The 111,895-nt window shown below is 69.2% G+C and carries 109 protein-coding genes, 2 tRNA genes, 5 pseudogenes and 1 riboswitch (2 of these 117 running past the window's edge); of the genes and pseudogenes, 65 read left to right on the top strand and 51 right to left on the bottom strand.

Features of this window, described 5'->3' with window-relative positions; translation table 11 throughout:
* Positions 1-1,133, bottom strand: the beginning of a protein-coding gene (locus ACFYO0_RS28050; RefSeq protein ID WP_388681403.1) for a lysylphosphatidylglycerol synthase domain-containing protein. It extends 1,669 nt beyond the left edge of the window; the window shows 1,133 of its 2,802 coding nt (coding positions 1-1,133); its start codon is at positions 1,131-1,133; the stop codon falls past the left edge of the window.
* 185 nt (positions 1,134-1,318) lie between these two features.
* Here ACFYO0_RS28050 and ACFYO0_RS28045 point away from each other — a divergent pair, with 185 nt between their 5' ends.
* The 5 genes and pseudogenes from ACFYO0_RS28045 (at position 1,319) to nudC (ending at position 10,379) form a co-directional block, all read left to right on the top strand.
* Complete coding sequence (locus ACFYO0_RS28045) at positions 1,319-1,684, top strand: MGMT family protein (RefSeq protein ID WP_388681401.1); 366 nt, start codon at positions 1,319-1,321, stop codon at positions 1,682-1,684.
* A gap of 257 nt (positions 1,685-1,941) precedes the next feature.
* Positions 1,942-5,382 (top strand): ATP-dependent helicase, encoded by a 3,441-nt coding sequence (locus ACFYO0_RS28040; RefSeq protein WP_388681399.1) that lies wholly within the window; start codon positions 1,942-1,944, stop codon positions 5,380-5,382.
* Positions 5,383-5,518: 136 nt separating this feature from the next.
* Complete coding sequence (locus ACFYO0_RS28035; RefSeq protein ID WP_388681397.1) at positions 5,519-9,091, top strand: ATP-dependent DNA helicase; 3,573 nt, start codon at positions 5,519-5,521, stop codon at positions 9,089-9,091.
* A gap of 10 nt (positions 9,092-9,101) precedes the next feature.
* Positions 9,102-9,311: pseudogene (locus ACFYO0_RS28030) on the top strand (peptidase M20); the annotation flags it as partial.
* Positions 9,312-9,431: 120 nt separating this feature from the next.
* Positions 9,432-10,379: an NAD(+) diphosphatase gene (gene nudC / locus ACFYO0_RS28025; RefSeq protein ID WP_388681394.1), complete on the top strand. Its 948-nt coding sequence runs from the start codon at positions 9,432-9,434 to the stop codon at positions 10,377-10,379.
* A gap of 7 nt (positions 10,380-10,386) precedes the next feature.
* Here the strand turns inward: nudC and ACFYO0_RS28020 are convergent, their stop codons facing one another.
* On the bottom strand, positions 10,387-10,629 hold the full coding sequence (locus tag ACFYO0_RS28020; protein ID WP_388681391.1) for a mycoredoxin: 243 nt from the start codon (positions 10,627-10,629) through the stop codon (positions 10,387-10,389).
* Positions 10,630-10,824: 195 nt separating this feature from the next.
* On the opposite strand from ACFYO0_RS28020, the gene ACFYO0_RS28015 reads away from it, so the two are divergent.
* From ACFYO0_RS28015 to ACFYO0_RS28000, 4 genes are all read left to right on the top strand, one after another.
* Positions 10,825-13,047, top strand: coding sequence for an ATP-dependent DNA helicase UvrD2 (locus ACFYO0_RS28015; protein ID WP_388681388.1), 2,223 nt, complete (start codon positions 10,825-10,827; stop codon positions 13,045-13,047).
* A 164-nt stretch (positions 13,048-13,211) separates the two neighbouring features.
* On the top strand, positions 13,212-13,529 hold the full coding sequence (locus ACFYO0_RS28010; RefSeq protein WP_388681386.1) for a hypothetical protein: 318 nt from the start codon (positions 13,212-13,214) through the stop codon (positions 13,527-13,529).
* A 175-nt stretch (positions 13,530-13,704) separates the two neighbouring features.
* Positions 13,705-14,073, top strand: coding sequence for a WhiB family transcriptional regulator (locus tag ACFYO0_RS28005; RefSeq protein ID WP_262007304.1), 369 nt, complete (start codon positions 13,705-13,707; stop codon positions 14,071-14,073).
* Complete coding sequence (locus ACFYO0_RS28000; RefSeq protein WP_386342155.1) at positions 14,070-14,393, top strand: hypothetical protein; 324 nt, start codon at positions 14,070-14,072, stop codon at positions 14,391-14,393. The genes ACFYO0_RS28005 and ACFYO0_RS28000 overlap by 4 nt, the downstream gene beginning before the upstream one ends.
* A gap of 218 nt (positions 14,394-14,611) precedes the next feature.
* On the opposite strand, the gene ACFYO0_RS27995 is transcribed toward ACFYO0_RS28000, so the two are convergent.
* Positions 14,612-16,006: an ABC1 kinase family protein gene (locus ACFYO0_RS27995; protein WP_388681383.1), complete on the bottom strand. Its 1,395-nt coding sequence runs from the start codon at positions 16,004-16,006 to the stop codon at positions 14,612-14,614.
* Positions 15,999-17,192 (bottom strand): TOMM precursor leader peptide-binding protein, encoded by a 1,194-nt coding sequence (locus ACFYO0_RS27990; protein ID WP_388681380.1) that lies wholly within the window; start codon positions 17,190-17,192, stop codon positions 15,999-16,001. The genes ACFYO0_RS27995 and ACFYO0_RS27990 overlap by 8 nt, the downstream gene beginning before the upstream one ends.
* Before the next feature lie 233 nt (positions 17,193-17,425).
* Between ACFYO0_RS27990 and ACFYO0_RS27985 the strand changes: the two genes are divergently transcribed.
* The 4 genes from ACFYO0_RS27985 to ACFYO0_RS27970 all read left to right on the top strand — a co-directional run bounded on the left by ACFYO0_RS27985 (position 17,426) and on the right by ACFYO0_RS27970 (position 21,364).
* Positions 17,426-18,019 carry a M48 family metallopeptidase gene (locus ACFYO0_RS27985; protein WP_388681377.1) on the top strand — a complete coding sequence of 198 codons (594 nt, stop codon included), beginning with the start codon at positions 17,426-17,428 and terminating at the stop codon, positions 18,017-18,019.
* Positions 18,020-18,164: 145 nt separating this feature from the next.
* Positions 18,165-19,898 carry a TerD family protein gene (locus tag ACFYO0_RS27980; RefSeq protein ID WP_388681374.1) on the top strand — a complete coding sequence of 578 codons (1,734 nt, stop codon included), beginning with the start codon at positions 18,165-18,167 and terminating at the stop codon, positions 19,896-19,898.
* 13 nt (positions 19,899-19,911) lie between these two features.
* Positions 19,912-20,592: an AIM24 family protein gene (locus tag ACFYO0_RS27975; protein ID WP_388681371.1), complete on the top strand. Its 681-nt coding sequence runs from the start codon at positions 19,912-19,914 to the stop codon at positions 20,590-20,592.
* 16 nt (positions 20,593-20,608) lie between these two features.
* Positions 20,609-21,364: an AIM24 family protein gene (locus ACFYO0_RS27970; protein WP_388681368.1), complete on the top strand. Its 756-nt coding sequence runs from the start codon at positions 20,609-20,611 to the stop codon at positions 21,362-21,364.
* 56 nt (positions 21,365-21,420) lie between these two features.
* On the opposite strand, the gene ACFYO0_RS27965 is transcribed toward ACFYO0_RS27970, so the two are convergent.
* Together ACFYO0_RS27965 and ACFYO0_RS27960 are read right to left on the bottom strand one after the other, a co-directional pair.
* Positions 21,421-21,942: an NUDIX hydrolase gene (locus ACFYO0_RS27965; protein ID WP_388681366.1), complete on the bottom strand. Its 522-nt coding sequence runs from the start codon at positions 21,940-21,942 to the stop codon at positions 21,421-21,423.
* Positions 21,939-23,378 (bottom strand): zinc-dependent metalloprotease, encoded by a 1,440-nt coding sequence (locus ACFYO0_RS27960; protein WP_388681364.1) that lies wholly within the window; start codon positions 23,376-23,378, stop codon positions 21,939-21,941. Before ACFYO0_RS27960 ends, ACFYO0_RS27965 begins: the two co-directional genes overlap by 4 nt.
* Before the next feature lie 192 nt (positions 23,379-23,570).
* Here ACFYO0_RS27960 and ACFYO0_RS27955 point away from each other — a divergent pair, with 192 nt between their 5' ends.
* The 4 genes from ACFYO0_RS27955 (at position 23,571) to ACFYO0_RS27940 (ending at position 26,754) form a co-directional block, all read left to right on the top strand.
* The gene (locus tag ACFYO0_RS27955; protein ID WP_388681361.1) at positions 23,571-24,683 is read left to right on the top strand and encodes an SDR family oxidoreductase; all 1,113 of its coding nucleotides are present in this window, start codon (positions 23,571-23,573) and stop codon (positions 24,681-24,683) included.
* A 79-nt stretch (positions 24,684-24,762) separates the two neighbouring features.
* Positions 24,763-25,224, top strand: a complete 462-nt coding sequence (locus tag ACFYO0_RS27950; RefSeq protein ID WP_388681359.1) for a molybdenum cofactor biosynthesis protein MoaE — start codon at positions 24,763-24,765, stop codon at positions 25,222-25,224.
* A gap of 119 nt (positions 25,225-25,343) precedes the next feature.
* A complete protein-coding gene (locus ACFYO0_RS27945; protein ID WP_388681357.1) occupies positions 25,344-25,553 on the top strand; it encodes a hypothetical protein in 210 nt (69 codons plus the stop codon).
* A 106-nt stretch (positions 25,554-25,659) separates the two neighbouring features.
* Positions 25,660-26,754 carry a PDZ domain-containing protein gene (locus ACFYO0_RS27940; protein ID WP_388681354.1) on the top strand — a complete coding sequence of 365 codons (1,095 nt, stop codon included), beginning with the start codon at positions 25,660-25,662 and terminating at the stop codon, positions 26,752-26,754.
* Between the two features lie 37 nt (positions 26,755-26,791).
* Here ACFYO0_RS27940 and ACFYO0_RS27935 read toward each other — a convergent pair whose 3' ends face one another.
* A complete protein-coding gene (locus tag ACFYO0_RS27935) occupies positions 26,792-27,349 on the bottom strand; it encodes a PPA1309 family protein (protein WP_386339254.1) in 558 nt (185 codons plus the stop codon).
* Positions 27,350-27,484: 135 nt separating this feature from the next.
* Between ACFYO0_RS27935 and ACFYO0_RS27930 the strand changes: the two genes are divergently transcribed.
* From ACFYO0_RS27930 to ACFYO0_RS27915, 4 genes are all read left to right on the top strand, one after another.
* Entirely contained in the window at positions 27,485-30,409 is a 2,925-nt protein-coding gene (locus ACFYO0_RS27930; protein WP_388681618.1) for a UPF0182 family protein, read from the top strand.
* Positions 30,410-30,474: 65 nt separating this feature from the next.
* A tRNA-Met gene (locus ACFYO0_RS27925) sits at positions 30,475-30,548 on the top strand.
* A 229-nt stretch (positions 30,549-30,777) separates the two neighbouring features.
* Positions 30,778-32,619 (top strand): sel1 repeat family protein, encoded by a 1,842-nt coding sequence (locus ACFYO0_RS27920; RefSeq protein WP_388681351.1) that lies wholly within the window; start codon positions 30,778-30,780, stop codon positions 32,617-32,619.
* A 127-nt stretch (positions 32,620-32,746) separates the two neighbouring features.
* Positions 32,747-32,820: transfer RNA gene (locus ACFYO0_RS27915), tRNA-Met, on the top strand.
* 67 nt (positions 32,821-32,887) lie between these two features.
* Here ACFYO0_RS27915 and ACFYO0_RS27910 read toward each other — a convergent pair.
* From ACFYO0_RS27910 to hisN, 6 genes are all read right to left on the bottom strand, one after another.
* Positions 32,888-34,018: an ABC transporter substrate-binding protein gene (locus ACFYO0_RS27910; protein WP_388681349.1), complete on the bottom strand. Its 1,131-nt coding sequence runs from the start codon at positions 34,016-34,018 to the stop codon at positions 32,888-32,890.
* Entirely contained in the window at positions 34,015-34,887 is an 873-nt protein-coding gene (locus ACFYO0_RS27905) for an ABC transporter permease (protein ID WP_388681347.1), read from the bottom strand. Before ACFYO0_RS27905 ends, ACFYO0_RS27910 begins: the two co-directional genes overlap by 4 nt.
* On the bottom strand, positions 34,884-35,651 hold the full coding sequence (locus ACFYO0_RS27900; protein ID WP_388681345.1) for an ABC transporter ATP-binding protein: 768 nt from the start codon (positions 35,649-35,651) through the stop codon (positions 34,884-34,886). The genes ACFYO0_RS27905 and ACFYO0_RS27900 overlap by 4 nt, the downstream gene beginning before the upstream one ends.
* 140 nt (positions 35,652-35,791) lie before the next feature.
* Positions 35,792-36,208: a Fur family transcriptional regulator gene (locus tag ACFYO0_RS27895; RefSeq protein WP_388681342.1), complete on the bottom strand. Its 417-nt coding sequence runs from the start codon at positions 36,206-36,208 to the stop codon at positions 35,792-35,794.
* 136 nt (positions 36,209-36,344) lie between these two features.
* Positions 36,345-36,737 carry a cyclic nucleotide-binding/CBS domain-containing protein gene (locus ACFYO0_RS27890; RefSeq protein WP_388681339.1) on the bottom strand — a complete coding sequence of 131 codons (393 nt, stop codon included), beginning with the start codon at positions 36,735-36,737 and terminating at the stop codon, positions 36,345-36,347.
* A 163-nt stretch (positions 36,738-36,900) separates the two neighbouring features.
* Positions 36,901-37,701 carry a histidinol-phosphatase gene (hisN, locus tag ACFYO0_RS27885; RefSeq protein WP_388681337.1) on the bottom strand — a complete coding sequence of 267 codons (801 nt, stop codon included), beginning with the start codon at positions 37,699-37,701 and terminating at the stop codon, positions 36,901-36,903.
* A 199-nt stretch (positions 37,702-37,900) separates the two neighbouring features.
* Between hisN and ACFYO0_RS27880 the strand changes: the two genes are divergently transcribed.
* Entirely contained in the window at positions 37,901-38,512 is a 612-nt protein-coding gene (locus ACFYO0_RS27880) for a TetR/AcrR family transcriptional regulator (protein WP_388681334.1), read from the top strand.
* 73 nt (positions 38,513-38,585) lie between these two features.
* Here ACFYO0_RS27880 and ACFYO0_RS27875 read toward each other — a convergent pair whose 3' ends face one another.
* The 4 genes from ACFYO0_RS27875 to ACFYO0_RS27860 form a co-directional block, all read right to left on the bottom strand.
* The gene (locus ACFYO0_RS27875) at positions 38,586-38,909 is read right to left on the bottom strand and encodes a DMT family transporter (RefSeq protein WP_388681332.1); all 324 of its coding nucleotides are present in this window, start codon (positions 38,907-38,909) and stop codon (positions 38,586-38,588) included.
* A gap of 121 nt (positions 38,910-39,030) precedes the next feature.
* Complete coding sequence (gene rsgA, locus ACFYO0_RS27870) at positions 39,031-40,041, bottom strand: ribosome small subunit-dependent GTPase A (protein ID WP_388681329.1); 1,011 nt, start codon at positions 40,039-40,041, stop codon at positions 39,031-39,033.
* Positions 40,042-40,057: 16 nt separating this feature from the next.
* Positions 40,058-41,374 carry a 3-phosphoshikimate 1-carboxyvinyltransferase gene (gene aroA, locus ACFYO0_RS27865; protein WP_388681326.1) on the bottom strand — a complete coding sequence of 439 codons (1,317 nt, stop codon included), beginning with the start codon at positions 41,372-41,374 and terminating at the stop codon, positions 40,058-40,060.
* An 82-nt stretch (positions 41,375-41,456) separates the two neighbouring features.
* Positions 41,457-42,179: a M50 family metallopeptidase gene (locus tag ACFYO0_RS27860; protein ID WP_388681323.1), complete on the bottom strand. Its 723-nt coding sequence runs from the start codon at positions 42,177-42,179 to the stop codon at positions 41,457-41,459.
* A 51-nt stretch (positions 42,180-42,230) separates the two neighbouring features.
* Here ACFYO0_RS27860 and ACFYO0_RS27855 point away from each other — a divergent pair, with 51 nt between their 5' ends.
* The 4 genes from ACFYO0_RS27855 to rsrA all read left to right on the top strand — a co-directional run bounded on the left by ACFYO0_RS27855 (position 42,231) and on the right by rsrA (position 44,997).
* Complete coding sequence (locus tag ACFYO0_RS27855) at positions 42,231-43,046, top strand: SOS response-associated peptidase (RefSeq protein WP_388681321.1); 816 nt, start codon at positions 42,231-42,233, stop codon at positions 43,044-43,046.
* Position 43,047: 1 nt separating this feature from the next.
* A complete protein-coding gene (locus ACFYO0_RS27850; RefSeq protein ID WP_388681318.1) occupies positions 43,048-43,692 on the top strand; it encodes an alpha/beta family hydrolase in 645 nt (214 codons plus the stop codon).
* 310 nt (positions 43,693-44,002) lie between these two features.
* Positions 44,003-44,686 carry an RNA polymerase sigma factor SigR gene (gene sigR / locus ACFYO0_RS27845; RefSeq protein WP_388681315.1) on the top strand — a complete coding sequence of 228 codons (684 nt, stop codon included), beginning with the start codon at positions 44,003-44,005 and terminating at the stop codon, positions 44,684-44,686.
* A complete protein-coding gene (gene rsrA / locus ACFYO0_RS27840) occupies positions 44,683-44,997 on the top strand; it encodes a mycothiol system anti-sigma-R factor (protein ID WP_388681311.1) in 315 nt (104 codons plus the stop codon). The genes sigR and rsrA overlap by 4 nt, the downstream gene beginning before the upstream one ends.
* 106 nt (positions 44,998-45,103) lie before the next feature.
* Here rsrA and ACFYO0_RS27835 read toward each other — a convergent pair whose 3' ends face one another.
* Positions 45,104-45,469 (bottom strand): hypothetical protein, encoded by a 366-nt coding sequence (locus ACFYO0_RS27835; RefSeq protein WP_388681308.1) that lies wholly within the window; start codon positions 45,467-45,469, stop codon positions 45,104-45,106.
* Positions 45,470-45,621: 152 nt separating this feature from the next.
* Here ACFYO0_RS27835 and ACFYO0_RS27830 point away from each other — a divergent pair, with 152 nt between their 5' ends.
* The 8 genes from ACFYO0_RS27830 (at position 45,622) to ACFYO0_RS27795 (ending at position 52,470) form a co-directional block, all read left to right on the top strand.
* Positions 45,622-45,996 carry a hypothetical protein gene (locus ACFYO0_RS27830; protein ID WP_388681305.1) on the top strand — a complete coding sequence of 125 codons (375 nt, stop codon included), beginning with the start codon at positions 45,622-45,624 and terminating at the stop codon, positions 45,994-45,996.
* Positions 45,993-46,835 (top strand): hypothetical protein, encoded by an 843-nt coding sequence (locus tag ACFYO0_RS27825; protein WP_388681303.1) that lies wholly within the window; start codon positions 45,993-45,995, stop codon positions 46,833-46,835. Before ACFYO0_RS27830 ends, ACFYO0_RS27825 begins: the two co-directional genes overlap by 4 nt.
* The gene (locus ACFYO0_RS27820; protein WP_388681300.1) at positions 46,835-47,191 is read left to right on the top strand and encodes a hypothetical protein; all 357 of its coding nucleotides are present in this window, start codon (positions 46,835-46,837) and stop codon (positions 47,189-47,191) included. The genes ACFYO0_RS27825 and ACFYO0_RS27820 overlap by 1 nt, the downstream gene beginning before the upstream one ends.
* Before the next feature lie 128 nt (positions 47,192-47,319).
* The gene (locus ACFYO0_RS27815; RefSeq protein ID WP_386339195.1) at positions 47,320-47,709 is read left to right on the top strand and encodes a roadblock/LC7 domain-containing protein; all 390 of its coding nucleotides are present in this window, start codon (positions 47,320-47,322) and stop codon (positions 47,707-47,709) included.
* A 146-nt stretch (positions 47,710-47,855) separates the two neighbouring features.
* Positions 47,856-48,836 carry a tetratricopeptide repeat protein gene (locus ACFYO0_RS27810; protein ID WP_386339192.1) on the top strand — a complete coding sequence of 327 codons (981 nt, stop codon included), beginning with the start codon at positions 47,856-47,858 and terminating at the stop codon, positions 48,834-48,836.
* Positions 48,837-48,965: 129 nt separating this feature from the next.
* A complete protein-coding gene (gene def / locus ACFYO0_RS27805) occupies positions 48,966-49,616 on the top strand; it encodes a peptide deformylase (protein ID WP_388681296.1) in 651 nt (216 codons plus the stop codon).
* 398 nt (positions 49,617-50,014) lie between these two features.
* Positions 50,015-51,100 carry an epi-isozizaene synthase gene (cyc1, locus tag ACFYO0_RS27800; RefSeq protein ID WP_388681294.1) on the top strand — a complete coding sequence of 362 codons (1,086 nt, stop codon included), beginning with the start codon at positions 50,015-50,017 and terminating at the stop codon, positions 51,098-51,100.
* Entirely contained in the window at positions 51,097-52,470 is a 1,374-nt protein-coding gene (locus tag ACFYO0_RS27795; RefSeq protein WP_388681291.1) for a cytochrome P450, read from the top strand. Before cyc1 ends, ACFYO0_RS27795 begins: the two co-directional genes overlap by 4 nt.
* A 27-nt stretch (positions 52,471-52,497) precedes the next feature.
* On the opposite strand, the gene ACFYO0_RS27790 is transcribed toward ACFYO0_RS27795, so the two are convergent.
* Positions 52,498-53,475 (bottom strand): GlxA family transcriptional regulator, encoded by a 978-nt coding sequence (locus ACFYO0_RS27790; protein WP_388681288.1) that lies wholly within the window; start codon positions 53,473-53,475, stop codon positions 52,498-52,500.
* 93 nt (positions 53,476-53,568) lie between these two features.
* On the opposite strand from ACFYO0_RS27790, the gene ACFYO0_RS27785 reads away from it, so the two are divergent.
* Positions 53,569-53,805, top strand: coding sequence for a hypothetical protein (locus ACFYO0_RS27785; protein ID WP_388681285.1), 237 nt, complete (start codon positions 53,569-53,571; stop codon positions 53,803-53,805).
* Here the strand turns inward: ACFYO0_RS27785 and ACFYO0_RS27780 are convergent.
* The 9 genes from ACFYO0_RS27780 to ACFYO0_RS27740 all read right to left on the bottom strand — a co-directional run bounded on the left by ACFYO0_RS27780 (position 53,718) and on the right by ACFYO0_RS27740 (position 64,778).
* Positions 53,718-54,737 carry a ribonucleotide-diphosphate reductase subunit beta gene (locus ACFYO0_RS27780; protein ID WP_388681282.1) on the bottom strand — a complete coding sequence of 340 codons (1,020 nt, stop codon included), beginning with the start codon at positions 54,735-54,737 and terminating at the stop codon, positions 53,718-53,720. The two genes, ACFYO0_RS27785 and ACFYO0_RS27780, sit on opposite strands and share 88 nt — an antisense overlap.
* Positions 54,734-57,130, bottom strand: a complete 2,397-nt coding sequence (locus ACFYO0_RS27775) for a ribonucleoside-diphosphate reductase subunit alpha (RefSeq protein WP_388681280.1) — start codon at positions 57,128-57,130, stop codon at positions 54,734-54,736. The genes ACFYO0_RS27780 and ACFYO0_RS27775 overlap by 4 nt, the downstream gene beginning before the upstream one ends.
* A 164-nt stretch (positions 57,131-57,294) precedes the next feature.
* Positions 57,295-57,389: riboswitch (cobalamin riboswitch) on the bottom strand.
* 114 nt (positions 57,390-57,503) lie between these two features.
* The gene (locus ACFYO0_RS27770; RefSeq protein ID WP_388681278.1) at positions 57,504-58,010 is read right to left on the bottom strand and encodes a GNAT family N-acetyltransferase; all 507 of its coding nucleotides are present in this window, start codon (positions 58,008-58,010) and stop codon (positions 57,504-57,506) included.
* Between the two features lie 73 nt (positions 58,011-58,083).
* Positions 58,084-59,073 carry a nucleoside hydrolase gene (locus tag ACFYO0_RS27765; protein WP_388681275.1) on the bottom strand — a complete coding sequence of 330 codons (990 nt, stop codon included), beginning with the start codon at positions 59,071-59,073 and terminating at the stop codon, positions 58,084-58,086.
* Positions 59,074-59,344: 271 nt separating this feature from the next.
* Entirely contained in the window at positions 59,345-60,973 is a 1,629-nt protein-coding gene (gene mctP, locus ACFYO0_RS27760) for a monocarboxylate uptake permease MctP (RefSeq protein WP_388681272.1), read from the bottom strand.
* Positions 60,970-61,287, bottom strand: a complete 318-nt coding sequence (locus ACFYO0_RS27755; RefSeq protein WP_388681269.1) for a DUF3311 domain-containing protein — start codon at positions 61,285-61,287, stop codon at positions 60,970-60,972. The genes mctP and ACFYO0_RS27755 overlap by 4 nt, the downstream gene beginning before the upstream one ends.
* Positions 61,288-61,431: 144 nt before the next feature.
* Entirely contained in the window at positions 61,432-61,632 is a 201-nt protein-coding gene (locus ACFYO0_RS27750) for a YbdD/YjiX family protein (protein WP_388681266.1), read from the bottom strand.
* On the bottom strand, positions 61,604-63,748 hold the full coding sequence (locus ACFYO0_RS27745; RefSeq protein WP_388681264.1) for a carbon starvation CstA family protein: 2,145 nt from the start codon (positions 63,746-63,748) through the stop codon (positions 61,604-61,606). Before ACFYO0_RS27745 ends, ACFYO0_RS27750 begins: the two co-directional genes overlap by 29 nt.
* A 265-nt stretch (positions 63,749-64,013) precedes the next feature.
* Positions 64,014-64,778 carry a GntR family transcriptional regulator gene (locus tag ACFYO0_RS27740; RefSeq protein ID WP_388681261.1) on the bottom strand — a complete coding sequence of 255 codons (765 nt, stop codon included), beginning with the start codon at positions 64,776-64,778 and terminating at the stop codon, positions 64,014-64,016.
* A gap of 342 nt (positions 64,779-65,120) precedes the next feature.
* On the opposite strand from ACFYO0_RS27740, the gene ACFYO0_RS27735 reads away from it, so the two are divergent.
* The 4 genes from ACFYO0_RS27735 to ACFYO0_RS27720 all read left to right on the top strand — a co-directional run bounded on the left by ACFYO0_RS27735 (position 65,121) and on the right by ACFYO0_RS27720 (position 69,936).
* Positions 65,121-66,422 (top strand): sugar ABC transporter substrate-binding protein, encoded by a 1,302-nt coding sequence (locus ACFYO0_RS27735; protein WP_388681259.1) that lies wholly within the window; start codon positions 65,121-65,123, stop codon positions 66,420-66,422.
* A gap of 87 nt (positions 66,423-66,509) precedes the next feature.
* A complete protein-coding gene (locus ACFYO0_RS27730) occupies positions 66,510-67,505 on the top strand; it encodes a carbohydrate ABC transporter permease (RefSeq protein WP_388681257.1) in 996 nt (331 codons plus the stop codon).
* On the top strand, positions 67,502-68,386 hold the full coding sequence (locus tag ACFYO0_RS27725) for a carbohydrate ABC transporter permease (RefSeq protein ID WP_388681254.1): 885 nt from the start codon (positions 67,502-67,504) through the stop codon (positions 68,384-68,386). Before ACFYO0_RS27730 ends, ACFYO0_RS27725 begins: the two co-directional genes overlap by 4 nt.
* Positions 68,387-68,394: 8 nt before the next feature.
* On the top strand, positions 68,395-69,936 hold the full coding sequence (locus tag ACFYO0_RS27720) for a glycoside hydrolase family 3 protein (RefSeq protein ID WP_388681251.1): 1,542 nt from the start codon (positions 68,395-68,397) through the stop codon (positions 69,934-69,936).
* Between the two features lie 136 nt (positions 69,937-70,072).
* Here ACFYO0_RS27720 and nagB read toward each other — a convergent pair whose 3' ends face one another.
* Positions 70,073-70,858 (bottom strand): glucosamine-6-phosphate deaminase, encoded by a 786-nt coding sequence (nagB, locus tag ACFYO0_RS27715; RefSeq protein WP_388681249.1) that lies wholly within the window; start codon positions 70,856-70,858, stop codon positions 70,073-70,075.
* Positions 70,859-71,414: 556 nt separating this feature from the next.
* Here nagB and ACFYO0_RS27710 point away from each other — a divergent pair.
* Positions 71,415-72,878 carry a sensor histidine kinase gene (locus tag ACFYO0_RS27710; RefSeq protein WP_388681615.1) on the top strand — a complete coding sequence of 488 codons (1,464 nt, stop codon included), beginning with the start codon at positions 71,415-71,417 and terminating at the stop codon, positions 72,876-72,878.
* A 258-nt stretch (positions 72,879-73,136) separates the two neighbouring features.
* Here the strand turns inward: ACFYO0_RS27710 and ACFYO0_RS27705 are convergent, their stop codons facing one another.
* Positions 73,137-73,394, bottom strand: a complete 258-nt coding sequence (locus tag ACFYO0_RS27705) for a WhiB family transcriptional regulator (RefSeq protein ID WP_016639615.1) — start codon at positions 73,392-73,394, stop codon at positions 73,137-73,139.
* Positions 73,395-73,711: 317 nt separating this feature from the next.
* A complete protein-coding gene (locus ACFYO0_RS27700) occupies positions 73,712-74,680 on the bottom strand; it encodes a diacylglycerol/lipid kinase family protein (protein WP_386339135.1) in 969 nt (322 codons plus the stop codon).
* A gap of 91 nt (positions 74,681-74,771) precedes the next feature.
* Between ACFYO0_RS27700 and ACFYO0_RS27695 the strand changes: the two genes are divergently transcribed.
* On the top strand, positions 74,772-75,221 hold the full coding sequence (locus ACFYO0_RS27695; protein WP_388681246.1) for a hypothetical protein: 450 nt from the start codon (positions 74,772-74,774) through the stop codon (positions 75,219-75,221).
* A gap of 92 nt (positions 75,222-75,313) precedes the next feature.
* Here the strand turns inward: ACFYO0_RS27695 and ACFYO0_RS27690 are convergent, their stop codons facing one another.
* The 3 genes from ACFYO0_RS27690 to ACFYO0_RS27680 form a co-directional block, all read right to left on the bottom strand.
* On the bottom strand, positions 75,314-76,393 hold the full coding sequence (locus ACFYO0_RS27690) for an RNA polymerase sigma factor SigF (RefSeq protein ID WP_388681243.1): 1,080 nt from the start codon (positions 76,391-76,393) through the stop codon (positions 75,314-75,316).
* A 17-nt stretch (positions 76,394-76,410) separates the two neighbouring features.
* A complete protein-coding gene (locus ACFYO0_RS27685) occupies positions 76,411-76,824 on the bottom strand; it encodes an anti-sigma regulatory factor (protein WP_033320057.1) in 414 nt (137 codons plus the stop codon).
* Between the two features lie 251 nt (positions 76,825-77,075).
* Complete coding sequence (locus tag ACFYO0_RS27680) at positions 77,076-77,336, bottom strand: UBP-type zinc finger domain-containing protein (protein WP_328768732.1); 261 nt, start codon at positions 77,334-77,336, stop codon at positions 77,076-77,078.
* Between the two features lie 61 nt (positions 77,337-77,397).
* Here ACFYO0_RS27680 and ACFYO0_RS27675 point away from each other — a divergent pair, with 61 nt between their 5' ends.
* Positions 77,398-78,996, top strand: a complete 1,599-nt coding sequence (locus ACFYO0_RS27675; RefSeq protein ID WP_388681239.1) for a Na+/H+ antiporter — start codon at positions 77,398-77,400, stop codon at positions 78,994-78,996.
* 13 nt (positions 78,997-79,009) lie between these two features.
* On the opposite strand, the gene ACFYO0_RS27670 is transcribed toward ACFYO0_RS27675, so the two are convergent.
* The 3 genes from ACFYO0_RS27670 to ACFYO0_RS27660 form a co-directional block, all read right to left on the bottom strand.
* On the bottom strand, positions 79,010-79,918 hold the full coding sequence (locus ACFYO0_RS27670; RefSeq protein ID WP_388681236.1) for a 1-aminocyclopropane-1-carboxylate deaminase/D-cysteine desulfhydrase: 909 nt from the start codon (positions 79,916-79,918) through the stop codon (positions 79,010-79,012).
* 10 nt (positions 79,919-79,928) lie between these two features.
* Positions 79,929-80,519 carry an N-acetylmuramoyl-L-alanine amidase gene (locus ACFYO0_RS27665; protein WP_388681233.1) on the bottom strand — a complete coding sequence of 197 codons (591 nt, stop codon included), beginning with the start codon at positions 80,517-80,519 and terminating at the stop codon, positions 79,929-79,931.
* 171 nt (positions 80,520-80,690) lie between these two features.
* Entirely contained in the window at positions 80,691-80,924 is a 234-nt protein-coding gene (locus tag ACFYO0_RS27660) for a hypothetical protein (protein ID WP_344389650.1), read from the bottom strand.
* Between the two features lie 230 nt (positions 80,925-81,154).
* Here ACFYO0_RS27660 and ACFYO0_RS27655 point away from each other — a divergent pair, with 230 nt between their 5' ends.
* Positions 81,155-81,766, top strand: a complete 612-nt coding sequence (locus ACFYO0_RS27655) for a GNAT family N-acetyltransferase (RefSeq protein ID WP_388681230.1) — start codon at positions 81,155-81,157, stop codon at positions 81,764-81,766.
* Positions 81,767-81,791: 25 nt separating this feature from the next.
* Here the strand turns inward: ACFYO0_RS27655 and ACFYO0_RS27650 are convergent, their stop codons facing one another.
* A complete protein-coding gene (locus ACFYO0_RS27650) occupies positions 81,792-82,403 on the bottom strand; it encodes a TetR/AcrR family transcriptional regulator (RefSeq protein WP_388681228.1) in 612 nt (203 codons plus the stop codon).
* Between the two features lie 109 nt (positions 82,404-82,512).
* Here ACFYO0_RS27650 and ACFYO0_RS27645 point away from each other — a divergent pair, with 109 nt between their 5' ends.
* The 5 genes from ACFYO0_RS27645 to ACFYO0_RS27625 all read left to right on the top strand — a co-directional run bounded on the left by ACFYO0_RS27645 (position 82,513) and on the right by ACFYO0_RS27625 (position 85,496).
* On the top strand, positions 82,513-83,100 hold the full coding sequence (locus ACFYO0_RS27645) for a dihydrofolate reductase family protein (RefSeq protein ID WP_388681225.1): 588 nt from the start codon (positions 82,513-82,515) through the stop codon (positions 83,098-83,100).
* Between the two features lie 54 nt (positions 83,101-83,154).
* Positions 83,155-83,373, top strand: a complete 219-nt coding sequence (locus tag ACFYO0_RS27640; RefSeq protein ID WP_388681223.1) for a hypothetical protein — start codon at positions 83,155-83,157, stop codon at positions 83,371-83,373.
* A gap of 117 nt (positions 83,374-83,490) precedes the next feature.
* The gene (locus ACFYO0_RS27635) at positions 83,491-83,904 is read left to right on the top strand and encodes a YciI family protein (RefSeq protein ID WP_388681220.1); all 414 of its coding nucleotides are present in this window, start codon (positions 83,491-83,493) and stop codon (positions 83,902-83,904) included.
* A 13-nt stretch (positions 83,905-83,917) separates the two neighbouring features.
* Complete coding sequence (locus ACFYO0_RS27630; protein ID WP_388681217.1) at positions 83,918-85,150, top strand: RNA polymerase sigma factor; 1,233 nt, start codon at positions 83,918-83,920, stop codon at positions 85,148-85,150.
* Positions 85,151-85,160: 10 nt separating this feature from the next.
* Positions 85,161-85,496 (top strand): DUF952 domain-containing protein, encoded by a 336-nt coding sequence (locus ACFYO0_RS27625; RefSeq protein ID WP_388681213.1) that lies wholly within the window; start codon positions 85,161-85,163, stop codon positions 85,494-85,496.
* A 6-nt stretch (positions 85,497-85,502) separates the two neighbouring features.
* On the opposite strand, the gene ACFYO0_RS27620 is transcribed toward ACFYO0_RS27625, so the two are convergent.
* Complete coding sequence (locus tag ACFYO0_RS27620; protein ID WP_388681210.1) at positions 85,503-86,246, bottom strand: VOC family protein; 744 nt, start codon at positions 86,244-86,246, stop codon at positions 85,503-85,505.
* 301 nt (positions 86,247-86,547) lie between these two features.
* Between ACFYO0_RS27620 and ACFYO0_RS27615 the strand changes: the two genes are divergently transcribed.
* From ACFYO0_RS27615 to ACFYO0_RS27570, 10 genes and pseudogenes are all read left to right on the top strand, one after another.
* Positions 86,548-86,922 (top strand): gas vesicle protein, encoded by a 375-nt coding sequence (locus ACFYO0_RS27615; RefSeq protein ID WP_388681207.1) that lies wholly within the window; start codon positions 86,548-86,550, stop codon positions 86,920-86,922.
* Positions 86,923-87,068: 146 nt separating this feature from the next.
* Positions 87,069-87,467, top strand: coding sequence for a gas vesicle protein GvpJ (gvpJ, locus tag ACFYO0_RS27610; RefSeq protein WP_386339091.1), 399 nt, complete (start codon positions 87,069-87,071; stop codon positions 87,465-87,467).
* A 25-nt stretch (positions 87,468-87,492) separates the two neighbouring features.
* Positions 87,493-88,269 carry a GvpL/GvpF family gas vesicle protein gene (locus ACFYO0_RS27605; protein ID WP_388681204.1) on the top strand — a complete coding sequence of 259 codons (777 nt, stop codon included), beginning with the start codon at positions 87,493-87,495 and terminating at the stop codon, positions 88,267-88,269.
* A gap of 3 nt (positions 88,270-88,272) precedes the next feature.
* The gene (locus tag ACFYO0_RS27600) at positions 88,273-88,524 is read left to right on the top strand and encodes a gas vesicle protein GvpG (protein WP_388681201.1); all 252 of its coding nucleotides are present in this window, start codon (positions 88,273-88,275) and stop codon (positions 88,522-88,524) included.
* Between the two features lie 10 nt (positions 88,525-88,534).
* Complete coding sequence (locus tag ACFYO0_RS27595) at positions 88,535-89,014, top strand: gas vesicle protein (protein ID WP_388681199.1); 480 nt, start codon at positions 88,535-88,537, stop codon at positions 89,012-89,014.
* Positions 89,011-90,021: a GvpL/GvpF family gas vesicle protein gene (locus ACFYO0_RS27590; protein WP_388681197.1), complete on the top strand. Its 1,011-nt coding sequence runs from the start codon at positions 89,011-89,013 to the stop codon at positions 90,019-90,021. The genes ACFYO0_RS27595 and ACFYO0_RS27590 overlap by 4 nt, the downstream gene beginning before the upstream one ends.
* Positions 90,018-90,215, top strand: coding sequence for a gas vesicle protein (locus ACFYO0_RS27585; RefSeq protein WP_388681194.1), 198 nt, complete (start codon positions 90,018-90,020; stop codon positions 90,213-90,215). Before ACFYO0_RS27590 ends, ACFYO0_RS27585 begins: the two co-directional genes overlap by 4 nt.
* A 16-nt stretch (positions 90,216-90,231) precedes the next feature.
* Positions 90,232-90,534, top strand: a pseudogene (locus tag ACFYO0_RS27580) (gas vesicle protein K); the annotation flags it as partial.
* A gap of 312 nt (positions 90,535-90,846) precedes the next feature.
* Positions 90,847-91,772, top strand: a pseudogene (locus ACFYO0_RS27575) (histidinol-phosphate aminotransferase family protein); the annotation flags it as partial.
* Positions 91,773-91,780: 8 nt separating this feature from the next.
* Positions 91,781-92,535: pseudogene (locus tag ACFYO0_RS27570) on the top strand (phosphatidate cytidylyltransferase).
* 198 nt (positions 92,536-92,733) lie between these two features.
* Here ACFYO0_RS27570 and sodN read toward each other — a convergent pair.
* On the bottom strand, positions 92,734-93,129 hold the full coding sequence (sodN, locus tag ACFYO0_RS27565; protein WP_189320739.1) for a superoxide dismutase, Ni: 396 nt from the start codon (positions 93,127-93,129) through the stop codon (positions 92,734-92,736).
* A 288-nt stretch (positions 93,130-93,417) separates the two neighbouring features.
* Between sodN and ACFYO0_RS27560 the strand changes: the two are divergent.
* Both ACFYO0_RS27560 and sodX read left to right on the top strand, forming a co-directional pair.
* A pseudogene (locus ACFYO0_RS27560) lies at positions 93,418-94,298 on the top strand (IS200/IS605 family accessory protein TnpB-related protein); the annotation flags it as partial.
* 86 nt (positions 94,299-94,384) lie between these two features.
* Positions 94,385-94,819 (top strand): nickel-type superoxide dismutase maturation protease, encoded by a 435-nt coding sequence (sodX, locus tag ACFYO0_RS27555; protein WP_388681613.1) that lies wholly within the window; start codon positions 94,385-94,387, stop codon positions 94,817-94,819.
* On the opposite strand, the gene ACFYO0_RS27550 is transcribed toward sodX, so the two are convergent.
* Positions 94,723-95,352 carry a CGNR zinc finger domain-containing protein gene (locus ACFYO0_RS27550; RefSeq protein ID WP_388681191.1) on the bottom strand — a complete coding sequence of 210 codons (630 nt, stop codon included), beginning with the start codon at positions 95,350-95,352 and terminating at the stop codon, positions 94,723-94,725. The two genes, sodX and ACFYO0_RS27550, sit on opposite strands and share 97 nt — an antisense overlap.
* A gap of 95 nt (positions 95,353-95,447) precedes the next feature.
* Here ACFYO0_RS27550 and ACFYO0_RS27545 point away from each other — a divergent pair, with 95 nt between their 5' ends.
* Positions 95,448-96,206 (top strand): class I SAM-dependent methyltransferase, encoded by a 759-nt coding sequence (locus ACFYO0_RS27545; RefSeq protein WP_388681188.1) that lies wholly within the window; start codon positions 95,448-95,450, stop codon positions 96,204-96,206.
* Between the two features lie 59 nt (positions 96,207-96,265).
* Here the strand turns inward: ACFYO0_RS27545 and ACFYO0_RS27540 are convergent, their stop codons facing one another.
* The 3 genes from ACFYO0_RS27540 to ACFYO0_RS27530 are packed head-to-tail and all read right to left on the bottom strand — an operon-like array spanning position 96,266 to position 98,982.
* Positions 96,266-97,027 (bottom strand): amino acid ABC transporter ATP-binding protein, encoded by a 762-nt coding sequence (locus ACFYO0_RS27540; protein WP_388681185.1) that lies wholly within the window; start codon positions 97,025-97,027, stop codon positions 96,266-96,268.
* Position 97,028: 1 nt separating this feature from the next.
* On the bottom strand, positions 97,029-97,991 hold the full coding sequence (locus ACFYO0_RS27535; protein WP_388681183.1) for an amino acid ABC transporter permease: 963 nt from the start codon (positions 97,989-97,991) through the stop codon (positions 97,029-97,031).
* A 31-nt stretch (positions 97,992-98,022) separates the two neighbouring features.
* Positions 98,023-98,982, bottom strand: coding sequence for an ABC transporter substrate-binding protein (locus ACFYO0_RS27530; RefSeq protein ID WP_388681180.1), 960 nt, complete (start codon positions 98,980-98,982; stop codon positions 98,023-98,025).
* A 552-nt stretch (positions 98,983-99,534) separates the two neighbouring features.
* Between ACFYO0_RS27530 and ACFYO0_RS27525 the strand changes: the two genes are divergently transcribed.
* The 4 genes from ACFYO0_RS27525 (at position 99,535) to ACFYO0_RS27510 (ending at position 102,847) form a co-directional block, all read left to right on the top strand.
* Positions 99,535-100,758 carry an NADP-dependent malic enzyme gene (locus ACFYO0_RS27525; RefSeq protein WP_388681178.1) on the top strand — a complete coding sequence of 408 codons (1,224 nt, stop codon included), beginning with the start codon at positions 99,535-99,537 and terminating at the stop codon, positions 100,756-100,758.
* Positions 100,759-100,998: 240 nt separating this feature from the next.
* Positions 100,999-101,964, top strand: a complete 966-nt coding sequence (locus tag ACFYO0_RS27520) for a zinc-binding dehydrogenase (RefSeq protein ID WP_388681176.1) — start codon at positions 100,999-101,001, stop codon at positions 101,962-101,964.
* A gap of 86 nt (positions 101,965-102,050) precedes the next feature.
* A complete protein-coding gene (locus ACFYO0_RS27515; RefSeq protein ID WP_217454569.1) occupies positions 102,051-102,260 on the top strand; it encodes a helix-turn-helix domain-containing protein in 210 nt (69 codons plus the stop codon).
* Positions 102,260-102,847, top strand: a complete 588-nt coding sequence (locus tag ACFYO0_RS27510; RefSeq protein WP_388681172.1) for a Clp protease N-terminal domain-containing protein — start codon at positions 102,260-102,262, stop codon at positions 102,845-102,847. The genes ACFYO0_RS27515 and ACFYO0_RS27510 overlap by 1 nt, the downstream gene beginning before the upstream one ends.
* Before the next feature lie 69 nt (positions 102,848-102,916).
* Here ACFYO0_RS27510 and ACFYO0_RS27505 read toward each other — a convergent pair whose 3' ends face one another.
* The 7 genes from ACFYO0_RS27505 to ACFYO0_RS27475 all read right to left on the bottom strand — a co-directional run.
* Positions 102,917-103,978: a helix-turn-helix transcriptional regulator gene (locus ACFYO0_RS27505; RefSeq protein ID WP_388681170.1), complete on the bottom strand. Its 1,062-nt coding sequence runs from the start codon at positions 103,976-103,978 to the stop codon at positions 102,917-102,919.
* Position 103,979: 1 nt separating this feature from the next.
* A complete protein-coding gene (locus ACFYO0_RS27500) occupies positions 103,980-104,936 on the bottom strand; it encodes a DUF4097 domain-containing protein (protein WP_388681167.1) in 957 nt (318 codons plus the stop codon).
* A 183-nt stretch (positions 104,937-105,119) separates the two neighbouring features.
* The gene (locus ACFYO0_RS27495; RefSeq protein ID WP_236239996.1) at positions 105,120-105,299 is read right to left on the bottom strand and encodes a DUF6104 family protein; all 180 of its coding nucleotides are present in this window, start codon (positions 105,297-105,299) and stop codon (positions 105,120-105,122) included.
* A gap of 170 nt (positions 105,300-105,469) precedes the next feature.
* Complete coding sequence (locus ACFYO0_RS27490) at positions 105,470-109,315, bottom strand: multifunctional oxoglutarate decarboxylase/oxoglutarate dehydrogenase thiamine pyrophosphate-binding subunit/dihydrolipoyllysine-residue succinyltransferase subunit (protein ID WP_388681163.1); 3,846 nt, start codon at positions 109,313-109,315, stop codon at positions 105,470-105,472.
* A 216-nt stretch (positions 109,316-109,531) separates the two neighbouring features.
* Entirely contained in the window at positions 109,532-110,653 is a 1,122-nt protein-coding gene (locus ACFYO0_RS27485) for an ATP-binding protein (protein ID WP_388681161.1), read from the bottom strand.
* 95 nt (positions 110,654-110,748) lie between these two features.
* Positions 110,749-111,486, bottom strand: a complete 738-nt coding sequence (locus tag ACFYO0_RS27480; protein ID WP_054236710.1) for a response regulator transcription factor — start codon at positions 111,484-111,486, stop codon at positions 110,749-110,751.
* A 114-nt stretch (positions 111,487-111,600) separates the two neighbouring features.
* Positions 111,601-111,895: the end of a spermidine synthase gene (locus ACFYO0_RS27475; protein ID WP_388681158.1), read on the bottom strand. It continues 401 nt past the right edge of the window; 295 of the gene's 696 nt are visible here — the last part of the coding sequence; its start codon lies beyond the right edge, outside the window; its stop codon occupies positions 111,601-111,603.

Raw genomic sequence — 111,895 nt, 5'->3', positions numbered from 1 at the left:
TACGCGAGAAGCGCCTCCTGCTCCAGCGCCTGGCGCAGCGACTGGAGGCTGCGGCGCGTGGTGATGCCCCGCAGCGTCAGACGCCGCCAGACGCGGTAGAAGAAGCCCTGCGCCTGCTGCTCACGGTCGACCACCGTGACGTCCAGCGGCCGGCCGTCCTCCAGCGTCACGAAATACCGGCGCCCGCGGTCGCCGCTCTCGGTGGACTCCGGTGTCTCCTCACGGGAGGCACTCACGGGATGGAAGCCGACATGCCGCAGGCCCGCCATCAGCGTCCGGCCCGTGGGCCGCACGTTCGGTGAGCCGACCGCGTACAGCGTCCCGTACGCCACGCTCCAGCCGATCAGCACGGTCAGGATGATCGAGAAGGGTGTCGTGTAGCCGGTGACCAGCATGGAGAAGGCGTCGAGCAGCAGCACCACCCACAGCACCGCACGCCATCGTGGCCGCCGTGCCATGCCGACGGCCGTCATGTACGCGATGACGGGCGCGAGATAGCCGTGCACCGGGTCGGTGAGGGCGTGGATGTCTTGCGGCAAGGGCTGCGTGAGCGCCTTCTGGATCGAGTCCGGAGCGGCCTTGGCGACCCACAGATCGGTGGCGAGCGTCACTCCGTGCGCCAGGACGGCGGCCAGGACGCCGTCGGCGATACGCAGTCCGTCCCGCTTGATCAGCCGCTCGATGGCGAAGGCGACCGGCACCAGCAGGATCGCGATGCTCGACGCGAGCCCCGCGATCTCGCTCAGCAGGTCGGGCGCCTCGTCGGTGCCCTTGTTGATGTCCTGGGCGAGTCCCGACGTCGTGCCGTGCGCGAACGCGGCGATCCCCAGCAGTACCGCGACCGCGAGGATGCCCACCAGGAGGCGCATCAGATCGGAGGGACGGTGCACGCGCGCGGGGAGCAGCGGTTCGTCGCCCTCGACCGCTTCGGAGTGGACGTCGTCGGCTTCGGAGTCCGGGGCGTCGGCGGCCGGGACGTCCTTCTTCATGTTCGCGTTGTTCGCGTCCGCGGTGCGTTCGCCCTTCTTGTGCGCGTCCGAGGTGCGCTCGTCCGAGTCGTGGCCGGTGTCCGGGCGCGACGAAACCTCAGAGGTGCTCTCCGCCTCTTCGGAGCGCACACCCTGCTGCTTCATCGTCTCTTCTTGATCTCGTATCACCAGTCACCGCCCGCATGATGGTGGCATGCCCCGCCGACACGGAGGGGCATCAGGGGGCAATGCGGGGGCGCACAGTCTGCCCGAAGTGCCGCTCCCGAGCGAGGTATACGCCTGGTCACCGCCCCGTCACGTTGTCGGTGGGGTGGGGCAGGATGGGGCGGATGAGCGAGGAGAGCCTTCCGGCGGACGCCCTGCCGGAGTATGCGGAGCGAGTCCTTGACGTCGCCGAGCTGATCCCGCCCGGCCGCGTCATGACGTACGGGGACGTCGCCGAGTGGCTCGGGGAAGGAGGGCCGCGTCAGGTCGGCCGTGTGATGGCTCTTTACGGCGGAGCCGTCCCGTGGTGGCGCGTCATACGCGCGGACGGCGTACTGCTCCCGGGTCACGAACTGGAAGCCCTCAGCCACTATCAGGCGGAGGGCACGCCCCTGAAGGAGGCGAGCAGGGCCTCCGAGGGCCACCTGCCGCGCGTCGACATGAAGCGAGCGCGGTGGGACGGCGAGCAGCGCGCGGAACGTCACACTTGACAGCTTCCGCCATCGGAGACCCGAAAGGGGGATCAAGGGCCCGTACGGGGGAAGCTGGGCGCGTCCGTGGCATGGCGTACGTTCGTGATGCGGGGGACGCAAGCGTCGTGGGGGATGGGAGGGAAGAAGCGGAAGTCCTCCTTCCGCTGTCCTTGCGGGCGTAGCGTCAACGGCACGCATCCCCCTCACCACGCGGCCACCGCCGCCCACGCGCGGCAGTAAGTCAACCAGCACACCCACCAGGACCGGCGAACCACGTGAGCTCCTCTTCCTCCACCAGGCGCCTGTCGCACCACCAGGGGCGGCAGGGGAACCGTGGCGCTTACCGACTGGTGCGTACCCCACCGGTCCGGGTGGATCCCCCTCTCCTGGACGCAGCGCAGCGGGCGGTGGTTGACCACAAGGGGGGCCCGCTGCTCGTTCTCGCAGGTCCGGGCACCGGCAAGACGACGACACTCGTGGAGTCGGTGGCGGCCCGGATCGGGCGCGGCACGGACCCCGAGCGGGTCCTGGTGCTGACGTTCAGTCGCAAGGCCGCCGTGGAGCTGCGCGACCGCATGGCGCTGCGCATCGGGGCGGCCCGCGCGCCCCAGGCGACCACGTTCCACTCCTTCTGCTACGCCCTGGTTCGCGCCCACCAGGACAGCAACCTGTTCGTGGAGCCGCTGCGGCTGCTCTCCGGCCCCGAACAGGACGTGGCCGTGCGTGAACTCCTAGCGGGTCAGCCCGACCTGGAGCGGCTCGGCCTCGCCCATGTGCGCTGGCCGGACGAGCTGCGCGCCTGCCTGACTACGCGGGGCTTCGCCGACGAGGTCCGCGCGGTGCTCGCCCGCAGCCGCGAACTGGGGCTCGGCCCGGACGCGTTGGACTCGTTCGCCTCCCGCATCGGCCGCCCCGACTGGCGCGCCGCGGCCACCTTCCTCGCCGAGTACCTCGACGTTCTCGATATGCAAGGAGTGCTCGATTACGCGGAACTGGTGCACCGCGCGGTGCTGCTCACCCGCCGTCCCGAAGTCGCCGCACGGCTCGCCGCGCAGTACGACGTGGTCTTCGTCGACGAGTACCAGGACACCGATCCGGCACAGGTGCGGCTCCTGCACGGGCTCGCGGGCGGCGGAAACACCCTTGTAGCCTTCGGCGACCCCGACCAGTCGATCTACGCGTTCCGGGGCGCCGACGTGAACGGCATCCTGGAGTTCCCGGAGGCCTTCCCTCGCCCGGACGGCACTCCGGCGCCGGTCGAGGTCCTGAGGACATCACGCCGTTCGGGTGCCGGGCTGCTGGCCGCCACCCGCCTCCTGACGCGGCGCATGCCGCTGACCCGTCTCCCGGCGGAGAAGGTCCGCGCCCACAGGGAGCTGACTCCTGTACGGGACGGTGGCCGCGTCGAGGTCTACACGTACCCAACCCCCGGCACGGAGCTGGACAACATCGCCGACATCCTTCGCCGCGCACACCTGGAGGACGGCGTGCCCTGGGGCGAGATGGCCGTCCTGGTACGCGCCGGGCACCGCACCGTCCCGACCGTCCGCCGTACCCTCACCGCGGCCGGCGTCCCCCTCGACATAGACGGCGACGACCTTCCCCTGCGCCACGAACCGGCGGTGTCGCCCCTTTTGACGGCTCTCAAAGCGGTCGCCGGGGCGGCACTTCGGGACAGAACGGGGGCAGCCGGGCGGGCCGGAGCTGAAGCTGAGGCGGGTGCCGACGGAGAGGGGGCGGCTGAGGGAAATGACACCCCCGCGCGCGCGAACACCGCCACTGCCGTTCCCACCGACGATGCTTCCGAGTCCGAGCCCGAGCCCGTCGTCGCTCCGGAAGCCCCCTGGCTCGACACCGAGACCGCGCTCACCCTCCTCGCCTCCCCGCTGGCCGGCATGGACGCGGCCGATCTGCGCCGCCTGGGCCGTGCTCTGCGCGAGGAGGAGCGCGCCGGGGGCAACCTCGTCCCGCCGCCCTCGGACGAGTTGCTGGCACGGGCGCTGGCCGAGCCGGAGCGGCTGGTCGCACACGACCCCTCGTACGCGCGCGGAGCCCAGCGTCTGGGCGCCCTCCTGCGCAAGGCCCGTGAGCGCCTCGCCGGCGGCGGTACGGCCGAGGAGGCCCTCTGGGAGCTGTGGGACGGCACACCGTGGCCTCAGCGCCTGGAGCGGGCCGCCCGGCGTGGCGGCGCGGCCGGGCGCAACGCGGACCGCGACCTCGACGCCGTGTGCGCGCTGTTCGCGACGACGGCCCGCGCCGAGGAACGCACAGGTGGCCGCGGCGCCCTCAACTTCCTGGAGGAGATCGAGGCCGAGGACATCGCCGCCGACACGCTCACCCGCAGGGCCGTACGCCCCGAGGCCGTACGCCTGATGACGGCACACCGCTCCAAGGGCCTCGAGTGGCGCCTGGTCGTCGTCGCGGGCGTGCAGGAGGGACTGTGGCCGGACCTGCGCCGCAGAGGCTCCCTCCTGGAAGCCGACCGCATCGGACGCGACGGCCTCGCCGAACCGCTCACCCCCGGTGCGCTGCTCTCCGAGGAACGCCGTTTGTTCTACGTGGCCGCCACGCGCGCTCGCGAACGTCTCGTCGTCACCGCCGTGAAGGCCCCCGCCGACGACGGAGACCAGCCGTCCCGCTTCCTCACCGAACTCGGCGTCGAACCCAAGGACGTCACCGGCCGCCCCCGCCGTCCCCTGTCCGTCGCCGCCCTCGTCGCCGAACTGCGCGCCACGATCGTCGACCCCCGCGTCTCGGACACCCTCAGGGAGGCTGCCGCCCGCCGCCTGGCCCGGCTCGCCGCGCTCGGCGACGAGGACGGCCGCCCTCTCGTGCCGTCCGCGCACCCCTACCGCTGGTGGGGCATGTACGAGCCGACCGAGAGCAAGGTCCCGCTGCGCGACCGTGACCAGCCCGTCGTGCTCTCCGGGAGCGCCCTCGACCAACTCGCCAACACCTGTGCGCTCCAGTGGTTCCTCGGCCGCGAGGTGAAGGCCGACGCCCCTGCGACCGCCGCCCAGGGCTTCGGCAATGTGGTGCACGTCCTGGCCGACGAGGTCGCCTCCGGACGCAGTCCCGCCGACCTCGCCGTCCTCATGGAGCGCCTCGACTCCGTGTGGAACGCGCTCGCCTTCGACGCGCCCTGGAAGTCGGCGCAGGAGAAGGAGCACGCGCGCGTGGCGCTCGAACGCTTCCTGAAGTGGCATGTGCTGGACCGAGCGGGCCGTACGCCGGTGGCCAGCGAGCACGACTTCGATGTCACCCTCGAAGCGGGCTCCTACGAAGTACGCATTCGCGGCTCCATGGACCGCGTAGAGCGGGACACCGAAGGCCGCGCCTACGTAGTCGACTTCAAGACAGGCAAACAGGCACCGACGGCCGCCGACGTGGCTCACCATCCCCAACTCGCCGTCTACCAACTCGCCGTCCGCGAGGGAGCCGTCGACGAGGCCTTCGAAGGCGAGCGCCCCGACCCTGGCGGCGCCGAACTCGTCCAGCTCCGGCAGGGCGCCCCCAGGAAGGAAGGCGGCGAGACCCTGCCGAAGGTGCAGGCCCAAGAGCCCCTCACCGGGGAGTGGATCGGCGACCTCCTCGCCACTGCTGCGGGCAAGGTCCTCGACGAGCGGTTCACACCGACCACAGGACAGCACTGCACACACTGCGCATTCCGGGCGTCGTGCAGCGCACGGCCCGAGGGACGCCACGTGGTCGAGTAAGCCCGCCCCCGGAGGCGCCGCGTCGTCAAGCGATACCCGAAGTGACAAAGCGCACCACGTGTGCTGACCAGCGCATCCTCCGGCCCGGCGGCCGACGCGGCCCCCGCTGTCAGTGACCGCGGCTAGCCTCTCTGAGGTGCCCGCCCGTATCACCGACCCCGAACAGCTCAAGGAGCTCCTCGGCATCCCGTTCACCCCGGAGCAGACGGTCTGCATCACCGCACCGCCCGCCCCGCAGGTGATCGTGGCCGGAGCCGGCTCCGGCAAGACCACGGTGATGGCCGCGCGCGTGGTGTGGCTGGTCGGCACCGGTCAGGTAGCCCCTGAACAGGTCCTCGGCCTGACGTTCACCAACAAGGCGGCCGGCGAGTTCGCGGAGCGCGTACGGAAAGCGCTCATCAAGGCAGGCGTCACCGACCCCGACGTGATCGACCCCGACAACCCCCCCGGCGAGCCCGTCATCTCCACGTACCACGCCTTCGCGGGCCGCCTCTTGACCGACCACGGCCTGCGCATCGGGCTCGAACCCACCACACGCCTCCTTGCCGACGCCACCCGCTACCAGCTCGCCGCCCGCGTCCTGCGCGAGGCCCCAGGGCCCTACCCGGCGCTCACCCGGTCCTTCCCCGACCTGGTCAGCGACCTCCTCGCGCTCGACTCCGAACTCGCCGAACACCTGGTACGGCCCGAGCAACTGCGCGCGTACGACGCCGCGTTGCTGCGCGATCTGGAGAGCGCCAAACTCACCAACGCCGACCTGCGCAAAGTCCCGGAGACGGCCGCCGCGCGCCGTGAACTGGCCGAACTGGTGGGCCGCTACAGGACGGCCAAGCGTGAGCGCGAACTCCTCGACTTCGGAGACCAGATCGCCCTCTCCGCGACGCTCGCCCGCACCCGGCCCGAGGTCGGCGACATCCTGCGCGACGAGTTCCGGGTGGTCCTGCTCGACGAGTACCAGGACACGTCGGTCGCCCAACGCGTCCTCCTGGCGGGCCTGTTCGGCGGCGGCACCGGCCACCCCGTGACCGCCGTCGGCGACCCGTGCCAGGCGATCTACGGCTGGCGCGGCGCCTCCGTCGCCAACCTCGACGACTTTCCCGAGCACTTCGCGCACTCAGACGGCCGCCCCGCGACTCGCCAGGCGCTCAGCGAGAACCGCCGCAGCGGCGGCCGGCTCCTCGACCTGGCCAACGGCCTCGCGGAGCCCCTACGCGCCCGGCACGAGGGCGTGGAGGCCCTTCGTCCCGCCCCCGGTGCCGAACGCGACGGCATGGTGCGCTGCGCGCTGCTGCCCACCCACGCCGAGGAGCTGGGCTGGATCGCCGACTCCATCGCCCATCTCGTGCGCACCGGAAAGGCGCCCGGCGAGATCGCCGTCCTGTGCCGCACCGCAACCGACTTCGCCGAAATCCAGGGCGCGCTCGTCGCCCGCGACATCCCCGTCGAAGTCGTCGGCCTCTCCGGGCTGCTGCACCTCCCGGAAGTCGCCGACCTCGTCGCCGTCTGCGAGGTCCTCCAGGACCCGGGCGCCAACGCCTCCCTGGTCCGCCTGCTCACCGGCCCGCGCTGGCGCATCGGCGCCCGCGACCTCGCCCTCCTGGGGCGCCGCGCCCGGCTTCTCGTGTCGCACGCGCGCGTGGGTGCCGACGACGACCCGGACAGCCGGCTCGCCGCGGCCGTCGAGGGCGTCGATCCGGCTGAGGTGATCTCACTCGCAGACGCCCTCGACACCTTCCTGGAGACGCCTCTGGGGGGCGACGGGGACGACGACGGGCTGCCCTTCTCGCCGGACGCGCGCGTGCGGTTCGCCCGGCTCGCCGCCGAACTGCGCGACCTGCGCCGCTCGCTGTCCGACCCGCTGATGGACGTCCTGCACCGAGTCCTCGCCACCACCGGCCTGGAGGTGGAACTCTCCGCGTCCCCGCACGCCCTGGCCGCCCGCCGCCGCGAGACCCTGTCCAACTTCCTCGACATCGCCGCGTCCTTCGCCGCCAACGACGACGAGGCCACCCTCCTCGCCTTCCTCGGCTTCCTGCGCACAGCCGCCCAGTACGAGAAGGGCCTCGACAACGCCCTGCCGGGCGGCGAGAACACCGTCAAGGTGCTCACCGCCCACAAGTCCAAGGGCCTGGAGTGGGACGTCGTCGCGGTCCCCGGACTGGTCACCGGCACGTTCCCCAGCACCCAGGGCCGCGAGAAATGGACCGCCCAGGGCAAGGTCCTGCCCCACGAACTGCGCGGCGACGCCGACACACTGCCCGACATCGACGCCTGGGACTCCAGGAACATGAAGGCCTTCCACGAGGCCATGAAGGACCACCAGCACACCGAGGAACTCCGCCTCGGCTACGTCACGTTCACCCGACCCCGCTCCCTGCTCCTCGGCTCCGGCCACTGGTGGGGCCCCTCCCAGAAGAAGCCACGCGGACCGTCCGACTTCCTGCACGCCCTGTACGAGCACTGCGCGGCCGGACACGGCGAGATCGAAGCCTGGGCGGACGAACCCGAGGAGGGCGAGGAGAACCCGGCGCTTCACGAGGCGACGGGCGACCACGCGTGGCCCCTCCCGCTGGACGACGCGGCGCTGGCCCGCCGACGAGCAGCCGCGGCAACGGTGCTGGCCCACCTGGAATCCGAGCACTCCCACGAGGCGGCCCACCCGTCGGCTCGCGACACCCAAACCCCGTACGGCGATCCGGACTGGCCTCCTCCGCCCGAGGAGGACGAGCCCCCTTACGGGGACGGTGACTTCACTGACGAGGCTCCGTACGCCGACGAAGCCCCGTACACGGACGAGGCTCCGCACGCTGACGAGGCACTCCATGAAGAGACCGCATTCGCAGACGGGCTCTACGGAGAAGCCGAATTCGCGGACGTGCCCCCGGTCACTGCGGAGTCATGGCCCCGGAGCCGGCCGAGGATCCCGCACCCCACTCCCGCCCCGGACGCCCGCCCGCACCCACCCGAGACCGCGCCCCTCACCCCCGAAGAAGCCCGCACCATCGCCTCCTGGGACCGCGACCTGGACGCTCTCACCGGAGAGCTCCTGCGCGCCCGCCAGAGCGTCACGGAAGTACCCCTGCCGATCTCCCTGACCGCATCCCAGATGCTGCGCCTGGCCGCCGCCCCGGACGCTTTCGCGCAAGAGCTCGCGCGCCCCATGCCACGCGCTCCGCAGCCCGCCGCACGCCGTGGCACCCGCTTCCACGCCTGGGTGGAATCCCGCTTCGAAGAGCTGCGACTGCCCATGCTGGAGCCGGAGGAACTACCCGGAAGCGAGGCCGAGATCGCGGACGAACGCGACCTGGAGGCACTCAAGGACGCCTTCGAACGCACCCCGTACGCCCACCGCACGCCCTACCGCGTAGAAGCCCCCTTCCAGCTCGAGATCGCCGGACGAGTCGTACGAGGCCGCATCGACGCCGTCTACAAGCAAGGCGACGGCGACGAGACGACGTACGAGATCGTCGACTGGAAGACCAACCGCAGCCGCACCGCCGACCCCCTCCAGCTCGCTCTCTACCGGCTCGCCTGGGCCGAGCAGCACGGGGTACCCCTGGAGTCCGTCAAGGCCGCTTTCCTCTACGTGCGCGGCGGCGAGATCGTACGGCCCGAGAATCTCCCGGACCGGGCCGCACTGGAGCGGCTGCTCCTGGAGGAGCCGTCCCCGGACGAACCGCCGGACCAGCATGTCAGTGCGGGCGGATAGGCTCGTGAACATGAGCAAGACTTCGGACAGCGCCGTCCGCCCGTACAACGAGAAGCACCGCGCCGCCTTCCTCGACGCCCCCACCGAGTGGCGGCGCATCCCGTCCGTGCCGGCCCGGCCCGAACGCACGGCGGACATACGGCGCAGTGCCGACAGGCTTGCCGCGAAACTCCGGGAGACCGGCTTCCCGACCGCCGAGGGCGGTGCGGGCCCCGCCGCGGACGGAGCGACCTAGCGGACAACGGGCGCGATGCACACTGAAACAGCCCGCCGAACGCCGCCGAGTCCTGCCGCACGTCCCGCTGAAATACCCGTTCCACCGGGGGAGTTGGAAGCACCCGTGACCACCTGGACCGATCACACCGCCGACCGTCCCATCTCGCTCACCGCCCCGAGCGGCATCGACCGAGCCGCCCACCACCGGCTCGACGAGGCCTGGCTCGCCGCGGCGTGGAGCCACCCCACAACCCGTGTGTTCGTGGTCTCCGGCGGCCAGGTCCTCATCGACGAGACGGAGGACGGCACCACCGAACTCGTCATGACTCCCTCCTTCGAAGCCCCCCTCACCGAGGCACACCGCTACTTCCTGGGCACCGACGACGACGGCGTCAGCTACTTCGCACTCCAGAAGGACGCGCTCCCCGGCCGCATGGACCAGCCCGCACGCGCCGCGGGACTGCGCGAGGCAGGCCTGCTCCTGTCACCCCGCGACACGGGACTCATGGTGCACGCCGTCGCCCTGGAGAACTGGCAGCGCCTGCACCGCTTCTGCTCCCGCTGCGGGGAGCGCACCGTGATCGCCGCGGCCGGCCACATCCGCCGCTGCCCCGCCTGCGGCGCCGAGCACTACCCACGCACCGACCCTGCCGTGATCATGGCCGTCACGGACGACGACGACCGCATCCTGCTCGGCCGCCAAGTGCACTGGCCCGAGGGGCGGTTCTCCACTCTCGCCGGCTTCGTCGAGCCCGGCGAGTCCATCGAGCAGTCGGTACGCCGCGAGGTCCTGGAGGAGGCCGGCGTCACCGTCGGCGAAGTCGAGTACGTCGCCAGCCAGCCCTGGCCCTTCCCCTCCAGCCTCATGCTGGGCTTCATGGCCCGCGCCACGTCGGCGGACATCGACGTCGACGGCGACGAGATCCACGAAGCCCGATGGTTCTCCCGCGAAGAGCTACGGGCCGCCTTCGAGTCCGGGGACGTGCTGCCGCCCTACGGCATCTCGATTGCGGCCCGCCTGATCGAGCTCTGGTACGGCAAGCCCCTGCCGAAACCGGGCACGGCCCTCTAGCGGGGGCTCAGCCCCCGATCTTCTGCCTGACCTGCGCCAGAGAAGGGTTCGTGAGGGTCGAACCGTCCGGGAAGAGGACGGTGGGCACCGTCTGATTACCGCCGTTCGCCTTCTCCACGAACGCCGCGGACGCCGGGTCCTGCTCGATGTTGATCTCCTCGTACGTGATGCCCTCACGGTCCATCTGGCTCTTCAGCCGACGGCAGTAGCCGCACCACGTGGTGCTGTACATCGTCACAGTGCCCGGCATGTGTCTCGCGCTCCTTTGCTGCTGGGGGTACGTATTCGCAGTGAGTGGAACGTACGTGACGGGTCCACCATTCCCGTACGCGGGCCGTGTGGGGGTCCGGAGGCCGGGGCCGCGCCTGCCGCATTAGTACGACTGCGAGCGCCCGCCTGTGGACAACCGGCGCACCCGTCACCTCCGAACTGGCAGCATGGCGGGGTGACAGCAGCAACGCACTCCACCCTCTTCCCGCAGGGCTCCGGCAGCTCGCAGTACGCGGCTCCGCCGGGCGGGGCCGACGCGGTGCTCGAAGGCCTCGACCCCGAGCAGCGCGAGGTCGCCACCGCCCTGCGCGGTCCCGTGTGCGTACTGGCAGGAGCCGGCACGGGCAAAACCCGGGCCATCACCCACCGCATCGCCTACGGAGTGCGCGCCGGGATTCTCCAGCCCGCCAGCGTGCTGGCCGTCACCTTCACCAACCGTGCCGCCGGCGAGATGCGCGGCCGGCTCCGCCAGCTCGGCGCCGCCGGAGTCCAGGCACGCACGTTCCACTCCGCCGCCCTGCGCCAGCTCCAGTATTTCTGGCCCAAGGCCGTCGGCGGGAGCCTGCCGCGGCTCGCCGACCGGAAGATCCAGCTCGTCGCCGACGCCGCAGCTGCCTGCGGCGTCCGCCTCGACCGGGGCGAACTGCGCGATGTCACAGCCGAGATCGAATGGTGCAAGGTCACCCGGACCGTCCCCGCCGACTACGCGGCGAAGGCCGCCAAGACCGGCCGAGAAGCCCCCCGCCACCCGGGCGAGATCGCCCAGCTCTACGCCGCATACGAGGACGTCAAACGCGACCGCGGTGTCATCGACTTCGAAGACGTCCTGCTACTGACCGTCGGCATCCTCCAGGACCGGCACGACATCGCCGACGAGGTGCGCGCCCAGTACCAGCACTTCGTGGTCGACGAGTACCAGGACGTCAGCCCCCTCCAGCAGCGCCTCCTGGAACTGTGGCTCGGCGAGCGCGACAGCCTCTGCGTCGTCGGTGACGCCAGCCAGACGATCTACTCGTTCACCGGTGCAACCCCAGACCACCTCCTCGACTTCCGCACCCGCCACCCCGGCGCCACGGTCGTCAAGCTGGTCCGCGACTACCGCTCCTCACCTCAGGTGGTGCACCTCGCCAACGGCCTGCTCGCCCAGGCCCGCGGTCGCGCCGCCGAACACCGTCTGGAGCTGATCTCCCAGCGTGACCCGGGCCCCGAGCCGGTCTACACCGAGTACACCGACGAGCCCGCCGAGGCCGAGGGGGCCGCCCGCCGCATCCGCGACCTCATCGCCTCGGGCGTCCCCGCGAGCGAGATCGCCATCCTCTTCCGTACGAACGCCCAGTCCGAGATCTATGAACAGGCCCTCGCCGACGCCGGAGTGCCCTACCAACTGCGCGGTGCCGAGCGGTTCTTCGACCGACCGGAGGTGAAGAGGGCCATCCACGGCTTGCGTGCGGCAGGCCGCTTCGGGGGCAACGACGCCCTCCTGGACGACGCCGGGGACCTGCCCGGGCAGGTACGAGCCGTGCTGTCGAGCGAGGGCTGGACCAGCGAGCCGCCCGCTGGATCAGGCGCCGTCCGCGAGCGCTGGGAGTCACTGGCCGCCCTGGTGCACCTCGCCCAGGACTTCGCGGCCGCCAAGCCCGACGCCACGCTCGGCGACCTCGTCTCGGAACTCGACGAGCGTGCCGCCGCGCAGCACGCCCCGACCGTCCAGGGCGTCACTCTCGCCTCCCTCCACTCCGCCAAGGGCCTGGAGTGGGACGTCGTCCTTCTCGTCGGTGTCGCCGAAGGCATGATGCCGATCTCCTACGCAAAGACCGAGGAACAGATCGAGGAGGAGCGCCGCCTTCTCTACGTCGGCGTCACCCGCGCCAGACGACACCTCTCCGTCTCCTGGGCGCAGTCCCGCTCGCCCGGAAGCCGCCCCAACCGCCGCCCCAGCCACTTCCTCGACGGACTGCGCCCCGGCTCCACCGCAGCCCCGACCCGAGGCGGCGCAGGCGGCCCCGGCGGCATCGAGCGCGGTGTCGCCGGTGGTGTCGAGGGCGTAGTGCGGCGGGTGAACCGTCAGCCCGCCCGCTGCCGGGTCTGCGGTCGCACCCTCACCGACGCCGGTGAGATGAAACTGATGCGCTGTGACGACTGCCCTTCCGACATGGACGAGGGGCTGTACGAGCGGCTGCGCGACTGGCGAGCGGCCCAGGCGCAGCGCAGCGGACAACCGGACTTCTGCGTCTTCACGGACAAGACACTGATGGCTATCGCCGAAGCGGTACCGGCCACTCCGGCCGAGCTGGCCCGTATCCCAGGGGTGCTCACCCGCAAGCTCAACCGCTACGGAACCGAAGTTCTGGCCATCTGTGCAGGTCAGGAGTTTGAAGGGGGAGATGATGAGGACTGACGCAAACTCGTCGAGAAAATAGTTTGCGCATGCCCCAGGAATCCCCATAGGTTCTTAAGCACGGAAGCGGCGGCCTTCTCCAAGGCCCTGGTTCCGTGCTGTACTTAATAACCGTCGGACCGGCTCACCCCGGTCCCCTAAGACGCCGAGAGGAGGCGATTCCAGTGATCAGCATCAACACCAGCTCCATCAGCACCGTCAAAATGACCGATCGCTCGGTCGTCTCCACGTGCCTGCTCGGCGTCTCGAACCTGGGCACCGGTCTGCCCGGCATTCCTGCTGTCCGGCCGGCGTCCGCCTTGTCTCTCGCGGTCCTTCCCGTCCGTGAGCGCAATGAGCGACCGATGAAGGCACTGGAAGCAGTAGAGGCGCAGGCGCAGGCCTATGCCTTTGCGGCCGCCGGTGCCGGATCCCGCAAGCAGACGCAGCACCACACGATGTGGGCCTTCCGTGGGCCTGAACCCTGGAGTGATCCAGCCTGATCGGCGATCAGGCCGGCGCCTTCAGGGCCGCGGAACCCCACCAGGGATCCGCGGCCCTTCTGTTTGTCCCCGACCAGGGACGACAGAGCGAAGGGGCCTCGGGACAAGAAAACAACCCGGTACCAGCCGCCAACCGGCCAACCCGGCCGGCACGACCAGACGAGGAAGACCAACCGTGCAACTCGAAGCGCACGCCCCGTCCGTACCGCCTTCCGAAACGATCCCCCCGCCCGGCCTCACGGAGGACTCCACCTTGACCCCGCTCACTGCGCTCACCGCGCTCGACGACGCCATCGAGAACCTCGGCGTGCCCGTCCCCTGCCGCTCCAACGACCCGGAGGTCTTCTTCGCCGAGTCGCCGGCAGATGTCGAGTACGCCAAGTCCCTCTGCCGCACCTGCCCGCTGATCGAGGCCTGCCTCGCCGGCGCCAAGGAGCGGCGTGAGCCCTGGGGCGTCTGGGGTGGCGAGCTCTTCGTCCAGGGTGTCGTTGTCGCCCGCAAGCGGCCGCGTGGCCGCCCGCGCAAGAACCCGGTCGCGGCATGACCACCACAGGAACGATCGATCGCCCCCTGACGCACGACCCCAAGGATCAGGCCCCGATGAAGCCGTCCAACAGCGAGCCCGCCGGCTCCGCGATTCCAGAGTTCACCACCACCGGCGCGAACGACTCGCGTCAGAACAGGACCCGTGAGATGCAACTCATCCAAGAAGCCCTGGCTCGTGCGCATATGCACGAGCGGCAGCGCGCCGCCGAGGCCGAGCGCCGGGCGATCCGCGTGGCGACGGCCCGCCGGATGCAGCGCCGCGCCGAGCGCGCGTCGCTGCGCGCTCGCCGCGCCCTGGCCATGGCGGTCATGCAGTAAGGCCGCGTTGACTCAACGGCCGCAAGCCGCAGCAGCCGCAAAGGCTTTGGCAACGGCAACGGCAACGGCAGTGGAACAAAACCGCTGGTCGCGGGGCCGGTCCGAATGGGCCGGCCCCCGCGATGCGTTGTGTCCCCGGGGCCCCGCCCCCGCCCCGCCCCCCGGCCACCCGTCGGACCCGGCTCACCCACGCACGCGCTCAAGCCTCCGCCCGAACCTCACGCCTCGGCCGCCGACTCCCCCTCCTCCAGTGCTGCTTCGTCCTCGGGCACGAAGCCGGGCAGCCACCCCTCGAGTTCCTCTCGGAGCCGTACCGTGGCGCCCAGTTGGCACAGCACGCCGATGGTGCTCAAGGTCACACGGTGTATCAGCAGATACGCCGGGGGGAGGTTGAGCTGCTTGCCGAGCTGGTACGCGGGGGAGCGGGGGTCGCCGATTCGCGCCGCCTGGCTGCGCATCCAGCCTCGGGTGAAGGTGAACTCGTCGACCTTGGCCGGCTCGATGATGGGGAGCAGGTAATCCAGGACGGCGTCCGGGTCGAGCTCTATCGACTCTTTGACGAAGCCCTCCTCGCAGAGCAGTTCGTAGACCGCCTCTGCCTCTCCGTCGAGGGTCATCCGCAGTGAGTCGCCGATGGTCGGCGGCAGGCCGCCGGGGAGGCGGTCGACCGTGCCGAAGTCCAGTACGCCCAGGCGCCAGCCATCCATACCGTCCTTACCGTCGGGGTCGCCGGACTCGTCGGGCAGGAGGCGGAAGTTGCCAGGGTGCGGGTCGGCGTGCAGCAGGCCGGTGCGGGCCGGGCCGGAGAAGAGGAAGCGGGCGAGGAGCTGTCCTGCCCGGTCCCGCTGTTCCTGCGTACCGTCGGTGATCACCTCTGACAGGGGGATCCCGTCGATCCACTCGGTGACCAGCACCTGCTCGCACTGGTGGAGCACAGCCGGCACCAGTACGTCCGGGTCGTCCGCGAACTCCTCCGCATGAGCCTGCTGAGCCTGTGCCTCCAGGCCGTAGTCGAGCTCCTCGGACACCCGGTCGCGCAGCTCTGCGATGAGCGGCTTGACGTCCATCCCCGGAATGAGTGGCCCCAGGAGCCGGGCGAAACGGCTGAGTTGGTTCAGGTCGGAGAGCAGCGCCTCGCCCGCCCCCGGGTACTGCACCTTGACTGCGACCTCCCGGCCGTCGTGCCACACCGCGCGGTGCACCTGCCCGATGGAGGCCGCCGCGGACGGCTTGTCCTCGAATTCCACGAACAGGTCGCGCCAGTCCTCGCCCAGTCGTTCCTCGAGCACGGTGTGCACCGTGCGGGTCGGCATCGGCGGTGCAGCCTCCTGAAGCTTCGTCAGTGCCGCGCGATACGGACCCGCGACCTCCTCGGGCAGCGCCGACTCGAAAACGGACAGCGCCTGCCCGAACTTCATCGCGCCGCCCTTGAGCTCGCCGAGCACCTTGAACAGTTGCTCCGCCGTGCGCTGTTGCAGCTCGCGGCCCACGATCTCCGCCGACTTCCCGCCGATCCGTTTGCCGATGCCCCATGTGGCCCGCCCGGCGAAGCCGAGCGGTAGGGCGGCGAGCTTGGCGGTCCGGGTGACCGCCTTCCGGGGAAGATCAGACATGCGCCCTCCAAGTACCGGACAGCCGAGCCGCTTGCGGCTGTTGCCCGTCCATTGTCTCGTGCGGCCTCTCGTCTTCCGAGGTCTGCTCCCCCTTAGCTTTCTCCGCAGTCCCGCACGAGCATGCGGGATGCGGCCACACGGGGCGTGTCTGCCAGTCGAAACCGGGCACCGACGCCTCCCAGCGAGCACCCGCGCTGGACGGCAACTCCCCGTCAAGGAAAGCGAGTGCGTGCCCTGCGGCCAGCCCGGCGATCGTGGCCGACAGTGTCAGATCGCACGCCTGTACCTGACGGGGCTGCCCGGAGCGCCACTGTGCGACCAGGCGCGGCCAGCTCGGGTCGCGGTCGGTGCGGCCCCGGTCCAGGCAGCCCGCGCAGGGCGTGTCGCCGGGCAGGACCAGCGGGCCTACGACTCCTGTGCCCTCCACGACCCCGGCGTACAGATGCGGTGTCCCGGATGCGATCAGCGGCTCGGCGGTGGCCGGGTCGGGAGCGTGGGCGGCCAGGCCGTCCCGTGGCGCGAGGATCACCAGGGAGAGTCCCGGCTCCTGGCCGTCGGAGGGCGACTGTGCGCCACCGCGCCGTGGTGGGCGGCTCGTTGCCGCCCGGCGCACCGCCCGCCGTGCCGCCTCCTCCCTGCGCTCGCCGATGGAGTCGACGGGCAGACCGCCCGGTGCGACGTCCCAAGGCTCGACGCAACCGCCGTCGCGTACATCGACCTGGCCCACGCCCGCGCCTGACAGCGCGCAGCCCAGGGCCACACCCACCCGGCCCGCGCCCCACACCTGCACGCGCAGGGAACGGCGGGCCGCCAGCCGGCGCATGCCCTCGCCCGGTCCGGGCGCGACCAGGGAAAGGGAGGCGAGGTCGGCCCGCAGCCGGTCCAAGGCCGCTTTCTTCTCGCGCAGGGCGTCCGCGTCCGGGCCGCCGCCCGTCGCGTCGTCCAGCAGACCTGCTCGGGCCAGCCGCTCCACGAGCCCGTCGACATGGCCGTCGGGCAGACCCATGTGGTGGCCTGCGTCGCGTAGGAGAGGAAGCCCGCGTGTTCCGTCGAGCAAGGTCAGAAAGCTGCTCGTCGCCGTGTCCATTGGGCCGAGCACCATCGCATGCGCCGGTGCCATCCCGAACTGCACGGTGTTCAGATCCCGCCAGGCGCGCCGAAGCGCGGGTTTCACCATCGGATGCATGACAGACCCCCGTACGTCCCCGTTGTGCCGGTGGGGCTCGTCCTGCTCCGCCGGTCGATTGCCAGCATGCACGCATCTGTCGGCAGGGGCCGAAAGTTATCCACAGGCTGGGGGTATTCGTCGTACAAATCAGGCGTACGGAGTAGGGATAAACCGGGCGCGCAGAGCGCGGATCGGCATCGAACCGTCCCGGAGGCGGGACTTCCACCATGCCCAACAGGTACCGTCGGGGCGTGTCCGCCGACCCACTGAACCGCGGAAAACCACAGCGCAGCACGACGAGCGAGCCGCCGACCGGCTCGGGGACGAGCGCGATCGAGGTCCGCCGGAGCACTCGCCGACGCAGAACGGTCTCCGCGTACCGCGAGGGCGATCGTACCGTCGTGCTGATCCCCGCCCGGATGTCCAAGGCGGAGGAGCAGCGCTGGGTGGGCGTCATGCTCGACAAGCTCGCCGCCCAGGAGAACAAGCGGGTACTCGGCGACGAGGAGCTCTCCGAACGTGCCGCCCGGCTCTCCGACCTGTACTTCGACGGCCTCGCCCTGCCCTCCTCGGTCCGCTGGGTCACCAACCAGAACACCCGCTGGGGCTCATGCACCCCGGCAGAGGGCAGCATCCGCCTTTCACACCGCTTGCAGGGAATGCCCGAGTACGTCGTCGACTACGTCCTCGTCCACGAACTCGCGCATCTGCTCGTGCCCGGCCACGGGCCTCGTTTCTGGCAACTCCTCGAGGCCTATCCGCGTACCGAGCGGGCCCGTGGCTACCTCGAAGGGGTGGTCGCCGCCGACCGGCTGCCCCATCTGCCCGCCGGGCGCGACGAGTGACAGGGGTCCGGCGGCGCGACTGCGCTGGTACGGGGCGGAAGCAGGGATTGTGTACCGGGTCTGTACCGGCTTCGTCCGCGGCCGGAATTTGCGGTTAGCCTGACGCGCGACGCACTCGTATCGGGATGGGGGACGGTCGTTACGCATGGCCAGGGAATTCCAACGCGGCCACAAGGCCAAGATCAGTGACCTCACCGCGGGCACCGATCTGTACGTAGGCGTGCAGATCACCGGCCCCGGACTGACCTTCGACATCAGCTGCTTCGGTCTGGACGCCGACGAACGGCTTTCGGACGACAGGTACTTCGTCTTCTTCAACCAGCCGAAGACTCCTGAGGAGTCCATTCAGCTCCTGGGAGCGCAGGCGGGCGACACGGAGTCCTTCCGCGTGACGCTCGACAAGATCCCGCCGCAGATCCAGAGGCTGTCGTTCACGGCGACGCTCGACGGCGCCGGGCAGTTGTCGCAGATCGCCCCCGGATACCTCCGTATCGTCGCGGGTGGCGAGGAGGTGGCCCGCTACCCCTTCGACGGCGGCGAGTTCTCCACCGAACGAGCCGTGATGCTGGGGGACTTCTACCTCAAGGACGTATGGCGGTTCGCGGCGGTAGGGCAGGGTTTCGACGGTGGACTCGACGCGCTGCTGAAGAACTTCGGCGGCGAGGTCGCCGAGGAGGAGCCCGCCCCTGCACCGCAGCCGCAGGCGGATGCGCCGTCCTTCGCGCCGCCCGCCCAGGCCACCGCGCCGCCCGCGTTCGGCGCTCCGTCAGGTCCCGCCACACCGGCTCCTGCCCCCGCGCCGCAGCCCGCCCAGGGATTCGCGCCGCCGGCAGCCACCCCGCCGCAGGCACCCGCACCTCCGGTGCCCGCGCCCGCCGTGCACGCCGCGCCGACCATCGCCGCGCCCATGACTCCGCCCGGCGGCGCTCCCGTACCGCCCCCGGCGCCCGCTCCGGCGCCCTACGGGCAGCCGCCGAACCAGCAGCAGCCTCCATACGGCCAGCCGCCAGCCCCGAGCGCACCTCTGCCGCCCGGCTACGGACAGCCTCAGGCACCTCAAGCCCCGGCGCCGCCGCCCGGTTATGGTCAGCCGAGCCCGCCTCCGGGGTACGGTCAGCAGCCGCCGTTCGGCCAGGTCCCGGGCCAGCCCGGTGCGCCGGGTGCTCCGGGCGCGCCTGCCGGGTACGCGGTACCGCAGGGTGCTCCCCAGGGCGGTGCCGGTGTCGCCGCGGCCCTCCAGCCGTACAAGGAGGCGCCCACCGGCCAGCGCTGGACCCAGCAGAACAAGAAGATGGTCCGGGTCGACCTCGGCATGGGCGGTGACCAGGCTGTGCTCGCCCGCCAGGGCAGCATGGTGCTCTACCAGGGCAAGGTCGACTTCAGCTACAAGAGCGCCGGATTCTCCGGCCGGATCGTGGGCAACGCGACCGGCCAGGAGATGCAGCTGATGCGCTGTTCGGGCAAGGGCCAGGTCTTCCTCGCCGAGAAGTCCGCCATGCTGCACCCCATCGAGCTGCAAGGGGACGCCATCTGCGTCTCCGCGGAGAACGTCCTCGCGTTCGACGAGACACTCCAGTACGAGGTCCGCCGCATCGAAGGACACGGCATCCCCGGAGGCGCGCTGTTCACGATGCAGTTCCAGGGGACAGGCACGATCATCGTCAAGACGCAGGGAGCGCCCGTGGTGCTGCCGGTCACGCCGACGACGTTCGCCGACTGCAATGCCGTCGTCGCCTGGTCCGCCGCCTCCCAGGTGATCGTCTCCAGCCAGGTGCGCATGCGCCGCAACGCCTACCCGGGCGACACCGGAGAGAGCGTGAACCTCCAGTTCCGCGGCGCACCCGGCAATTTCATCGTCGTCCAGCCGTACGAGGTCTGAGGGAGCCCGTCATATGAACCAGCAGCTCGCGGGCTTCGCCCCGGCACCCGTTGCCGCACGCATGGAGAACCACGGCAACCACATGCTCAAGGTCGCCATGCAGAGCGGAAGCGACCTCCTCGCGCGCGTGGGGTCGATGGTCGCCTACGAAGGCTTCGTCCAGTACGAGCCCAATCCGCCCGCCGTGCGCCAGATCGCACGCGACTGGGCCACCGGCGAGGGCGCACCCCTCATGAAGTGCTCCGGAGACGGCCTTCTCTACCTGGCCGACTACGGAGCGAACGTGGTCGTCATCAACCTCAACGGCGACGGAATCTCCGTCAACGCCACCAACCTGCTCGCCTTCGACGCACACCTCCAGTGGGGCGTCGAACGCGTCAAGGGACTGGCGAAATTCGCCGGACAGGGCCTGTGGAACACCAAGATCTCCGGGCAGGGCTGGGTCGCGCTGACCTCCCGGGGCAAGCCCATCGTCGTCGACTGCGGAGGCGGCGAGGACGAGACGTACGTCGACCCGGACGCGCTCGTCGCCTGGTCCCCGAACCTCAAGGTCAAGGGCAAGCGCAGCTTCAAGGCGCAGTCGCTGATCGGACGGGGCAGCGGAGAGGCGTTCCAGATGGCCTTCTCCGGACAGGGCATCGTCGTCGTCCAGCCCAGCGAGGACAGCACCGACCGCCTCCGAGTCCGGGGCTGAGGGGGAGCCACACATCATGCAGAGCCCGCTTTTCGCCTACAACGAGCAGCAGTCCCAGGAGCGCTACAGCCTGCAGAACAAGCAGATGCTGCGCGTCGCTCTGGAGGGCCACGACGACGTGCTCGCCCGCAAGGGCACCATGGTCGCCTACCAGGGGCTGGTGGAGTTCGACGCCGAGTTCCAGAGTTCCGGTCAGCGGCGCTCCCGCGCACAGACGGGAGAGGGCCTCGACCTGATGCGCTGCCATGGACAGGGCACCGTCTATCTGGCCAACCTCGCCCAGCACATCCATGTGGTGGACGTCGATCAGGACGGCCTCACCGTGGACAGCAGCTACGTCCTGGCCATGGACTCCGCTCTGCACCACGAGGTGATCGCCGTGGACAGTCAGTACGGCATCTCCGGTTCCGGCAAGTACCAGCTCAACATCTCCGGGCGGGGCAAGGCCGCCCTGATGACCTCGGGGATGCCGCTGATGATGCAGGTCACCCCCGACCGCTTCGTCAACTGCGACGCCGACGCGATCGTGGCATGGTCGACGAGTCTGCGTGTGCAGATGCAGGCCCAGACGCATTCCTCCGGAGTGTTCCGACGCCGCGGCAACACCGGCGAGGGCTGGGAGCTCAGCTTCATGGGCCAGGGCTACGTGCTCGTCCAGCCCAGCGAGCTGTTGCCGCCGCAGAACGCGACGATCGGCTCCGGCGTCGCCGCCCAGTACGGGGTGGGCCAGCAGGGGGCCCGGGGGCAGAACCAGGGCAACGTCTGGAGTTGAGCCTCCCCGGAGGCATGTGTAAAGGGCGGCCGCTAATGCGGCCGCCCCTTACCGGTTCAGAGTCTGGCCCGTGTGGCATCGAGCAGTCGCACCACGGAGTCGTCCGCCACGTCCGCCACCTCGTCATACGCGAACCAGCGCAGGTCGAGGGACTCGTCGCTGATCTCCTGGACCGCGCCGACCGGCGCCAGAACTGTGTACTGCACGTCGAAGTGGCAGTGGCACGGCGGCGGGATCGGGTGCCGGTCGAGCCGTACGGGCCCGCCCGGGAGCAGCGTCAGACCAGTGATGCCCGACTCCTCTGTGGCCTCACGTAGGGCCGCAGCCTCCAGAGTGGAGTCCTGAGGCTCGCAATGGCCGCCCATCTGAAGCCACATGCGCAGCTTCTTGTGAAGCGTCAGCAGCACGCGGCCGTGCCCGGGGTCGATGACCAGGGCACTCGCCGTGATGTGCCCGGCCTCGCAGGCCTTCCACATGCCGTCCGGGTGCGCCTGAAGATGGTCCAGATACGCCTGGCGCAGAGCTTCCTGGTCCTCGTAGCTCTTCAGTACGAGGACCGCGTCGTCATGGAGGCTCACTCGTCGCTGTCGCCCTTGTCGTCGTCCTTCTTGTCCTCGTTCTTCGTGAGGTTCGGCTTCTCGGCGGAGCCGCCCGCGGCCTCCCCGAGCATCTTGTCCAGCTCGGAGAAGTCCATTTGCTCGCGGTGCACGAAGCCGTCCGGGTCGTCCAGGTCGGACGCGGTCGGCAGCATGTCCGGGTGCGCCCACAGGGCGTCCCGGCCGTCGACACCGCGCGCGTCCGTGAGCGAGGCCCACAGCCGCGAGGCGTCCCGCAGCCGGCGCGGGCGCAGCTCCAGGCCGATCAGCGTGGCGAAGGTCTGCTCGGCGGGACCGCCCGACGCACGGCGGCGGCGCAGCGTCTCACGCAGCGCGTCCGCGGACGACAGACGCGGCTTCGCCGCCGCGTGCACGACCGCGTCCACCCAGCCCTCGACGAGCGCCAGCGCCGTCTCCAAGCGGGCCAGCGCAGCCTTCTGGGCCGGTGTGTCCTCCGGCTGGAACATGCCCTGCTGGAGTGCGTCCTGAAGCTGCTCCGGGTTCGACGGGTCCAGCTGGCCGACCACGTCCTCCAGCTTGGCCGTGTCGACCTTGATCCCGCGCGCGTAGCCCTCGACCGCCCCGAACAGGTGCGAGCGCAGCCACGGCACATGCGCGAACAGACGCTGGTGGGCGGCCTCACGCAGGGCGAGGTACAGCCGCACCTCCTCCTTCGGCACACCGAGGTCCTTGCCGAACGCCTCGACGTTCACGGGAAGCAGCGCGGCCCGGCCCGCCGGGCCGAGCGGCAGACCGATGTCGGTCGAGCCGAAGACCTCGCCCGCGAGCACGCCCACGGCCTGCCCGATCTGCGTACCGAACATGGCGCCGCCCATGGAGCGCATCATCCCGATGAGCGGGCCCGCCATGGCCTGCATCTCCTCGGGAAGCACATCGCCCATGGCCGCGCCGACACGCTCGGCGACCGGGTCGACGAGCTCCTTCCACACCGGAAGCGTCGCCTCGACCCACTCCGCGCGGCTCCACGCCACCGCGGAACCGGCACCGGAGGGCAGGGACGTCGCGTCGTCCAGCCACAGGTCGGACAGGCGCACGGCCTCCTCGACCCCGGAGCGCTCGGCGGGGCCGACACTGGAGTCCTTGCTGCCGTCAGGGGCGCCCTGGGACACCGTCTGACGGGCGATCTGCTTGGCCATGTCCCAGTTCACCGGGCCGCCCTCGTACGAGAGCATCTGGCCCAGCTGCTGGAACGCGGCCCCCAGATCGTTGGGGTTCATGGAACCGAACATCGCGGCGAGCGGGTTGTCGGCGCCGGGCCCGCCGGCTCCGGGGAACCCGAAACCGAACGGGTTGGCCGGTCCCTGGCCACCACCGCTCTGCTGGTCCTTCTTCTTGCCCTCGTCGCCGTCGTCCGGCTCCTCCGGCGGAAGGCCGAATCCGAATGGGGTGTCACTCACGGGATTCCTCGGCTGGTAAGGCCGCCGGTTCTCTCCGGCGGCACGGCTGCCCGACAACACCACCCAGCGTAGACACAGCGGCCGGTTCCGGCCTCGATGCTTCGCCGACTCTTGGGCTGCGGCAGGATGGATGCCACCTGGTACGTACGCGTCACGCGCGTCCTTACTGAAGACAACCGCTGGAGACGCCCGGTGAGTTCCCCAGATCCACAGGTTCGCGCAGCGCGAAACCCCTCAACCAGTCCGGCCGTACGCGGCCCCGTAGTCGCGGTCACCGGCGCCGCCGACGGCATCGGTGCGCTGCTCACCGAGCGGCTCGCCGCCAGCAACGAGATCAAGCAGGTCATCGCCATCGACGAGCGGCGCGGTGAGTGCGCGGACGCCCAGTGGCACATCCTCGACGTACGCGACCCGGTGATCGCCGAGAAGCTGCGCGGCGCCGACGTCGTGGTCCATCTGGCGCTCGACCTCGACCTGGAGACCGACCCGGCGGCGCGCACCGCCTTCAACGTGCGCGGCACCCAGACCGTCCTCACCGCCGCGGCAGCCGCTGGGGTGCACCGGGTGGTGCTGTGCACCTCGGCGATGGTCTACGGAGCGCTGCCCGACAACGAACTGCCCCTCTCCGAGGATGCCGAACTGCGCGCCACCGCGGAGGCCACGGGCGTCGGCGATCTCCTGGAGGTCGAGCGGCTCGCGAAGCGGGCGCCCCGCGCGCATCCCGGGCTCAACGTCACCGTCGTACGGCCCGCCGTGCTGGTCGGAGGCACCGACACGGCCCTCACGCGCTACTTCGAGTCGCCCCGGCTGCTGGTCGTAGCCGGGTCCCGGCCCGCCTGGCAGTTCTGCCACGTCGAGGACCTGTGCAGTGCCCTGGAGTACGCCGTCCTGGAGAAGGTCGACGGGGACCTGGCCGTGGGCTGCGACGGGTGGCTGGAACAGGAGGAGGTCGAGGAGCTCAGCGGGATCCGGCGGATGGAACTGCCCTCGGCCGTCGCTCTGGGGGCCGCGGCCCGGCTCCACCGGATCGGGCTCACACCGTCGCCCGCCGGAGACCTCGCCTACACGATGTACCCCTGGGTCGTCAGCGGGAGCCGGCTCCATGACGCCGGATGGCGCCCGCGGTGGACCAACGAGGAGGTCCTCGCCGAGCTCCTGGAGGAGGTCGCCGGGCGGCACACGGTGGCCGGTCGGCGCCTCGGCCGCAAGGACGCCACCGCCGCCGGTGCCGCGGGCGCGACGGTCGCACTGCTGGGTACGGCCGCGTTGGTGCGCCGGGCACGGAAGGCCCGACGGCGCATCTGACGCGCGTGAGCGCCCCGTGGTCGCGTGCCCGGAGAGAACCACATTCCCCGTTGTCAGTGGCGTAGTGCACGATGGGCGTATGGCAACTACGAGTGATCACCCCGGTGAGCAGGGGGCGCAGGATCCCGTCAAGCTGTTGGCGATTCGGGAGACCGCCCTCTCCGTGGACGAGGTCTTCCGCGCCGTCGGGGACGATGCCTCCGGAGGGACCGCGCTGTTCGTCGGGACCGTCAGGAATCACGACGGGGGAGCGGACGTCGACGCGCTCGGGTACTCCTGCCATCCCAGTGCCGAGGCGGAGATGCGGCGCATAGCCGAGAAGGTTGTCGCCGAGTATCCGGTGCGGGCGCTTGCGGCCGTTCACCGCGTGGGGGACCTCAGGGTCGGGGATCTTGCTGTCGTGGTCGCCGTCTCCTGCCCCCACCGTGGCGAGGCTTTCGAAGCCTGCCGCAAGCTGATCGACGACCTGAAGCACGAAGTGCCCATCTGGAAGCACCAGAGGTTCTCGGACGGTACGGAGGAATGGGTGGGCGCTTGCTGACCGTGTGAACGGGCGCGTTCCGGTTGCGTAACCCGACCCCTGCCGTGAGCGTTGGACACGGGCATGGTTAATCTGCTGATCAGTCAGTTGCGGTTGCTTCACGGGGTTGGGAGGTCGGCATGGCGGTGCTTGCCTGGTTGCTGATTCCGCTTTTGGCTGCGATCGGTGCCGGAGTGTGGGGCACATGGGTCGGCCGGAGCCGCAGGACCACCGGGGACGGCACCGAGCTCGCGGGCTACATGCGTTTCCGCGAGGCCATGGAGAAGCCGCACCTGGCGAAGCAGCCGGTGGAGGAACAGCACATGGAGAAGTCGCCCACGGACGCCTGACCACCGGCACCGAAGACGCCTGAGGCGGTCTGCGCCCCGGCCCCCAGGGGTCCCGTACGGGCGGCCCCGACGGTGCACTGACAGGGTGGTCCCGTACTGTCGTTCCATGCCACGCCGCACCGCGACGATGCTCGCCTCCACCCTGATGCTGATCGCGCTCCTGTGCGCAGGGGTCTTCATCAATGTGCCGTACTCGGAGATGTCACCCGGTCCGACGGTGAACACGCTCGGCGAGCACGACGGTGAGCCGGTGCTGCAGATCTCCGGCCGCAAGACCTACCAGGCGGACGGCCATCTCAACATGACGACGGTCCGCGTCACGAGCGCCGGCTACAAGATGAACCTCGTCGAGGCTGTGTACGGCTGGCTGGCGCACGACAACAAGGTGGTCCCGCACGACACGCTCTATCCCGACGGGAAGACGGAGGAGCAGTCGACACAGGAGAACGCCGAGGAGTTCAGCCAGTCCCAGGAGAGCGCCAAGGTCGCCGCCCTCAAGGAGCGGAACATCCCGGTGAAGTCCTGGACCATCGTCTCCTCCGTGCTCAAGGACAGCCCGGCCGAGGGCAAGCTGCACGCGGGCGATGTGATCAAGGCTGTGGACGGTACGCAGGTCAAGGCGTACGACGAGGTGGCGAAGCTGGTCACCAAGCACAAGCCCGGCGAGAAGGTCGTCTTCACCATCGTGCCCGCCAAGGAGCAGGCCGCCGCCGAGAAGGAGAAGCGGCCGGCGACGAAGACCGAGGACATCACCATCACCACGACGAAGTCGGACGACGATCGCGAGGAGCGCGCGATAGTCGGCATCGCGGCCGGGACCGATCACACGTTCCCGTTCACGATCGACATCAAGCTCGCCGACGTCGGGGGTCCGAGCGCCGGCCTGATGTTCGCCCTCGGGATCGTCGACAAGCTCACCCCGGGAGACCTCACCGGCGGCAAGTTCGTGGCCGGCACCGGCACCATCGACGACAACGGCAAGGTCGGCCCCATCGGCGGCATCGAGATGAAGACGGTCGGCGCCCGCGACCAGGGCGCCGAGTACTTCCTGACGCCCAAGGACAACTGCGCGGCAGCCGCCCGGGACATCCCCGATGGGCTCACCCTCGTCAAGGTCGAGACCCTTGACGACGCGATGAAGGCCCTCGGGGACATCCGCGGCGGCAACACCGACGACCTGCCCCAGTGCACGAAGGGCTGAGCCGGCTCATGACGCACTACGCCACGTACTGCAAGTGCTACTCGGCGAATGTCGCCGCCAGTGCCTCCGCCAGCCCCGGCACCAGGTCGGAGCCGGTGAGAACGTCGGTCGCCGCATCCTTTTCGCGCAGCCGCAGTGCCGACTCGCGCTTCCCGCCGCGCAGCACGCCGACGGTCATCCGGACCTCCTGGCGCTCGGGATGCTCGGCGACCCACTTCGCCAGACGCTTCTCGTCGAGACCGTCCGGAACGGACGCCTCCGCGGACGGCGGCAGCATCAGCCGCTCCACGGACAGCGCGCAGCCGGCCACCGCGTCCGGCCAGGCGATGGTGCCGAGAAACTCGTCCAGGGGGCTGCCCGCGGGGAGTTCCTCCTGTTCGATGGGGGTAAGAGCGCCGTCGGGAGCGTCGTCGGCGAGACCGAGACGCGCCGCGAGACCTGGCTCCTCGGAGCGGAGCTGAGCGGTGTCGACCAGCGCGAAGAGCCGTGCGGGCTGGTCCCAGCCGAGCCCTGAGACGTACTCGTCGATTTCGAGGACGGCACGGGTCAGGGGGCCGGCCGCCATGGGGGTGCCTGTGGAGGCGGTGTTGGACATAGTCACAATCCTGCCTCGTTCGGACCCGGAACCGGGAACCGAGTAAAGCATCAGTAAGTTGCATAGATGTGGCCCTGCGTTCGCCGGGCCCGAAGACCAAGACCGAACTTCGAGGTGCACACCTTGGCTTTCCAGATGCCGGACCGCGGCGGAGGCCCGACGGGGCCACGGATCAGAGTGGGCCGACCGTCCCGGCGCGTCCGGACGCTGCTCATGACACTGGGCGTACTGGCCGTGCTGGCCATGGCGTTCGTCATGTTCGCGGGGTTCTGGACGGACTGGCTCTGGTATCGATCGGTCAAGTACTCCTCAGTCTTCACCACCACCCTGTGGACCAAGATCGGGCTGTTCTTCGTCTTCGGGCTGCTGATGGCCCTGGCCGTTGGCGTGAACATCTGGCTGGCCCACCGGCTCAGGCCACCCCTGAGCGCCATGTCGATGGAGCAGCAGAGCCTCGACCGCTACCGCATGGGCGTGGCCCCGTACAAGAAGTGGATCCTGCTCGGGATCACCGCCCTCGTCGGGCTGATCGCGGGCGCCTCCGCGGCAGGCCAATGGCGTACGTGGCTGATGTGGGTGAACGGGGTCTCCTTCAACCAGAAGGACCCCCAATTCCACCTCGACGTCTCCTTCTACGCCTTCGACCTGCCCTGGTACCGCTTCCTGCTGGGCTTCGGCTTCGCCGCCACGATCCTCGGTGTGATCGCCGCCGCACTGACCCACTACCTGTACGGCGGACTCCGGATCACCAGCCCCGGCGCGCGTGCCACGGCCGCGGCCACCGGTCATCTCTCCGTGCTGCTCGGCCTGTTCGTCTCCCTCAAGGCGGTCGCGTACTGGCTCGACCGGTACGGCCTCGCCGTGAAATCCAGTGACTTCAAGGCCACGGACAACTGGACGGGCCTCAGGTACGTCGACGCGAACGCGTATCTGCCCGCCAAGACCATCCTGTTCTGCATCGCCGTCATCTGCGCCCTGCTGTTCTTCGCGACCCTGTGGCGGCGCACCTGGCAGCTGCCCGTCATCGGCTTCGGTCTGTTGGTTCTCTCGGCACTGCTGATCGGCGGCCTGTACCCGGCGATCGTGCAGCAGTTCCAGGTCAAGCCGAATGAGCAGGCCAAGGAGACCGCGTACATCGAGAAGAACATCGAGGCCACGCGCAAGGCGTACGGCATCGACGGCGTGAAGATCGACGAGATCTCGGGCACAGGCAACGGCAACGACGCCAAGCAGCAGCGCGATCAAGCCGATTCGGTCGCGAGCTACCGGCTGAACGACCCGAACGTGGTCTCGCCGACGTTCCAACAGCTGGAACAGGAGCGGAAGTACTACCAGTTCCCGAAAACCCTGGACATCGACCGGTACAACGGTCAGGACACGATCATCGGTCTGCGTGAGCTGAACCTCGACCGCGTCGACAAGAAGAACTGGATCAACCAGCACTTCATCTACACGCACGGTTACGGCGCGATCGCGGCCAAGGGCACAGAGATCCAGCCGGGTTCCGAGGGTTCCCCGGCCTTCACCGAGCAGGGCCTGCCCACCACTGGCACCTTCAACAAGGGCTACGAGCAGCGCATCTACTTCGGCGAGAAGACCACCCAGTACTCGATCGTCGGCGGCCCCCAGAAGGAGCTGGACTACGAGGAGGCGGGCGGCCAGAAGACGTACCAGTACAAGGGCGACGGCGGTATCGCCCTGTCGAACCCGCTGAACCGCGCCGCGTACGCGGCCGCCTTCAGCGAGCCACAGATGCTGTACTCGGGCGCCATCGGTGAGGGGTCGCAGATCCTCTACAACCGCACGCCGAAGGAGCGTGTCGAGGCGGTCGCGCCTTGGCTGACCATCGACGGTGACGCCTATCCGACCGTCATCGACAAGCGGGTCGTGTGGGTCGTCGACGCGTACACCACCACGAACGGCTATCCGTACGCGTCGCGCACCACCCTCGGCGACACCACCACGGACGCGCTCACGAACGAGGACAGTCAGCGCACGGTGGTCGCCCAGCAGAACCAGGTCAACTACATCCGCAACTCGGTGAAGGCGACCGTCGACGCGTACGACGGCAGCGTCAACCTCTACACGTGGGACGAGAAGGACCCGGTCCTGAAGACGTGGAAGAAGGCGTTCCCCGACACGGTCAAGGCGAAGAGCGACATCCCGGCCGAGCTGAAGGAGCATCTGCGCTACCCGCAGGACCTGTTCAAGGTGCAGCGCGAGCAACTGGGCATCTACCACGTCACCAACGCCGACCAGTTCTACAACGCGAGTGACGTGTGGCAGGTGCCGAACGATCCGACGAGCCGAAAAGACAGCATCGCCGTACCGCCGTATTACCTGTCGCTGAAAATGCCCGGCGACGACCGGCAGCGGTTCTCGCTGACGACCACGTTCACCCCGAGCGGACGGCCGAACCTGTCCGCGTACATGGCGGTGGACGCCGATGCGAGCAGCGACGGGTACGGCACGATGCGGCTGCTCAGAGTCACCGGCGAGTCCGAGGTGGACGGACCGGTGCAGTGGCAGAGCAAGTTGAGTTCGATGCCGGCGGTCCAGGAGTTCACGCGGAACGCGGAGACGTCGAAGTCGAACATGATCTTCGGAAATCTGCTCGCGGTGCCCATGGATACCGGATTCCTGTACGTCGAACCGATCTATGTACAGGGCAGTAACGCCGAGTATCCGCTGCTGAAGAAGGTCGCTGTGTCGTACGGAGGCACCACAGCCTTCGAGGACACGCTCGCCGAGGCGCTCGACAAGGTCTTTGCGACGGAGGGCACGCCCCCGCCACCGGACGAGGGCGATGACACCACCGAGCCACCACCGGCGACGGGTGACACGACGGTCCAACAGGCGCTCGACGACGCCCAGGAGGCCTACGAGGCCGGCCAGGAAGCCCTGAAGAAGGGCGACTGGGAGGCGTACGGCCGGGCGCAGCAGGACCTCGAGGAAGCGCTGCAGCGGGCCGAGGAGGCCCAGGCCCAGCCCGACAACACCGGTGGTGGGGGCGCGGGCGACGGCGGCGACAACACCGAAGGGAGCGGCGGAAGCGGCTGACCGGCGGCTGTCAGTGACTGAGTGAAAGGCCCGTCCCGCGCCGTGATACGGTTGCCGAACAACGGCGCGGGGTGGAGCAGCTCGGTAGCTCGCTGGGCTCATAACCCAGAGGTCGCAGGTTCAAATCCTGTCCCCGCTACTGAAGACGAAGGGCCCGGATCCTCAAAGGATTCGGGCCCTTCGGCGTGTGTGGGTCGTGTGTGTGTTCGCCCATCCGACCAGGGTTGCCCCAATTAAGGCCGCTCCATGCGTGGAGAGTTGAGAAATCTGTGTTTGACTTGTCTCTCTGTGGGCATGTCGACAAAACGCTGAAGTGACCTCACTGGCTGCGGTATACCAGGTGTACCCAGGTTGCAGGTGGTGCGACGATGGACTTTATGGGGGACAAGGCAACTCTGTTGGAGACAGGGCGAATTGTGCAGCCCTCCGACCGGGACGAGACCGGCGAGGCTGCGGAGGAGGCACGCCATCGGCTCGCCGCCGAAGCCGGCGACGTCGAGGCGATGAGCGTCCTCGGAAGCCTGCTGCTGCGCCGCGGCGATCTCGACGGAGCCGAGCCTCAGCTGCGTGCTGCCACCGCCGCCGGTGACCGTGCCGCCGCCAACAACCTGGGTGTCCTCCTGCACCAGCGCGGATACGCCGACGAGGCCGCGGGCTGGTGGCGGATCGCCGCCGTCGCCGGATCGGCCGCCGCCGCGCACGCGCTCGGCCGCCACCACCGTGAGCGTGGAGACGAGCCCGCCGCCGAGTACTGGCTGCGCCAGTCCGCCGAGCAGGGTCACACCCTCGGTGCGTACGCGCTCGCCGACCTCCTGGAGCACCGCGGTGACGCCGCCGCCGAGGCATGGATGCGGGCCGCTGCCGAGCGGGGTCACCGCGAGGCGGCCTACCGGCTCGCCCGCGCGCTGGACCGGCGGGCTGCCGCCGGCGAGCCCGCAGTGCCCGCACAGTCCACGGAGCAGGGCGGCGCCGACCAAGCCGACAAGAGTGCCGGACTGTCCGTGATGGCCGAGGCCGAGCAGTGGTACCGGCAGGCCGCCGCGCGCGGACACCGCAGGGCCGCACTGCACCTCGGCGTCATCCTGGAGAAGCGCGGGAAGCTCAAGGAGGCCGGGCGCTGGTACCTGACGTCCGCCAAGGACGGCGAGGCACGCGCCGCCTGCGCGCTCGGGTTCTTGCTGCGGGACGCGGGCGACACCGAGAGCGCAGCCGTGTGGTGGCTGCGCGCCGCCCAGGACGGCGACGGGAACGCCGCCAACGCCCTGGGCGCGCTGCACGCCGAGCGCGGCGAGACACAGACCGCCGAGCGCTGGTACCGCGCCGCGATGGACGCCGGTGATGTGAACGGCGCCTACAACCTCGCGCTGCTCTGCGCCGAGCAGGGCCGGACCGGACAGGCCGAGCAGTGGTACCGCCGTGCGGCCTACGCGGGACACCGCGAGGCGGCCAACGCGCTGGCGATCCTGCTGCTCCAGGTCGGCGACGCGGCCGGGGCCGAGCCCTGGTTCTCCAAGGCCGCGGAGGCCGGCAGCGTCGACGCCGCGTTCAACCTCGGGATCCTGCACGCGGGCCGGGCCGAGGACGCCGCGGCGCTCAGGTGGTATGAACAGGCCGCTGCTGCCGGGCACACCGAGGCCGCGCTCCAGGTCGGGATCGCGCGGCTGCGGGACGGTGACGAGCGGGAGGCCGAGCGGCATCTGCGCTGTGCCGCCGGCGGAGGGAGCGCGGAGGCGGCGTACCGGCTGGCTGCCGTGCTCGACGCCCGGCGCCCGCCCTCGTCCGCGCATGAGCTGGGGGAGCCGGCGACCGAGAAGAGCGAGTGCGAGGAGTGGTACGAGCGGGCTGCCTCCCAGGGGCACCGGCGTGCCCAGGTGCGGGTCGGGATGCTGGCGTCCGCTCGTGGGGACGTGGTCGAGGCGGCCCGGTGGTATCGGGAGGCCGCGGAGGCGGGGTCTCGGAACGGCGCGTTCAACCTCGGTCTGCTGCTCGCCCGGGAGGGCAGTGAGCCGGAGGCCGCCCTGTGGTGGGCCCGGGCCGCTGATGCGGGACATGGGCGGGCCGCTTTGAGGCTTGCCCTCGTCTACGCGCGTCGGGGAGAGCTTGCGGAGGGCCAGCGGTGGGCGGACCGGGCGGTCGTCCTGGGGCCCGATGAGGTTTCCGAGCGGGCGGCTCGACTGCGGGACGCGTTGAAGGACGAACTGTCCGCTTGAGAGGCCTTCTGGGGCGCCGGGTCTGGAGGTATCACCTGCCCGCAGACCCGGCGAACCAGCCGCCCACAGGCCGCACCAAAGCGATTTGCGCTGGTCGACGCTGTTGACGTAGTGTTCAGTTCATCGCCGCGGGGTGGAGCAGCTCGGTAGCTCGCTGGGCTCATAACCCAGAGGTCGCAGGTTCAAATCCTGTCCCCGCTACTGAAGACGAAGGGCCCGGATCCTCAAAAGGATTCGGGCCCTTCGGCGTGTTTACGATCGGGCGCGTCTACGGCCGGTGGCCCACCGCCTCCCCGTACAGCGCGCGGTCGACCAGCCGGGACTCCGGAAGTGGATCGCCCTCCGAGACGCCTGCCGCGCGGTACGCGGACTGGAGGCGGTTCGTCGTCCCCGCGCGGATCTCCCAGTCCATGCGGAGGGAGGGCGTCGACTCCAGGACCGTACGATCCGTCTTCATGAGCTTGGCCAGCTCCGCCACGAAGGCCGGGTCCTTCTTGTAGTCGTCGGTGAAGTAGGTGTTGACGGTGCGGATGTATGCCCGCAGCAGCGCGACCCCAGCGTCGACGTCGTCCGTCAGCAGGTTCGGGCCGAACAGCATGCCGCCCAGGGGCTCGCCGGCCGGCTGGCCGCCGAGGAAGGCGTAGCGGTCGTCGCCGTCGACCTTGCGCCAGACCGGGTCGAGGAGCCAGGCGGAGTCGACGCCTCCGTTCTGCAGGGCGGTGAGGACGTCGGCCGAGCCGAGCGCCTGGAACTGGACCTTGTCGAGGCCGCCGCCGTGCTTCTTCAGCGCCTGGCTCATCGGATACGCGATGACCGACCCCTTGCCGATCATCGTTCCGAGCTTGCGGTCGGCCATGGGGACGTGCGACGCGCTCTCGCCGTCCTTCAGTCGCACCCACAGGCCGCTCCTCGACTCCGGGTCGGGTGAGAAGTTCCCGGCGACCCACTTGATGTCGAAGCCGCTGTTGACGCCGTTGATCACGGCGGCCTCGGGGGCGGCCCACTGGGCGTCGATGTCGCCCTTCGCGAGCAGCGGCAGTGCGTCCGGCGTCGGCAGCACCTTCAGCGTGACGTCGAGGCCCTCTTTCTTGAACTCGCCCTTGGTCACGGCCACTTGAAGCGGAGCCACATACTCCGCACTGAGCGTGCCGGTCGCGATCGTCAGCTTCCGCCGCTCCGTCAGGGGTTGCGGGGCCGGGGTGCCCTTGGCGCAGCGCGCGGGGGCACGGTCCGCCGCCAGGTCGGCCGGGTCCGTCCAGCTCCCCTGCCCGCAGCCGGACACCGCTTTGATGGTGCGCGGCTCGGAGGCCCCCGTACCCTCGCCGGAGTCCTGGGCGGCGCATCCCGCCGAAACCAGCACCGCACCTGCCACCAGGGCACCTTGCAGCGAACGCCTCATGACTGCCCCCGTCCCCGGTCGCGGGGCGCCCACGGAGTGAGTAACCGCCCCAGAATCCGTACCAGTTCGGAAAAGACGACGCCGAGTACGGCGACGCAGACGATCCCGACGAACATCACGTCGTTCTGGAAGAGCGCCCGCGAGTCGAAGATCAGATGGCCCAGACCGTTCGCCGCGGCGATCTGCTCCGAGGCGACGATGACCAGCACCGCCACCCCCGCCGCGATCCGCGCGCCCACCAGGACCGCGGGCAGTGAGGCCGGCAGCAGCACATGCCGGAACATCTGCCAGGGCGACGCCCCGAAGACCTGTCCCGCGTCGCGGTACCCGGCCGGGATCGACATCACGGCCGACATCGTGGAGATCCACACGAAGAAGAAGACGGTGGCCGCCACCAGCGCCACCTGCGGGCCCTCGCCGAGCCCGAACATGTTGAGGAAGATCGGCAGCAGGGCCAGCTTCGGTACGACGTACAGCGCGTCCAGCAGCGGCTCGAGTGCCGCGCGTACGAGGGAGAGCGAGCCCATCAGCAGGCCCAGCGCAAAGCCCGAGGCCGTGCCGATCGCGTAGCCGGCCAGTACGCGCTTGAGGGTGGCCCACACGTCCGGCCACAGGTCGCCGGCCACCGCGCGGTCCCAGCCGTCGGCCAGGATCGTGGTGGGCGCCGGGTAGACGCGGTCGTCGATCCAGGCCTGGGCGGCGGCCAGTTGCCACAGCAGGACCAGCACCAGGGGCACGGCGAGAGCGAGGGACAGCTCCAGGGTGCGGCGCCTGCGGTGGGTACGTACGGGGTGCAGCTCCCGCGGGCCCGGGCGGCGGACCAGTACGGCTGACGAATCGGTACGTTCCTTGTGTACGGCCGTGTTCATGCCGGCACCGCCTCCGGGCGCAGCAGCTGCCACAACTCGCTCTTCAGGGCGGTGAATTCGGGAGTCGAGCGAACGTCGCCGGAGCGCGGACGCGGGAACGGCGGTCGGCGTTCGGCGATGAAGCGGCCCGGGCGTGCGGACATCACCAGGACACGGTCGCCGAGGACGATCGCCTCCTCCAGGCTGTGCGTGATGAAGAGGGTGGTCGTGCGGGTGGTCTGGGTGAGCTCCAGGAGCTCGTCCTGGAGGATCATGCGCAGCTGGGCGTCGAGCGCGGCGAACGGCTCGTCCATCAGCAGGATTTCGGGCTCCACGGCCAGCGCGCGGGCGATCGCCACGCGCTGGCGCATTCCGCCGGAGAGCGTGGCGGGGTACGCGGAGGCGAAGTCCGCGAGGCCGAGGCGGGTGAGCCAGTCACGGGCCCGGGCGTTCGCCTCGCGGCGCGGGAGGCGCTGGACGTCCAGGCCGAAGCGGACGTTCGCGAGGACGGTCTTCCAGTCGTAGATGCCGTAGTCCTGGAAGATCATGGCGGCCGGGCGGGAGCTGGTGGTGCGGATCGCCAACTCGCCCGTGCTGGGGCGCAACAAGCCTGAGGCGATCCTGAGGAGCGTGGATTTTCCGCAGCCGGACGGGCCGACGATGCAGACGAACTCGCCAGGAGCGACGGTCAGGTCCAGCGGGCCCAGGGCGTCCACGGCCGAGGGGCCCCGGCCGAAGGTCCGGCTCAGATCAGTGGCTTGGAGTTTCGGGTGCGGCTCTCCCACGGTGTCTCCTCGCGGAGTGCGGTACGGACTGGTGGGCGCCGTCGACGATATGACGGACCGTCAGATACGGGAAGTCCGCGCGCAGCAGAAAGCCCCGGCTCCCATGGGATGCCGGGGCTTTGAGGAGTCGTGTCTGCGGATCAGGCCGTCGCGCAGTTCGGGCACACGCCCCGGTACGTCACCTCGACGGCCGAGACCGAGAAGCCGAAGCGCTCGGAGTCGGGGAGGTCGGCGAGAGGGTTGCCACTCGGGTGGACGTCGCGGATCGCGCCGCACTGGGCGCAGACCAGGTGGTGGTGCGGACGGTGCGCGTTCGGGTCGTACCGCTTGGCGCGCTTGTCCGTGGCGACTTCCATCACCTCGCCGAGTGAGACCAGCTCACCCAGCGTGTTGTAGACGGTCGCGCGGGAGATCTCGGGCAGCTTGGCGACGGCGCGCGCATGGACCTCGTCGGCCGTCAGGTGGACGTGGTCGCCGTCGAGGACCTCGGCCACGACGCGACGCTGCGCGGTCATGCGCCAGCCACGTCCGCGCAGTCGTTCCAACAGGTCACTCATAAAGCGCAGTCTACCAGCAGTTGACGCCAATCCCGAACAGGTGTGGTTTTGGATCTCTACTCGACTTGGACTTTATCCAGGGTAGGGGGCGGAAGCGGGCCGGATCGCCTTGCGCGGGTCCGGCCCGCCCTGCCGCTCAGGCCGGTGCGTGCTGCCGTAGCGGAGCCCAGCAGCGGATGATGTCGCGGACCGAGACGATGCCGATGGGCTCGCCGTGGTCGAGGACGATCAGATGCCGGAAGCCGCCGTGCGCCATGGCGTGCGCCGCCTCCTCCAGCGTCCAGGACGGCGTGGCGAACACGACGTCGGTGGTGGTGTGGGCGTGTGCCCGCTCGGCGTCCGGGCTCTGGCCCAGGCCGACGGAGTTGAGGATGTCGCGCTCGGTGAGAATGCCGAGCCCGCTGTCGTCGGGGTTGAGGACCACGGCTGCGCCGATGCGTCGTGCGGACATCAGCGCGGCGGCCTGCCGGAGGGTGTGATCGGGTCCGATGGTGAGGACCACCGTGCTCATGGCGTCGCGGACGAGCATGGATGGAGCCACCTCCTACGAAATCCGCTTGAGAGCGGATTCACATGTTCACAAGTGGGGGGACTCTCAGAGTCGCAGTTAAAAGGGGAGTCAACAAGAGGGCGGGTACGAGTGCTTTGGGGGTGCGCCGTCCTCCGGTTGGCGCCGGTGGTCTCAGCCGGCCTCAGTAGCGGTGGTTGAGATAGCCCAGCAGCTCGTCGTGGAGGAGGCCGTTCGACGCGGCGGCGTTCCCGCTGTGCGGGCCCGGGCGGCCGTCGAGGCCGGTGAAGCTGCCGCCCGCCTCGGTCACGATGATTGCGTTCGCCGCCATGTCCCACAGCGACAGCTCGGGCTCCGCGCAGATGTCGACCGAGCCCTCGGCGACCATCATGTACGGCCAGAAGTCGCCGTACGCGCGCGTGCGCCACACCTCGCGGGTCAGGTCCAGGAAGCCGTCCAGCAGGCTCCGCTCCTCCCAGCCGCCCAGCGAGGAGTACGCGAAGGAGGCGTCCGACATGCGCGAAACCCGCGAGACATGCAACCGGGTCGCCGAGGTCAGGCTGCGCCCGCTGAACGCGCCGTGCCCCTTCGCGGCCCACCAACGGCGGCCCAGCGCGGGCGCGGAGACCACGCCGACGACGGGCTGGTAGCCTCCCTCGCTCGCCTCCATCAGGGCGATCAGGGTGGCCCAGACCGGCACCCCGCGTACGTAGTTCTTGGTGCCGTCGATCGGGTCGATCACCCAGCGGCGCGGGCCCGTGCCCTCGACGCCGTACTCCTCGCCGAGGACCGCGTCCCGCGGGCGGGCCCGCTGGAGGTGGCCGCGGATCAGCTCCTCGGCGGCCTTGTCGGCCTCGCTCACCGGCGTCAGGTCCGGCTTGGTCTCGACCTTGAGGTCGAGCGCCTTGAAGCGGTCCATGGTCGCGGCGTCGGCGGCGTCCGCCAGGACGTGGGCGAGGCGCAGGTCATCGCGGTAGTCGGGCATGGCTGCACCGTATCTGCCCCGTTCGGCCGGGGGCCATACCGTTCGGGTGGTCCCTACAGGATCTTCCCCGCCGGAGCGGTGATCACTTCCTCCGCGCACGGCGGCGACGTACGCCCCCTTGATGCCGCCGCGAACCCTTGACAGTGACCCCATGCGCGTCAACTCTGAGCGGCAGAGCCGATCGCCCAGGGAGGCGACGATGCCTGCAGCACGGGAATCCCTCCTAGACGCCGCCTATACGTCGCTCGCTCGCCGTCCGTGGTCCACGGTGCGGATGGTCGATGTGGCCGCCGTGGCCGGAGTCTCCCGGCAGACCCTCTACAACGAGTTCGGCAGCAAGGAAGGGCTCGCACGGGCCCTCGTCCGGCGGGAGGCCGACGCCTATCTCGCGGGCGTGGAGCGGGCTCTGGTCAGCCATGGCGAGCCACGCGAGCGGTTGGCGGCGATCGCGGAATGGACCGCTACGGCGGCTCGTGGAAACCCTCTGGTGCGGGCCGTGCTCACCGGGTGCTGGAGCGAGCGGCTGCCATCGCCGACGCTGTCCGCGGTGCCGTCCTCCTCCGCCGTGCCGGCGCAGCGGCGGGCCGACGGGCCGCTGCCGTCGCCGGGGGACTTCGTGCAGGTGGTGCGCGACCGGGCCGTTACGGCGCTTACGGCGGTGGGGGCTACGAAGTCGGAGACGGCGGAGCTGGCGCGGGCCTGTGAGCTGGTGGTGCGGCTGGGGTTGTCGTGCGTGGTGGCTCCCGCCGGGGAGGGCGGGACTGCGGGCTTGGTCCGGGACGCCCTCGCGACTGTGCGGGTGGTGAGTTGAAGGGGTTCTGCGCTGCGGGTTCGTTGTGACTGGTCGCGCCCACGCCATTCAGCCCCGGGCCCCTACGGGGCGCTCAGTGGGCCGAGCCCGACAGCTGTAGTCCGATCACTCCCACGATCACCAGTGTGATCGAGACGATCTTCAAGGTGGAGACCAGGTCGCCCAGGAAGACCATGCCGTAGATGGCGGTGCCGGCCGCGCCGATGCCCGTCCAGACCGCGTACGCGGGGCCGACGTCGAGCTTTCTCAGGGCGAGGGTGAGGAGACCGAAGCTGCCCAGGGCGAAGATGGCGAAGGCGATCGTCGGCCAGAGCCTCGTGAAGCCGTGCGAGAGCTTCAGACAGACGGCGAAGCCGGTCTCCAAGAGTCCGGCGACGACAACCAGCAGCCACGCCATGTGATGCCCTCCCACGCTCCGTGACCGCTTCGCCTGGCTTGAGTCCCGCTTGGTGCGATTATGCCTTTACCGTCGTGGCGGCGATGCAAACAAAACTGAGGTCACCGGCGATCAGTTGCCCTCAGTCGCCCTCGCGCCGCTCACGCGTGGCGAGCAGCCTGCGCAGCGAGTAGAGCCGGGCAGGATCCGCGTGGCCGTCGGCCACCCATTCGTCCAGTGCGCAGTCCGGCTCGTCGTGACTGCACGCGCGCGGGCAGCCCTCGGTGCCCGGTTCGAGGTCGGGGAACGCGTGGATGACCCGGGACGGGTCCACGTGATGCAGCCCGAAGGACCGTACGCCGGGAGTGTCGATCAACCAGCCGTCATCGTCGGGCAACGGCAGCGCGAGCGCCGATGTCGTCGTGTGCCGCCCGCGGCCCGTCACCGCGTTGACCACCCCCGTCGAACGCCGCCGCTCCTTGGCCACGAGCGCGTTGACCAGCGTCGTCTTGCCGACGCCCGAGTGCCCGACGAACGCCGTGATCTTGCCGTTCAACTGCTTGCGCACCCGGTCCACCGCCTCCCCGCTCTCCAGTTCCGCACGGCTGGTCACGACATACGGCACACCCAACGCCCCGTACAGCTCAAGGAGCTCGTCCGGCGGGGCGAGGTCCGACTTGGTGAGCACGAGCAGCGGGTCGAGTCCGCCGTCGTACGCGGCGACCAGGCAGCGGTCGATCAGGCGCGGGCGCGGCTCCGGGTCGGCGAGGGCGGTGACGATCGCCAGCTGGTCGGCGTTGGCGACGACGACGCGCTCGTACGGATCGTCGTCGTCGGCCGTGCGCCGCAGGACGGAGGTGCGCGGCTCGATGCGGACGATGCGGGCGAGCGTGTCCTTCTTGCCGGTGAGGTCGCCGACGATGGCCACCCGGTCGCCGACTACCGCGGCCTTGCGGCCCAGTTCGCGGGCCTTCATGGCGTACAAGACCCGGTCCTCGACGAGACACGTCAGCCGGCCCCGGTCGACCGTGAGGACCACGCCCTCGGCGGCGTCCTCGTGCTTGGGCCGGATGTTCGTACGCGGCCTGCTGCCCTTGCGGCCCGGGCGGGTGCGGATGTCGTCCTCGTCGGTGTGCTTGCCGTAGCGGCGCATGTCCCGTGTCCGCCCGTCAGTTCCCGAGCATTCCGGTCCACAGGTCGGGGAAGTCCGGCAGGGTCTTCGCCGTCGTCGCCACGTTCTCGATCTGTACGTCCGGCACGGCGAGACCGATGACGGCGCCCGCGGTGGCCATGCGGTGGTCGTCGTAGGTGTGGAAGACGCCACCGTGCAGCGGACGCGGGCGGATGTGCAGTCCGTCGGCGGTCTCGGTGATGTCGCCGCCCAGCTCGTTGATCTCCTTGGTGAGCGCGGCCAGGCGGTCCGTCTCGTGCAGGCGCAGATGGGCCACGCCCCGGAGGGTGGAGGGCGAGTCGGCGAGGGCGGCCACCGCCGCGATGCCGGGGGTCAGCTCGCCGACCTCGCCGAGGTCCACCTCGATGCCGTGGATCGCGCCGGAGCCGGTGAACTCCAGGCCCCGGTCGGTCAGTTCGCAGGAACCGCCCATCTCGGTGAAGATCTCTCGCAGCCTGTCACCGGGCTGGGTGGTGTGCACGGGCCAGTCCGGGACGACGACCCGGCCGCCGGTGACCAGGGCCGCCGCCAGGAACGGCTGGGCGTTCGACAGGTCGGGCTCGACCGTCAGATCGCGGCCGAGCAGCGCGCCGGGCGTGACCCGCCAGACGTTCGGCTCGCCGCCCGATTCGGGGGTGTCCACCTGGGCGCCGACCGACCGCAGCATGTCGACGGTCATCCGGATGTGCGGCATGGAGGGCAGCGTCGAACCGGTGTGCCGTACCTCGACGCCCTGGTTGAAACGCGGACCGGACAGCAGCAGCGCGCTCACGAACTGGCTGGACGAGGACGCGTCGATCTCTACCGGCCCGCCCTCCAGGGCCCCGCCGCCGTGCACGGTCAGCGGCAGCGCGCCGCGCCCGTCGTCGTCGATACGGGCGCCGAGGGCGCGCAGGGCGTCGATCACGCCGTGCAGAGGACGCTCGTAGGAACGCGGGTCGCCGTCGAAGCGGATGGGGCCGTCGGCGAGCGTGGCGACCGGCGGCAGGAAGCGCATCACCGTGCCGGCGTTGCCGACGTCGACCGTGGCCGGGCCGTGCAGGCCCGAGGGGATGACACGCCAGGCCTCGCCGGAGCCGTCCGGGCCCACGCCCTCCTCGATGCCGACGCCCATGGCACGCAGGGCGTCGGCCATCAGCACGGTGTCGCGGGAACGCAGGGGGCGGCGCAGCCAGCCGGGCTCGGCCGCGAGGGCGGCCAGCACGAGGGCCCGGTTGGTGACCGACTTGGACCCGGGCACGTGGACCGTCGCGTCGACGGCTCCGCTCGCGTGCGGGGCGGGCCAGAGGGCGGTGTTCGCGGGGTTCGGGGCCATGGGCCCCACTCTAGTAGTCGGCCGTGGTTCGAGTGCGGGAGCGTTGTGGCTGGTCGTGCCCCATGGGAGGGCGCGCCGTGCTTCAGACCTGCAGAAGCCACCTGCCCCCGCCTATCAGCGAGCACAGGCTCACCGCGTGGAACAGGAACAGCCACATTCCGGCCGGGACATGGGTCAGCCGGGACAACTGGTCCGCGTCCGAGTCCCCCGCGCCGCCTCGGCTTCGCTTCGCCTGCAGCTCGAAGGCCGGGCGTACGCCGCCAAGCAGCAGGAACCAGACCACCGCGTACGCGAACGCCGCCTGCACCTGAGGGCCCGTCAACCAGGACACCACCACGAACGTGCCGCCGGTGAGGAGCACCGTGAGGGCGCCGTACGCGTTGCGGATCATCACCAGCATCGCCACGAGAAGCAGCGTGGCCAGCCACAGGAGCGCGGTGATGTGGCCCGCGGCGAGGAACGCGGCGCCGCCGAGGCCCAGCAGCGGGGGAGCGGTGTAGCCGGCCGCCGCGGTGAGGATCATGCCGAGACCGGTCGGTTTGCCGCGGCTGACCGTGAGGCCGCTGGTGTCGGAGTGCAGCCGTATTCCGCTGAGGCTGCGGCCGGTGAGCAGCGCGACCAGACCGTGGCCGCCCTCGTGGGCGATGGTGATGGCGTTGCGCGAGAGCCGCCACAGGCCGTGCGGGACGATCACGGCGAGAGCGGCGACCATGGTGGCGACGACCACCCAGATGTCGGGGTCGGGCTGGCTGCCGAAAACCTCGTCCCAGAGGGTGGCCAGCGAGGTGGCTGCGATGGCGTCCATTGTCTGCGGAGGTCTCCTCGTCTTCGCGCCAAGTCTGGCAGTGTGGCACGTATGTGCGGACGTTATGCGTCGAGTCGTAGGCCCGAGGATCTCGCAGGAATCTTTGAAGTCGAGAAGTGGGAGCCGGAGGAACAGTTCGAAGCCGACTACAACGTGGCTCCCACCAAGGACGTCTACGCGGTACTCGACCGTCCTCTTAAGGACGTCGAGGACCCCAAGCCGGTTCGCCAGCTGCGCCGGCTCAAGTGGGGCCTGGTGCCGTCCTGGTCGAAGACGCCCGAAGGCGGCGCGCGGATGATCAACGCCCGTGCGGAGACCGTCCACGAGAAGCCCTCGTACCGCCGGGCCTTCTCCTCCCGGCGCTGCATCATCCCCGCGGACGGCTACTACGAGTGGGTGACCGGCAAGGCCGAGCGCGATCTCGAGGCCGAGGGCAAGAAGAAACGGCCGCGCAAGCAGCCGTACTTCGTACTGCCCGCCGACGGTTCCGTCTTCGCGATGGCCGGGCTGTACGAGTTCTGGCGGGACAAGACGCTGCCCGACGATCATCCGCAGTCGTGGTGGGTGACCTGCTCCGTCATCACGACCGAGGCGGAGAAGTCGCCCCTCGCGGTGGCGCCGGCCGACGGCCCGCATGTTCTGGCCGACATCCACCCCCGTATGCCCTTGATGCTCACCGCCGATCGCTGGGACTCCTGGCTCGATCCGTCCCGTACGGACGTCGAGGACCTGCGCTCCCTGCTCGAACCGCCTCCGCCGGGGCTGATGCGCGCGTACCCCGTCTCCACGGCGGTCAGCAACGTACGCAACAACGGCCCGGAGCTGCTGAAGGAGCTGGAGGCGCCCGAAGAGGGCACACTCTTCTGATGTGACGCAGAGCAACGAACTCGTAGAGGTTGTGGAGACGGACGCGGGTACGGCCCGCGTCACCTGGCACAGGGCGAAGCAGGCGCGGCTGGTGCTCGCCGTGAGCCACGGCGCCGGCGGCGGCATCGAGGCACGGGATCTGCGCGCCCTCGCCGCCGAGCTGCCCGCGCACGGCGTGACCGTCGCCCTCGTCGAGCAGCCTTGGCGGGTGGCGGGCAAGAAGCTGGCGCCCGCGCCGAAGACGCTTGACGTCGGCTGGCGCGGGATCTGGCCGACGCTCGCCGGACCCGGTCTGCCGGTCGTGGCGGGCGGTCGCAGCGCGGGCGCCCGCGTGGCCTGTCGTACGGCGCGGGAACTGGGCGCCGCCGCCGTCCTCGCGCTCAGCTTCCCGCTCCATCCGCCGGGCAAGCCGGAGAAGTCGCGCGCCGACGAGCTGCTCGGGGCCGGTATGTCCACGCTCGTGGTCCAGGGTGGCAACGACCCGTTCGGGAAGCCGGAGGAGTTCCCGGAAGGCGCTTACGACCTCGTGGAGGTGCCGTACGGAGATCACGGTTTCGCCGTGCCCAAGCGTGCCGAGATCGGTCAGGAGCAGGCGCTGGGGATCCTCACCGAGGGGGTCGGGAAGTGGCTCGCGTCACTTGCGTAAGCCCGCGTAACGGGGTGGGAATGATGCGGTGGCGGCCTCTGTTGAGAGCGGCAGAAGTACTCACACCGAGTACTTGCCGTTCGTCCGAGAGGAAGTCCGCCGCATGGGTTCGACCATCTGCCCGAACCGCAGCAGTGCAACTGACCTGGACTGGTCCGTCCTGCATGCGGCAAAGACCGGCCCCGTACGGGCGGCGGGTGGACCGAATCGGCGCGCCGCCCCGACCTCCGGGCCCTCCGCCCCGACCGCAGGTCGTCTATTCTCCGATTCGAGTGGGACCGGTTTCGGTTCTACGACATCGTTTGAGGAGGTGGGTCCGGTCACTGGGACCGACGCAGGGACCGAATACGGCCAGGCGGAGCAGCCCGAGGGCCAGGGCAGCGGTACGGAGTCGACCGCCGAGCGCAACGCGCGCTTCGAGCGGGACGCCATGGAGTTCCTCGACCAGATGTACTCGGCCGCGCTGCGTATGACGCGTAACCCGGCCGATGCCGAGGACCTGGTGCAGGAGACGTACGCGAAGGCGTACGCGTCCTTCCACCAGTTCCGCGAGGGCACCAACCTGAAGGCGTGGCTGTACCGGATCCTCACGAACACGTTCATCAACTCGTACCGCAAGAAGCAGCGCGAACCTCAGCGCAGTGCGGCCGAGGAGATCGAGGACTGGCAGCTGGCGCGCGCCGAGTCGCACATGTCGACCGGTCTGCGCTCCGCCGAGTCGCAGGCGCTCGACCACCTGCCCGACTCGGACGTCAAGGAAGCGCTCCAGGCGATCCCCGAGGAGTTCCGCATCGCCGTGTATCTGGCGGACGTTGAGGGCTTTGCGTACAAGGAGATCGCGGACATCATGGGGACACCCATCGGTACGGTGATGTCCCGCCTGCACCGGGGCCGCCGTCAGCTGCGCGGCATGCTGGAGGACTACGCCCGTGAGCGCGGGCTGGTCCCGGCCGGTGCCGGAGAGTCGAACGAAGCGAAAGGCTCGGGCTCATGAGCTGCGGAGACCCGCACGAGACGGACTGCAGTGAGGTACTCGATCATCTGTACGAGTTCCTCGACAGTGAGATGCCGGACGCCGATCGCGTCAAGTACAAGCAGCACTTCCGGGAGTGCTCGCCGTGCCTGGAGAAGTACGGGCTCGAAGAGGCCGTGAAGAAGCTGGTCAAGCGGTGCTGCGGCCATGATGACGTGCCGACCGATCTGCGGTCGAAGGTCTTGGGCCGTATCGACATGATCCGCTCCGGCGAGACCGTGCCCGAGCACGACGTGACGGCCTCTCCCCAGGCGACGCCGCAGGAGTCCTGATCCCCAGACGGGCCTTACATGCCTGATGTACATACACGTGGACCGTGATCCTGGTGGGATCACGGTCCACGTGTATGTACATCAGCGGGTTCGGTCGAGGGCCCGTTCAGACCTCCAGGCTGCTCTCGATCCGTTTCAGGCCGTGCCGGGCCAGCGCCAGGTTGCTGCGGGTCCGGTCCAGTGCCAGATAGAGGAAGAGCGTCCCCTTGCTGCTGGTGAGTGGCCGGATCAGGTGGTACTGCCTGCCCAGCGTGATCAGGATGTCCTCGATCGTGTCGTCGATGGCCAGCGAGGCCAGGGTGCGCATCTTGGCGCGTACGACTTCGGTGTTGCCGGCGGCCGCGAGTTCCAGGTCGAGACCCTGGCCTCCACCGAGCGTGCCGAGCGACATGCCGCTTTCGTAGTCGACGAGGGCCACGCCGAGCGCGCCCTCCATCGTCATGGCTTCCTTGAGCGCGGTGTCGATGTTCATGCTCTTGCCCCAATTCCTCAGTGCTGCTGACCGGTCGATGTCCGGCCATCTACGATCGGATGCAAGCGATTGTGGGTCGCAAGCGGTCAACTTTATGGCTGGTTATGAAGTTGACGTTCAAAGTACTGTGTGACCCAAGGAGGTGGGGGGGAATGGGGGAAATGAGTACGGCGCTCCAGGCTTCCCTGGACCGGCTCCTCGATTCCCCGGGGGTCACCGGCGTCGCTCTCGTCGACGCGGTCACCGGTCTGACCTACGGCGCCGCGGGAGACATCGCCGAGGCGGGCGACGGGCCCGAGGTCTGCGAACTCGCCGCCCTCATCGCCGAACGGCTGGGCGCCGCGGGCGCCGAGGGCGAGTTGGAGAGCGTTGTCACCACCACCGCAAAACGCCATCACGTCCTGTTCTCCGTGGCGCGGCAGGGAGGCGATCCGCTGATACTGGCGGCCGGCCTCGACCGCGACCGGGCCAATATGGCGCTGGCCCTGCGCAGTCTGGGTGACCAGGCTGCAGAGGTACTGGCGTGACAGCGCCCCCGGCACGCAATGTGCCCGCACTGCTGCTGCGGCTCCGCGAAGAGGGCTTCAGCGGAACGGTGCGCGTGTCCGGCCTGCCAGGAGGATCGATTCACCTGCGAAACGGGCTGGTGGGCGCGATCGAGACGCCCGGGGCGCCGACCGTCACATCGGCGCTGCTCACCTCTGGGCGGATCAGTGACGAGGTCTGGCTGGCCGCATGCGCCGCCGAGCCCGACGCGGACCGGCTGGGCGGACACCTCGTGGCCGAGGACCTGATCGGCGCAGCCGAACTCGAAGTCGTCTGCACCGCGGCCGTGTTCGACGCGGCGTTCGCCATGGCGCTGAGCCCGCCGGGCGGTTGGGAGCTGAGCGACCGGGAGCCCGCGCTCGTCGCCGAGCCGGGCGTCGAGCCACGGCAGCTGACCGAGGAGACCTCCCGGCGCATGGCACTGCTGTCACGTCTGTGGGGACCGCCGGGCGAGCTGACACGTGTCCGGCCCGCTCCGGTAGCCGGGGCCGGGCCCCGTGGCTCCGACGGGTGGCTCGCGCGCCGGCACCGGGACGTCCTGGACAGCGTCAACGGACGTCGTACGCCACGGGACATCGCCTTCACGCTCGGCCGCGGACTGTACGCGGTCATGCTGGACCTGATCCGCATGGAGGACCTGCACCTCATCCAGTGGGACGCCAGGACCACCGCCAACGGCAGGCCGAGCACCGCTCCTCGTGTGCCGCAGGCCGACACGACCACCGCCGTACGGGCACCCGAGGCCGCGCCGCTGCCGAAGCGCAGACCTGGCGGCGCGTCCCCCGCACAGGACGTCGGACAGAAGAAGAAGGGAGGGTAGTGAGCACCGACGACGACCGAGCGGCACGGCCCCGGGAACGCGACGAAGCCGCGCCCCCACAGGAGCACGGACCCGAGCAAGATCACGAGCACGGACACGAGCAAGAGCACGAACAGGAAAGCGCCGCGACGGACGCCCGTCCTCCGCCGGATGCCGAACCCGGTTCTCCACCCGTTCGCACACCGTTGCCCGTACGCCGGCCGCTGCCCCGACGCGATGCCGCACCGGTCGCGCCCGCACTCCCGCCCGCTCTCCTGTCGATGATCTCGCCCGAGGAACTGGCCGCCGAGGCTCCCTCGATCGAAACGCTGCGGCGCGTCCGCCGGTCGCTGCGGAACCTTCCGGATGCCAACTGACTTCACCGGCTGATTCGACCGGCTGATTCGACCGGCTGGTTCCTGCGACTGACTCCTCCGGCCGACTCCGTCGAGCCCGCATCGAACATACCGGCACCGCATATGCCAGGACCCAAGGAGCACGATCCATGACCGAGAACCCATCGCCCGATTCCCTGACCGGCATTCTGACCTCGCTGCGTGAACGGGTGATGGGGGTCTCCGAGAGCGTCCTGTCCACCGTGGACGGCCTCCTCGTCGTCGCGGACACCGACACCGTTCACCCCGAGTCCGTCTCCGCCCTCGCCGCCGCGACCCTCGGTGTGGGACGTCGCATGGCCGACACCGCCGGTGTCGGTGCGCTCCGCGAGGTGGTGGCCCGCTGCGGTTCGGGTCACGTCATCGTCCTCGCCGTGGGCGACCGTGCCCTGCTCACGGTCAAGGGCGACGACGGCCTCGATCTCGCCGCGTTCCAGCGCGAGTCACCGGCCACGGTTGAACAGCTGACCAAGGCGCTCGCCTCCGACGTGGCGCATTGAGCGGTCTGACCCCGGTCCAGGCTGGGTAACCCCTGGGTAATGAGCGCCCGTCCGGCCGTACGTGGTTGGATGCGAGGAAGAGGACAACAGGGGGCACAGTCCAGCCCGAGGCTGCACGCTCTTCGACGAACTGGCAGGCGGGAATCGTGAGGATCTTCGGCAAGGGACGGCACCGGCCCTCCGCCTCATGGCGGCAGGCCACCGACCGCGCGTTCACGCTGATCGGCGACGGCCGGTACGAGGACGCGGGGGCGCTTCTCACGCGTGCGGCGGACCTGGAGCCCTGGCTGTCCGAATCCTGGTTCAACCTCGCCCTGCTGCACAAGTTCCGGCACGACTGGGAGCAGGCGCGGGCCGCCGGCCTGAGGGCCGTGGCACTGCTCGACCGGGCGACCGGGGCGCCTGATTGGTGGAACGTGGGCATCGCGGCCACCGCCCTGCAGGACTGGCCCCTCGCCCGCCGGGCCTGGCAGGCGTACGGGCTGAAGGTGCCCGGTGGCGCCACCGCCTCCGGAGAGCCCGTCGGGATGGAGCTGGGCAGCGCGGCCGTACGGCTGTCGCCCGAGGGCGAGGCCGAGGTCGTATGGGGGCGCCGGCTGGACCCGGCCCGGATCGAGGTGCTGTCCATTCCGCTGCCGTCCTCCGGGCGGCGCTGGGGCGAGGTCGTGCTGCACGACGGCGTACCGCACGGCGAGCGGACGACGGCCGCCGGGCACGCGTATCCCGTGTTCGACGAGATCGAGCTGTGGGCGCCTTCACCGGTCCCCACCTGGGTCGTACTCCTGGAAGCGGAGACCGAGGACGACCGGGACGCCCTGGAGCGGCTCGCGGCCGACGCCGGCTTCGCCGCCGAGGACTGGTCGTCCTCCGTTCGGCTGCTGTGCCGTATGTGCTCGGAGTCCCGTATGCCGTCCGACGAGGGCGACGGCGAGCATCTCGACCCGCACGACCACAGCGAGCCGGGGCATCCGGGTCCGCTCGGCCATCGCACTGACGGGCAGCTGTGGATGCCCGAGCGCGAGTGCGGCCTCGCGGCGCCCGCCTCGCTGGTGCGGGGCCTGCTCGACGGGTGGGTCGCGGACAGCCCGGACACCCGGGACTGGCGGGATCTCGAAGAGGTCTGTTAGGGGTTGCGAGGACGGTTGTCGGCTGTGGGCCGTCGGGGTGGCTGGTCGCGCCCCTTCGGGGCACGGATGGGCGCCGTAGGCTGTACCCGCAACTTTTTCTTGAGGATCCCAGGAAGGCATACGTCGGTCATGGCGCAGCAGGACACCGATCAGCAGCACGCGGGCGTGCTCCCCGTGGACGACGACGGCTTCGTCATCGACACCGAGGACTGCGAGGAGCGCGAGGCGGCGTACCGCGAGCGCGGCACCTCGCGGCCCATCACGGTCGTCGGGAACCCCGTGCTGCACAAGGAGTGCAAGGACGTGACCGACTTCGGCGACGAGCTGGCCCAACTGGTCGACGACATGTTCGCCAGCCAGCGCACCGCCGAGGGTGTGGGCCTGGCCGCCAACCAGATCGGCGTCGACCTGAAGGTCTTCGTCTACGACTGCGGGGACGACGAGGGCAAGCGCCACGTAGGTGTGGTCTGCAACCCGAAGCTGGTGGACCTGCCTGCCGACAAGCGCAGCCTGGACGACAGCAACGAAGGCTGCCTGTCCGTGCCGACCGCGTACGCGCCGCTCGCCCGTCCCGACTACGCCGAGGTCACCGGGCAGGACGAGAAGGGCAACCCGATCAAGGTACGCGGCACGGGCTACTTCGCACGCTGCCTCCAGCACGAGACGGACCACCTGTACGGCTACCTCTACATCGACCGGCTCTCGAAGCGCGAACGCAAGGAGGCGCTGCGGCAGATGGCCGAGAACGAACCGCGCTACCCGGTCGTGGCCAACGACTGACCTCCGCGCCCGCTGCTGATCCCGTGCCGACCGCCTTGTGAACGGCGGCTGAAGGCGACTGCACGGCGACTGAACGGCGACTGAATCGCCGGGACGGGAAAGGACAGTTGGGGCTCGTGCGTCCCCCAACGTCCCCTGCGAACCACGCCTGGTCGGAAACTCCTCCCGACCAGGCGTCGTTCGTGTGTCCGTCGGACGTTCGATCCCTTTTGTTCTTCATAGAACCAAAATGAGTCACGCAAGAGGGCGTTCTCGGCACCATGGGGTAGTGCGGGGAGCAGATCTGTTCCCTATCAGTCGGTTGTGGTGCTTCATGGAAGGGCGGGGATACGCAAACGACACATGCCCAGCAGAGCGAGAGGGGCATATGTCAACAGGCGGCTGAGAGGGGTTTGTTCGTGCCTGCTTTCTCACAGAGCACCGCAACAACGCACACCCGGGTCGTGGTTCCACCGGCGCTCACTCTCCCGGTGATCGAGACCGAGTTTCCCCGGCAACTCCACCCGTATTGGCCCAGGCTTCAGGAGAACACCCGGGCCTGGCTACTGGAAAAGCGCCTGATGTCGCCCGACAAGGTCGCGGCTTACGCCGATGAGCTGTGCTACACGGATCTGATGGCCGGCTACTACATCGGTGCGCCGGACGACGTCCTCCAGGCGATCGCGGACTACAGCGCGTGGTTCTTCGTCTGGGACGACCGGCACGACCGTGACGTGATCCATAAAAGGCCGGTGGCCTGGCGACGCCTCAAGCACCAACTGCACGCGGCTCTCGACTCCCCCCAGGACCATCTGCACCACCGGGACCCCCTGGTCGCGGGGTTCGCGGACAGCATGGTGCGGTTGTACTCGTTCCTGAGCAGGAGATGGAACACCCGCTTCGCGGGGCATTTCCACGCCGTCATCGAGGCGTACGACCGAGAATTCCACAACCGTACATCGGGAATCGTCCCCACCGTCGAGGAATATCTCGCACTGCGGCGGCTGACCTTTGCGCACTGGATCTGGCTCGATCTGCTGGAACCGAGTGCGGAGTACGAACTCCCGAACGCCGTACTGAAGAATCCCACATACCGGCGGGCGGCGCTTCTGTGCCAGGATTTCGCCGCCTGGTACAACGATCTGTGCTCACTCCCCAAAGAAATAGCGGGAGATGAGGTCCACAATCTCGGAATCAGTCTCATTCACCATGAAGGGCTGACACTTGCAGAGGCTGTCACGGAAGTGCGGCGGCGAGTCCAGGGCACCATCACCGAATTCCTCCTGGCGGAAAGGGAGGTATTGCTGTACGCCAACCGGATCGACAACGGATCCGCGCGCGGCGCCGCATTAGCGGCTGCCGTACGGGCGTGTCTGTTCAATATGCGGAACTGGTTCAGCTCCGTCTACTGGTTCCACCACGAGTCCGGCCGGTACCGGGTCGACAGTTGGGACGACCGCTCCACACCCCCCTACGTCAACAATGAAGCGGCAGGTGAGAAATGACCGTCGAGTCCGCACAACCCGAGGCGACCGAGGCCGCCTCGACGCCGCTCGACCCCGAATTCGCCGCGGGCGCACTGCCCGTCCTCGGCCACAGCTGGAAGATGGTGCGCGACCCGGTGGGCTTCCTCACCCGGCTGCGCGACCACGGTGACGTCGTCCGGATCAGGCTGGGACCGAAGACGGTGTACGCCGTCAACAGTCCGGAACACACCGGAGCCCTGGGCCTGAGCCCCGACTTCGGGATCGGCGGACCGCTGTGGGACACCGTGGAGGTGCTCCTCGGCAAGGGAGTCGTGACCAGTAACGGCGCCCGGCACCGGCGCCAGCGGCGGACGATCCAGCCCCCGCTGCGCATGGACGCGATCCAGCGGTACGAATCGGTGATGGTCGAGGAGGCGCGTACTCTCGCCGACCGCTGGTGGCCCGGTGACACGGTCGACGTCACGGCGGAGGCCTTCCGTATCGCCATCCGCGTCATGGCCCGCTGCCTCTTGCGGACCGAGAACATCGACGAGCTCTCCGACCGGCTGAACGCCGCACTCCACATCGTGATCACGCGGCTGTTCCGGCGGATGTGCCTGTCGTTCGGGCCGTTCTATCGGCTGCCGCTCCCCTCCCACCGCGAATTCGACCGCGCGCTGGCCGAAATGCACCGACTGACCGACGAAGTCATCGCCGAGCGCCGCCGCGTCCCCATGGGCGGCCCCGACGATTTGCTGTCGGTCCTGTTCGAGGCGAAGGACGAGAATGGCGAGCCGATCAGCGAGCAGGAGTTGCACGACCAAGTCATTTCGTTTCTGACGGCGAGCAGCGAAACGACCGGGGTCCAGTTGATGTGGATCTTGGACCTGCTCACCGAGCACCCCGAACACGCGGAGCGGCTGCGCGAAGAAGTCGAATCCGTCGTGGGTGACCGGACCATCACACTCGGCGACGTCAGGAAGCTCACGCACACGAACAATGTCATCACCGAGGCGCTCCGGCTGCGCCCGGCAGTGTGGATACTGACCCGGCGGGCATTCGCCGAAACCGAACTCGGCGGGTATCGCATTCCGGCCGGTGCGGATGTCGTCTACAGCCCGATGGCCGTCCAGCGTGATCCGATGTCGTACGAGCGGCATCTGGAGTTCGATCCCGACCGCTGGCTTCCGGAGCGCGCCAAGGACGTCCCGAAGTACGCGATGGTTCCGTTCAGCGTGGGCAATCGCAAGTGCCCCGGCGACCACTTCTCGATGGCCGAACTAGCCATCATTCTGGCGACGGTGATCCCGAAGTGGCGCTTCGAGTTCCTGCCCGAGACGGATCGCTCGACCCATGTCGGCCTGACGCTCCAGCCCACCCGGCTCCTGCTGAAGGCCATACCGCGCTGAACCGCGTACCGCACCGCGGGCGCACGTTCAGGCGACCTCGGGCTCGTCCCGCGGGCCCCTGAACGTGCGCCGGTACGCCTGCGGCGTCGTCCCCAGCGACCGTACGAACTGATGGCGCAGCGCGGCCGCGGTCCCGAACCCGGTACGGCCCGCGATCGAGTCCATCGTCTCGTCCGTCGCCTCCAGCAACTGCTGGGCCAGCAGCACCCGTTGACGCAGCAGCCAGCGGTACGGCGTGGTGCCGGTCTCCTGCTGGAAACGGCGCGCGAAGGTGCGCGGGGACATGTGCGCACGGGCGGCGAGCTGCTCGACGGTCATCTCCTCGTCGAGGTGACGCTCCATCCACACCAGCACCTCGCCGACCGTGTCGCACCGGGACAACGGCAGCGGGCGCTCGACGAACTGGGCCTGACCGCCGTCACGGTGCGGCGGCACGACCATCCGGCGGGCGATCTTGTTGGCCACCTCCGGCCCCTGCTCCTTGCGGACGATGTGCAGACAGGCGTCGATACCGGCGGCGGTGCCGGCCGAGGTGATCACCGGGTCCTCGTCGACGTACAGCACATCGGGTTCGACGGTCGCCCTCGGATAGCGGCGAGAGAGCTCGTCCGCGTGCCGCCAGTGGACCGTGCAGCGCCGCCCGTCGAGCAGTCCGGCCGCGCCCAGCACGAAGACGCCGGAGCAGACGCTGAGCACGCGCGCCCCGCGGTCGGCGGCCCGGCGCAGGGCGTCGAGCAGCCCGGGCGGGTACTCGCGACCGATGAAGTCGCTTCCGGCCGGTACGGCGATCAGGTCGGCCTCTTCGAGCCGGTCGAGCCCGTACGGAGTGGAGACCGTGAACCCGGGGACATGGGTGCGCAGCGACGGGCCCTCCGCCGAGACGACCGCGAAGTCGTACACGGGCAGGCCCTCGTCGCTGCGGTCGAGGCCGAACACCTCGCAGACGACACCGAGTTCAAAGGGATGCACACCGTCGAGCAGGACCGCGGCCACGTTGTTGAGCATGCTGCCAGTATGTCTGGAGCATGGCAGGAAATCGAGGGTGTGCGGCAGTCCTGCCACTGACGGTAAGGAGTAATCGGCGCGACAGTAGTGTCCATGGATACGACACGCATGGAAGCACTCATCGGAATGGTCACCGTCCTCGGGATCCTGGCCCTGCTCGTCCTCCCCGCCGTGATCGGAATCGTGCGCGACCGGCGCATCGACCGTCAGCTCAGGGAGGCCGAGCAGGCTTCAGCCGGGGATCAGAAGTCCTCGTCGAGGTCGACGGTGCCCTCCACCGCCACCTGGTACGCCGAGGGCCGCCGTTCGAAGAAGTTGGTCAGCTCCTGAACGCCCTGCAACTCCATGAAGGAGAAGGGGTTTTCGGAGCCGTACACCGGAGTGAAGCCGAGCCGCGTCAGCCGCTGGTCGGCCACGCACTCCAGGTACTGCCGCATCGAGTCGGTGTTCATCCCCGGGAGGCCGTCACCGCACAGGTCGCGCGCGAACAGCAGCTCGGCCTCGACGGCTTCCCGGAGCATGTCGGTGACCTGCTGCTGAAGCGCGTCGTCGAAGAGCTCCGGCTCCTCCTTGCGGACGGTGTCGACCACGTCGAAGGCGAAGTTCATGTGCATCGTTTCGTCTCGGAACACCCAGTTGGTGCCGGTGGCCAGGCCGTGCAGCAGGCCGCGGTTGCGGAACCAGTAGACGTACGCGAAGGCACCGTAGAAGAAGAGCCCTTCGATGCACGCGGCGAAGCAGATGAGATTGAGCAGGAAACGGCGGCGGTCGGCCTGGGACTCCAGCCGGTCGATCTGCTCCACCGAGTCCATCCACTTGAAGCAGAACTCGGCCTTCTCGCGGATGGACGGGATGTTCTCGACCGCGTCGAAGGCGGCTGCGCGGTCCTCCGGGTCGGGGAGGTAGGTGTCGAGCAGCGTCAAGTAGAACTGGACGTGCACGGCCTCCTCGAAGAGCTGACGGCTCAAGTAGAGCCGCGCCTCGGGAGAGTTGATGTGCTTGTAGAGCGTGAGCACCAGGTTGTTCGCGACGATCGAGTCGCCGGTCGCGAAGAACGCGACCAGTCGGCCGATGAGGTGCTGCTCACCGGGTGACAGTTTCGCGAGATCTGTCACATCCGAGTGGAGGTCCACCTCCTCCACGGTCCAGGTGTTCTTGATCGCGTCCCGGTAGCGCTCGTAGAAGTCGGGGTAGCGCATGGGGCGCAGGGTCAGCTCGAAGCCCGGGTCGAGGAGATTCTGGGTTCGGGTGGTGCTGGTCACTGGCAGGCCTCGCAGGACTCGGGGTTTTCCAGGGAGCAGGCGACGGCTTCTTCGTCGGGCGCCTGTACGGGGACGGTCCGCGCGTGTGCTTGAGCCGCGCGGGCAATGCGGGTCGCCGGGCGGGAACGCAGGTAGTACGTCGTCTTCAGGCCCGACTTCCAGGCGTACGCGTACATCGAGGAGAGCTTGCCGATGGTCGGTGTCTCCAAGAAGAGGTTCACGGACTGGGACTGGTCCAGGAACGGGGTCCGGGCGGCGGCCATGTCGATCAGGCCGCGCTGCGGGATCTCCCACGCCGTGCGGTAGAGCCGTCGTACGTCCTCGGGGATCCAGGCGAAGTCCTGCACCGAGCCGTTGGCCTCGCGCAGCGCCTCGCGGCTGCGGGCGTCCCAGACACCCAGCTCCTTCAGCTCGTTCACCAGGTACGAGTTGACCTGGAGGAACTCGCCCGACAGGGTCTCGCGCTTGAAGAGGTTGGAGACCTGCGGCTCGATGCACTCGTAGACGCCGGCGATGGAGGCGATTGTGGCGGTGGGCGCGATGGCGAGGAGGAGGGAGTTGCGCAGGCCGGTGGCGGCGATGCGCTGCCGGAGGGCCGACCAGCGCTCGGGCCAGGTGAGTTCGACGTTGTAGTGGTCGGGGTGCAGAACGCCCCGGGCCGTACGGGTCTTCTCCCAGGCCGGGAGCGGGCCGCTGCGCTCGGCGAGGTTGGCGGAGGCCTCGTACGCGGCGAGCATGATGCGCTCGGCGATCTTCGTGGAGAGCTGCTTGGCTTCCGCTGAGTCGAAGGGCAGGCGCAGCTTGAAGAAGACGTCCTGGAGCCCCATCGCGCCGAGGCCCACCGGCCGCCACTTCGCGTTCGAGCGGCCCGCCTGCCGGGTCGGATAGAAGTTGATGTCGACGACGCGGTCGAGGAAGGTGACGGCGGTCCGGACGGTGGAGTCGAGCCGTTCCCAGTCGATGTCACCGGCCGACGCGTCGACGAAGGAACCCAGATTGACGGACCCCAGGTTGCAGACCGCGGTCTCCCCGTCGTCCGTCACCTCCAGGATCTCGGTGCAGAGGTTGGAGGAGTGGACCGTGTGGCCGGGCAGCGCGGTCTGGTTGGCGGTGCGGTTGGCGGTGTCCTTGAACGTCATCCAGCCGTTGCCGGTCTGGGCGAGGGTGCGCATCATGCGGCCGTACAGCTCGCGGGCCGGGATGGTCTTCTTGGCGAGACCGTCCGCCTCCGCTTTGCGGTAGGCCGCGTCGAACTCCTCGCCCCACAGGTCGACCAGTTCCGGCACGTCGGAGGGGGAGAAGAGGGACCACACGCCGTCCTCGTCGACCCGGCGCATGAACTCGTCCGGGATCCAGTGCGCGAGGTTGAGGTTGTGCGTACGGCGAGCGTCCTCGCCGGTGTTGTCGCGCAGTTCCAGGAACTCCTCGATGTCGGAGTGCCAGCTCTCCAGGTAGACGGCTGCGGCACCCTTGCGCCGGCCGCCCTGGTTCACTGCGGCGACCGAGGCGTCGAGGGTCTTCAGGAACGGGACGATGCCGTTGGAGTGCCCGTTCGTACCGCGGATCAGGGCACCGCGGGAACGGATCCGGGAGTACGCGATGCCGATGCCGCCCGCGTGCTTCGAGAGCCGGGCGACTTGCTGGTAGCGCTCGTAGATGGAGTCCAGCTCGTCCTTCGGAGAGTCGAGGAGGTAGCAGGACGACATCTGGGGGTGCCGCGTACCGGAGTTGAACAGGGTGGGGGAGGAGGGCAGGTAGTCGAGGCGGCTCATCAGCCGGTAGAGCGCGGCGACTTCGTCCACGGAACGGGTGGTGTCGTCGTCGGCCAGTCCGCTCGCCACGCGCAGCATGAAGTGCTGGGGAGTCTCGATGACGTACCGGGTGATCGGGTGCCGCAGCAGATATCGGCTGTGGAGCGTACGCAACCCGAAGTACCCGAAGCGGTCGTCGCCTTCGGAGTCGATGAGGCTGTCGAGGCGAGCCGCATGGATCCGTACGAACTCGGCGGTGCGGTCGGCGATCAGGCCCTCGCGGTGTCCCGCCGCGACCGACTCGGAGAATGACCGCACGTCCTGCGAGGCGGCCTCGGCCGCGATGCTGATGGTCAGCAGCCGGGCGGCCAGCTTCGAATAGGCGGGGTCCTCGGAGATCAGACCCGCGGCCGCCTCGGTGGCCAGCTCGCGCAGCTCCGCTGTGATCACCGGCACGGACCCGTGCGCGGACCGGCCGCGCAAGGCCGCGGCGGCGACCCTGCCCGGGTCGGTGTCGGGGAGATCGGCGGTGAGGTCGATCAGGGTCCGCAGCAGCGCGGTCCCTGGTCCGTCGGCCTCGGCCCGGTCCTGCTGGTCCTGTGTCGCTTTCGCTGAGACCGGATCGGCTGGCGCGATGGTCACGTGGGGCTCTCCCTCGCTCGGCAGGGGGCCTGCGGGGAGAGGGTGGTTCGGGGCACACGGACGTACGCGCTCTGCGCAGCGGGACGCCGCGTCCACCGGCCCACTCCGCGAGGCCCGGACGTCATGGTCGCCCGGGCCGGATTGGCCTGGGCGCGCTGTCGGCAGGTCCTCGGACTGACGCTCGCGCACGCCCCGTCCCGGGGACGGACATGCACAAGTACACCGTTGCGGGACAGTTCCGGATTCGCACCGGATTCCCCTGCGGCGACAGCGAGCATGAGCATACATCTTGTGTTGGGCTTGAGAAGCGCACCCCACATGTTGTGTTGCGTGGCGGGATCAGACTGAAGAGCCGCGTGAACGGTGAGGGTCTCTACAGCTCCAACTCGTAGGTCAGCAGTCTGATGTCGTCGAGGTACGGGATCGGGTTCCAGTCGCGTTCCGGAGTGCGGGTGAAGCCGAGACGTTCGTAGATGCGATGGGCTGAGTGCATGGTGCGCTGGGTCGACAGGACGATGCGTACGCAGCCCTCGGTGGCCCGTGCGCGATCTGTGCAGGCGCGTACGAGCGCCTCTCCGACACCCCGGCCGCGGGCCTCCGGGGCGACGGCCAGCATCCGTATCTCGGCCTCACCGGGTTCCGCGATGTCGGCCATCGGCCCGCCGGAGGGTACGAAGGTCACGCCGCCCAGCACGCGGTCGTGTTCGACGGCGACCAGCACCTCCGCCGCGGCGGCCCGCTTGGCGACGTCCCGCAGCTCGCCCAGGTACTCGTCGCTCTCCCCGAAGTCGAGCAGGCCGTCCCCGAGATAGGCCTGTGCGGTGATCTCGCCGAGGGTCTCGTACTCCTCCGGGGCTGCCCGCCTGATCACGATGTCCATGCGGTGCAGTGTGCATCAGGGGTACGACAACGGCCCTGCGGTTTTCCCCGTACTGGATCTCAGCGCGGGGGTCTCAACCCACCCCCGGCCATTGCGGCAGCGTAGCCACGAAGTCCTTCACGAAGTCGCGGGGTCCCGGGCCGAGGGCGACGCGGCCCGTGACGGTCGTGCGGGAGGTGAGGACGGGGGAGTCCGCGTAGTAGACCTGCTGTGCGGCTGAGGGAATGAACACGGTCTTGCCGCGGGTCAGTTCGCTCGCGGACTCGACGATGACCGCGCCCTCCGCGACGGTGATGAACGACTCGTCCGCGCACACCCCCACCGCGAGCGGATCGTGCAGCGGGCAGGCGTCGCCGCCGCCGTGGCGGCGGTAGGCGTCCATGTAGACCCGCAGCAGGCGGGCCGCCAGCGCCGTGCCCGCGCCCGCCGCTTCCACGGCGGCGAGGTCGGCGGGCCGGAAGAGCCAGCGGAGCGAGGCGTCCAGGCCGACCATCGTGAAGGGGATGCCGGAGGACATGACGACCTCGGCGGCGTCCGGGTCGGCCCAGATGTTGAACTCGGCGACCGGAGTGACGTTCCCGGGCACCTGTGCGGCGCCGCCCATGAACACGAGCTTCTTGACGCGGTGGGCGAACGCCGGGTCCTCCAGGAGTGCGATCGCCACGTTCGTGAGCGGGCCCGTGGCGCACACGGTGAGCTCACCCTCGTACTCCCGGGAGAGCCGGATGAGGGCCTGCGCCGAGGACTCCGGCAGGTGGGCGGCCGTGGAGTCGGGCAGCGTCTCGTTGCCGAGGCCCGCCTTGCCGTGGAAGGCGGACGCGGACGTGTACGGGAGGCGGGTCAGGGGGCGGCCCGTTCCGCGGTGCACGGGTACGTCGGCGTCGATGCGCAGGGCGCGGGTCAGGGCCCGGGCGTTGAGGTAGGTCTGCTCGGCGGGGAGGTTGCCTCCCACAGAGGTGTAGGCCTTCAGGTCCCAAAGCCCCGTACCGAGGAGGTACTGCAGGGCCAGGGCGTCGTCTATGCCGGGGTCACTGTCGAGGACGATCGGTGAACGAAGGGTCACGGTGACCAGCGTAACGGCGGGCGGTTGCGCCGCCGAGGGGAGTTCGCCCCCGCAGCCCCTACCCGTCCCATCCCGGGGCCGGCCCCGGACCCCACTGGAGGCTGCGCCCTCAGACCCCATCAGCCCGACGGTCTCGTCCTCAAGTGCCGGACAGGCTGAAAATCAGCCTGTCCGGCACTTGAGGCCCGGGAGCCGGGGGCCCGGGGCGGGGCCCCTGGAGGACCGGAACGCGTAGGGGGAGGCGGGGGCGAAACACCCCCGGCCCAGCCCTCTAGTGCCCCACCCCAGCCGTAGCCGGCGGCAACTCCACCTGCACGCCCGCATCACCCGCATCCGCCGTGTAGTCCCCCGGAGCCGTCTCGTCGATGCCGTCAGGCGCCTTCGCCGCCTTCAGTACGAAGGTCAGAACCACCGTCACCACCACGTTCAGTACGAACGCCGTCAGGCCGATGTAGCCCATCTCCCCGAGCCCCGGAATCTCCGCGTTGGAGCCCCCGAAGTGCTTCTGCGTCGGCGAGGCGACCCCGTACGCGGCCACCGTGCCGTACACCATGCCGACCGCCCAGCCGGCGAGCAGCGCCCAGCGGTGGAACCAGCGGGTGAACAGGCCGCCGACCAGGGCCGGGAAGGTCTGAAGGATCCAGATGCCGCCCAGGAGCTGGAAGTTGATCGCGACGGTCTTGTCCATCGTCAGGACGAAGGCCAGCGCGCCGACCTTCACCAGCAGCGAGACCAGCTTGGAGACCTTCGTCTCCTGGGCCGGGGTCGCGTCCGGCTTGATGAAGTCCTTGTAGATGTTGCGGGTGAACAGGTTCGCCGCAGCGATGGACATGATCGCCGCCGGGACCAGCGCACCGATGCCGATCGCCGCGAAGGCGACACCGGCGAACCAGTCGGGGAACATGGTCTCGAAGAGCTGCGGGATCGCCAACTGCCCGTTCTCCACCTTGATTCCGGCCGCGATCGCCATGAAGCCCAGCAGCGCGAGCAGGCCCAGCATCAGGGAGTACAGCGGCAGGATCGTGGTGTTGCGGCGGATCACCTCACGGCTGCGCGAGGACAGCGTCGCCGTGATCGAGTGCGGGTACATGAACAGTGCGAGGGCGGAGCCCAACGCCAGCGTGGCGTACGTCCATTGGCCGGCCTCGGCCGGGACCAGCGCACCGCGTGGCGCTCCCGTCGCCTCGTTGGTCTGGCTGAACGCGTCGCCCGCCGCGGCGAAGATGTCGTCGAAGCCGCCCAGCTTGATCGGAATGTAGATGATAGCCACCGCGATCACGATGTAGATCAGGGTGTCCTTCACGAACGCGATGAGGGCCGGGGCGCGAAGACCCGACGAGTACGTGTACGCGGCCAGCACGCCGAAGGCGATGAGCAGCGGCAGGTCCTTGATGAACCAGTTCGTGTTCTCTCCGCCGCCGACGCCCATCACATCCAGCACCGCCTGGATGCCGACCAGTTGGAGCGCGATGTACGGCATCGTGGCGAGGATGCCGGTCACGGCCACCGCCAGTGACAGGCTCTTCGAGCCGAACCGCCCGCGTACGAAGTCCGAAGTCGTCACGTAGCCGTGTTTGTGCGACACCGACCAGAGCCGCGGCAGGAAGGTGAAGATCAGGGGGTAGATGAGGATGGTGTACGGCACGGCGAAGAAGCCGGCCGCGCCCGCCGCGTAGATCGCCGCCGGCACGGCCACGAACGTATAGGCCGTGTAGAGGTCGCCGCCGAGCAGGAACCAGGTGACCCAGGTGCCGAACGACCGCCCGCCCAGGCCCCATTCGTCGAGGCTGTGCTCGTTCTCGGCCCTGCGCCAGCGCGAGGCCAGGAAGCCCATGACCGTGACGGCCAGGAAGAAGAAGATGAAGACGGCGAGTGCGACGCCGTTCACGCCGTCCTTCATGCCGACGCACCCCCGTTCTGGGAGGCCTCGGACCGGTCGGCCTTGCGGGCGCGCTGGTCACGCTGCCACAGCTGGTACGCGATCATCGTGAGCGCCGTGGAGATGAGCACCCAGAGCATCTGGTACCAGTAGAAGAACGGGATGCCGATGAAGGCCGGGTCGACCTTCGCGTACGTGCCCACCCAGAGCATCGCCACGAACGGCGCGAAGAGGCAGAGGGCGATCACCACGCGCACCGGTGTGACCACCGGTGGCTTCACCTCAGACGCTCTTGGCGCATCCGGCGCATCCGGCGCATCTGTTGCTTCTGACATACCGCGGCTCCGTCCCCTCAGTGATCACCTGTGCAAGCGCAGGAAATCTAAAGGACAGTTCCGCTTTATGGAACCGCCGTCCGGAATGCGGAAGTAATTGTGCGCATTCAGTGGCGACCGTGTGTGATCGGGAGTCGCGCCTGATCAGCAGCAGCGGAACCCCCGCCTGGGATCAGCCTCCTGACGTTCCGTCCGAGCCCGCTCGAACTCCCGGCGGGACGGCACGAGCGCGTCCGGGTGTTCCGTACGGACGTGTGCGACATAGCGGTCGTACGCGGATTCGTCGGTCAACTCACGTACGTACCACCGCACGGACCTAAGAACCCGGAGCAGCCCCGACAGCATCGCGCTCCTCCTCCTCCTCCTTCTCCTGGCGGGTCGGGATCAACCCGGCCGGGGCGACGATCTTCGACTCCACGTACGGCGCCTCGCTGAGCGTGGACAGCGCGGGGCGGCGTACATGCCTGATGCATACCCTGGCCGCGTCCACGATCACGATCACGATGAGCAGCGCGAGGACCGCCGAAAGGACGCCGTCCACGGTGGAGTTGGTGACCACGGTGCGCATGTCGTCCATGTTCTTGGCGGGCGCGAGCACCTCACCCCGGTCGATGGCGTCCTGGTAGACAGAGCGCTGCTTGAAGAAGCCGACGCGCGGATCGCTGGAGAACACCTTCTGCCAGCTCGCCGTCAGCGTCACCGTGGCGTCCCAGGCGAGCGGAATCCCGGTGACCCAGGCCCACTTGAGGCGCCCGGACTTCACCAGCAGCGTCGTACAGACGGCCAGTGCGACCGCCGCGAGCAGCTGGTTGGAGATGCCGAAGATCGGGAACAGCTGGTTGATGCCGCCGAGCGGTTCATGGACGCCCACCCACAGGAAGTAGCCCCACAGGCCGCAGACGATGCCGCTGGTGATGACGAGGCCGGGCTTCCAGCTCACGTTCTTGAAGGGTTTGTAGAGGTTTCCGAGCGTGTCCTGGAGCATGAAGCGGCCCACACGCGTGCCGGCGTCGAGCGCGGTGAGGATGAACAGTGCCTCGAACATGATCGCGAAGTGGTACCAGAACGCGCGCAGACTGTCCCCGGTGATCTGGGAGAAGATGTCCGAGATGCCGATCGCGAGCGTGGGTGCACCGCCGGTCCGCGACAGCAGAGACGCCTCCTCGACGTTCCGCGCCGCCGCCGCCAGGTCCTCCGGGGATATCTGGTAGCCCCAACTCCCGACCACCTGCGAGGCGTTCTGCACCGAGTCCCCGATGACACCGGCCGGCGCGTTCATCGCGAAGTACAGACCCGGGTCGATGATCGACGCCGCGATCAGTGCCATGACCGCGACCGAGGACTCCATGAGCATGGAGCCGTACCCGATCATCCGGACCTGCGTCTCCTTCTGGATCATCTTCGGCGTCGTACCCGAGGAGATGAGGGAGTGGAAGCCGGACAGCGCCCCGCAGGCGATGGTGATGAAGACGAACGGGAAGAGCGAGCCCGCAAAGACCGGACCGTCACCGCGCGAGGCGAAGTCCGTGACCGCGTCCATCTTCAGCGTCGGCAGAGCGATCACGACGCCGAGCGCGAGCAGGAAGATGGTGCCGATCTTCATGAACGTGGAGAGGTAGTCGCGCGGCGCCAGCAGCATCCACACGGGCAGGATCGAGGCGATGAAGCCGTACGCCACCAGCCAGATTACGAGGGTCGAGGGCGCCAGCGTGAAGGTGTCGGCCCAGGACGACTCCGCGACCCACCGCCCGGAGACGAGCGCGAGCAGCAGCAGTGCGATGCCGATCAGTGAGACCTCGGTGACCCGTCCTGGCCGCAGGACCCGCAGATAGAAGCCCATCAGCAGGGCGATCGGGATCGTCATCGCGATGGAGAAGGTGCCCCAGGGCGACTCGGCGAGGGCGTTGACGATGACCAGCGCCAGCACACCGAGCAGGATGATCATGATGGCGAAGGCGGCGAGCAGGGCCGCTGCCCCGCCGAACGGCCCGATCTCCTCGCGCGCCATCTGCCCGAGCGACCTGCCGTCGCGGCGCGTCGAGAAGAACAGCACCACCATGTCCTGTACGGCGCCCGCGAAGATCACGCCGGCGACGATCCAGATGGTGCCGGGCAAGTACCCCATCTGTGCGGCCAGCACGGGCCCCACCAGCGGGCCCGCACCGGCTATCGCCGCGAAGTGATGGCCGAGCAGCACGCGCCGGTCCGTCGGATGGAAGTCGATGCCGTTGTTGAGCCGCTCGGCGGGCGTGGCGCGGGTCTTGTCGACCTTGAGGACCTTGTTCGCGATGAACTTCGAGTAGAAGCGATAGGCGATGGCGTACGAGCCGAGAGCCGCCGCCACCATCCAGGCGGCCGACACCTCCTCGCCGCGTGAGAGCGCCAGTACGGCCCAGCCCGCCGCGCCCACCAGCGCGACGAGCGTCCAGATGACGATGGATCGAGTGTTCGCAGTGCGCACCGGGTCGTCCTCCCGTCCATGCGATGACGGGGAGGACCGTAAAGCAGGTGAGGGAACAGCGCCACACCGCGTGCACCAGTAGTTTCGCGCCGTACGAACTGGCCCACCCCGCAGGGACCCTGAGGCGGCCCGCTCGCGGCCTACTGGCGATCTACTCCTGAGGCCGCTTCAGACTTCTACTCCGCGGGCCGCTTCAGCCGCGCCACGCTGCGTTGGCCCGGGGGTAACCCCCGGGCCCCCAGCCGACACCGCGTTACCCGGGCCTCTACTCCGCAGGCCGCTTCAGCCGCGCCACGAACTTGTACCGGTCCCCCCGGTACACCGACCGCACCCACTCCACCGGCTGGCCGTCCTTGTCCAGCGAGTGCCGCGACAGCATCAGCATGGGCAGGCCCACGTCCGTGCCGAGCAGGCCGGCCTCGCGCGGGGTGGCCAGGGAGGTCTCGATGGTCTCCTCGGCCTCGGCGAGACGGACGTCGTACACCTCGGCCAACGCCGTATACAGCGATGTGTACTTGACGAGTGACCTGCGCAGCGCCGGGAAGCGCTTCGCGGACAGATGCGTCGTCTCGATCGCCATCGGCTCGCCGTTGGCCATGCGCAGCCGCTCGATGCGCAGGACCCGGCCGCCCGCGGCGATGTCGAGCAGCTCGGCGAGGGTGTCGTCGGCGGTGACGTAGCCGATGTCCAGGAGCTGCGAGGTGGGTTCGAGCCCTTGGGCCCTCATGTCCTCGGTGTACGAGGTGAGTTGGAGCGCCTGGGAGACCTTCGGCTTGGCGACGAAGGTGCCCTTGCCCTGGATGCGTTCGAGCCGCCCCTCGACGACGAGTTCCTGGAGGGCCTGGCGGACGGTGGTGCGTGAGGTGTCGAACTCGGCGGCCAGAGTGCGCTCGGGGGGTACGGACGTTCCGGGCGGCAGCGTCTCCGTCATGTCGAGCAGGTGCTTCTTGAGGCGGTAGTACTTGGGCACACGCGCGGTACGGATGGGGGACCCACCCTCGTTCTCCGCACTGCTGACGTCGGTGCTCATCCTCTGCCTTCCCGGCTCCTGGTGCCGATGCGGCCGACGTACCCGTCGGCAAGGCTCACATCGTGGCACGGCCTGTCGTGCGAGTGTCCCTCGTACGCTCCGTGATCTCCCCTGTATATCTTTCGCTGTTCCCTCTGGTCTAGTCCACCACCTTGAAGTGGTCCACCCGGTTTCAGTGAACTCACCTGCTCTTTTTGCCACTTTCCTGCTTAAAGGTTCTTGAATATGTAGTTCTCGTAACGGACGTCCGGACGGGCCTGCTCTCCATTGACACCCCCCTAGGTCTAGGCCAATCTTCCGCTACTGGTCTACACCACTGGTGGCCAGGCGAGGAGGGGTGACATGAAGCGCAAGCTCATCGCGGCCGTCGGTGTCGCGGGAATGATGGTCTCCATCGCGGCGTGCGGAGGCGGCGGCAGCAAGGCGGCCGAGGATCCCAAGGACCGCAAGGGCGAGTTGACGGTCTGGCTGATGGTGGACGCCCAGACGAGCTGGCCGGAGCTGGTCAAGCAGGCCAACACCGAGTTCGGCGAGAAGTACCCGGGCGTCAAGGTCAACGTCCAGTACCAGCAGTGGGGCGACAAGACCAAGAAGCTCGACGCCGCCCTGTCCGGCGACAAGTTCCCCGATGTGGTCGAGCTCGGCAACACCGAGACCATGACGTACATCCTCAACGGGGCCCTCGGCGAGATCGACGAGAAGAAGTACGACAACTCCGACGCCTGGATCTCCGGCCTGAAGGACACCTGCTCCTACGAGGGCAAGATGTACTGCGTGCCCTACTACGCGGGTGCCCGCGTGGCCATCTACAACAAGGACATGTTCAAGGCCGCCACCGGCAAGGAGACGCTCCCCGAGACCGAGGCCGACCTGACCAAGGCGCTCGGCAAGATCGAGGACGAGTACGGCAAGAAGGACAAGGCGTTCTCGCCGCTCTACCTGCCGGGCCGCTACTGGTACGCCGCCATGTCGTACGTCGCCGCCTACGGCGGCAAGATCGCCGAGTACGACGAGGGCAGCAAGGAGTGGAAGGCCACGCTCTCCTCGCCCGAGGCGCAGCAGGGCATCCAGCACTACGTCGACCTGGTCAAGAAGTACAACAACGGCGACCAGACCAAGGCCGAGGAAGACCACGCCAACGTCATGGCCAACAAGAAGACGGCCCTGATCTACGGCAACGGCTGGGAGTCCGGCAGCGTCATCGACCCGGCGGCCAACGGCAACCCCAAGCTGAAGGACAAGATCCTCACCGCCGGCATGCCCGGACCGAACGGCAAGGCGCTGCCCTCCTTCATCGGCGGCTCCGACCTGGCCACGATCTCGAAGTCCAAGAACCAGGACCTCGCGCAGGAATGGATCGCGCTCTTCACCAGCGAGAAGTCCGAGGCCGCTCTGGCCGAGAAGAACATCCTGCCGAACAACACCAAGCAGCTGGAGCCGCTGAAGACCAAGCCGGAGACGGCCCCGATCGCCAACGCCGTGCCGGACGCGTGGTTCACGCCCATCGCGCCGGGCTGGGCCGCGGTCGAGAAGAAGGAAACGCTCGAGCTGATGCTGCTCGACATCCTCAAGGGCACGTCGGTCGAGGAGGCCACCAAGGCCGCCGACGCGGAGATCAACGAGCTGATCAACGAGGTCTCCTGACGCCTTGATCCGTCGGGGACGGCGGGCCAACCCCCGGGCCCGCTGTCCCCGCACCCCGGTTACCGGTTCGAACGGAAGGCCAGCACAGTGAGTGCCGCCGAAACGAAAGCACCCGCCCCTCCGGTGTCCGTCCCGCCGCCGCCCGCGCACCACGACACCCCGCGGGCGGCGGCCGGGGGAGCGCCGAGGAGGCGAGCGGGCGCCTATCTGCCGTACGCCCTGATAGCCCCGACCGCCGTGGCGATCGCCGCGGTGTTCCTCTGGCCGCTGGTCAAGACGGTGATCATGTCCTTCCAGGACGTGGGCCGCCGGGAGCTCTGGACGGGCCAGGCTGCCGAGTGGGTCGGCTTCGAGCAGTTCACCAACATCCTCGGCGACGGCGAGTTCTGGGACGTCGTATGGCGCACGGTGCTGTTCATGGTCGCCTGCGTCGTCGCCACCATGGGCGGGGGGCTTCTCCTCGCCCAGGCCATGCAGCGCATGAGCACATGGATCCGGCTCGCCCTGACCGCGGCACTGGTCGCCGCCTGGGCCATGCCGCTGCTCGTGGCGACCTCGATCTTCCGCTGGTTCGCCGACTCCGACTACGGCGTCGTCAATATGGTGCTGACGAAGTATCTGGGGCTCGACTTCCGCGGCCACAACTGGTGGCTCGACCCCAAGCAGGGCTTCCTGATCATCGCCGCCGTCGTCATCTGGGGCGCCATCCCGTTCGTCACCATCACCCTCTACGCCGCCCTCACCCAGGTACCCAGGGAACTCGAGGAAGCGGCGGCGCTCGACGGCGCGGGCGCGTTCGGTGTGTTCCGCTACGTCACCTGGCCCGTCATCAAGCCGGTCTTCCAGATGGTCGCCACGCTCTCGGTGATCTGGGACTTCAACGTCTTCGGCCAGGTCTTCCTGATGCGCGGCAACAAGCCGGAGCCCGAGTACAGCCTCCTGGGCATCTACTCGTTCGAGAAGGCCTTCGAGTCCAACTCCTTCAGCCAGGGCGCGGCCATCTCCCTGATCACGGTGCTTCTGCTCTCCGGCGTGGCCGTGTACTACCTGCGCCAACTGCTCAAGATCGGAGAGGTCGAGTGAGCGCCACGACGTCCACGCGCCCCGCACCCCCCGCCCGCCTGGGCCCCCGCCCGGATCGCAAGAAGAAGAGCCGGCACGTCTACAACCTCGTCGGCGTCGTCGCCCTGGTCGCGATGGCCTTCCCGGTCTACTGGCTGGTGATCAGCGCACTGCGGCCCAACCACGAGATCCGCAGCTACGACCAGACCCTGTGGCCGTCCTCGATCACCTTCGACAACTTCAAGCGGGCGATCGACGCTCCCCACTTCGGCTCCGCGATCCAGTCCAGCCTGATCATCTGTGTCACCGCCGTGGTCGGGGCGATGCTGCTGTCGACGATCGCCGCGTTCGCGATCGGACGGTTCCACTTCACCGGCCGCAAGGCGTTCATGATCACGCTTCTGGTGATCCAGCTGCTGCCGCCGACCGCGATGCTCATCCCCATCTACATCCAGCTCAACGGCCTGGGCGCGCTCAACGAGTACTGGGGCGTCATCGTCATCTACCTGGTCTCCGCGCTGCCCTTCGCCACCTGGATGATCCGCGGCTTCGTCATCAACATCCCCAAGGAGCTGGAGGAGTCGGCGATGGTCGACGGCTGCAGCCGTATGGGCGCCTTCTGGCGCGTCATCTTCCCCCTGCTGGCTCCGGGTCTCGCCGCGGCGTCGATCTTCTCGCTCATCAACGCGTGGAACGAGTACCTGCTCGCCTACGTGGTGCTTCAGGACAACGACAAGTACACCCTGAACGTGTGGCTGATGAACTTCACCACGTCCTTCGGCGTCGACTACGGCGCGCTGATGGCCGCCTCGACACTCATCGCCCTCCCGGTTGTCGTCTTCTTCATGTTCGTGCAGAAGAAGATGGCCTCCGGCCTCACCTCCGGCGCCGTGAAGGGATAACGCCACCGATGACGACACTCACCGATGGAACCTCCACCCTGACCCGCGATGCCCTCGCCGTCCTGCAGCCCGGCTTCACCGGAACCTCGGCTCCCCCCTGGCTGCTGCGGCGGCTGGGGGAGGGGCTGGCATCCGTCGGCCTCTTCGGCCGGAACATCGCCTCGCCCGACCAACTCGCCTCGCTGACCGCCCAGTTGCGCGCCGAGCGCGACGATGTCCTGGTCGCCATCGACGAGGAGGGCGGTGACGTCACGCGCCTGGAGGTGCGTACGGGATCGTCGTTCCCGGGCAACCACGCGCTGGGCGCGGTGGACGACGTCGCGCTGACCCGGGAGGTCGCCGCCGAACTGGGCCGCCGCCTGGCCGCCTGCGGCGTCAACCTCAACTGGGCCCCGTCCGCCGACATCAACTCCGACCCCGGCAACCCGGTCATCGGCGTACGCTCCTTCGGCGCCGACGCGTCCCTGGTCGCCCGGCACACGGCCGCGTACGTCGGTGGCCTCCAGTCCGCCGGAGTCGCCGCCTGCGCCAAGCACTTCCCGGGCCACGGCGACACGGCGGTCGACTCGCACCACGCGCTGCCGCGCATCGACGCGGAGTTGTCGGTTCTGCAGGCCCGGGAGCTGGCCCCGTTCCGCGCGGCCATCGAGGCGGGCACACGCGCGGTGATGACCGCGCACATCCTGGTCCCGGCGCTGGACCCGGAACGCCCCGCGACCCTCTCGCCCCGCATCCTGACCGGGCTGCTGCGCGAGGAAATGGGCTACGACGGTCTGATCGTCACCGACGGCATGGAAATGCAGGCCGTCGCCGGCACGTACGGCATCGAACGGGGCAGTGTCCTCGCGATCGCCGCGGGCGCCGACGCCATCTGTGTGGGCGGGGGGCTCGCGGACGACGAGACGGTGCTGCGGCTGCGGGACGCGCTGGTCGCGGCCGTGCGCTCGGGTGAGCTGGCCGAGGAACGGCTGGCGGACGCGGCGGCGCGCGTACGAGCGCTGGCGGCCTGGACGGCTTCGGCGGGGGAGCGGGGACCTGCACGTGGAGCGCCTACGGGGCAGGGGTCGCGGGTCGTTTCGGCCGGGCACTCCGGGAGCGCGCCCCGTGTCGACGTGGGCCTGGTCGCGGCGCGGCGTGCGCTGACAGCCACGCGTGCGGAGCACTGTGCGCCCCTCGCCGAGGCGCCGTACGTCGCCGCCTTCACCCCCGTCGCCAACTTCGCCGTCGGCGACCAGACCCCGTGGGGTGTCGCCGCCGAACTCCAGCGGATGCTGCCGGATACGGAGACGGGGAGTTTCGTGGGGGAGCGGGCCGGGAGCGAGGCGCTCGCGGCGGCGGGAGGCCGGCGGATCGTCGCCGTGGTCCGCGACGCCCACCGTCACGTCTGGATGGCCGACGCCCTGGACACCCTCCTCGCCGCCCGCCCCGACACGATCGTGGTCGAGATGGGCGTACCGCAGTCCCCACCCCGGGGCGCCCTGTACATCGCCACCCACGGCGCGGCCCGCGTCTGCGGTCTGGCGGCAGCGGAGGTCATCGCCGGGGCGTGAGCCGACGGCAACGCACAACCAAGCGCGGTCAGCTACACACACCGACACACACCGACACACACCGACACACACCGACAAACAAGGTGCCGGGTCCCAGAGGAGGGACCCGGCACTGTCGTACGCCCTGAAAAGAACCCTAAATACCCTGCCAGTCCGGCTTGTTGGCGTACGTGTGCCGGAAGTAGTCGGCGAGCTTCAGCTCGGATGCCGCCGCCTCGTCCACGACGACCGTGGCATGCGGATGCAATTGGAGCGCCGAGGCGGGACACACCGCGGACACGGGCCCCTCGACGGTCGCGGCGACGGCTTCCGCCTTGCCCTCGCCCGTGGCGAGCAGCACCAGATGCCGCGCCTGGAGAATCGTCCCGATCCCCTGCGTGATGACGTGATGCGGGACCTGCTCGATGTCACCATCGAAGAACCGCGCGTTGTCCACGCGGGTCTGCTCGGTCAGCGTCTTGATCCGTGTACGCGAGGCGAGCGACGAGCAGGGCTCGTTGAACCCGATGTGCCCGTCGGTCCCTATGCCGAGCAACTGGAGATCGACCCCGCCCGCCTCTTCGAGCGCCCGGTCGTACGCCTCGCACGCCGCCCGTACATCGGACGCCGTCCCGTCCGGCCCCATGAACGCCCCGGCCTTCAGACCCAGCGGCTCCAGCACCTGCCGCCGCAGTACGGAACGGTACGACTCCGGATGCTCGGCCGGCAGTCCTACGTACTCGTCGAGCTGCGCGATCCGAGCCCGGGAGACGTCCACGGCCCCGGCGCGCATCTTCGCCGCCAGCGCCTCGTAAATGGGCAACGGAGTCGACCCGGTGGCCACCCCGAGAAGGGCGTCGGGCTTGCGCCGGAGCAGGTCCGCCATGGCCTCGGCGATGAGCTCGCCACCCGCCGCGGCGTCCGGAACGATGACAACTTCCACGCTGGGCCTGCCGTTCTGAAGGATCTGAAGGAGATCTGAAAGAGGGGACTCAACGACATCTGTGGTTTAGACCAATCTAGCAGAACCGCAATCTGCCCCCACTCCCGAGCCCTCCGGGGTTAGGGTGCCTGGTGGATGCCGAGCGCGAGGTTGTTGGATAAAGAGACAACAACAAACATCCGTCAACGCGTAGACACGGCGGAGTGGTCTAGTCCACAATTGCATGGACAAAGCTTGAAAGCGCAATGGAACGATCAAGCAGTCTGACCGACCAAGCCTCCGTCTTCCCCGCACAGGAAGACGGACCGAGGAACCGGGGCTCTCTGCCCTGACTGCGCCGGCTCCTCATCCTTCGGCCGACCGGGACCGCACACCCCACGGCCGTTGCTGCTCCGGGCTGCGGTGCCGGGAGGGTTGAGGGTCCCTCTCAGGCGCCGCGGCCCGCGGGTGCTGCATCATTCCGGGGGGGCGACCCCCGGACCCCCAGCCGTCTGCTCGCCGAGCCATGTTTCGGGCCATGTCCGAGTGCCCAGGTACGCTCGCACTCGTGCCCTCCATGAACGACCTCGTCCGCCAGCACACCGCCCTCGGTGACTCCGATCTCGAGTGGCTCCACCTGCTGGTCTCGGAGTGGCAGCTTCTCTCCGATCTTTCCTTCGCCGACCTCGTCCTGTGGGTCCCCACGCGCGACGGCACCCGCTATGTCTCGGTCGCGCAGATGCGCCCCAACACCGGCCCCACCTCGTACCAGGACGACATGGTCGGCCACCTCGTCCCCCGCGGCCGCCGCCCCATGCTGGACGCCGCCCACGACGAGGGCCGGATCGTGCGCGAGGGCGACCCGGAGTGGCGCGAGGAGGTCCCCGTACGGGTCGAGTCCATCCCCGTACGCAGGGAGGGCCGCGTCCTGGGGGTCATCGCCCGCAACACCAACCTGCTCACCGTGCGTACCCCTTCACGGCTGGAACTCACCTATCTTCAGAGCGCGTCCGACCTCGCCCAGATGATCGCGGCGGGTTCCTTCCCGTTCCCGGACCAGCAGGTCGACATGGACGCCTCGCCCCGGGTGGGCGACGGCCTGATCCGGCTGGACGCCGACGGCCTCGTCCAGTACGCCTCGCCGAACGCGCTGTCCGCGTACCACCGCCTCGGCCTCGCCGCCGATCTCGTCGGCCACCACCTCGGCAAGACCACCGCCGAACTGGCCCCGTCCCGCGGCCCGGTGGACGAGGCGCTGGCCAAGGTCGCCAGTGGCTGGGCGCCCCGCGAGTTCGAGATCGAGAGCGACGACGGCGTGATCCAACTGCGCGCGATCCCTCTCAAACCCAAGGGCACACGGGTCGGTTCACTCGTACTCCTGCGGGATGTCACCGAACTCCGGCGCCGCGAGCGCGAGTTGATCACCAAGGACGCGACCATCCGGGAGATCCACCACCGGGTGAAGAACAACCTCCAGACGGTCGCGGCCCTGCTGCGGCTCCAGGCCCGCCGTATCGACTCCGACAAGGGCCGCGAAGCCCTCGAAGAGGCCGTACGCCGCGTCGGGTCGATCGCGATCGTGCACGAGACGCTCTCTCAGAACCTCGACGAGCGCGTGGAGTTCGACGAAATCGCCGACCGCGTCCTCGCCATGGTGGCCGAGATCTCCCCGGGCAAGGTCACGGGCCGGCGCACCGGCCGCTTCGGCATACTCGACGCCGAGGTCGCGACCCCCCTCTCCATGGTCCTCACGGAAGTGCTGCAGAACGCGCTCGAGCACGGCTTCCGCGAGGGCGACCGCGGCACCGTAGAGGTCTCGGCGGTCCGCGGCGGCACCATCAAGCAGACCCGCCTCCTGGTCACCGTCCAGGACGACGGCATCGGCCTCCCATCAGGCTTCGACCCCCAGCGCTCGGGCAACCTCGGCCTGCAGATCGTACGAACCCTGGTGGAGGGCGAGCTGGGCGGCACCTTCGACATGATCCCGGCCCCCGACCGCGGCACGCAGGTGATCCTGGACATCCCGATCCGGGCACACTGAGTGCCCCGTAAGGGGCCCGGGGCTGGGACATTCGCGGCTCCGCCGCGGGGCACGACCGGCTACAACGGACCCGCAGCTTCGAACCGGCCTTCCAGCGAAGCCCATACACAGCAATGAGCCTTGGATCACTTCATGATCCAAGGCTCATTGCTCATACGCTTGCGCTTCGGCGGTGGTACTGCGCGCTGCGGCTCGGGGGCGGGAGATGCGTACTCGCCGTACGCGCCGCCAAGCTCAGGCTGTTTGCGGGGCGGGTTGTCAGGCGGAGGCCTGACGGGCCCGGTTGCGGGCGGCGCGGCGCTTCATGGCGCGGCGCTCGTCCTCGCTGAGACCACCCCAGACGCCGGAGTCCTGGCCGGACTCGAGCGCCCACTGCAGGCACTGCTCCATGACGGGGCAGCGGCGGCAGACGGCCTTGGCTTCCTCGATCTGCAGCAGCGCAGGACCGGTGTTGCCGATGGGGAAGAAGAGCTCGGGGTCTTCCTCGCGGCAAACGGCGTTGTGACGCCAGTCCATGGCTGCTACCTCTCCTTGGTATTACATGCAGGTTGCTTGTGAATGTGAACGCTTTCACGAATCCCTCAACAAGTGAAGGGCCGACCGCCAGGCGGACTGGCGTGGTCCTTGATGTGAGGAGGGGTTCTGGCTCTCTGTGGGGCCGATTTTGCGGGCCGTCCCGAGCGCCACGTAGAGACTCGCAAACCTCAGCGGCGGATACAACCCCTTCTGGAAAGTTTTTTTTGATTCCTCGGTGTCGACTAGGTCACAGCCGTACTTCCATGGGGTGGATCCTGGCCTAAACGTTCGAGTGAAAGGACTTTAGCCTCTTCTGCTCACACAATCACACGCAGTGCACGGCGAACGCCTGTGAACGTCACGCTCGTACGCAGTCCCAGATGGTCGCCGTCCATCTGAAGGGGGAGTGGCACCTTCGAATGCAAGGTGAAGTCCGTCAGATCGTGCAGGGACAAGGCGTGCTTGCCATGGGGGCCCTGCTCGGGGGACGAAGTGAGCAACTGCGTGGCATATCGGGCGACCGCTGCCGTGGACATCCGGCTGAGACCCAATACGTCCAGGCCGGTTTCGAACGAGGCCTTAGGCGATGCATACACCGGGCGATTACCGAGATACGTCCAAGGCGAGGTGTTGCAGACAATGGACATCACCAGATCGGACACCGGATCCTCACCGGCTCTCTCCATGGTGATCATGCCGTGCCGGCGATGGGGCTCGTCCAGGAACTGGCGTACCGCCTGGCGCAGATAAAGGGCGTGCGTGGAGCGCTTGCCCCGCTCTCGCTGCTGCTCGACCCGGCCTATCACGCCCGCGTCGAAGCCGAAGCCCGCGCAGAACGTGAACCATCGGGAGGGGACCGCCTCGTCCTCGGTGCCCGGAGTGCCGGCCGCGATACCGAGGCCGACCGTGCGTTCCCGGCCCTCGCGCAGCGCGTCGAGCAGGGCGCCGGTGGCCTCGACGGGCTCGTTGGGCAGGCCCAGGGCGCGGGCGAAGACGTTGGTGGAGCCGCCGGGGACCACGGCGAGGCGGGGCAGACGGTCGGGGTCGGGGCCCTGGTGCAGCAGGCCGTTCACGACCTCGTTGACCGTGCCGTCGCCGCCGAGGGCCACGATCAGTTCGATGTCCTTGCTCTCCGCCGCCTGCCGGCCGAGGTCCTTGGCGTGTCCGCGGTACTCGGTGGTGACCGCCTCGAGCTTCATCTCGCTCGCCAGGGCGTGGATCAAGACGTCACGCGTGCGTGCGCTGGTGGTGGTAGCTGCCGGATTGACCACGAGAAGTGCACGCATGCGATGCAGCGTACCTACCTGGGTGTACTCGGCCCATACCGAGGGGGGATCAGGCCACTGGGGGCGGGGAGCCGAGGGCTACCCTTCAGAGGTGAGCTCTGCGAAGACCCCCACCCCGGACGCACCCGAGACGGGCCCCCGCCCCGGACGGCTGACCGCCGCGGCGGCGCTGGCCGCCCTTGAGGGCCTCGCCCTGGTCGCGGCCGGCGTCTACATCCTGGTGATGGGGCTGGCCGGTGATCCGGACGACCGGCAGCAGGCCGTCACGGGCGGGGTCACGCTGGTCGTGCTCGCGCTGCTGCCACTGGTGGCGGCGCGGGGGCTGCTCAGGCAGCGCAGTTGGAGCCGGGGGCCCGCGATCATCACGCAGATCATGGCGCTGCCGGTGGCCTGGACTCTTCTCCAGGCCGACAGCCTGGCCATCCCGGGCGGTATCGCCCTGGCCGTCGTCGCGGTCGCGGCGCTGGTGCTCCTGCTGAACCCGGAGACGACCCGGGCCCTCGGGATCCGCGGACCCGGGAGCGCGCAGGACCAGAAGTAACCGGCGCATTCCGGCTCGTACAAGGCCCGCCAAAGGCTTGTACAAGGGGCTCGTACAAGAACGGCCTCGTAGATCAGACCCGTACCAACGCCCTACTCCTCGACGAGCAGCTTCTCCCGCAGCTGGGCCAGTGTCCTGGCCAGGAGGCGGGAGACGTGCATCTGGGAGATGCCGACCTCCTGGGCGATCTGCGACTGGGTCATGTTGGCGAAGAAGCGCAGCAGCAGGATCCGCTTCTCGCGCGGAGGCAGATCCTCCAGGAGCGGCTTCAGGGACTCGCGGTACTCGACGCCTTCCAGGGCCTCGTCCTCGGCGCCCAGTGTGTCCGCGACCGCCGGCGACTCGTCGTCCGTGTCGGGGACGTCCAGGGAGAGCGTGGAGTACGCGTTGGCCGACTCCAGGCCCTCCAGGACCTCCTCCTCCGAGATGGCCAGCTTCTCGGCCAGCTCGTGCACGGTGGGGGAGCGGCCGTGCTGCTGCGAGAGCTCCGCGGTGGCCGTGGTGAGCGCCAGCCGCAGCTCCTGGAGCCGACGCGGGACGCGCACCGCCCAGCCCTTGTCGCGGAAGTGCCGCTTGATCTCGCCGACCACCGTCGGCGTCGCGTAGGTGGAGAACTCGACGCCGCGCTCCGGGTCGAAGCGGTCGACCGACTTGATCAGGCCGATGGTGGCGACCTGCGTGAGGTCGTCCAGCGGCTCGCCGCGGTTGCGGAAGCGGCGCGCGAGATGCTCGACGAGCGGGAGATGCATCCGGACCAGTTGGTTGCGCAGCTCCGCGTACTCCGGGCTGCCGTCCGGCAGCTTGCGCAGCTCGATGAACTTGGCCCGCGCCCCGCTGCGGTCCTGGGGATCGTGCCGTACGTGCTGTACGCCCGAGGCGCCCTCGGTGCCGTTGCCCGGGTGTCGCTCGTGCTGCTCGTGCTGCTCGCTCATAGTCCCGCCCGTCACCCGCAGCCGCCCTTCCGGGGGCGCTCCCCCAGACTCCGTCCCGGGAGATCCCCCTGGAACCCCGATCAGAGGCGCCCCGGCCGCCGAGGAGTCGTCCTCCGGGTGCGACCGGGCCTGCTGCTCGGGGATGCCGTCGACACCCTCCGCCGCCATGCGTCGGGGCCCGCTCGGGCCGCCGACGCCCTCAGCGGGAAGTTCTCGTGTGCCGCGCTCTTCGTCCCGCACCGGCCCGTCCCCGTTCCTCACGCCGGCCCGGGTCCCGCGCCGCGCTGTTTGTAGAGGCTGATCGAAACGGTCTTGTCGTCGGCGACCGAGGAGGACACCTTGCCCGCGAGGGCCGACAGCACGGTCCAGGCGAACGTGTCCCGCGAAGGGGCGTGGCCGTCGGTGGTCGGGGCCGAGACCGTCACCTCCAGCGAGTCGTCGATCAGGCGGAAGACACAGCTGAGCACCGAGCCGGGCACGGCCTGCTGCAGCAGGATCGCGCAGGCCTCGTCGACCGCGATGCGCAGGTCCTCGATCTCGTCGAGGGTGAAGTCCAAGCGCGCCGCGAGGCCGGCCGTGGCCGTACGCAGCACCGACAGGTAGGCACCCGCAGCCGGCAGCCGGACTTCCACGAAGTCCTGGGTCGCGGGCTCGCCTGCGATCTGGGACACCCTCACCTCCAAGGTGGTACAAGCTATTTCGGGGGCCGAGGGTCGCCCCTCGGGGTAACGCGCTACGTGGTTCAGCGGTGACGCTACCGCGCTCTCAGGTTTTCTGTCCCCGGGACCCCAACCCCGTTGTTGTCACTCATAGTAAACATAGTTATACGCACAGTGGCTAGGGGTCTGCGGGCCCAATTGGGAAGAGCGTGCGCCGGGTTGACGTACCCAGGCGTCAGACCGTCGAATCTTACGGATCCGGGTCACACGATGACGTGGTCGACGAAGCACCATCGCCAGCTCTCACCGGGCTCGAGTGAGCGCATCATCGGGTGTCCTGTCTCCTTGTGGTGCTCTGTCGCGTGCCGCATCGGCGACGTGTCGCAGCAGCCTACGTGACCGCAGTCCAGGCACAGCCGGAGCTGCACCGGGTGCGTGCCCGCGGCACGGCACTCGACGCAGGTCTCGCTGAGCGGTCCGGGTTCCGGACGCGGCAGCGACGCGGTGTGCGTGCACTGTTTCATGATTGCCAGGTTACGACGCGCGTGGCGAAAACAGCTCAAGAACGAAGGCGGACCGAAACCGATGCATGTGATGCCCCTGCTCCTGCTGATCGCGGGCAGCGCCGCGGTCGCCGGTGCGGCCCGCCGCACCCCGGTCCCCCCGCCCCTGCTGCTCGTCACGGTGGGCCTGGCCGTCTCGTACGTCCCCGGGGTGCCCGAGTACGCTCTCGACCCCGACGTGGTGCTGCCGCTGCTGCTGCCCCCGCTGCTGTACACGGCGGCCACGGACAGCTCGTATCTCGATCTTCGGGCGTCCATACGGCCCGTGGCGCTGCTGTCGGTGGGGTACGTGCTGTTCGCGACGCTCGTCGTCGGCTGGGCCGCGTATCTGATCGTGCCGGACCTGCCGCTCACCGCCGCCCTGGTCCTCGGCGCGGTGGTGGCGCCGCCGGACGCGGTGGCGGCGACGGCGGTCGCCCGCCGGGTCGGGCTGCCCTCGCGGCTCACCACGATCCTGCAGGGCGAGTCCCTGGTGAACGACGCGACCGCGATCACCGCTTTCAAGGTGGCGCTCGCCGCCGCCGTCGGGGAGGGTGCGACCTGGGCGGGCGGCATCAGAGAGTTCCTGGTCGCGGCGCTCGGCGGCATCGGGATCGGGCTCCTCCTGATGGTGCCGATCCACTGGCTGCGTACCCACCTCAAGGAGGCGCTGCTGCAGAACTCCCTCTCCTTGCTGATCCCCTTCTTCGCGTACGCGGTCGCCGAGCAGGTGCACGCTTCCGGAGTGCTCGCCGTGGTCGTCGTCGCCCTCTATCTCGGGCACCGCTCCTGGCAGGTCGATTTCGCCACCCGGCTCCAGGAGGAGGCGGTGTGGAAGATGGTCGCGTTCATCCTGGAGTCGGCGGTCTTCGCGCTGATCGGTCTGCAACTGCCGATCGTTCTGAAGGGCCTCGGGGAGTACGAGGGCGTGCGTGCCGCCTGGTACGCGATGGCCCTCTTCCTGGTGGTCGTCCTGGCCCGCTTCGTGTGGGTGTATCCCGCGACGTTTCTGCCGCGCATGCTGTCCCGGCGGATCCGGGAGCGGGAGGAGGACCCCACCTGGAAGGGGCCGTTCATCGTCGGCTGGGCCGGGATGCGGGGTGTCGTCTCGCTCGCCATCGCGTTCTCGATCCCGCTGACGATGCACGGCGGCGAGGCGTTTCCCGGCCGAAATCTCATCCTCTTCCTGACCTTCACGACGGTCATCGGGACGCTGGTCGTGCAGGGGCTGTCGCTGCCCCCGCTGATCAGCATGCTGAAGCTGCCCGGGCGCGACGCACAGGCGGAGACGCTCGCGGAGGCGAACGCCCAGGCGCAGGCCTCCCGGGCCGCCGAGCGGCACCTGGACGAACTCCTCGAGGACGAGCGCAACGCCCTGCCACCCCCGCTCGCCGAGCGCCTCCGCTCGGTTCTGGAGCGGCGCCGCAACGCCGTGTGGGAGCGGCTCGGCTCGGTGAACCCGGTGACCGGGGAGACCGTGGACGACACGTATCGCCGCCTGTCGCGCGAGATGATCGGCGCCGAGCGGGAGGTGTTCGTGAAGCTGCGCGACGCTCGCTACATCGACGACGAGATGCTGCGGACGCTGCTGCGGCGGCTGGACCTGGAGGAGGCGGCTGCCTACCGGGAGTCGGCGACCTGAGGGCGGTGGCCGGTTACGGGGTGAAGGGCGCCCCCGTGATCACGGCCGCGAGGGTCGTTCCGCGCGGGAAGGCCTCTTCCTCCGTGAGCGTCAGAAGCCCGTACAGCATTTTCGCGACATAGATGCGCTCGACGGGCAGGCCGTGGCGCTGCTCGAAGTCGGCGGCGAAGGCGTCGAGTTCGGGGGTGGTGCGGGCGTAACCGCCGCAGTGGAAGCGGTCGTCGAGAGACCAGTCGCCGCGCGGCCCGCCGAAGGCCCGGTGCTGGAGGGTGCGTATCTCCGCGTCGAGGAAGCCGCCTCTGAGGACGGGGATGCCCAGGGCGCGCTGACCGGGGCCGAGTCCCGCGGCCAGGCCCGCGAGTGTGCCGCCGGTGCCGCAGGCGAGCGCGATGACGTCGGCGTGGCCGCGCAGCTCCTCGCCAAGGGCCTTACAGCCGCGTACAGCGAGGGAGTTGCTGCCGCCCTCGGGGACCACGTACGCGTCTTCGGCACCTGTCTCCCTGAGGATGGTGGCCAGAGTTTCCGGCTCGGTCTTGTGGCGGTAAGTCGATCTGTCGATGAAGTGCAGCCGCATGCCGTCGGCCGCGCACCGGGCGAGGGACGGGTTGAGGGGGCGTTCGGCCAGTTCCTGGCCGCGGATCACGCCGAGGGTGGGCAGGCCCAGGAGGCGGCCCGCGGCGGCGGTGGCGCGCAGGTGGTTCGAGTAGGCGCCGCCGAAGGTGAGGACCGTACGGCCCGCCGCGGCGCTCAGGTTCGGGGCCAGCTTGCGCCACTTGTTGCCCACCAAGTCCGGGTGGATCAGGTCGTCCCGCTTGAGCAGCAGCCGTACGCCGTGCCGCGCGAAGCGCTCGTCCACGACGTCCCGCAGCGGTGACGGCAGGCGCGGCCGCAGAATGGCGGGGTCGAGCGCTTCGGGGGTCATGGGTTGCTCGTCAGTTCAGACGGTCGCGGACGCGTGCGCGCATGGAGGCCATGGTGAAGCCGCGGGGGTCGACCTTGCCCGGCTGCCATTCGAGGTGGCCGATCACCGAGCGTTCATTCCAGCCATGGTGACGGCAGACCGCCGCCGCGGCCCGCTCGATCGCCTCCAGCTGGGCCGCGGGCCAGGGGTCCTCGCCGTCGCCGAGGTTCTCGCACTCGAAGCCGTAGAAATGGCGGTTGCCGTCGGTGTTCGCCTCGTTGTCCCGCGGGAGGCCCCTCTCGGCGATGACCGCGCGCAGTACGTCGTCGTCGCCGAGCCCGGCGTGGTTGGCGCGGCCGTAGCCGACGAGGTGGACTCGGCCGTCCTTGGTGATGACGCCGTGGCACAGCGGCCCGGGCAGGCTGCTGTAGCCGTCGCGGCAGATCTCGACCGTCCGCCTGCTGCCCCGGGTCACCGTGTGGTGGATCATCACGCCGTGGACCGGGCCCCAGGGGCCCTTGTGATTGCGGTTGTGATGTTCCCAGTCGCCTACTTCGACGACGGTGCAACCTTCGTTTCGCAGTCGCTCCAGGAATCTGCCCGCGGACATGGGTGAGGCCATGACCGCCTCCTTACATGGGGGGCGCGACGGCCACCCATCGCGACCGCCTCGTACCGCCGCTTTTACCCGGAACTCCACGTCGTGGACCACTTGTTCGCACGGCGTACGAGCCGATTCGGTCAGCTCGACCGCCGCTCGACGGTCCATGGCTGGCGGTACGGGCGGTTCGCGTCAGGAGCGCAGTACTCCGTCGCCGTGCGTCGCGATGTGGCTCTCCAGGGCCTGGAGGGCGCGCTGCGTCGCGTCGGGGGAGCCGGTGCCGTGCCGCTCGGCGTAGTAGGCCGCGCCGAGACTCTTGAGCAGATCGCCGCCCGCCCGCTGGGCCTGCACTTCGTCGATCTTCTGCTTGCCCTGTGTGAGGCCGCGCTGTGCTTGTTCCTTGGCGCGGTCCAGGAAGCCTGCCATTGCTGTCTCCTCGTGGTTCGTCCGTCGCTGGTCCAACGCCCGGCCCGATCTTGGTGTTCCCGGCCGAAATGTCCGTGCACCCGGTCGGCGGAGGCCTTTGGCCGGCAAGGCCTACGATGTGCCCCTTTGTCGAAGATCCAACCCTGCCCGTTCGAGTGATCGTGTCGATACGGGTCGCGTAGGCTGCAACGGCCGGGTGACAACGGGTAGTTGAGGCGGAGGTACAGGGCGTGGGCGTGGCGATTCGCAGAGCCGGGGAAGGCGATCGGGAGGCTGTGACGCGGCTCCTGGACGACGCTTTTCAGAACGACCCGGTGAGCATTTGGGTCTTCCCCGACGCGGAGGATCGCCGTCGTACGCATCCCCTGTTGATGGGAGCCTTCCTCGGCATCGTGCTGGAAGAGGGCTACGTGGATGTCACCGAGGACGGTTCGGCCTGTGCGCTGTGGCTGCCGGTGCCCGCGGAGGCTCACGAGGAGGGGGAGGACGAAGACGGGGACGGGGCCGCGAACGTGCGCGAGGCCGTCGATCCGGACAACGAACGGATCGAGCAGATCGGCCAGTTGACGGCCCAGGTGCACCCGGTGGGCACGGCCCACGAGTACCTGTGGATGATCGGCGTGGCTCCGGAGCGGCAGAACGAAGGTCTTGGTACGGCGCTCATCCAGCACGTACTCGACCGATGCGACCGCGAGCACCAGGGGGCGTACCTGGAGGCGAGCAACGCCCGCAGCCGCGCCCTGTACGAACGCCTCGGCTTCACCTTCATGGGCCGCACGGTCGAACTGCCCGACGGTCCGACCATGTGGCCGATGTGGCGCGATCCAGTCACGCGTACCTGACGGAACGCGCCCTGCGCGCCCGCCTTCAAGGCTGCCCGGACCCGGCGTCGGACTCCGGCACGATCGTCGCCACGATCCGTTCCACCAGGCCGTCCGGCACGCTCACTCCGGGGAGTACACCCTCCAGTACTCCCGGCAGTGTCAGGTGCTCCAGGATCAGGCCGAGCATGGCGAGATACAGCACCGTCACGGTCTCGTCGCCGCCGGGGAGCCCTGCCTCGCGGTGGAACTCCATGCCGTACTCGAGGTCGCCACGGATCGTCTTCGTGTATGAGGCCCGCAACTCCGGGCGCCGCGTGGCCTCGAGGCGCATCTCCAGGAGGGCCAGATAACCCGTACGGTCGCCCTGCGCCCGCGCCATGAGGTCGTGCATGAACGCCGTGACCAGCGAGCGGTCCTTCGGCGCTTTCATCAGCTCCGCCAGGACGTCCGGGTCCGGCGCGAGCCGCTCGTGCAGCCGTGCGTCGATCTGGCGCAGCAGGTCGTCGCGGCCGGTGAAGTAGTTCGAGGCGGTGCCCACCGGCACTTCGGCCTCGGCATCCACCGCGCGGAACGTCAGCCCGCGCGCCCCCTCGCGCGCCAGCACCTCCACACCGGCGTCCACCAGGGCGGCTCTGCGCTCCGGGTTCCTCACCATCCGGAAGCCCCTCTCCCACTTGATTCTCGTACCGGAAACACTGTTGCAACCACTACAAGTGAAGCACTATGAATGGAGTGGTCCACACAGCCTACGGAAAGAGGCCTGCATGCGAAAGCTCACCTACTTCATCGCCTGCTCGATCGACGGCTTCATCGGCGACCCGAGCGGCGACGCGCAGTTCTTCGTCCCCCTCGTCGACGAGGAGTTCTTCGAGGACTTCGTCAAGGCGGAATACCCGGAGACCGTGCCGACCCACGGCCGCCGGGCGACGGGCATCGACGACCTGGAGAACAAGAAGTTCGACACGATCATCCAGGGCCGCTCCAGCTACGACCTGGCCCTGGCGATCGATGTCACCAGCCCGTACGCCCACATGAGGCAGTACGTCGCCTCGCGCACCCTCGAGAAGTCGCCCGACCCGAACGTCGAGATCGTCTCGGACGACGTCGTCGGCAGGATCCGCGAACTAAAGCAGGAGGACAGTGAATTCGGGATCTACCTCTGCGGCGGCTCGCAGGTCGCGGGCGAGCTGATCGACGAGGTGGACGAACTCGTCATCAAGACGTATCCGCTGGTTCTCGGCTCCGGTATGCCGATGTTCGGCTCCGCCTTCGCGCTCACCGAGTTCACGCTCGACACCGTGCGCACCTTCAAGAACGGCGTCCTCGTGCGGACGTACCAGCGCAGGCGCTGACGCGGGCACGTCGCTCACCTGTCGGCCCGGGCCATACCGCAATACCCTGGGGACATGGCCAGTGATGAGTACGTCTGTCCCGTTTGCGGCCACCCCGTCGAACAGGTCGTGCGCCGGCACAAGACCCTGGGCGTGTTCGTGCCCCTGTGGCGTCCCGGCCCGTGCAAGAACCCCGAGTGCCAGGCGTACGAGGGGGGAGAGGCCGAGTCGGAGCCCGTCCTGACGACGGAGTCCGGACCTGCGGTGGACAGGGCCGAGGAACGGGACTCCTGACGCTCGTCCCGCGAGCCTGAAAAAACTTCCGCGAGCGTGTAGAGAAGCGCGGTCCGGCTCCGACGTCCCCTGTGAGAACCGCCCACCACGGGCGGCCCGAGCCGAAGGAGCGGACTCATGAAGTACCTGGTGATGGTGCAGGGCACGCAGGCGGACTACGAGGCTCAGGCGGGCAAGCCCGCCGCCGGTGTCCCGGGCTGGAGCAAGGAAGACGTGCAGGCCATGTACGCGCACATGGAGGCGCTCAACAACGACCTCGCCGAGACCGGCGAGATGATCGACGGCCAGGGGCTGGCCGAGCCGGCTCAGACGCGGCTGGTCGGCAAGGGCGCGGACGGCAAGCCCGTTATCACCGACGGGCCGTACGGCGAGACCAAGGAAGTGATCGCCGGTTACTGGCTCCTGGAGTGCGCGAGCCTGGAGCGGGTCACGGAGATCGCCGAGCGCGTCATCGCGTGCCCCGTCCCCGAGGGGGCGAACGAGTACCCCGTCGTCATCCGGCCGGTCTTCGACGGCGGAGGCGATTGTTGAGCAGGGGAGACGTTTGAGACGTACGAGCGAGGTCGAGGACCTGCTGCGCCTGCACGCGCCGCAGGTCCTCGGCGCGCTCGTACGCCGGTACGGGCACTTCGACGCCGCCGAGGACGCCGTACAGGAGGCACTGCTGGCCGCGGCCGGGCAGTGGCCCGAGTCGGGGGTGCCGGACAATCCGCGGGGCTGGTTGATCAAGGTCGCCTCGCGGCGGCTCACGGACGCGCTGCGCAGTGATCAGGCGCGGCGGCTGCGGGAGGAGAAGGCGGCGGTGCTCACCCCGCGCGATGCCTTCACCGCGCCGCCGCCCGGGCCCGAGCGCGCGCCCTCCGAGGACGACACGCTGACCCTGCTCTTCCTCTGCTGCCACCCGGATCTGCCCCCGCCCGCCCAGATCGCACTGACGCTGCGGGCCGTCGGCGGTCTGACGACGGCTGAGATCGCCCGCGCGCATCTGGTGCCGGAGGCGACGATGGCCCAGCGGATCAGCCGGGCCAAGCAGCGGGTGAAGGGCACGCGTTTCGGCCGTCCCGACCACTGGGAGAAGCGGTTGCCCGCCGTCCTCCACACGCTCTACCTGATCTTCAACGAGGGGTATACGGCCACCTCCGGAGCCTCCCTCCAGCGGGCCGAACTCGCGGGCGAGGCCATCCGGCTGGCCCGTACGGTGCACCGCCTGCTGCCCGGCGACTGCGAGGTCATGGGGCTGCTCGCCCTGATGCTCCTCACCGACGCCCGCCGCGCCGCGCGCACCGGGCCGGGCGGCGAACTGATTCCCCTCGACGAGCAGGACCGCGGGCTGTGGGACAAGGCGGCGATCGAGGAGGGCGTGGCCCTGGTGACCCGGGCGCTGTCCCAACGCCGCCCCGGCCCCTACCAGCTGAGGGCCGCGATCGCCGCCGTCCACGACGAGGCGGACTCGCCCGACAGCACCGACTGGCCCGAGATCCTCGGCCTCTACGACGTCCTCGTCCGCCTTGTCCCCAGCCCTGTCGAACGCCTCAACCGTGCCGTGGCCGTAGCCATGGTCCACGGACCGAAGGCTGGTCTGGCCGAACTGGGCGCGCTCGAACCGGAGTTGACCACAGGCCACCGCCTGGACTCGGTCCGTGCCCACCTCCTGGAACGCGCCGGCGACCCCGAGGCCGCCCGCGCCGCCTACGAGTCGGCCGCCGCCAAGACCCTGAGCCTCCCCGAACAGCGCTACCTCCGGGCTCGTGCGGCCCGCCTCGGGGGCATCACTTAGCGTGTCGCCCATGCCTGAGCTTCTGCACATCACCGAACGCTCCCTCTGGGACACGGCCCGCGAGACCGGCACGTACGAGATGTCGACGCGTGGCCGCACCCTCAAGGAAGAGGGCTTCATCCACTGCTCGACCCGCGGCCAACTCCCGCGCGTGGCGGCCTTCCTGTACGGCTCGTACGAGGGCCCGGACGACCTCGTCGTCCTGGTCATCGATCCGGAACGGCTCGGCGTGCCGGTGAGGTACGAGGCCCCGGAGCCGGGCGGCGAGGAGTTCCCGCACATCTACGGGCCGATACCGGCGGCCGCGGTGATCGCGGCGGAGCCCTGGGAGGCGGGCGTGAGCTAAGAGGGCCTACGCGAGCAGGCGTCCCGTCCCGGGGTCCCGTGCGGTCAAGCAGTACGTGCCGCCCGCCGGGTCGCGCATCACCAGCCACCGGGCCCCGCGGTCCACGAACGTGGCGCCCAACCGCTCGTGCCAGGTGCGGGTCGCCTCGGTGTCCGAGCAGGACAGGTCCAGGTGGGCGGAGGTGGGGCGATCATCGTCGAGACGCTGGAGGAGGATGCGCACGGGGAGGCCTGGCGACTCAACGATGTGGAACTCCGGGCGGGAGCCCGGGTGCGCGTCCCAGCCGGTGAGCGCGGGCCAGAAGACGATGTCACGGTCGTACGCCGACGGAGCCAGGTCGACGCACACCTGGTCGAGTCGGCTCGTCGAGCCGTCGGGGCCCTCGGCCGCCGCCGGCCGGGCCGACTCGCCGTGCCAGGGCACCACGCAGAACAACTGGCCGCCGGGGGAGCGGAGTACGGCCCAGTCCGGGTGGTCGGAGACCAACTGGGCCCCGAGCCGCAGCGCCGACTCCACCAGCGCGGGAACGTCTTCGGGACACAGGTCCAGATGTGCGCCTCCGCCGCCCGCGGCGACGCCTTGCGCTTTTACGCAGGCATCCTCATCGTCCGGAAGCAGGGTCACGAACTCGCCCTGCTCGCCCCTGGGCGGGGACAGGCGTGTCCTGGTGACCGCCGTCCAGAAGTCACAGGCCCGGCCGAAGGCCTCGGCGGGACGGTCGACGAAGGCATACGTCCATCGGATGGTCATCGGACGATCGTAGGTCAGGGCGCCCGCCGTCCCCATGAGCTGCCGTCCCCGTGACCTGCCGTCCCAGTGACCCGCCGTCGCCGTGAGTCAATGGCAAGGTTCCTGGCCGGACGGAGAGATGGAGCGAGAAGACGGTGCCGCGGGCGACCTCCAGGTCGATCCCGTCGAGGACCACATGCTCGCCGTATGCCTTGCGCAGTCCGCTCACCGCGATCGCGGAGGCCGGTGTGCCGTTCGACTCTCACAGGATCTTCGGCGGATTCTCCCCCCACATGGGCGGCGGAGTTGGCACGGTAGGGGCATGACAAGCACCGCATCGGACGACCCGGACGCACCGAAGACCCCCACGACGAAGCGCGCCACGAAAAGTGCCACGACAGGGGGTTCCGCAGACGACACAGCAGGGGGTTCCGGCCGTGTGACGGCCGCCCAGGCCATGCGCGGCGCGGCGGTTCAGCTCGCCGAGCTGCTCGGCAACAACCCGGATTCCGTCTCCGCCCTCCGGCCGACACAGGACGGCTGGACGGCCGACGTGGAGGTCGCGGAGCTGATACGGGTCCCCGACACCATGACCGTCATGGCCACTTACCGGGTCACGCTGGACGCGCGGGGCCAACTCCTCGGCTACGAACGGGTGCGCCGCTACGCCCGCGGCCAACTCGACCGGGAGCGTTGAGCCGAGGATCGGTCGCTGCTTCAGCTTCTGCTTCCGACGGCGGGTTTTCGGTCTCGCCCGTGAACACGGCCGCTGTGCCTCCCGTACGTACCAGTGGAACGGCCCCGTGCGGCGCACAGTGAAGGGAACCCGAACCCGTGACCGTCATGACCACAGCAAGCGGAACGCAACCCGTTGCCGCCTCCAGTTCCAGCGGTTCGGGGACCGCCGGGCTCTACGACATTCTCGAACTCATCCTGGACCGCGGGCTCGTCATCGACGTGTTCGTCCGTGTCTCGATCGTCGGCATCGAACTCATCAAGATCGACATACGCATCGTCATCGCCAGCGTCGACACGTATCTGCGCTTCGCCGAAGCCTGCAACCGGCTCGACCTGGAGGCGGGCCGCAAGGCGCCCGCCAGGCTCACCGACATCGTCGGCGACATGGTCGAGAGCGGAGCCAGGGGCACGACCGGCGGCGCGATCAGCGGAGCCGTCGACGGCGTCGTCGACGCGGTCGGCGACTTCTTCGGCGGCGACGACGAGGAGGAGAAGAAGCGGTGAGCAAGGAGGAGAAGGAGGGAGAGCGGTGAGCGACGTCCCTACGAACCCGCCGTCGTCGGCCGCAGCCTCGGAGCCGGCGCCGGACTCACCCCTGTACATCTACGCCATCACCGGCTCCGACCATCCCCTGCGGCTCGACGGCTTACGCACCGTCGGCGGCATCGGCGGCTCCCTGAGCGCGGTGGTCCGAGGCGGGCTCGCCGCCGTCGTCAGCCCCGCACCCCCCGAGCTGCGCCCCAAGCGCCGTGACCTCACCGCCCACCAGGAGCTGCAGGAGCGGCTGATGGCGGACGGGGCGGTCCTGCCCATGCGGTTCGGGATGGTCGCCCCCGACAGTGCGACCGTCGGAAGGGCCCTGGAGGAGAAGAGCGAGGAGTACGAGCGCAGACTCGCCGAACTGCACGGCACCACCGAGTTCAACCTCAAGGCCGCACGCGCCCAGGACGACCTGCTGCGCGAAGTGCTGAGCGAATCCGAAGAGGCCCGCCGTCTCAACGAGCTCACCCGGGACGGCAACGGCACCCACGAGGATCGCGTAGCCCTCGGCGAGCTGCTGGCCAGGCAGGTGGACGCCCGGCAGCGGCTGCTGGCCGAACAGGTCGTGCAGCAGCTGTCCTCGCTGGCCCGCGCCAGGGTCGAGGGCGCCCCGGCGAAGGACGACTTCCTCAACGTCTCGTTCCTCGTCGCCCGCGCCCAGGCCCACGAGTTCACCGAAGCGGGACAGCGGCTGGCGCGCGACTTCGGCGAGGGGTACGACTTCCGGCTGCGCGGCCCCTTGCCCCCCTACAGTTTCGCGGCCTGACTGATGGGCCTGCTGACCGGCATCCTCACTCTCCCGCTCGCGCCCCTGCGCACCACGATCTGGGTCGCCGAGCAGATACGGGACGTCGCCGAAGCGGAGTACTACGACCCGGCCCCCGTCCAGCAGGCCCTCACCGAACTGGAACGGGCCCTGCTGGACGGACGGATCGACGAGGACGAGTACGACCGCCGCGAGGACGAACTGCTGGACCGACTCGACGAGATCACCGCTTGGAGACGAGCCTCCCGACCATGACGCAACGACCATGACGCAACCGGTAGCAGGCGCACTCGGCGGATCGCCCCGCCTTCCGCCCCCGTACGACCAGGGACCCGGAGGCCAGGGCGCCAATCTCGCCGACATCCTTGAACGGGTCCTCGACAAGGGCGTGGTGATCGCGGGCGACATCCGGATCAACCTGCTCGACATCGAGCTGCTCACCATCAAGCTGCGGCTCATCGTCGCCTCCGTCGACAAGGCGAAGGAGATGGGCATCGACTGGTGGGAACACGACCCCACCCTCTCCTCCCGGGCGAGTTCCAGTGCCGCGGACCGGCCCGGTGCCGAGCAGCGGGACCGGTCGCTCGCGGAGCAGCCGGACGGGTCGCTCTCGGAGCAGCCGGACCGGCGGTCCGTTGCTGCGGCTGAGGCCGAGGATCCCGTCCGGGCCCTCGCCGAGGAGAACGAACGCCTGCGCGCGGAGATCGCCGCGCTGCGGTCCGCCGACAGGAGCCCCGTCTCATGACCCACACCGACATAGCCACCGACACCGACGTAAAGACCGACTTCGGCACCGACATCAAGACCGATGTCAGAGCCGACAGCGACACCGAGATCAACGGCGACGTGAAGACCGGCGTCGACACCGACGTCAAGGACGTCGAGGCTGACGTCGACAGGGACGTCAAGACCGACATCGTCTACGCCTACGCCGTGCTGCGCCGCACCCCGGAGGCCGCCCGTGCGGTCGCGGACCTGCGCGGGGTCGCCGGCGAGCGCATCCGCCTGCTGGAGTTCGGGGACGACGCACCGGATGGCGCCTCGGACGGCCCGCCGGACGACGCACCCGACCGCCCCCCGGCGCTCGCCGCGGTCGTCGGCCCCGTCCCCGCCGCGGACTTCGACGAAGCGTCCCTCAAGGCCGGGCTGGAGGACCTGGGCTGGCTGGAAGCCACGGCACGGGCCCACCACGCCGTGGTCGCCGCGCTCACCGGGCGCGGTATAGCCGTGCTGCCGCTGCGCCTGGTCACCGTCTACCGCGACGAGGACCGCGTACGGCAGACCCTGGAGACGCGACGCGGCGACTTCCTGCCCCTGCTGGACCGTGTCACGGGCCACGTGGAACTCGGCGTCAAGATCTACGCGGCTCCCGACACCGAGTCGCCCGATCCCGAGCCGGCCAAGGGCAAGGGGCTGGGCGTCGGCCGCGCCTACCTGGCCGGGCGCCGCCGCCGAAAGCGCTCGACGGAGGACGCCTGGCGGGCGGCCACCGACATGGCCGCCCGCCTCAGAGAACTCGCCGGCGCCCTCGCCGTCGACCGCGTGGCCTTCCGTCCTCAACGCGGCGAACTCGCAGGGCAGGTGCCCGGCCCCAACGTCAGCAACGACGCCTACCTCGTCCCCGAAGGCCACGTCGAGGACTTCCGCACCCGCGTCCTGGCAGCGGCCGAGGGCCTCCCCGGCGTTCATGTGGAAGTGACGGGCCCCTGGGCCCCGTACTCCTTCTCCCTCCCGGCGGAGCCCGTCTCGTGACCGTCGCCGCCCCCCACGCCGATCGTCCGGTCGCCCTGATCGACCTCCTCGACCGCCTGCTCCAGGGCGGCGTCGTCATCACGGGCGACCTGGTCCTGTCCATCGCCGACGTCGACCTCGTACGCATCGACCTGCGCGCCGTCATCGCTCCAGTGGCCGCCGCGGCCGTCGACGCCGCCACCCAGCCGTTGTGAGGCCGCCATGCCCCCGCCCCCGCCTCCGGACGCCCGCGCCGCCGCCCACCGCCTGTCCACCGACCCGGACACCGTCGAACGCGACCTGGTCAAACTCGTCCTGACCGTCGTCGAACTCCTCCGCCAGCTCATGGAACGCCAGGCCCTTCACCGAGTCGACAACAACGACCTCACGGAGGACCAGGAAGAACGCATCGGCCTGACCCTGATGCTCCTCCACGACCGCATGCAGGACCTCTGCGCCCGCTACGACCTACGGCTGGAGGACCTCAACCTGGACCTGGGCCCGCTGGGGACATTGCTGCCACCCGCCGACTGAAGGCCATCGCGGATTCCAACGGCTCGACTCCGGATGACCACGGCGGGCCGCGCCTTCGCATCCGCCCTGCACCGGACCGTCATGGACGCCGTGTTCCGCGGCCAACGGACCGGGTGCGGATCCAGCGATGGCAGACGAACACCCGCCACCGATCACGCCCGCCAAATCGCCTGCCACTGACCTCGCGGACGGAGCACGCGGGGGGGCGACTGCGCTTGAGTACGCGTACTCAGGCCGACTGTGTCGCTTGGCCCTGTCGCGGCCGTCTGCGTTCCCCACGATGGGACCGGCCCCGCGTCGAAAGAGGTGCTCATGGGACGTGACCTGCAGCTGCGCACTGCCACTCCGGAGGATCTGGAGTGGATCCACGAATTACGCCACCGGGTGTACGCACTGGAGCTGGGCCAGCATGCGCCGGATCCGTCCGGCCGGCTTCGCGACGGGCTGGACGGCGACAACGTCTGCCTGGTCGCGGCGCGCGGCGCGAACCGGATCGGCTTTGTCAGCCTGACTCCGCGCCCTGGTTGGGGCGGTACGCGCTGGACAAGTACCTGACCCGCGACGAGCTGCCGCTGCTGACCGAGGACGATCTCTTCGAGGTACGCATCCTCACCGTTGAGCCGCGCTGGCGGACCACCGCCGCGGCACCGCTGCTGATGTACGCGGCGCTGCGCTGGATCGCCGCCCGGGGCGGTCGCCGGGTGGTGGCGATGGGGCGCACCGAGCTGCTCACCATGTACCTGGCCGCCGGCCTGCGCCCGGTCGGCCGTACCGTCCACAGCGGTGCGTTGACGTTCGAGGTGCTGACCGGCAGCGTGACCGAGCTGACGAAGGTCACGATGGACCGTTACGGCACCACGCTGGAACATCTGCGGTCCGAAGTGGACTGGCGGCTGGACATGCCGTTCGCACCCCGGCCGGACGGCTGCGAACACGGCGGTGCCTCGTTCACCGCAATTGGCACGGACTTCCGCAGCCTGGACCGACGTCATCAGGTGGTCGCGGCCGACGTGCTGGACGCATGGTTCCCGCCTGCCCCCGGGGTGCGGGCGGCGCTCGCGGAAGATCCGGCCTGGGCCGCCCGGACTTCGCCGCCGACCGGCGCCGAGGGCCTGCTGGCGGAAATTGCCGCGGCCCGGGCGCTGCCGGCTCAGACGCTCGCGGTCGGCGCCGGTTCGTCCGATCTGATCTTCCGGGCGTTCGGCCAGTGGCTGACCCCGGAGAGCAGGGTGCTTCTGCGCTGGCGATGGGCGGCATTGCGGTGGCGGCGTCCCGGCGCCGCGAGCTGCTGATCCGGTGGTGCGCCTGGGCGGTCGGAGTGCCACTGGCCACCGGTGCGTTCTGGTGGGGCAGCCCGGGCGCTTGCGGCCATCGCCATCGCCGTCGGGGTGGTTGCGGTGATGGAGTTCGGCGGGCTGATGCAGCTGGGCTGGGCAGACCGGGTGGTACTGGCAGCGGCGGTGGCAGGCGTGGTGCTGGCCGCCTGGTTGGCGCCCGGACAGGAGCTCCGGGCGGTTGCGATCGGGGCGCTCGCGGTGGCCGCGGTGCCGCTCCTGTCCGGCGACGCCGACCATGGCCTGCACCGGCTCTGTGCCGGTCTGCTCGGGCTGGCCCGGCTGAGTGTGCTGGCTCCGCTGGTGCCGCTCGGGGCGAGCGCTCTCGCGCTGTTCGTGGCGGTCTCGATCGCCGACATCGCGGCGTACTTCGCCGGCCAACGGCTGGCCGGGCCGCGGCTGTCGCCACTGTCACCGGCCAAGCGATGGAGCGGGACCCTGGCCGGGGCCGCGGCAGGCCTCGGTGTGCTCGCGGTACTGTCCGCGCTGACCTGGCCGATGGCGGTCGCGGTGGCGGTCGGCGGCCCGGCCGGCGACCTTCTCGAATCCATGATCAAAAGAGGTGCACAGGCAAAGGATGCCGGCCGTTGGCTGCGGCTCCGGCGGTCTGCTGGACCGGATCGACTCGCTGCTCATCGCGCTGGCCGTCCTGCTTGTCCTGCGCTGACCCTCATCGGGTGGGGCGTCGCCGTCACTCTGGCGGCCATGACCGCCCTCACTCAACGGCTTCACGCCCACCTGTGGCCGGGCAAAGAAAACCGCACCCGATCCGTCACGGCAGCCGTTCTGGGCGCCCCGCGGACCGGGTGCGGAAAGGGAGACGCTGCGACCAATGTAATCGCAGGTCAGAGAGCATGATCGAAGATCAGGCCTTCTTGGTCTCCCAGAAGATCTTGTCGACCTGGGCGATGTAGTCGAGGGCCTTCTGGCCGGTCGCCGGGTCCGTGGAACCCTTGGCGGCGGAGAGGGACTTCAGGGTGTCGTTGATCAGCTGGTGGAGCTCCGGGTACTTCTCGAAGTGCGGCGGCTTGAAGTAGTCGCTCCACAGCACCGAGACGTGGTGCTTGGCGAGCTCGGCGCGCTGCTCCTTGATGGTCGTCGCCCGGGCCTGGAAGTGAGGGTCGTCGTTGCCGGCCATCTTTTCCTGGATGGCCTTCACCGACTCCGCCTCGATGCGGGCCTGGGCCGGGTCGTACACACCGCAGGGCAGGTCGCAGTGTGCGCTGACCTTGACCTTGGGGGCAAACAGGCGGGAGAGCATTGAGCTGTCCTTCCTCGTGATCGTCTTCTCAGGTGGGACATTACTCCGTGGCGGACGGAATTTGGCGAGTGCCCCCATGGGCTTAGGACAAAAGTCGGGGGTTGGGCACTGCTGCCGATGTACTAAGCAGCAGTGGCTTCCGGTGACTGTGAGTGATCGCCGAGGCTGGACGCGTGTTCGCTGTGCGCCCGGGAGGGGAACTGGGGTTCTTGGGTCGAATGGGTGACCTTTGGGGGCGGGGCTCGATGACTGCCGTGACGGGATCTTCGGCCGGGCGGGGGTGAATGGGTGGGCGGGCTGCGAGAGTTGGCAGCGTCGTTCGTGGTGCCCGGTCCCGCCGGGGTGGCCATCCGGGACCGGCTGCGGGTGTCCGAGTCGGATGCGGCCGTGCTGCTTGAGGTCGGGATGTTCCTGGGTTCGCCGGCCGCGGGTGATCTGGCGGAGCGGTCCCTGCAGGGTGTGGCGCACGACGCGGCCTCGTGGGCGGTGCGCAAGCGGGAGCTGACGGGGAAGTCGTCGGCGCGCTGGGCGGGCAGTATCACCAAGGCCCCGCATGATCAGTGGACGCTGGCGAGGCGCGGGCAGGCCGCTCACCTCGACTGGCTGCGCGCTCAAGTCGCAGCGATCGAGGCGCGGCCGGCCCGCCCGCTGGGCGCCGAGGCGGACAAGCGGCATGGGCTGCCGCGCGGCTATGCCTCGCGAGGTGAGTGGCACGCCAAGGCACGCCGCCTGCAGGTCTTGAAGGCGCGGCTGGAGGCGGTCGAAGCGGACTGGTCGGCGGGCTTGGTGCGCGTGGTGCGCGGCGGCAAGCGCCTCGCCAACACCCGCCACCACCTGGAGGCGGCCGGGCTTAGCGAGCAGCAGTGGCGACAGCGGTGGCAGGCGGCGCGGATGTTCCTGGCCGCGGACGGGGAGTCCGGCCAACCGTTCGGCAACGAGACTCTCCGCGTCACCGACACCGGCCAGCTCCCTGAAGCTCCCGGCGCCGCTTGCCCACCGGGCCAACGCACCGCACGGCCGGTACGTACTGGACGCGACCGTACGCTTCCAGCACCGGGGCCAGGAGTGGTGCGACCGAATCACCGCGAACCGGGCGGTGGCCTACCGCATCCACCACGATGTGGCGCGCGGTCGCTGGCAGGTGACCGTCTCGTGGCAGCGCGCATGGGGCCTGGCATCAGGACTCACTACCGCTCGGTCTTTGGGAACGGTCAGACTGAGACTGGTGGAGGATCGGACCGGGGAGGTGCCGGGGATGCCGGAGCTGTCGCAGGAGACCGAGCGCGGGAGGGCTGTCTTGCCTTTCGGGGTGGCCGAAGTGACCGGGCCGTCCATGGTGCCCACGCTGTATCACGGGGATCTGCTCGTGGTGCAGTACGGGGCGCGGATCAGGCCCGGTGACGTGGTCGTTCTGCGTCATCCGTTCCAGCAGGACCTGCTGGTCGTCAAGCGTGCCGTGGAGCGGCGCGAGGGCGGCTGGTGGGTGCTCGGGGACAACGCGTACGCGGGCGGGGACAGCACGGACTACGGGACCGTGCCCGAGGAATTCGTCCTGGGGAAGGCGTGGTTCCGGTACCGACCCCTCCGGGACGGTCAGCGTTCCCCGCTCGCGGTCGCGCGCTGGGCGTTCTCGGCCGCGAGGCCGGTGTTCCCCGACCGGTCGGCCTCCAGGCGCTTGCGGGCGCGGTAGGCGGCGACGTTGGCGCGGGTGGCGCAGCGGTCCGAGCAGTAGCGGCGGGAACGGTTCGTCGAGGTGTCGAGGTAGGCGTTGCGGCACGGCGCGGCCTCGCACAGGCCGAGGCGGTCCACGCCGTACTCGGTGAGGTGGAAGGCCAGGCCCATCGCGGCGATCGCGGCATAGCCGGCGGTCGCGTTCGAGGGATGGTCCGCCAGGTGCATGTGCCACAGTGGGCGGCCGTCGTCGTCCCGGAAGTCGTGCCCGGAGATCTGCGGGCTGACCGGGAACTCCAGGAGCAGTGAGTTCAGCAGGTCCACGGCGAGCGTCTCGTCGCCCGTGTCCGCCGCCTCGAAGACCGCCCGCAGCCGCCCCCGTACGCCCCTGAAGCGGGTGACGTCGGCGTCCGTGGCGCGGCGGGCCGCCGACGCATTGACCCCGAAGAGGTCGCGGACGGCCTCGACCGAGGTGAGCGAGTCCTTGCCCCGGGCCGGTTCCTCGGTGTTGACGAGACGTACGGCGTAGTCCGAGTAATAGGCCAGTTCCACTTGTAGTCCTTACGAGGGCGCTCTATGGTCGTGCTGCGAGCGAGTAATGGCTGACTGTGATTCCAGGGTATTACTCCTGGAGGGGAGGGGCGTCCATGACCACCGTGACCGGAGCCGACTGGCATGCCTGGCAGGAGAGTTGGGACCAGCAGCAGGAGTGGTACCTCCCGGACCGTGAGGAACGCTTCCGGGTCATGCTCGACATGGTCGAGGCCCTGGTGGGCCCCGCACCGCGCGTACTCGACCTGGCATGCGGTACGGGAAGTATCACGGCCCGGCTCTTCAAAAGGTTCCCGGAGGCCGTCAGCACCGGGGTCGACCTCGACCCGGCGCTCCTGGCCATCGCCGAGGGCACCTTCGCGGACGACGACCGCGTCACGTTCGTCACGGCCGATCTGAAGGACCCCGACTGGACGGCAAAGCTGCCGTACGACTCGTACGACGCCGTCCTCACCGCGACCGCCCTGCACTGGCTGCACCTGGAACCCCTCGCGGCCCTCTACGGTCAGGTCGCGGAACTCGTCCGTGACGGCGGTGTGTTCATGAACGCGGACCACATGATCGACGAGTCCACTCCGCAGATCAATGCGGCGGAGCGCGCGCAGCGGCACGACCGCATGAACCGCGCCAAGGAGGCCGGCGTACTCGGCTGGACCGAGTGGTGGCAGCTCGCCGCCCAGGACCCCGTACTCGCCGAGCCGACCGCCCGCCGTTTCGAGATCTACGGGGAGCACGCCGAGGGCGACACCCCGTCCGCCGAGTGGCACGCGCGCGTGCTGCGGGAGAAGGGGTTCGGGGAGGCGCGGGCGGTGTGGCGGTCACCCTCGGACGCGCTGGTCCTCGCGCTCAAGTGACGACGGAATGAGGAAGGGGCGGTACGGAGGACCCGTACCGCCCCTTCTCGTTCGTACCCTCAGAGCACCTTGGACAGGAACGACTTCGTCCGCTCATGCTGCGGATCCGTCAGTACGTCGCGGGGGTGGCCCGACTCGACGACCACGCCGCCGTCCATGAAGACCAGGCTGTCGCCGACCTCGCGGGCGAAGCCCATCTCGTGGGTGACGACGATCATCGTCATGCCGGACTCGGCGAGGTCGCGCATGACGTCGAGGACGTCGCCGACCAGCTCCGGGTCGAGGGCCGAGGTCGGCTCGTCGAACAGCATCAGCTTCGGGTCCATCGCGAGGGCCCGGGCGATGGCGACGCGCTGCTGCTGGCCGCCGGAGAGCTGCGAGGGGTAGCCCTTGGCCTTGTCGGCCAGGCCGACACGCTCCAGCAGTTCCCTCGCGCGCTCCCGCGCCTCGGTCCTGCTGACGCCCTTGACCTGTACCGGGGCCTCCATGACGTTCTCCAGCGCCGTCATGTGGGGGAACAGGTTGAAGCGCTGGAACACCATGCCGATGTCCCGCCGCTTCAGCGCGACCTCGCTGTCCTTCAGCTCGTACAGCTTGTCGTCCTTCTGGCGGTAGCCGACCAGCTCACCGTCGACGTACAGGCGGCCTGCGTTGATCTTCTCCAGGTGGTTGATGCACCGCAGGAAGGTTGACTTGCCCGAGCCGGAGGGGCCGATGAGGCAGAAGACCTCGCCGGCCTTGACCTCCAAGTCGATGCCCTTGAGGACCTCGATCGGGCCGAACGACTTGTGCACGCCCTCGGACTTCACCATGGCGGTCATCTCACACGCCCCTTTCCCGGCTGAAGGCCATCATGTTGACCCGGATCCGCTGCCACGGCGTCGGCGGCAGGTTCCGGGTCGAGCCACGGGCGTAACGGCGCTCCAGGTAGTACTGGAAGACGCTGAACACGCTGGTGATGACCAAGTACCAGATGCACGCCACGAACAGCATCTCCATCACGGCGTACGACGTGGAGCCGATCGTCGAGGTGGCGCGCAGCAGTTCGTTGTACGTCACCGCGTACACCAGGGACGAGGTCTTCAGCATGTTGATGAACTCGTTGCCGGTGGGCGGCACGATCACCCGCATCGCCTGCGGGATCACGATGCGGCGCAACGTCTTGCCGCGGCTCATGCCCAGCGCGTGCGCGGCCTCCGTCTGGCCCTCGTCGACGGCCATCAGGCCCGCGCGGCAGATCTCCGCCATGTACGCCGCCTCGTTCAGACCCAGGCCCAGTAGGGCGGCCATGAACGGGGTCATGACGTCCACCATCTCGTCCTTGTAGATCGGACCGAGATTCAGCGTCGGGAAGATCAGCGCCAGGTTGAACCAGAGGAGGAGCTGGACGTAGACCGGCGTACCGCGGAAGAACCAGATGTAGACCCAGGCGACCCAGCTCGTGACCGGGTTCTTGGAGAGCCGCATCACGGCCAGCACGACGCCCAGGATCACACCCATGATCATCGCCAGGACGCTGATCAGCAGGGTGCGGCCGGCTCCCGCGAGGACCGTGTCGTCGAAGACGTACTCGCCGACGGCGTTCCACTGGATCTTGTCGGCGGTGGCGAAGGCGTTGACCAGCAGGGCCACCAGCGCCAGCACCACGACAGCGCTGACGTAGCGGCCGTAGTGCCGGACCGGAATGGCCTTGATCGCCTCGGGCGGGAGTGCCCCGCCGTCCTCGGTGACGGTGCCGACCGACGGATCGGTGTCGTCCGGCACTTTGTCGAACTTGTCAGTCACAGTGACTGCCCTTCAGCGTTGCTCGGGACGGTCACTTGCCGCCGTTGACCGCGGCCTTGTCGATGGCGCCGGTCTCGGCGCCCCACTTCTCGAGGATCTTCTTGTACGTGCCGTCCTCGATGATCGCGTTGACGGCCTCTTCGAGAGCCGCGGTGAGTTCCTTGTTGTCCTTGTTCACGGCGATGCCGAACGGGCCGGCGTCGACCTGCTCGCCGACGACCTCGAAGGCGTTGCCGCCGTCGGCCTTGCGGGCCAGGTCGACGGCGACCGGGTAGTCGTTGACGCCGGCGACCGCGCCGCCCGACTTCACGCGGGTCTGGGCCTCGGTGTCGTTCTCGAACGCCTCGATGGTGATCTTCTTCTTGCCGCCGTCCGTGCACTTCTTGGACTGGTCCTTCAGCGCCTGCTCGTATGTCGTGCCGCGCTGCACGGCGGCCGTCTGGCCGCAGAGGTCCTCGATCGAGTTGATCTTCTTCGGGTTGCCCTTCTGGACGTACACGGCGGTGCCGGCGACGAAGTAGTCGACGAAGTCGACGCCCGGACCGAGCTTCTTGCCCTTGTCGTCCAGGCCCTCCTGGCGCGCCTTGGTGTCTGTGATCGAGGACATGGCGACGTCGTAACGGCCGGAGTTCAGGGAGGTGATCAGGCCGTCGAAGGAGCCTGAGGTGAACTTGAACTCCACGCCGAGCTGCTTACCCAGCGCGGCGGCGATGTCGGGGTCCACGCCGACGATCTTGCCGCCTTCCTGATACTCCATGGGCGCGTACTCGGCGTTCGTGCCGACTTCGATGACGCCCTTGTCGCGAATGGCCTTGGGGAGCTGGTCGGCCAGCGGGGCACCGCTCGCCGACGCGGTGTCCGAGCCGCCGCCGGTGTCATCGGTCTGGTCACCGCAGCCCGTGAGCAGCAGGGCGCCGGCGACCGCGATCGCACCGACCGCGGCTATCCGGGAGTGCGCGGCGGTCGTACGACGGGTGGAGCTTGCGGTCATGGTGATTCCTCCGGCGGAAGGGTGGAGTGCCGATGGGTCGCCGAGAACACACACCTTTGTGGGTGTCGCGACCTCGTGTGATGACGGCAATCTTGCCATTCGGACGGATCCCCTCAGGGTGCCCGCTATGTCAAAATCGGATAACGGGTGACCCCCGAACCGTGCCGGACTGGCCCATCTCGACCGGATCTTGTACGGATTTTTCGCCTTCCTGCCGGAAGATCTTCGGTGCTTCGCGCGATGCGAGCAGCCGCCTCTGCGCACTTGCGGCGCCCTGCTGACCTGTCAGGATATGTCCGTGCAATCGGGCACAAGTCATGTCAGCGTCATGTGACCTTCGTGTTATGGACTCGTCGGCGACGGCGTCCGTCCGGTAAGAAGGTTCCTTACACCCCTCATCCGGGGCTCAGGGCGCGTGTGCGGCGCGCCCGTCGCGTATGTGCCCGTACGTACCCGTACGTAGCCGTCACATCAGGGACATACGCGGTGCCCGCCCACCCCTCACCTGGAGTGGACACCCTCAACCGTTAAAGACTTAAGGGGTAAACCAAAGTGGCAGCGGAGATCGTCAATCCTCGCAGCGACAGCAGTACGGATCAGGACGCCGGGGCCGAGCCTCTCGATTCCATCGACCCGGCGTTCGCCTTGCACCGGGGCGGGAAGATGGCCGTGCGGGCCACCGTGCCCGTCCTGGACAAGGACGACCTGTCCCTCGCGTACACGCCCGGCGTCGCGAAGGTGTGCAGCGCCATCGCCGAGCAGCCAGAGCTCGTCCACGACTACACGTGGAAGTCGTCCGTGGTGGCCGTGGTGACGGACGGTACGGCCGTGCTCGGGCTCGGCGACATCGGCCCCGAGGCCTCCCTCCCCGTGATGGAGGGCAAGGCGATCCTGTTCAAGCAGTTCGGCGGGGTCGACGCGGTGCCGATCGCTCTGGGCACGACGGACGCCGACGAGATCGTCGAGACCGTGGTGCGGCTCGCGCCGTCCTTCGGCGGGATCAACCTGGAGGACATCTCGGCGCCTCGGTGTTTCGAGATCGAGCGGCGTTTGCAGGAGCGGCTGGACATCCCGGTCTTCCACGACGACCAGCACGGAACCGCTGTCGTCACCCTGGCGGCCCTCCGGAACGCGGCCCGTCTGACGGGGCGGCCGCTGGGGGATCTGCGTGCGGTGATCTCGGGCGCGGGTGCGGCCGGCGTCGCCATCGCCAAGTTCCTGCTCGAGGCGGGGATCGGGGATGTCGCTGTCGCGGACCGCAAGGGTGTCGTGTCCGAGGACCGGGACGATCTGACCTCGGTCAAGCGGGAGCTTGCCTCGCTGACCAACAAGGCGGGGTTGTCGGGGTCGTTGGAGGCCGCGCTCGCCGGAGCCGACGTCTTCATCGGGGTGTCCGGCGGTACGGTTCCGGAGCCGGCCGTCGCTTCCATGGCCGAGGGCGCGTTCGTGTTCGCCATGGCCAACCCGAATCCCGAGGTGCACCCCGACGTCGCGCACAAGTACGCGGCCGTTGTGGCTACCGGGCGGTCCGACTACCCCAACCAGATCAACAACGTGCTGGCGTTTCCCGGGATCTTCGCGGGGGCGCTTCAGGTGCGGGCCTCTCGGATCACCGAGGGAATGAAGATCGCTGCGGCTGAGGCGTTGGCCGCGGTCGTCGGGGACGACCTTGCCGCGGATTATGTGATTCCGTCGCCGTTCGATGAGCGGGTTGCTCCGGCGGTCACCGCGGCGGTTGCTGCGGCGGCTCGGGCAGAGGGTGTCGCCAGGCGCTGACCTCCGGCAGGTGGGTCCGTTTTCGGCTGCGGGTGCGTTGTGGCTGGCGGTTCCGGGCGGGCGCCCTTCAGGGGCGCGGGGCTGTGACATATGCGGCTCCGCCGCGATGGGGGTCCCCCGCTCGAGCGGAGCCGAAGGTGGGGGAGCGACCAGCCACGACGGGCCCGCAGTCGCCTATGAGCCCGGACCACCACCCCCCATAGGCGCCCCGCTCAACCGCTGACGGTTAGGGTCGACGACATGTTTGCTGCTTACGCTGCTCGTATTGACCGGGATCAGCCGTTGAACGGGCTGGAGTTGGGGGAGCGGCCCGCTCCCGAGGCTCGGGACGGCTGGACGACCGTGGACGTCAGGGCCGCCTCCCTGAACCACCATGACCTGTGGTCGCTGCGAGGCGTGGGCCTCGCGGAGGACCGGTTGCCCATGATTCTGGGGTGCGACGCCGCCGGGGTCGACGAGGACGGCAACGAGGTCGTGCTGCACTCCGTGATCGGGCAGACGGGACACGGCGTCGGACCCAAGGAACCGCGTTCCATCCTCACTGAGCGATACCAGGGGACGTTCGCGGAACAGGTCTCCGTACCCGTCTGGAACGTGCTGCCGAAGCCCAAGGAGCTCTCCTTCGAGGAGGCCGCCTGTCTGCCCACCGCCTGGCTGACGGCGTACCGCATGCTCTTCACCAACGCCGGCGTACGTCCCGGTGACTCGGTTCTAGTGCAGGGCGCCGGAGGCGGTGTCGCCACCGCCGCGATCGTGCTGGGGAAGGCCGCGGGGCTACGGGTCTTCGCCACCAGCCGTGACGAGGCGAAGCGCAAGCGGGCCATGGACCTGGGCGCCGTGGAGGCCGTGGAGTCCGGCGCCCGGCTGCCGCAGCGCGTGGACGCGGTCATCGAGACCGTCGGTGCCGCCACCTGGTCCCACTCCGTCAAGTCCCTCAAGCCCGGCGGCACCCTCGTCATCTCGGGCGCCACAAGCGGTGACCGTCCCTCGCACGCAGAACTGACCCGCATCTTCTTCCTCGAACTCAAGGTCGTCGGCTCCACGATGGGAACGAAGGACGAGTTGGAGGACCTGCTGTCCTTCTGCGCCGCCACAGGCGTACGTCCCGTCATCGACGAAGTCCTCCCGCTGGATCGTGCCCGTGAGGGGTTCGAGCGGATGGAGTCGGGTGAGCAGTTCGGGAAGATCGTCCTCACCGCCTCCTGACGCGTCTGCCTCCCACCCGTCTCTTGCACGCCCCTTGATGTCAACCAGGGTTGACATCAAGGGGCGTGTCAATCTATGTTGACGTCATGACCGAAGCAACAGATCTCGCCGAGCGCGCGGGTGACCGCGATCCGCGGATCGGGCTGCGGGCCGTGTCCGCCTTGCGGCGGCTGCTGGAGCAGCTCGAAGCGGTGCAGGTGCGCAATGCGCGCAATCAGGGTTGGTCGTGGCAGGAGATCGCCGCGGAACTGGGTGTCAGCAGGCAGGCCGTCCACAAGAAGTACGGGAGGCAGTGATGTTCGAACGGTTCACCAAGGACGCCCGAGCGGTGGTGCTGGGCGCGGTCGAGCACGCCGAGCGGATGGGTGCGGAGATGGTTGAGGAGCAGCACATGCTGCTGGCCCTACTCGACCGTGAGGGCAGTCGTGGGTCGTTCGCTCTCGCCTCCCTGGGGCTCGACCGTCAGAAGGAGTCGGTAACAGAAGCTTTGGCCGAGGCGCGGCGCCGAGGTGGGTTGTCACGCGCCGAGGCGGACGCCCTGTCCGGTCTCGGCGTCGACCTCACGGAGATCGTCTCCAGGGTCGAAGAGGCCCATGGCGTGGGTGCGTTGGGCGTCGACGGGAAGGGCAAGGGGCGCGGCAAGGGGTGGTGGTCCGGGTTCATCGGCGGGCATCGTCCTTTCACTCGTGGCGCCAAGGATCTCCTTACGGAGTCCCTGCGCATCGCTTCCGCTCACAAGGACCGGCACATCGGTGACGAGCACATCCTGATCGCCCTCACCTCCCGACCCGGCGTCCCCGCGGAGGTGCTGGCCGACCACGGGGTGACGTATGCGTCACTGCGGCGCGTGCTCTACGGCGGGGGAGAGGCGAAGGCCGGCTGAGGTGAAGCGGGTTGGCCCGACGTGCGGCGCCCGGCGCTTCCGAGGGCACCGCACCCCAAGGGCCCCTGCTCAGCCCTTGGGCCGCAGTACCACCCCTATGTGTGCCGCCGCCGTCGACAAGTGGCGGCGGCACTCCCGCAGTTGGTTCTCCGTCACCCCGTTGTCGCGGGCCGCGTCGCGGATGTCGTCGCGGAAGCGGTCCAGGAGGCGGTCGAGGTCGCGGGCGGGATCGCCCGTCGAGTCGTCGTGTGCCCAGGCGGGTTCGTAGTCGGCGGGGAAGCCCTCGGGGGTAACCGTGTAGTCGGGCTCCGGCGTCCGCTCCCTCTCCGGCCGCCCGGCGCCGGCGTCCTTCCCGAAGCCCTTGCCGAAGTCCTTTCCGAACTCCCCGAATTCCTTGGCCAGTTCGGTAAGGCCCTCCCGTACGCCCGTCGGCCAGTCGCCCCGTGCGAAGTGGTCCTGCACCTGGTCCTGGACGCGCTTGGCGACGCGCTGGAGCTCCTGGGCCTGGGACCGTGCCCTCTCCTGCGCCTCCTTGGCCTGGCGGCGAGCCCGCTGGGCCTCCTCGCGGGCCCGTCGGCTCTCGTCCTTCGCGCGCCGGGCCTGTTCCTTCCACTCCTGCTTGACGCGGCGCATCTCCTCCTTCGCGGTACGCCACGCCTCCTTCTCCATGTACTCCGTGGAGTCCCCGTAGGCGGCCTCGTGTTCCCCCCGCCACCCCTTGGCGCCGCCCGATGTGGGACCCCGGCGTGCCTCGCTCGCCGCCGCCCGCATCTCGCGGCGCAGGTCACCTGCCGCGCCCCGCACATCGGCCCGGATCTCGGCGGCCAGCTCCGCCACCGACTCGCGGATCTCCAGCTCCAGGTCGGCCAATTCACCGCTGCGATCGGCCAGTTCGGCGCGGCCCGCGTCCGTGATCGCGTACACCTTGCGGCCGCCCTCGGTGGTGTGGGTGACCAGGCCCTCGGCCTCCAGCTTGGCCAGGCGGGGATACACGGTGCCGGCCGAGGGCGCGTACAGGCCCTGGAAGCGCTCCTCGAGGAGCCGGATCACCTCGTACCCGTGGCGCGGCGCCTCGTCCAGCAGCTTCAGGAGGTAGAGCCGCAGTCGTCCGTGGGCAAAGACGGGAGGCATGTCAGAGCCCCTTCTTGTCGTTCGGGTTGTCGGATGAGCCGCTGGGGGAGCCCTCGGAGGGAGGGGCGGTCGGGCGGTCGGACGGGTGGTCGGGGCTCTTGTCGGATGGGCCGGTACCGGTGTCCTCCGGCTCGGCGTCCCATGGCTCGTCCTCCGAGGGAGGCCTCCGCAGCAACGCGATCGAGCCCGAGACCGTTGTCGCCTTCAGCTTTCCGGTACCCGAGCCCAGGCGGCCGGTGATCTTGTGGGCGCCCCAGTGGCCGCTGACCCGGAGGTCGTCGAAGGCGTTGGAGACCGTGCCGCTCGCGGTGTCGACCTCGACCTCCGCGTCCGCGGGGTGCGGCAGCCGTACTGCGATCTCCCCCGAGACGTTGTTCAGCCTGACGTCGGTGGGGCTGTCCGTGTCGAGGTCGACGATCATCGAGCCGCTCACCGAGTCGGCCCGCACGCTGGAGCCCGAGCCCTCTACGACGGTGAGGTCTCCGGAGACGGAGTTGAAACGCAGGTCGCCGGTGACGGCCTGGGCCTCCAGATTTCCCGAGACCGTGTCGGCGCGCACGGGGCCGGAGAGGCCGACGAGTGTCGTGTCTCCCGTGACGCCCTTCACCACCGTCGGCCCGTCCACCCCGGAGACCACGGCAGCGGCGCCGACCACGCCGACCTCCACGCGCGCGTGTGCCGGAATCGCCAGGGAGACCACCGCCTCGCGGTGCCAGCCCTTGCGGTCGAGCCACTTGAGGAAGCCCTTCCAGGGCAAGTCCTCGTACGCCACCGTGAGTGTGCCGTCCTCGTGGGTCACCACGAGAGGCGGTCCGTTTATCTCGGTTACCTCCAGGCGGGTGGAACCCTCGTCCACCCCCACGACGTTCACCGTTCCGTTGACGAGTCGCACATGGAGCGCCGTCACGGGGTCATCGAATGCGAGCTTCTCGGGCTCGGCGACGGACCACTGGGACATGGTGCTGACCTCCTCGACGGCGAACGGACGTTGCGGAGTAACGCGACAGGGCACCGGGCAGCGCCGGTCACGCCATATCGCGTCTTCCGTTATTCACGATATATCGCGGTCACGGAAAGTCAAGACACCGATCCGGTGATCTCACAAGGAGTGAAAGCGCAGGTACGACGGGCGTCGCGCGCCCTACTCGTCGTCCTCGTCGTCCAGTCGCGCCAGCCAGGTCGCCAGCCGCTCCACCGGCACCTCGAAGTCCGGATTGAGATCGACGAACGTACGAAACTGCTCGGCGAGCCACTCGAAGGTGACCTCTTCCTCGCCGCGCCGCTTCTCCAGCTCCTCGATGCCACGGTCGGTGAAGTACACGGTTGCTCTCCTGGGGGCGTAGGTCTGACGTCTCCAGGTTATGCGGAGCCGGGCCTTCGGCCGCACGCGCCCGGATACGCCCGAGGGCCCGGCCCCGAGACGAACTCGGTGCCGGGCCCTTCAGACAGCGCCCTTCAGACGGCGCCCTTAAGACGGTGTACGCCCGAGGCCTACGCCTCGAACACCTCCCGAACCAGCTGTTCCTGCTCGGCCTGGTGCCGCTTCGCGGAACCCACCGCCGGAGACGAGCCGTGCGGGCGGGAGATCCGCCGCAGCCGCTCGCCGTGGGGGATGTCCGCGCCGACCGCCAGGTCCAGGTGGTCGATGAGGTTGAGGGCGATGAAGGGCCAGGCGCCCTGGTTCGCCGGTTCCTCCTGGGCCCAGAGGTACTTCTCGACGTTCGGGTACTTGGCGATCTCGGCCTGGAGCTCGGCACCCGGGATCGGGTACAGGCGCTCGATGCGGATGATCGCCGTGTCCGTGATGCCGCGCTTCTGACGCTCGGCGTCCAGGTCGTAGTAGACCTTGCCGGCCGTGAAGACGACCTTGCGGACCGCCGCCGGGTCCACCGACGCGTCGCCGATGACCGGGCGGAAGCCGCCCGTGATGAACTCCTCCGCCTTCGACGCCGCCGCCTTCAGACGCAGCATCGACTTCGGGGTGAAGACGACCAGCGGCTTGTGGTGCGGGTTGTGGACCTGCCAGCGCAGCAGGTGGAAGTAGTTCGACGGGAGGGTCGGCATGGCGACCGTCATGTTGTTCTGGGCGCAGAGCTGGAGGAAACGCTCCGGGCGGGCGGACGAGTGGTCCGGGCCCTGGCCCTCGTAGCCGTGCGGGAGGAGCAGCGTCACACCGGACGTCTGGGCCCACTTCTGCTCCGCCGACGAGATGAACTCGTCCACCACCGTCTGGGCGCCGTTGACGAAGTCGCCGAACTGCGCCTCCCACAGGACCAGCGCCTCGGGCCGGGCCAGTGAGTAGCCGTACTCGAAGCCCATGACCGCGTACTCGGAGAGCAGCGAGTCGTAGACGTTGTAGCGCGCCTGGTCTTCCGCGAGGTACTGGAGCGGGGTGTAGTCCTCGCCCGTGTTCTGGTCCACCAGGACCGCGTGACGCTGGCCGAACGTGCCGCGGCGGGAGTCCTGGCCCGACAGACGGACCGGGGTGCCCTCCATCAGCAGCGAGCCGAAGGCCAGGGTCTCGCCCATGCCCCAGTCGATCGTGCCGTCCTCCACTGAGGACGCGCGGCGCGTCATCTGCGGCATGAGACGCGGGTGGACGGTGATGTGGTCGGGGATGTTGACCTGCGACTCGGCGATCCGCTTCACGATCTCCTGGGAGACCGCGGTGTCCACGTGGACCGGGAACTCCGCCTCCGGCTGCGGGACATGCACCTCGGCGGGGGCGTGGACGGCCTCGCGGACCTCGGTGAACACCTTCTCCAGCTGCCCCTGGAAGTCCTGCAGCGCCTGCTCGGCCTCTTCCAGCGTGATGTCGCCGCGACCGATGAGGGACTCGGTGTAGAGCTTGCGCACCGAGCGCTTCTTGTCGATCAGGCTGTACATCTGCGGGTTCGTGAACGCCGGTTGGTCGGTCTCGTTGTGACCGCGGCGGCGGTAGCAGATGAGGTCGATGACGACGTCCTTGTTGAACGCCTGCCGGAACTCGAAGGCGAGGCGCGCGACCCGGACGACGGCCTCGGGGTCGTCACCGTTCACGTGGAAGATCGGCGCTTCGATCATCCGGGCCACGTCGGTGGAGTACATCGACGAGCGCGCGGACTCCGGCGGAGCTGTGAAGCCGACCTGGTTGTTGATGATGATGTGGACCGTGCCGCCGGTGCGGTAGCCGCGCAGCTGCGACATGTTCAGGGTCTCGGCCACGACGCCCTGGCCCGCGAAGGCCGCGTCGCCGTGCAGGGCGATCGGCAGGACCGTGAAGTCCGTGCCGCCCTTGCCGATGATGTCCTGCTTGGCGCGCGCGACGCCCTCCAGGACCGGGTCGACCGCCTCCAGGTGCGAGGGGTTCGCGGTGAGCGACACCTTGATCTGCTCGCCGTCCAGGCCCGTGAACGTGCCCTCGGCGCCCAGGTGGTACTTCACGTCACCGGAGCCGTGCATCGACTTCGGGTCGAGGTTGCCCTCGAACTCGCGGAAGATCTGCGCGTACGACTTGCCGACGATGTTCGCCAGCACGTTCAGCCGGCCGCGGTGGGCCATGCCGATGACGACCTCGTCCAGGCGGGACTCCGCGGCGCTGTCGATGACCGCGTCGAGAAGCGGGATGACGGACTCGCCGCCCTCGAGTGAGAAGCGCTTCTGGCCGACGTACTTCGTCTGCAGGAAGGTCTCGAAAGCCTCCGCCGCGTTCAGCCGGCGCAGGATGCGCAGCTGCTCCTCGCGCTCCGGCTTGGTGTGGCCGCGCTCCACGCGGTCCTGGATCCACTTGCGCTGCTTCGGGTCCTGGATGTGCATGAACTCGACGCCGGTGGTGCGGCAGTACGAGTCGCGCAGGACGCCGAGGATGCTACGCAGCTTCATCATCGACTTGCCGGCGAAGCCGCCGACCGCGAACTCGCGCTCCAGGTCCCACAGGGTGAGCCCGTGCTCGGTGATGTCCAGGTCGGGGTGCTTGCGCTGCTTGTACTCCAGCGGGTCGGTGTCGGCCATGACGTGGCCGCGGACCCGGTAGGAGTGGATCAGCTCGAAGACACGGGCGGCCTTCGTGACGTCGTCGTCGTGCGAGGCGTCGATGTCCTTGAGCCAGCGGACCGGCTCGTACGGGATGCGCAGGGCCTCGAAGATCTCGTCGTAGAAGCCGTTCTCACCGAGGAGGAGGTTCGCGACGATCCGGAGGAACTCGCCGGAGGCGGCGCCCTGGATGACCCGGTGGTCGTACGTCGACGTCAGGGTCATGACCTTGGAGATGCCCAGCTTGTTGAGCGTGTCCTGGGACGTGCCCTGGAACTCCGCCGGGTAGTCCATCGAGCCGACGCCCATGATGACCGACTGGCCGGGCATCAGACGCGGCACCGAGTGGACGGTGCCGAGGCCGCCGGGGTTGGTCAGGGAGACCGTGACGCCGGAGAAGTCGTCCATCGTCAGCTTGCCGTCGCGGGCGCGGCGGACGATGTCCTCGTAGGCCTGCCAGAACTCGAAGAAGTTCAGCGTCTCGGCCTTCTTGATGCCGGCGACGACGAGCTGACGGTCGCCGTTCGGCTTCACCAGGTCGATCGCGAGGCCGAAGTTGACGTGCTCCGGCTTGACCAGGGTCGGCTTGCCGTCCTTCTCGGCGTAGTGGTAGTTCATCGACGGCATGGCCTTGAGGGCCTGCACCATCGCGTAGCCGATGAGGTGGGTGAAGGAGATCTTCCCGCCCCGGGCGCGCTTGAGATGGTTGTTGATGACGATGCGGTTGTCGAAGAGCAGCTTCACCGGGACCGCGCGCACGGACGTGGCCGTGGGCAGCTCCAGGGAGGCGTTCATGTTCTTCGCCACGGCCGCGGCGGGGCCGCGCAGCGGTACGAACTCCGGGCCGGCCGGTGCCTCGGTCGTGGGTGCGGCCTTGGCGGGCGCAACCTTCGCGGCGGCCGGCTTGGCGGCGGCAGCGGGCTTGGCCGGAGCCGGAGCCGGGGCCGGGGCGGTGGCTGCGGGCTTCGGCACCGCGGGGGCGGCCGGGGCCGGAGCGGCCGGAGCCGGAGCGGCCTGGGCCTGACCATCGGAGGAGGCCGGGGCGGTGGGAGCCGGAGCGGGCGCGGCCGGAGCCGTCGTGGTGGTCCCTGCGGCCCCCGCGGCCGCAGTACGCGACGTGGCCGAGGCGGCGACGCCACCCGGCTTGTAGTCGGCGAAGAAGTCCCACCAGGCGCGGTCTACCGAATTCGGGTCCTGGAGGTACTGCTGATAGATCTCGTCGACGAGCCACTCGTTCGGACCGAACGCGGCGGCGGGATTCTTCCCCGCCTTCCCGGCTTGGTCGTCGGTGGAGATGCTCGAGTTACTGGGGGACTGTGGCGACACGGCGGCAACCGCCCTCTTCCGCTTCACAAGGTGATGGACAGCGGGAATCAAGGCTACGCCCCCATGGCCGATGGATGCAGGCCGGGCCGGTTGATCGTCGTGTAAGTCACATCGAAACGCGTGTTTCGATGCTGGAAATGGCGGGAAACAAGCGCGGTTACCCTACGGACGCCTCGCGGAATCCGTGGTTCTTGCGACTGTGGCTCGAACCCTAGGTCAACCTGCGAGTGGAGGGAGCCCCGGAAGAGTGACCTGGATTCGGCAGCCGCGCTGGGATTCGGCCACACCGATCTGTCCGCCGTGCAGATCGACGGCCCAGCGCGCGATCGCCAGCCCCAGACCCGTACCGCCGTCGCTGCCCGGACCGTGCGCGGCGACGACTCCGCCCCGGTTGAAACGCTCGAAGACCCGGTGCCACTCCGACTGCGGAATCCCGGGGCCCTCGTCCAGCACCTCCAGATCGAGCGACTCCGGACGGTCCCCGCGCCGTGCCCGCACCGTCACACGGCCGTGCGGCGGGCTGTGCTTGACCGCGTTGTCGATGAGGTTGGCGACGACCTGGTGGATCCGCTCCGGATCGGCGTGCGCGGTCAGCTCGGGCGGCGACACGTCCAGGTGCAGATGCACGTCTGTACGCGTGTGCGTACCCGACCCTGAGGAGATGCCCCCGCGCGCGGAGACCACCATGTTGGTCTCCTTCAGTACGCCCGACAGGTACGGCCACACCTCGAAGCGGCGCTTGCGCAGCGGTACGACGCCGTTGTCCAGCCGGGACAGGTCGAGCAGTGTCTCCACCAGGCGCCCGAGGCGCTCGGTCTGCTTCAGGGCCGTACGCATCGTCTCCGGATCGGCAGCCGAGACGCCGTCCACGACGTTCTCCAGAACCGCGCGCAGGCCGGCGATCGGCGTACGCAGCTCGTGCGAGACGTTCGCGACCAACTCCTTGCGCTGGCGGTCCTGGGCCTCGAGGTCGTCGGCCATGCGATTGATCGTCTGCGCCAGGTCTCCCAGCTCGTCGCGGCGGTCGGCGCCCTTGACGCGGCTCGTGTAGTCGCCGTGCGAGATGTTCCGGGCCACCGTGTTCATCTCGTCCAGGGGAGCCGTCAGCGAGTGCGCCACGAACTGCGTGATCAGCAGCGTCGCGATCATCGAGAAGACGGTGATGAAGCGCAGCTCGGTCTCCGTGCGCACCGCGATCATCATCAGCACGGTGGTGATGAAGACCGAGACGACGACCAGTGTGCCGAGCTTCGTCTTGATCGAGAAGGGACGTACGCCCTCCCAGAGGCTCGTGCTCCAGCCGCCCGCGCTCTTGCGCGTGCCGTCGGTCTCGCTCATGACACGACACCGCGCATGGCATTGCTCATGCCGACACCGCTCATGACACCGCTCATGACACCGCTCATGGCATCAGCCCCCTCAGGAGGTCAGGCTCAAGGAGTGGGGGTCTCCAGCGCGTAGCCGACGCCGTGCACCGTACGGATCCGCTCGGCGCCGATCTTCCGGCGCAGCGCCTTGATGTGGCTGTCCACGGTCCGGGTGCCGGAGGCGTCCGCCCAGTCCCACACCTCGGCGAGCAACTGCTCGCGCGAGAGCACCGCGCGCGGCGTGTTGGCCAGGCAGACCAGCAGATCGAACTCGGTGGGCGTCAGATGGACGTCCTCGCTGCGCACCCGCACCCGTCGCTGGGCGTGGTCGATCTCCAGCTCGCCCAGGCGCAGGATGCCGGAGCGAGGAGTCGACGCGGCGACCACGGCGCGCTCCACGCGGCGCAGCAGCACGTGTACGCGCGCGGCCAGCTCGCGCATGGAGAAAGGCTTCGTCATGTAGTCGTCGGCGCCCACGCCGAGCCCGACGAGCATGTCCGTCTCGTCGTCCCGTGCGGTCAGCATCAGCACCGGGACCGGGCGCTGTGCCTGCACGCGGCGGCAGACCTCCAGGCCGTCGAAGCCCGGCAGCATGATGTCGAGGATCAGCAGATCGGGCTGCCAGGCCTCCGCCGTGTCGACGGCGGCCGGGCCGTCACCGGCGGTTTGCACGAGAAATCCCTCGGCCCGCAACCGGGCGGCGATGGCGTCCACGATCGTCGGATCGTCCTCGACCACCAGCACCCGGCGCTGTGCGCCCGGCGTTGCCGCCGTGCCGTTGTGCGAGGTGTGTGTCTGCTCCATCGCCCGCCCCTGAGGTGTGCTTTCCGGAATCGTTGGGGGTGATTCCATGACTGCGCTTGACGCTTGAATGATCTGCATCAGGTCAGCAGAGTACGGGCAGTTACCACCGCTCGGCTATCCAGGCCTGACAGCGAGATGCACGACGTCCGGAACGCCCCGGGCAACCGGGATCTCTTCGGTACGCACCTGCCGGAACCCGGCATTCCCCAAACTTCCCTCGAAATCAGACGAGGGCTGAGCCGACCACACGGCAAGCACCCCACCTGGCCTCAACACCCTTGCGCACGCGGCGAGTCCGGCCGTCGTATAGAGGTTTTCGTTGCCGTCCGTGACGGTCCATCCGGGCCCGTTGTCGATGTCGAGGCACAGTGCGTCGTACGTGTCGGACGTCTCATTGACGTAAGCGACC

This window comes from Streptomyces sp. NPDC006365 (genome assembly GCF_042870755.1).
Classification (GTDB): domain Bacteria; phylum Actinomycetota; class Actinomycetes; order Streptomycetales; family Streptomycetaceae; genus Streptomyces; species Streptomyces xiangluensis.
The sequence above is the reverse complement of the archived record's forward strand: the minus strand, read 5'-3'. Positions and strand labels throughout refer to the sequence as shown.

Bases quoted from the DNA above. Each gene is read 5' to 3' on its own strand.
- ACFYO0_RS28045 (WP_388681401.1), top strand. From the start codon at position 1,319: ATGAGCGAGGAGAGCCTTCCGGCGGACGCCCTGCCGGAGTATGCGGAG.
- ACFYO0_RS28020 (WP_388681391.1), bottom strand. From the start codon at position 10,629: ATGCCGGGCACTGTGACGATGTACAGCACCACGTGGTGCGGCTACTGC.
- ACFYO0_RS28000 (WP_386342155.1), top strand. From the start codon at position 14,070: ATGACCACCACAGGAACGATCGATCGCCCCCTGACGCACGACCCCAAG.
- ACFYO0_RS27995 (WP_388681383.1), bottom strand. From the start codon at position 16,006: ATGTCTGATCTTCCCCGGAAGGCGGTCACCCGGACCGCCAAGCTCGCC.
- ACFYO0_RS27990 (WP_388681380.1), bottom strand. From the start codon at position 17,192: ATGCATCCGATGGTGAAACCCGCGCTTCGGCGCGCCTGGCGGGATCTG.
- ACFYO0_RS27980 (WP_388681374.1), top strand. From the start codon at position 18,165: ATGGCCAGGGAATTCCAACGCGGCCACAAGGCCAAGATCAGTGACCTC.
- ACFYO0_RS27975 (WP_388681371.1), top strand. From the start codon at position 19,912: ATGAACCAGCAGCTCGCGGGCTTCGCCCCGGCACCCGTTGCCGCACGC.
- ACFYO0_RS27970 (WP_388681368.1), top strand. From the start codon at position 20,609: ATGCAGAGCCCGCTTTTCGCCTACAACGAGCAGCAGTCCCAGGAGCGC.
- ACFYO0_RS27950 (WP_388681359.1), top strand. From the start codon at position 24,763: ATGGCAACTACGAGTGATCACCCCGGTGAGCAGGGGGCGCAGGATCCC.
- ACFYO0_RS27945 (WP_388681357.1), top strand. From the start codon at position 25,344: ATGGCGGTGCTTGCCTGGTTGCTGATTCCGCTTTTGGCTGCGATCGGT.
- ACFYO0_RS27940 (WP_388681354.1), top strand. From the start codon at position 25,660: ATGCCACGCCGCACCGCGACGATGCTCGCCTCCACCCTGATGCTGATC.
- ACFYO0_RS27935 (WP_386339254.1), bottom strand. From the start codon at position 27,349: ATGTCCAACACCGCCTCCACAGGCACCCCCATGGCGGCCGGCCCCCTG.
- ACFYO0_RS27930 (WP_388681618.1), top strand. From the start codon at position 27,485: ATGCCGGACCGCGGCGGAGGCCCGACGGGGCCACGGATCAGAGTGGGC.
- ACFYO0_RS27920 (WP_388681351.1), top strand. From the start codon at position 30,778: ATGGACTTTATGGGGGACAAGGCAACTCTGTTGGAGACAGGGCGAATT.
- ACFYO0_RS27910 (WP_388681349.1), bottom strand. From the start codon at position 34,018: ATGAGGCGTTCGCTGCAAGGTGCCCTGGTGGCAGGTGCGGTGCTGGTT.
- ACFYO0_RS27905 (WP_388681347.1), bottom strand. From the start codon at position 34,887: ATGAACACGGCCGTACACAAGGAACGTACCGATTCGTCAGCCGTACTG.
- ACFYO0_RS27895 (WP_388681342.1), bottom strand. From the start codon at position 36,208: ATGAGTGACCTGTTGGAACGACTGCGCGGACGTGGCTGGCGCATGACC.
- ACFYO0_RS27890 (WP_388681339.1), bottom strand. From the start codon at position 36,737: ATGCTCGTCCGCGACGCCATGAGCACGGTGGTCCTCACCATCGGACCC.
- hisN (WP_388681337.1), bottom strand. From the start codon at position 37,701: ATGCCCGACTACCGCGATGACCTGCGCCTCGCCCACGTCCTGGCGGAC.
- ACFYO0_RS27880 (WP_388681334.1), top strand. From the start codon at position 37,901: ATGCCTGCAGCACGGGAATCCCTCCTAGACGCCGCCTATACGTCGCTC.
- ACFYO0_RS27875 (WP_388681332.1), bottom strand. From the start codon at position 38,909: ATGGCGTGGCTGCTGGTTGTCGTCGCCGGACTCTTGGAGACCGGCTTC.
- rsgA (WP_388681329.1), bottom strand. From the start codon at position 40,041: ATGCGCCGCTACGGCAAGCACACCGACGAGGACGACATCCGCACCCGC.
- aroA (WP_388681326.1), bottom strand. From the start codon at position 41,374: ATGGCCCCGAACCCCGCGAACACCGCCCTCTGGCCCGCCCCGCACGCG.
- ACFYO0_RS27860 (WP_388681323.1), bottom strand. From the start codon at position 42,179: ATGGACGCCATCGCAGCCACCTCGCTGGCCACCCTCTGGGACGAGGTT.
- ACFYO0_RS27855 (WP_388681321.1), top strand. From the start codon at position 42,231: ATGTGCGGACGTTATGCGTCGAGTCGTAGGCCCGAGGATCTCGCAGGA.
- rsrA (WP_388681311.1), top strand. From the start codon at position 44,683: ATGAGCTGCGGAGACCCGCACGAGACGGACTGCAGTGAGGTACTCGAT.
- ACFYO0_RS27835 (WP_388681308.1), bottom strand. From the start codon at position 45,469: ATGAACATCGACACCGCGCTCAAGGAAGCCATGACGATGGAGGGCGCG.
- ACFYO0_RS27830 (WP_388681305.1), top strand. From the start codon at position 45,622: ATGGGGGAAATGAGTACGGCGCTCCAGGCTTCCCTGGACCGGCTCCTC.
- ACFYO0_RS27815 (WP_386339195.1), top strand. From the start codon at position 47,320: ATGACCGAGAACCCATCGCCCGATTCCCTGACCGGCATTCTGACCTCG.
- def (WP_388681296.1), top strand. From the start codon at position 48,966: ATGGCGCAGCAGGACACCGATCAGCAGCACGCGGGCGTGCTCCCCGTG.
- ACFYO0_RS27795 (WP_388681291.1), top strand. From the start codon at position 51,097: ATGACCGTCGAGTCCGCACAACCCGAGGCGACCGAGGCCGCCTCGACG.
- ACFYO0_RS27790 (WP_388681288.1), bottom strand. From the start codon at position 53,475: ATGCTCAACAACGTGGCCGCGGTCCTGCTCGACGGTGTGCATCCCTTT.
- ACFYO0_RS27785 (WP_388681285.1), top strand. From the start codon at position 53,569: ATGGATACGACACGCATGGAAGCACTCATCGGAATGGTCACCGTCCTC.
- ACFYO0_RS27770 (WP_388681278.1), bottom strand. From the start codon at position 58,010: ATGGACATCGTGATCAGGCGGGCAGCCCCGGAGGAGTACGAGACCCTC.
- mctP (WP_388681272.1), bottom strand. From the start codon at position 60,973: ATGAAGGACGGCGTGAACGGCGTCGCACTCGCCGTCTTCATCTTCTTC.
- ACFYO0_RS27755 (WP_388681269.1), bottom strand. From the start codon at position 61,287: ATGTCAGAAGCAACAGATGCGCCGGATGCGCCGGATGCGCCAAGAGCG.
- ACFYO0_RS27750 (WP_388681266.1), bottom strand. From the start codon at position 61,632: ATGCTGTCGGGGCTGCTCCGGGTTCTTAGGTCCGTGCGGTGGTACGTA.
- ACFYO0_RS27740 (WP_388681261.1), bottom strand. From the start codon at position 64,778: ATGAGCACCGACGTCAGCAGTGCGGAGAACGAGGGTGGGTCCCCCATC.
- ACFYO0_RS27735 (WP_388681259.1), top strand. From the start codon at position 65,121: ATGAAGCGCAAGCTCATCGCGGCCGTCGGTGTCGCGGGAATGATGGTC.
- ACFYO0_RS27720 (WP_388681251.1), top strand. From the start codon at position 68,395: ATGACGACACTCACCGATGGAACCTCCACCCTGACCCGCGATGCCCTC.
- ACFYO0_RS27710 (WP_388681615.1), top strand. From the start codon at position 71,415: ATGAACGACCTCGTCCGCCAGCACACCGCCCTCGGTGACTCCGATCTC.
- ACFYO0_RS27705 (WP_016639615.1), bottom strand. From the start codon at position 73,394: ATGGACTGGCGTCACAACGCCGTTTGCCGCGAGGAAGACCCCGAGCTC.
- ACFYO0_RS27700 (WP_386339135.1), bottom strand. From the start codon at position 74,680: ATGCGTGCACTTCTCGTGGTCAATCCGGCAGCTACCACCACCAGCGCA.
- ACFYO0_RS27680 (WP_328768732.1), bottom strand. From the start codon at position 77,336: ATGAAACAGTGCACGCACACCGCGTCGCTGCCGCGTCCGGAACCCGGA.
- ACFYO0_RS27675 (WP_388681239.1), top strand. From the start codon at position 77,398: ATGCATGTGATGCCCCTGCTCCTGCTGATCGCGGGCAGCGCCGCGGTC.
- ACFYO0_RS27670 (WP_388681236.1), bottom strand. From the start codon at position 79,918: ATGACCCCCGAAGCGCTCGACCCCGCCATTCTGCGGCCGCGCCTGCCG.
- ACFYO0_RS27665 (WP_388681233.1), bottom strand. From the start codon at position 80,519: ATGGCCTCACCCATGTCCGCGGGCAGATTCCTGGAGCGACTGCGAAAC.
- ACFYO0_RS27660 (WP_344389650.1), bottom strand. From the start codon at position 80,924: ATGGCAGGCTTCCTGGACCGCGCCAAGGAACAAGCACAGCGCGGCCTC.
- ACFYO0_RS27650 (WP_388681228.1), bottom strand. From the start codon at position 82,403: ATGGTGAGGAACCCGGAGCGCAGAGCCGCCCTGGTGGACGCCGGTGTG.
- ACFYO0_RS27645 (WP_388681225.1), top strand. From the start codon at position 82,513: ATGCGAAAGCTCACCTACTTCATCGCCTGCTCGATCGACGGCTTCATC.
- ACFYO0_RS27640 (WP_388681223.1), top strand. From the start codon at position 83,155: ATGGCCAGTGATGAGTACGTCTGTCCCGTTTGCGGCCACCCCGTCGAA.
- ACFYO0_RS27635 (WP_388681220.1), top strand. From the start codon at position 83,491: ATGAAGTACCTGGTGATGGTGCAGGGCACGCAGGCGGACTACGAGGCT.
- ACFYO0_RS27625 (WP_388681213.1), top strand. From the start codon at position 85,161: ATGCCTGAGCTTCTGCACATCACCGAACGCTCCCTCTGGGACACGGCC.
- ACFYO0_RS27620 (WP_388681210.1), bottom strand. From the start codon at position 86,246: ATGACCATCCGATGGACGTATGCCTTCGTCGACCGTCCCGCCGAGGCC.
- ACFYO0_RS27615 (WP_388681207.1), top strand. From the start codon at position 86,548: ATGACAAGCACCGCATCGGACGACCCGGACGCACCGAAGACCCCCACG.
- gvpJ (WP_386339091.1), top strand. From the start codon at position 87,069: ATGACCACAGCAAGCGGAACGCAACCCGTTGCCGCCTCCAGTTCCAGC.
- ACFYO0_RS27600 (WP_388681201.1), top strand. From the start codon at position 88,273: ATGGGCCTGCTGACCGGCATCCTCACTCTCCCGCTCGCGCCCCTGCGC.
- ACFYO0_RS27595 (WP_388681199.1), top strand. From the start codon at position 88,535: ATGACGCAACCGGTAGCAGGCGCACTCGGCGGATCGCCCCGCCTTCCG.
- ACFYO0_RS27590 (WP_388681197.1), top strand. From the start codon at position 89,011: ATGACCCACACCGACATAGCCACCGACACCGACGTAAAGACCGACTTC.
- sodN (WP_189320739.1), bottom strand. From the start codon at position 93,129: ATGCTCTCCCGCCTGTTTGCCCCCAAGGTCAAGGTCAGCGCACACTGC.
- sodX (WP_388681613.1), top strand. From the start codon at position 94,385: ATGCCGGAGCTGTCGCAGGAGACCGAGCGCGGGAGGGCTGTCTTGCCT.
- ACFYO0_RS27545 (WP_388681188.1), top strand. From the start codon at position 95,448: ATGACCACCGTGACCGGAGCCGACTGGCATGCCTGGCAGGAGAGTTGG.
- ACFYO0_RS27540 (WP_388681185.1), bottom strand. From the start codon at position 97,027: ATGACCGCCATGGTGAAGTCCGAGGGCGTGCACAAGTCGTTCGGCCCG.
- ACFYO0_RS27530 (WP_388681180.1), bottom strand. From the start codon at position 98,982: ATGACCGCAAGCTCCACCCGTCGTACGACCGCCGCGCACTCCCGGATA.
- ACFYO0_RS27520 (WP_388681176.1), top strand. From the start codon at position 100,999: ATGTTTGCTGCTTACGCTGCTCGTATTGACCGGGATCAGCCGTTGAAC.
- ACFYO0_RS27515 (WP_217454569.1), top strand. From the start codon at position 102,051: ATGACCGAAGCAACAGATCTCGCCGAGCGCGCGGGTGACCGCGATCCG.
- ACFYO0_RS27510 (WP_388681172.1), top strand. From the start codon at position 102,260: ATGTTCGAACGGTTCACCAAGGACGCCCGAGCGGTGGTGCTGGGCGCG.
- ACFYO0_RS27505 (WP_388681170.1), bottom strand. From the start codon at position 103,978: ATGCCTCCCGTCTTTGCCCACGGACGACTGCGGCTCTACCTCCTGAAG.
- ACFYO0_RS27500 (WP_388681167.1), bottom strand. From the start codon at position 104,936: ATGTCCCAGTGGTCCGTCGCCGAGCCCGAGAAGCTCGCATTCGATGAC.
- ACFYO0_RS27485 (WP_388681161.1), bottom strand. From the start codon at position 110,653: ATGAGCGAGACCGACGGCACGCGCAAGAGCGCGGGCGGCTGGAGCACG.
- ACFYO0_RS27480 (WP_054236710.1), bottom strand. From the start codon at position 111,486: ATGGAGCAGACACACACCTCGCACAACGGCACGGCGGCAACGCCGGGC.